Origin of the sequence: Rhodococcus sp. SGAir0479, from assembly GCF_005484805.1 — a bacterium.
Lineage (GTDB): Bacteria > Actinomycetota > Actinomycetes > Mycobacteriales > Mycobacteriaceae > Prescottella.
In genome coordinates this window covers 3,033,494-3,146,862 of the sequence record NZ_CP039432.1, presented here as the reverse complement: position 1 = coordinate 3,146,862, position 113,369 = coordinate 3,033,494, and the positions used below count along the sequence as shown (strand labels likewise).

Genomic DNA, 113,369 nt, shown 5'->3' with positions numbered 1-113,369 from the left:
CAGCGAAGCCGGCAAGATCGGACAAGTCCGGTAAGCAGGAAGGACCCGGCGGCGCAGGCCTGGCCGGGACGCAGTTCCTCACCGTCGCGGAGGTCGCGACGCTGATGAGGGTTTCGAAGATGACCGTGTACCGCCTGGTGCACAGCGGGGAGCTCCCGGCCGTACGGGTCGGACGCTCGTTCCGTGTGCACGCCAAGGCGGTCCACGATTATCTGGAGACCTCGTATTTCGACGCCGGCTGAGAGGCCGGCAGCGAAACGGTGAACCTCGGTTTTCGCCGAGCGGACCCGCCCCGGTACGATCGTTAGTCGTCGTACCAGCCAGCCGGTGTCGTCAGGCGCTGGGGCCGTGAGAGCGGCCAGTGGCGAACGAGGCCTGAAAGCGCCAGAGGAAGACACAGGCGTACGTGACCGGCGTGCGCTGAACGCTAGAGAAGAGGGACACCCACCATGGGTTCAGTGATCAAGAAGCGCCGCAAGCGTATGTCGAAGAAGAAGCACCGCAAGCTGCTTCGCCGCACGCGAGTTCAGCGTCGGAAGCTCGGCAAGTAAGCCGGTAGGGCTCTTGCGCCGGATGCCCGTCACCCGTTCGTGGTGGCGGGCATCTGCGTGTTCACGGGGCGTGTTGCCAGGTTGTAAAGGCTCGCGTGCAAGCCTTGCCCCCGCTCGCGGATTCGTTAGGCTCGCCGGAGGGGCGCGAGTGGACGGGGGTACCGGTGAGTCCTGACGAGCGGGGTGTGCAGCCGCCGAGGGTGGTGCTGGTGACCGGCGCCAGCCGGTTCCCGGGTGGGTTCCTGGTGGCGCGACTGGCACAGAAACCGGGTGTCGAGCGGGTCATCGCCGTGGACTCGGTCTCGCCGAGCAAGGACATGATGCGGCGGATGGGGCGCGCCGAGTTCGTCCGCGCCGACATCCGCAACCCCGTGATCGGGAAGGTCATCCGCGGCGCCGAGGTCGACACCGTCGTCCACGCCGCCACGGTCGCCCAGGCGCCCAAGTCCGGCAGCCGCGCTGCGATGAAGGACATGAACGTCATCGGCGCGATGCAACTGTTCGCGGTGTGCCAGAAGGCGCCCACCGTCCGCAAGGTGGTGCTGCGGTCGGCGTCCGCGGTGTACGGCGGCAGCCCCGAGGATCCGGCGAAGTTCACCGAGGAGATGAGCGCCCGCCGTCCCCCGCAGGGAGCCTGGGCACGCGACTGCATCGAGATCGAGAGCTACGCCCGCGGACTCGGCCGGCGCCGTCCCGACATCGCCGTGTCGATCCTGCGGCTGGCGCCGCTGATGGGTCCGCGGTTGCACGGCTGGGTCGCGCGCTACCTGTCGTCACCGATCGTGCCGAGCATCGTCGGCCGCGACGCCCGCCTGCAGCTCCTGCACGAGGAGGACGCGCTCGGCGCGCTCGAACGAGCCACGACGACCGGCCCGGCCGGGACGTTCAACGTGGCCGGCGACGGCGTGGTGATGCTGTCGCAGGCCATCCGGCGGGCCGGCCGGGTCGAGGTGCCGATGCCGTTCGCGCTCTTCCGTAGCGTCGGCCGCGCACTGACGGGCTCCCAGATGCGCTCCTTCACGCGCGAACAGCTCGACTACTTCCACTACGGGTGCGGGCTGGACACCGCGCGTATGCACGCCGATCTGGGCCTCGAGCCGCGCTGGACCACGTGCGAGGCGCTCGACGACTTCGTCCGCGGTGTCGGCCTCACGCCGATGATCCGGACGAGCTGGGTGGACCGGGCCGAATCGGCCGCGCTCGCCCTCGTCGGGGCCGAGACCCGGGCCGGATGACGCACCCGGACGACAGTGACCGAGACAGCAAGTCGACACCAGGGCAGGGGACTGACGTGAACGACGTGGCGAAGGTGATTCCGTTGCACGGCGGCGCGAGCACCCGTTCGGCGCGCAGTCGCGCGACCGACCCGCCCTCATCCACCCCGCCGATCCGGCGTCCCGAGCCCGACTCCGCGCCCCCGGCCGCCGCACCACCAGGGGCCGTCGCCGACGCGGTGGACGAACGCGCCGGGACTCCGCTCGACGGGCTGCGCGACCGGGTCGCCGACCAGGTCACCGGCCTCGCCGGATTCGTGCGCCGCCGCCTCGCCGGCGACTACGAGGTCGACGAGTTCGGGTACGACCCGCACTTCGCGGACGCCGTGTTCCTGCCGGCGCTGCGCCCGCTGTTCGAGAAGTGGTTCCGGGTGGAGACCCGCGGTGTCGAGAACATTCCCGCGCACGGCGGGGCGCTGGTGGTCTCCAACCACGCCGGCGTGGTCCCGATCGACGGGCTGATGGCGTCGGTCGCCGTCCACGACCACCACCCGCAGCATCGGGCGCTGCGGATGCTCGCGGCCGATCTGGCGTTCGAGCTGCCCGTCGTCGGCAACATCGCACGCAAGGCCGGACACACCCTCGCGTGCCATCCCGACGCCGAGCGGCTACTGCGCGGTGGCGAGGTCGCCGCGGTCTTCCCCGAGGGCTACAAGGGCGTCGGCAAGCCGTTCTCCGAGCGCTACAAGCTGCAGCGCTTCGGCCGCGGCGGGTTCGTCTCCGCGGCGATGCGGGCCGGCGTGCCGATCATCCCGTGCTCGATCGTGGGCTCGGAGGAGATCTACCCCAAGATCGGCGACCTCGCGCCGCTCGCCCGGTTGCTCGGCATGCCGTACTTCCCGGTGACGCCGATGTTCCCGCACCTCGGGCCGCTGGGCCTGATACCGCTGCCGTCCAAGTGGTACATCGAGTTCGGCACCCCGATCGTCACCGACACGTACGACGCCGCCGAGGCGGACGACCCGATGGTGCTGTTCGAAGTCACCGACCACGTGCGCGAGACGATCCAGCAGACCCTCTACCGCCTGCTCGCGCAGCGGCGCAACGTCTTCATGGGCTGACGTCGGTCGGCCCGTTCGGCCCGGGCCAGTTCGGCCAGCAGTGCGCGCTCGCGGCGCCGGCTCAGGATCGCGCCCACGGCCCCGCCGACCGCGCCCAGCAGGAGCGCCGTCGGGATGCCGACCTTCGCGGCCTTGCGCCCGGTGCGGAAGTCCCGCACCTCCCACCCGCGGGTCTTCGCGAGTTCGCGCAGGTCCGCATCCGGGTTGACGGCCACCGCCGTCCCGACGAGCGAGAGCATCGGTGCGTCGTTGTAGCTGTCGGAGTACGCCGTGCAGCGCTTGAGGTTGAGCCCCTCACGGATTGCGAGCGTGCGCACCGCGTGCGCCTTGCCGAGGCCGTGCAGGATGTCGCCGACGAGCCGGCCGGTGAACACCCCGTCCTTGCTCTCCGCGACCGTCCCGAGCGCGCCCGTCAGACCGAGACGCTTGGCGATGACCTGCGCCAGCTCGACCGGAGTGGCGGTCACGAGCCACACCTGCTGGCCCGCGTCGAGGTGCATCTGCGCGAGCGCCCGCGTGCCGGCCCAGATCTTGTCGGCGATGACCTCGTCGTAGATCTCCTCGCCGAGCCGTGCCAGTTCCGCCGTCGACCGTCCCGCGACGAACGACAGGGCCTTCGCCCGGCCCTCCGCGACGTCGTCGCTGTTCTCCTTGCCCGTGACCCGGAACTTCACCTGCTTCCACGCGAAGTCGACGAGGTCGGCCGTGCGGAGGTACTTGCGGGCGGCCAGGCCGCGGGCGAAATGGATGATCGACGCGCCCTGCACCATGGTGTTGTCGACGTCGAAGAACGCGGCGGCGGTGAGGTCGAGGGGGACGGCCGGCTCCGGGGGCGGGGCGGGCGGCAGCGCGGTCTCCGGTGCCGGGGCCGACTCGAGCGCCTCCGCCTCGGCGGCCTCGAGGGCGGCGGCTTCGAGCGCCTCCGCCTCCTGCAGGGCGAGCGCGGCGTCGGCGCTGGCCTCGCCCGCGACGTTGGCGCGAATCTCGGCCTCGCTCGGGCCGAGCAGGTTGCGGATCCGGCGGCGTCCGGGGCGCAGCATCCCGGACAGGCCCACCCCGAATCTCGCGCCGATCGGCAGTGATCGCCCAGGCACTCGCACCTCCCGCGTCGCAGACACCTCTGGCTCACCCTAGCCCGCCTGTCCGGGCCGATCGCCCCGGATCGGGGCGGCGCCGAGACCGTGTGATGTTCGTCTCGAAACGGAGCGGTCGGGAACCTGCGCGCTGCACCGCCGCCGAATCGGCGGTACCGGGCTCGAGGAACACTGGATCGCATGGACCAGACGCGAAACCGGATAACCCTCCTCACCCGTGCGGGCTGCGGCGCGTGCGTTCCGGCCCGGGAGTTGCTGGGCGACATCTGCCGGGAGTTCGATCTGGAACTGACCTGCATCGACGTCGACGAGGCGGCGGCCGACGATCCGGATCTGCGGGCCGAGTACGGTGACCGGTTGCCCGTCGTCCTACTGGACGGTAAGGAGCACAGCTACTGGGAAGTCGACGAGGATCGGCTCCGCGCGGACCTCGCCTCCCGCTGAATCCGGGCCCGCACGGCGGGGGCCGGAGGGGGAGTGGGAAGGGTCACCCCACAGTGCCGAATTCGGTCGCTCTGCAGGTGAGAGCACGTCTGAGGGCGGTTGAGCAACTTTGTGCATGGCTTCACAAGCGGTTACCGTGGTGTGAACAAATCCCCCGGACCTTCCGCGCGAGGGCCGGGGTACACGGCCGACCGGACGAGGAGCCATCGACGTGATCGAGGAGCACCAGGCGCAGGGGTCAGTGACCCGCGGCGTCACCGGCGCTGCTTCGCCTTCGTCCCGCTCCCGGCGGGGAACGACTCCGGCGCCGGCGCAACGTGACATCCCACAGGCTACGGTGACGCGTCTCGCGACCTACCTGCGGGTCCTGTCGGTACTCGCCGACGAGGGCGCGATCATCGTCTCGAGCGAGGAACTGGCCACCGCGTCCGGGGTCGGCTCGGCCAAGCTGCGCAAGGATCTGTCCTTCCTCGGCCCCAACGGGGTCCGCGGCGTCGGCTACGACGTCACCCGGTTGCGCGCCCGCATCGAGTCCGCGCTCGGACTCGACCGCGGCCACCGGGTCGTGCTGATCGGCGTGGGCAACCTGGGTCGTGCGCTCGCCGGTTACGGCGGCTTCGACCGGCGGGGCTTCTCGATGGTCGGGTTGTTCGACACCGACCCCGCCTGCATCGGCACCACGATCGGTGGTCTGGTGGTCCGTGACGTCGCCGAACTCGCCGACGCCTGCCGGCAACTCGAGCCCACCATCGGCGTCATCGCCACCCCCGATTCCGCGGCCCAGGACGTGTGCGACCAGCTGGTCGGCGCCGGACTGCGCTGCATCCTCAGCTTCTCCCCGCTCGCGTTGGAGATCCCCGACCACGTGGAGATGCGTCGGGTCGATCTCGCGATGGAGATGCAGGTGCTCTCGTTCAACATGGCCCGGAACGAACAACAGGTTCCTCAGGTAGCCGCCGCAGCCGCGGCGGTAGGCGCGACCAGAAACGGATCGGTGATCAGGCCGTGAGTGTGCTTCTCGTCGGGATCTCGCACCGGAGCGCTCCCGTCTCCGTCCTCGAGCGGATCGCTGTCACCGACACCGACCGTCCCAAGCTGACCGACAAGATGCTGGCCTCGGCCCACATCTCGGAGGCGATGATCGTCTCGACCTGCAACCGCATCGAGATCTACGCGGTCGTGGACGCGTTCCACGGCGCGCTCACCGAGATCGGCAACCTGCTCGCCGAGCACTCCGGACTCGACCTCACCGAACTCCACAAGCACGCGTACGTCCGATACAGCGAGGCCGCGGCCGAGCACCTGTTCGCGGTCGCGAGCGGGCTGGACTCGATGGTCATCGGCGAACAGCAGATCCTCGGTCAGATCCGCGCCGCGTACGCCGCCTCGGACGCGCAGCAGGCCGCGGGCCGCGCGCTGCACGAGCTGGCGCAGCAGGCGCTGCGCGTCGGCAAGCGGGTGCATTCCGAGACCGGCATCGATGCCGCGGGCGCGTCGGTCGTGTCCGTCGCGCTCGACCGGGCCGCCGGGATCCTGGGCGACGGTGGACTGGTCGGGCGCACCGCCGTCGTGCTCGGTGCCGGTGCGATGGGCGGCCTGTCGGTGGCGCACCTGACCCGCGCCGGGATCGGTCGCATCCTCGTCGTCAACCGCACCCGCGAGCGTGCCGAACACCTCGCCGAGAACGCGGCCGGCAACGGTGTGGACGCCACGGCTGTCGACTTCGACGACCTGTCGGCGGCGATGGCGCAGGCCGACGTCCTGGTCACCTGTACCGGCGCGGTCGGTTCCGTCGTCACGCTCGCCGACACCCACCGGGCCCTGGCCCAGCCGGGCCGCGAGCCGAACCGTCCGCTCGTCATCTGCGACCTGGGCCTGCCGCGCGACGTCGAACCCGCCGTCGCGGGGCTGCCCGAGGTGGCCGTGCTCGACATGGCCGCGCTGCAGCGCGATCCCGCCGCCGGCGCCGCCGCGTCCGACGCCGACGCCGCCCGCGCGATCGTCGCCTCGGAGCTCACCCAGTACCTCGCGTCGCAGCGGCTGGCCGAGGTCACCCCCACCGTCACGGCACTGCGGCAGCGCGCCGCCGAGGTCGTGGAGGCCGAACTGCTGCGGCTGGACTCACGGCTGCCCGGGCTCGACGACCCGCAGCGCGACGAGGTGGCCCGCACGGTCCGCCGGGTCGTCGACAAACTGCTCCACGCGCCCACCGTGCGCGTCAAACAGCTCGCGTCCACTCCCGGCGGCGACACGTACGCGGCCGCCCTGCGCGAGCTCTTCGAGCTGCGCCCCGGGTCGGCGGAGGCCGTCGCAGCGCCCATCGATCTCGGCGAATTCGTCGCCGGCCCCGACGTAGCAGGAAAGGATGCGCAGGCATGACCACGGACGCGGCATCGTCGACGACCTCCCAGACCGGTCCCGACACCCGCACTCTGCGGATCGGTACTCGCGGCAGCCTGCTCGCCACCACCCAGGCCGGCACGGTGCGCGACGCGCTGATCGCGGCCGGTCACCCGGCCGAGCTGGTGATCATCAAGACCAAGGGCGACGTCACCGGCGGCCCGGTGCAGCGCATCGGTGTCGGTGTGTTCGTCGCCGAGCTGCGGGAGGCGCTGCTGGCCGGCGAGGTCGACGTCGCCGTGCACTCGTACAAGGACCTGCCGACCGCCCAGCCGGACGATCTGGTGATCGCCGCGGTCCCCGGCCGCGAGGATCCGCGGGACGCGCTCGTCGCCCGTGACGGACTGGTGCTGGGCGAGTTGCCGGCCGGCTCCAAGGTCGGCACGTCGGCCCCGCGCCGCCGCGCACAGCTGCGGGCACTCGGCCTCGGCCTCGAGATCCTGCCGCTGCGCGGCAACATCGACACCCGGCTCGGCAAAGTCGCGTCCGGTGAGCTCGACGCGATCGTGATCGCCCGCGCCGGGCTCTCGCGGATCGGCCGCGTCGCAGAGATCACCGAGACACTCGACCCGGTGCAGATGCTGCCCGCGCCGTCGCAGGGGGCGCTCGCCGTCGAGTGCCGCGCCGACGACCCGGAGCTGATCGCGGTGCTGTCGGAGCTCGACGACGCCGCCGCCCGCGCCGCCGTGGTGGCCGAGCGGGCCCTGCTGGCCGAGCTGGAGGCGGGCTGCACCGCCCCGGTCGGCGCCATCGCCGAGGTCGTCGAGTCGCTCGACGACGCCGGTCACGTGTTCGAGGAACTGTCGGTGCGCGGCTGTGCCGCGGCGGTCGACGGTTCCGATGTGATTCGGGCGTCCACTGTGGGCTCGCCCGAGCGTGCGGAGGAGCTGGGGCGCGCGGTGGCCCGCGAACTGCTCGAGCTCGGCGCACGAGATCTGATGATTGCCCTCGACGACTCGGACGGTGATGCCCATGCTTGACGGCCGCCACCGCTCGGGACTCGATCGCAGGCCCGATTTCGCTTCTAATTCCTATCGACATGAGACCGCACTGGAGAACTACCGATGAGTCGAGTCCGTAAGAACAGCCCCGGGCGGATCCTCTTCGTTGGATCGGGCCCCGGCGACCCGGCCCTGCTCACCGTCCGCGCACGGGACGTGCTGGCGTCGGCGGCCCTGGCGTTCACCGATCCCGACGTCGACAAGGGCGTGACCGCGCTCGTCGGCACCGCGCTCGGCCGTGACGCCGAGACCGACGAGCCGATCGCCGAGGTTCGCCCCGCGCTGGGCGAGCCGGCCGAGGTCGCCAAGACGCTGGTCGCCGAGGCGAAGAACGGCCACGACGTGGTCCGGCTCGTCGCGGGGGACCCGCTCACCACCGACTCCGTGATCGCCGAGGTTTCCGCGGTCGCCCGCACCCAGGTGGTGTTCGAGGTACTGCCGGGCCTGCCTTCCGGCTCCGCGGTCCCGAGCTACGCCGGCATGGCGCTGGGCTCGACGCACACCGAGGCCGACGTGCGCGGTGAGGTCGACTGGGCGGCGCTGGCCGCCGCGCCCGGCCCGCTGGTGCTGCACGCGAGCGCCGCACATCTCGCGGAGACCGCGAGCGCGCTGGTCGAGCACGGGCTGGCCCCGCAGACCCCGGCCGCGATCACCGTGCGCGGTACCACCCGCCAGCAGCGCACCGTCGAGGCCACGCTGGCCACGCTCAACGACGCCGGCTCCGAGCTGGTGGGCTCGCTGATCGTCACGGTCGGCAAGGTCGTCTCGCAGCGCAACAAGATGTCGTGGTGGGAGTCGCGGGCCCTGTACGGCTGGACCGTCCTGGTGCCGCGCACCAAGGAGCAGGCCGCCGACATGAGCAACCGGCTCGTCACGCACGGCGCCATCCCGATCGAGGTCCCGACCATCGCGGTCGAGCCGCCGCGCAGCCCGGCCCAGATGGAGCGGGCCGTCAAGGGGCTGGTCGACGGTCGCTACCAGTGGGTGGTGTTCACCTCCACCAACGCGGTGCGCGCGGTGTGGGAGAAGTTCGAGGCGTTCGGGCTCGACGCCCGCGCGTTCTCGGGCGTGAAGATCGCGTGTGTCGGCGAAGCCACTGCGGAGAAGGTGCGCTCGTTCGGCATCACGCCGGAACTGCTGCCGTCGGGAGAGCAGTCCAGCGAGGGCCTGCTGGCCGACTTCCCGCCGTACGACGAGGTGTTCGACCCGGTCAACCGGGTGCTGCTGCCGCGCGCCGACATCGCGACCGAGACCCTCGCCGAGGGCCTGCGCGAACGCGGCTGGGAGATCGACGACGTCACCGCGTACCGCACCGTCCGGGCGGCGCCGCCGCCGGCCGAGACCCGCGAGATGATCAAGACGGGTGGCTTCGACGCCGTGTGCTTCACGTCGTCGTCGACCGTGCGGAACCTGGTCGGCATCGCCGGCAAGCCGCACGCCCGCACGATCGTCGCGTGCATCGGTCCGAAGACCGCCGAGACCGCGATCGAATTCGGTCTGCGCGTCGACGTCCAGCCGGAGACGGCACAGATGGGCCCGCTGGTCGAGGCGCTCGCCGAGCACGCCGCCCGGCTGCGCGCCGAAGGTGCCCTGCCTCCTCCGCGCAAGAAGTCCCGCGCCCGCCGCTGACCCACCCCCGGGAGAGCCGTGTTTCCTTCTCACCGTCCCCGTCGTCTCCGTGGCACGCCCGCGTTGCGACGCCTCGTCGCCGAGACGTCGCTCGAGCCGCGCCACCTCGTGTTGCCGATGTTCGTCGCCGACGGCATCGACGAGCCGCGTCCGATCTCGTCGATGCCGGGCGTCGTCCAGCACACGCTGGACTCGCTCCGGCAGGCGGCGACCGAGGCCGTCGCGGCCGGCGTGGGCGGGCTGATGCTGTTCGGCGTCCCGCGCGACGAGGACAAGGATCCGGCCGGCTCGTGCGCGACCGACCCGAACGGGATCCTCAACCGCGGCCTGGCCGCGCTGAAGACGGAACTGGGCGACGCGACGGTTCTGATGGCCGACACGTGCCTGGACGAGTTCACCTCGCACGGGCACTGCGGCGTGCTGACCGCCGACGGCCGGGTCGACAACGACGCGACCCTGGCCCGGTACGTCGACATGGCGATCGCGCAGGCCGACGCCGGCGCCCACCTGCTCGGGCCCAGCGGCATGATGGACGGCCAGGTGGCCGCGATCCGCGAGGGGCTCGACGCCGCCGGTCACATCGACGTCGGGCAGCTCGCGTACTCGGCGAAGTACGCGTCCGCGTTCTACGGCCCGTTCCGCGAGGCGGTCGGCTCGTCGCTCGAGGGTGACCGTCGCACCTACCAGCAGGACCCGGCCAACCGCCGGGAATCGCTGCTCGAGGTGGACCTCGATCTCACCGAGGGCGCCGACCTGGTGATGGTCAAGCCCGCCATGTCCTACCTGGACGTGCTGCGGGAGGTCGCCGATCGGTCCACGGTTCCGGTGGCCGCCTACCAGATCTCCGGCGAGTACGCGATGATCACCGCGGCCGCGCAGAACGGCTGGATCGACCGCGACGCCGCCATCCTCGAGTCGCTGCTGAGCATCCGCCGCGCCGGTGCCGACATCGTGCTGACCTACTGGGCGGCCGAGGTTGCAGGGCGGCTGGGATGACCACGCCGAACCCGGGACAGCCCGACCCCTGGCCGGGCTCCCCGCAGTACTCGTCCGAGCCGCCGCAGCAGCCGGGACCGTACCCCCAGTACCCGACCCCGCCCGGCCAGTACCCGATGCCGCCCGCGGCGCCGGAGCGGCGGCCCGTTCCCGCCGACGTCACCACGGCTTTCCAGTTGTGGTTCGCCGTCATCGCGCTCGGCGTGGTGTATCTGGTTGCGGCGCTCATGTTCGTCCACAGCGACCGCGCCACGTTCGTCGACCAACTGATGGACGAGTTGGCCAAGCAGCAGCCCGGTTTGGAGGTCTCGCGGTCGGAGGTGGACCAGCTCCTCACGCTCGGTCTCGTCGGCACCGGGGTGGTCCTCGCACTCGTGCTGGGCGGGCTGACCGTGCTGTTCGCTTTCAAGATGCGCAAGGGCCGGAACTGGGCGCGGATGGTGCTCACGATGGCCGGCGTGTTCACGGTGTTCTCGGCGATTCCGACGGTGTTCGGGGCCGGTGCCGCCACCGGCACGGCGGCGCTCGTCATGGGCGGGGCAGGCATCCTGCAGGCCGTCGTCGCCGTCGGGGCGATCGTCCTGATGCACCGGAAAGAGTCGAATGCGTACTTCCTGAACCTGCCGGCGGGCCCTGCGCGCTGACCCGCGGCGCAACGATTTCGACCTGCCGGTCGCGGCCTGTAGTGTGAAACGAATCACATGAACAGGGGTGTTCGTAAACGTTCAGGGGGTTGGCGATGCGCGTCGAACATCGGACCGGGGGGCGACGGGAACTGCTGTGGATCGCACTGGTGGTGCTGTTCGGGCTCGCGACGCTCGTGCTGCTGGTGCTGCCGGGTGTCCTGGGTGCATGAGTCCGGGCGGTTCGTCCGGAACTGATCGATGACGCAGGATGGAGTGGTGACCGATTCGACGCCACGCCTGGTCTCCGCTGCCTACTGGATCTGGGTGCTGTGCGCCGCCGCCATGGTGCTCCTGGGACTGCTGGCGCTGACGACGTCGTCCGCCGCCCTGCGGGAGCAACTCGGCTCGGACGCCGACTCGTTCGTCGCGCTGCTCCGCGGTGTCGGGGGAGCGACGCTGGTGTTCGGACTCGCGATCGGCTTCCTGGCCGCCCCGGTGCGGGCGGGGAACGCGCGCGGACGGGCGGTCGAGGTGGTGCTGTCTTCGGTGTTCGCCCTGGCGGCGATCGCGTTGACGGTGACCGGGGTGCTCGCCCCGGTGTTTCTGGTGATCCCGCTGCTGCTCGTGGTGGCCGGTGTTCTGGTGTTCCGGGAGGGTGCGCGTGAGTGGTTCCGACGCGAACGGGCCGAGTGATCCGGCCGTGTTGTTCGAGGAGGTCGGGGCGCGGTGGCGGACGGTGGCGTACGGTCCGGTGTTCTGCGTCGTGGCGTTGGTGATCGAGTTGCTGACCGGGCCGGTGGTGCACTGGTTCGCGCTCACGCTCTTCGCGGCGATCCTGGCCGGGATCGTCGCGGTCCAGGTGACCGCCGCCCGCCGGCACGTGAGTGTGCAGCTGACCGGTACCACGCTGCGCGAGGGTGCCGAGGAGGTGCCGGTGTCCGAGATCGCGGCCGTGCTGCCGGAGGCGGACCCGTACGCTGACGAGCCGCAGGAGTGGGAGAGTGCCCGCAGCCTGGGCGAGCTGTCGGGGGTGCCGCGGCGACGGCACGCCATCGGCTTGCGCCTGCACGACGGCTCGCTCGTGCAGGCGTGGGCCCGGGACGATGCCGGTCTGCGAGCGGCGCTCACCGCTGCCGTCGATCCCGTGCCAGGGACGTCGGCATGAGGCGGCGTCTGATCCTGGTGGCCGAGTCCGCCGGAGCGATCGGGGCCCTGGCGGTCGCGGTCCTGTGCTGGATGCGCGGCGTGACCGGCACCGAGTTCGAGCCGGTGGCCCCCGGGGCGCCGCCCTTCACCTCGATGCACTACTCGGGGTCCTGGATCACGGCGGCGTTCGCGGCCGTCGTGGTCGCCGGGCTGCTCGCCCTCGCCGTCCGGCGCCGGCTTCGGCAACCTCGGTACCCATAGGGGGTATCATGGGGGCATGAACGGATACACCCCTCAGCAGGAGGACCTCCTCAAGCGCCTGCGGCGCATCGAGGGGCAGGTCCAGGGCATCTCTCGCATGATCGCCGACGATCGTTACTGCATCGACGTGCTCACCCAGGTCTCGGCGGCGACGTCCGCGTTGCAGTCGGTGTCGCTGAAGCTGCTCGAGGCGCACCTCGCCGGCTGCGTCGTGGAGGCGGCCAAGCAGGGCGGCCCCGAGGCGGACGCCAAGGTCAAGGAGGCGTCCGACGCCATCGCGCGTCTCGTGCGATCCTGAGAAGACGCCCCCGATGGGAGAACCGATGCAGCACACCTATGTCGTCAAGGGTATGACCTGCCAGCACTGTGCAGACGCGGTGACCGAGGAGATCAGCGAGCTCGCCGGAGTCACCGGCGTCGACGTGCACGTGGATGCCGGTCGCGTCGTCGTCACCAGTGACGCGCCCGTGGACACCATCGCCATCGCCGCGGCGGTCTCGGAAGCGGGCTACGAACTGGTGACCTGACCCGTCCGGGTCACGCCGTCGCAGCCGGTATCGTCGCCTGCCCCGGGTGCAGCGCCCGCTGCAGCGCACCCAACGCCGCGGCATCGAGGTCGACGCCGTGCAGGGTCACGGCCCATTCGAAGCCGGACGTCGCCCAGCGGGCGACGGTGCCGGGCCACTTCAGGTTCCACGGCTCGGCCGACCGGACCCGACGGGCCAGCATCCCCGACACGAGTCCGGCGGTGATCGACGCCCGGAAGGCGCCGGTGGTCTCGTCGAGGGTGTGGACGGCCTCGACGCGCGGGGTGAGCGGCACCCGGACGGCAGGCAGATCGGCGGCGACCGTGGCGCGGAACCACTCCAGCCGGCGATCGTCTTCGGCGCGATCCCGCTCCGCGCGTTGCCGGCGATCCTCGTCGAAGTCGCGCTCGGCCCCGGTCCAGGTGAACAACCCGGCGTCGACAGGTTCCCCGATCGTGAGGTCGGCGTACGCCACCCGCACGTCGGCGGCGACATTGCGTTGCTCGAGCTCGACGCCGCTCTCCCGGTCGACGACGATCCGCAGCACCCCGGACTTGCGCGGTCCCGGTGCCAGATCCACCGCCCAGCAGTCCCGTCCCAGGAACGTCGTTTCCTCGATCGGCCCGGCCGGCCGGGTGTAGTCGTCGCCCAGCCACTCGTGTGCCGGGCGATTGACCAGCAGTTCACGTCCGCTACCGAGATAGCGCACGCGCCGGGCGTCGCTGCGCAGTGGCGGGTCGCCGGTGCCGTCGAACTGCCACGCCGACTCGCCGTCGGTGATGAAGACGGGCCGCCCGTCGAGGGTCTCGATGCGCATCCCGGGGCCGTCGCGCCACACGTGCACGTCACCGCCGACGGCCACGTAGAGCGGCGCCTCGCCTGCATAGGCGAAGTTGATCCGCTCGGGCCTGTCCGGGCTCTTCCGGATGGTGCCCCGGACCGGCAGCCGTGGGCCGTCGGACATGGTCACCAGCACCTCCACCCACGCCGTCACGGCCACGACGCTACCGGGGAGGGCTCCGCTCTGTCGTGGGCTCTCGCGCCGGAAACGGTGCGGGTGGGTATGGATTCGGTCCGTGGTGGGTAGAGATCTGACGGCGTGCCGGAGAGTGCGGTGTGAGTCCTGCTCGAAAACGGCTGCATTGCAACGTGTTACGACGGTCCGCGGTCCCACGTTGCCGGGCGGACCGGGACGAGTGGTGCCAGAATCGACGTCATGAACAGGAACAAGCTCGCCTCCGGAATCATGATCGCTGCCGCCGCAATCGCTTTCACGTCTGCCTGCAGCAACGACGACGACAACGACTCGACGGGTGCCTCGGTGACCACGTCGGCGTCCTCGACTGCGGAAGATCTCGGCGACAAGGCGTCCGGGGCCGCGTCGTCGGCGTCGAGTTCGGTGTCCAGCGCGGCGGAGAAGGCCGGCGACGCCTTCGACAGCGCCAAGGAGGCCGCGTTCGTGGCGGCCTTCCGGACCGGCTACTCCGATCTGTCCACCGACCGTGACGACGACTCCATCAAGGCGATCGCCGAGGACACGTGTGCACTGCGCGAGAAGGGCGCCGGTGACGACGAACTGAAGGCCGCGATCAAGGGGACGGCCGCCAACGGTACGACGGTGCCGTCCGACGAGCAGGCGTCGCACATCCTCGACATGGTGGTTCCGGTCTGCTCCTGACCGGGCACCGACGTCGCTACTCGGACCGACCAGTCGCTACTCGGACCGACCAGTCGGTGTCGCAGCGTAGGGTGAGCGTCGAGTAGCGAACCGACAGGGGAGGATCGACGTGCGCGCACCGATTCGCGGAGCTGGAGCAGTCCTGGCAGTGGCGGCCGTCGGGGTCATGGCGGCCCCCACGGCCTGCGCCGAGCCGGCGGAATTTCCGTCGTTGACCGTTACCACGGTGATGGACGGTCTGGCGCGCCCGTGGGACGTCGTGGCCGCGCCGGACGGCGCCGTGCTGACCGGGGAGCGCTCCGGACGCTTCGTGGTCAAGCGTGCCGACGGCGACGTCGCCGAGGTGAGCGCGGAGCTGTCGGACCTGTACGCCGAGGGTGAGACCGGGCTGATGGGCATCGCGCTCGCCGCGGACTTCGAGACGAGTCGCACGGTCTACACGTGCCAGGGACATCGCGGGGCGGGCACCGGTCCGCTGGGTTCGCTCGACACCGGTTCGCTCGGCAGCGCGGAGCCGGGCACCGACATTCGCGTCGTGTCCTGGACGGTGGATCCCGAATGGACCGCCCTGACGCGCACCGGCGACGTGCTGACCGGGATCCCCACCGGCCCCGGTGGTCGGCACGGCGGCTGCCGCATCCTCGCGCACCCGGACGGCACGCTCTACGTCGGGACGGGGGATTCCGCCAACCCGACGGTGCCGCAGGACCGGAACTCGTTGGGCGGCAAGGTGCTTCACATCAACGCCGACGGCACTCCGGCCGCCGGTAACCCCGATGCGGGCAGCCCGCTGTTCACGCTGGGCCACCGCAACGCGCAGGGTCTGGCGCTGCAGCCCGGCTCCGGGCGGCTGTACGACATCGAGCAGGGCACGGACCGGGACGACGAGGTGAACCTGATCGAGGCGGGCAGCAACTACGGCTACCGCCCGGACCGTGCCCCGTTCGTCTACGACGAGAGCGTGCCGATGACGGATCCCGAGCGCGTGCCGGGCGCCGTTGCGGCGGTGTGGAGTTCGGGGACGCCCACGATCGCGACCCCGGGCGGCACGTTCGTCTCCGGAGCGGACTGGGGCGAGTGGGACGGCGCGCTGGCGGTCACGAGCCAGCAGGCGAAGAAGCTGCTGTTCCTGAAGCTGTCCGAGGACGGCCGCAGCGTCGTCGAGACACAGTCCGCCCTCACCGGCGAGTACGGACGGCTACGCTCGGCCACCCGGCTGCCCGACGGCAGCCTGCTGATCACCACCGACAACGGTTCGGGCGACCGGGTTCTGCGCGTCGAACCCGCGAACGGCTGAGCGCCGCATGTGTTCACCCGATGTGCTGGCGCGTGTTCACCGCACGATCGGTGAGTCCGCGCCGGCGGTGAGCAGGCGCGGACTCCTCGGAGCCGCCGGCCTGGCCCTTGCCGGTGCGGCCCTCGCCCCGCGCGCCGCGCACGCGGCCGCGCCGCGTCCGTCGCTGCCGATCGAGGCGCGGTCGATCGTCGACCTCACCCACACCCTCACTCCCGAGTTCCCCGTGTGGCCGGGCAACGCGCCTTTCGCGATGGACCCCGTCGCCGTGGTCGACGACGGTTGCGGCCCGCTCGGGTCGCTCGCCGGCTCGTCCGGCCCGCCCCGCGGCGAGTTCCTCGTCAACCGACTCGCGTACTGGGAGCACACCGGCACCCACATCGACGCGCCCGCCCACAAGATCGCCGGCGGCAGCACCGTCGAGGAACTGCCCGTCGAGGACTTCGTCGCCCCCATCGCGGTGGTGGACATCCGCGACAAGGCCCGCGCCGACGTCGACGCGGTGCTCACCGTCGCCGACCTCGAGGCCTGGGAGGAGCGGCACGGCCGGTTGCCCGCCCGCGCACTGGTGGCGATGAACTCGGGATGGGACGCCCACGTCGGGTCCCCGACCTACGTGGGCAGGGACCCTCGCGGCACCCCGCACTCGCCGGGCTTCGATCCGGCGGCCGTCACGTTCCTGGTCGAGGAGCGCGACATCGTCGCGATCGGGGTGGACACGCTCAGCCTCGACACCGCGAGCAGCCGCACGTACGGCGCGCACGTCGCGGCGCTCGGGGCCGGCAAGTACGGCGTGGAGTCGCTGGCCAACCTCGGGGCGCTGCCGGCCGTCGGCGCGACCGTCGTGGTGGGTGCGCCCAAGCATCGCGGCGGGTCGGGCGGGCCGTGCCGGGTGCTGGCCTTCGTCTGACCGCGAGAGCCGTCCGGGAGCGGCCGACCGGCTGCCAGGCTCCCCGGCACGATGACCGGTCAGGCCGCGCGCCGTGCACGGACAGGCGAGCCGGTCGCCCCCTGGCCACTACCTCGAGCTGATCACCCGGCCGTATCGCTGACCGGCGTCAGCGCGGCGCGTCCAGCATCGCCGCGCCGGCGAGGGCGTCCGGCACGCCCAGGCCGTCGACGAGCGTGGCCGCGTGCGGGCGTAGCGTGCGGCAACGCTCGTTGATGCCGCGACGCACCGCCTTGGCACGCTCGACGGAAAGCAGCCGGTGCTCCATGAACCAGGCCTTGTCCTCCTCGATCACGGTGAGGGCGAACAGGTCGCACACCTCGTTCAGCAGATCGCGGGCGGCCTCGTCCTGGCCTTCGTCGATGCCGGCGATGAACGCCTCGAGCACCACCCGGTCGATGTGCGCGCGGGCCGCGTGCAGCACGTGGTCCTGCACGAAGCTGAACGCCTCGAACGGGTCGCCTTCCCGCTTGCGGGCGGCCTGCAGGCGGCGGGCCGCCGTCGCGAGCAGGTACTCCTCGCGGTCCTCGAACATCGTCACCTGGGTGCCGCGGTTGAAGAGGCTGCCGTCCTCCTCGTTGTCCTGGCGGCTGTCGACGATCGTCTGGATGATCTGCTGCGCCGCGGTGCGCTTGCGGACCGCGTCCCCGAATGCGCTGGCGGCGAACGCCATCCATTCGACCGGGCTCATCCCCTGCACCTCGTCGGCGTACTTGGTGAGCAGTTCCTTCGCGACCAGCTGGGTGAGGACCGTGTTGTCGCCCTCGAACGTGGTGAACACGTCGGTGTCGGCCTTGAGGGCGGTCAGCCGGTTCTCGGCGAGGTAGCCGGCGCCGCCGCACGCCTCCCGGCACTCCTGGATCGCGCGGGTCGCGTGCCACGTGTTGGCGGCCTTCAGACCCGCGGCGCGGGACTCGAGCTCACGCTGCTCGCCGGGGTCCCCCTCGACGCCCACCTGGATGTCGTGCATCTTCGCGACCAACTCGTTCTGCGCGAAGCCCAGCGCGTAGGCGCGGGCGATGTGCGGCAGCAGGCGCTGCTGGTGCACCAGGTAGTCCATGATCGGCACCTCGGGATCCGGGGTCGCGTCGTCCCCGCTCGGGGCGCTGAACTGCTTGCGCTGCAACGCATACCGGGTGGCGATGGTGAGCGCCACGCGGGCCGCCGCGGCTGCGGAACCGCCGACGGTGACGCGTCCGCGGACCAGCGTGCCCAGCATCGTGAAGAAGCGGCGGTTCTTGTTCTCGATCGGCGACGAGTACACGCCGTCCGCGTCCACCGACCCGTACCGGTCCAGCAGATTGGTGCGCGGTACCCGCACGTGGTCGAAGACGATGCGGCCGTTGTCGACGCCGGGCAGCCCGCCCTTGTGCCCGCAGTCCGACGTGGTCACGCCCGGCAGGTCGTTGCCGTCGGCGTCCCGGATCGGGACCAGCAGGCAGTGGACGCCGTGCGAGTCGTCGCCGACGATCAACTGCGCGAACACCGCGGCCATCCGCGCGTGCTCGGCCGCGCCGCCGATGTAGTCCTTGCGCGCCGACGGGGTGGGGGAGTGGATGACGAACTCGTCGGTCGCCGGGTCGTAGGTGGCGGTGGTCTCGAGGCTCTGCACGTCGCTGCCGTGCCCGGTCTCGGTCATCGCGAAGCAGCCCAGCAGATCCAGGTCGATCATCGGGCGCAGGTACTTGGCCAGGTGGTCCTCGTTGCCGAGGTTCTCGATGGCGCCGCCGAACAGGCCCCACTGGACGCCGGCCTTCACCATGAGCGACAGGTCCGACATCGCCAGCATCTCGATGGCGGTCACGGCGGCGCCGGGGTCCGCGCTGCTGCCGATGTCGACGCCGAAGCCGCGGTCCACGAAACCGGCGGTCGTGAGCGCCCGCAGCTGCTCGAGCGTCTTCGCCCGGGCCGGTTCGAGCTCCGGGGTGAAGTGCGGCCGGTACTCGTCCTTGGACAGTTCGATCCGGGCCTTCTCGCGCACCTCCGCCCACCGGCCGTCGAGGGTCGAGCGCAGATGGTCCGCCGTGGTCTGGTCCGCCGTGGTCGCCATGATCCGTAAGGTAATGCGGTCCGGCCGGTCCTGCTGGGGAACGGCAGCGACTCGACCAGCGCGAACAGGTCCGACGCCGGGTTGTGATTCCGGCCACCTCCTACACCCTGTCGTTGGCAAATTCGACAGAACTGGGACACTGGAAGCCGTGACTGCTGCCTCCACCGGGCCCGGCCAGGGACCCGATCTTCGTGACGCCCGATCCGCCCAGCTCTTCGACAGGGCGTCCGAGGTCATCCCCGGCGGCGTGAACTCCCCCGTTCGCGCGTTCGGATCGGTCGGCGGCGCGCCGCGGTTCATCGAGAAGGCGTCCGGCTACACGCTCACCGACGTCGACGGCAACGACTACGTGGACCTGGTGTGCTCGTGGGGTCCGATGATCCTCGGCCACGCGCATCCGGCGGTCGTCGAGGCCGTGCAGAAGGCCGCCACCACGGGGTTGTCGTTCGGCGCCCCCACCGAAGGGGAGATCGCGCTCGCCGAGGAGATCGTGTCCCGGGTGGCCCCGGTCGAGCAGGTGCGCCTGGTCAACTCCGGCACCGAGGCGACCATGAGTGCGGTGCGGCTGGCCCGCGGGTTCACCGGCCGCTCCAAGATCGTCAAGTTCTCCGGTTGTTACCACGGGCACGTGGATGCGTTGCTCGCCGACGCCGGCTCGGGCCTGGCCACCTTCGGGTTGCCGACCTCGCCCGGCGTCACCGGCGCCCAGGCCGAGGACACCATCGTCGTGCCCTACAACGACCTCGAGGCGGTGCGCGCGGCGTTCGCGGCCAACCCCGGCGAGATCGCGTGCGTCATCACCGAGGCCGCGGCCGGCAACATGGGCGCGGTCGCGCCGCTGCCCGGCTTCAACGAGGGCCTGCGCGCGGTCACCTCGGAGCACGGGGCGTTGCTGATCATGGACGAGGTCATGACGGGTTTCCGCGTCAGCCGCTCCGGCTGGTACGGCCGCGACGGCGTCGCCGGCGACCTCTACACGTTCGGCAAGGTCATGAGCGGCGGGCTGCCCGCCGCCGCGTTCGGCGGCCGCGCCGACGTCATGAGCAGGCTCGCGCCGACCGGCCCGGTGTACCAGGCCGGCACGCTGTCGGGTAACCCCGTCGCCGTCGCCGCCGGCCTGGCGAACCTGCGGGCCGCGGACGACGCGGTGTACGCCGCCCTCGAACGCAACGCGCAGACCCTGGGCACGCTGCTGGGCGACGCGCTCACCGCCGAGGGTGTCCCGCACCGCGTGCAGTACGCCGGCACCCTCGTCAGCGTGTTCTTCACCGAGCACCCCGTGACCAACTACGCCGAGGCCAAGGCGGCCGACACCTGGCGGTTCCCGGACTTCTTCCATGCCCTGCTCGCCCGCGGCATCTACGCCCCGCCGAGCGCGTTCGAGGCATGGTTCGTCTCGTCGGCCCTCGACGACGACGCCTTCTCGAAGATCGCCGACGCCGCGCCGCACGCGGCCCGGGCGGCCGCTGCCGCCCGGCACTGACCGGATCCACCGACGACCACCGAAACGCAGGGACGACCACCGTGACCGACGCCGACAACGCGAGCGCTGCCGACACCTCCGACAACTCCACTACCCGGACCATCGTGCACGTGCTCCGGCACGGCGAGGTGCACAACCCCAGCGGCATCCTCTACGGCCGCCTGCCGAACTTCCGGCTGTCGGAGAACGGTGAGTCGCAGGCCCGGGCCGTCGCGTCCGCGCTGGCCGACCACGACATCACGCACGTCGTCGCGTCGCCGCTGCAGCGGGCCCAGGAGACGGCCGCGCCCATCGCCGAGAAGCACGGCCTGGAGATCGTCACCGACGCCAACCTCATCGAGGCCGGCAACGACTTCGAGGGCCTGAAGGTGTCGGTGGGGGACGGCGCCCTGCGGCGCCCCCGGCACTGGTGGAAGCTGCGCGACCCCTTCACCCCGTCGTGGGGTGAGCCGTACCTGCAGATCGCGCACCGGATGCTGGCCGCGATCAACACCGCGCGCGTCGCCGCCGTCGGACACGAGGCGGTGTGCGTGAGCCACCAGCTGCCGGTGTGGACGCTGCGCCGGTTCCTCCAGGGCGAGCGGCTGTGGCACGACCCCCGACACCGTCAGTGCGGCCTGGCGTCCCTGACCTCGCTGGTCTACGAGGGCGACACCCTCGTCGACATCATCTACTCCGAGCCGGCCGGATCGTCGGATCCGAGGGTGACCGGCGCATGAAGTTCCCCTCCCTGCGGTTGGCGGCGGCGGCGTGTGCGCTCGCCGTCACCGCCACCGTGGCCGGCTGCGCGTCCGGCGACGACGCCGTCGCGCAGGGCGGCACCTTCGTGTTCGTGTCGCCGGGCGGCAAGACCGAGCTGTTCTACGACCCGCCGGCCGAGCGCGGCACCGTCGGCAACGTGTCCGGCGAGGACCTCATGACCGACGGCAAGACCACCGCGCTCGCCGACTACGACGATCAGGTCGTCGTGCTCAACGTGTGGGGGCAGTGGTGCGGGCCGTGCCGCGGTGAGGCCGACGACCTCGAGAAGGTCTACGAGAACACCAAGGACCTCGGTGTCCAGTTCCTCGGCATCAACGTCCGCGACCACACGAAGGACAAGGCGCAGGACTTCGTGGTCAACAACAAGGTCGGGTACCCCTCGATCTACGACCCCGAGATGCGCACGCTGCTGACGCTGGGCAAGAACTATCCGACCAGCGTGATCCCGACGACCATCGTGCTCGACCGTCAGCACCGGGTGGCGGCCGTCTTCCTCAAGGAACTGCTGGTCGAGGATCTGCAGCCGGTGGTCGAGCGGGTGGCGCAGGAACCGCAGGACCAGGGATGACGGCCGACACCGTCGTCCTGGCGAGTGTCGGCGACAGCTTCCAGTCGGTCGCGGCCGGGGGGCCGTTGCTGCTCGCGCTGGGCGCGTGCGTGCTCGCCGGGCTGGTGTCGTTCGCCTCGCCGTGCGTCGTCCCGCTGGTGCCGGGCTACCTGTCCTACCTCGCCGGTGTCGTGGGCGCCGACGCTCCGGCGGTGACCGCGGCCGAGGCGGCCACCCGCACCAAGACGCTCCGGGACGGCCGGTTGCGGGTCGCCGGTGCCGCCGGCCTGTTCGTGGCCGGGTTCACGGTCGTGTTCGTGCTGGCCACGGTGTCGGTGTTCGGGGCGATCGAGGCGCTCGCGCTCAACCGGGACGTCCTGCAACGAGTCGGCGGCGTCGTCACGATCGCGATGGGCCTGGTGTTCATCGGTCTCGTCCCCGCGCTCCAGAAGGACACGCGGATGGAGCCGCGCCGCATCTCGGGGCTGGCGGGTGCGCCGCTGCTCGGCGGGGTGTTCGCGCTCGGGTGGACGCCGTGCCTGGGCCCGACACTGGCCGGGGTCATCTCGGTGGCCTCGGGTACCGAGGGCGCGACGGCGGCCCGCGGCGTGGCGCTGATCGTCGCCTACTGCCTCGGGCTGGGATTGCCGTTCGTGATCGTCGCGCTCGGCTCGGCGCGGGCGCTGCGCGGCGTCGGGTGGCTGCGCCGCAACACGCGAACCATTCAGATCATCGGTGGAATCATGTTGGTGGCTGTCGGCATCGCGCTGGTCACCGGCGCGTGGGACCAGTTCGTCGGCTGGGTCCGTGACGCATTTATCTCGGAGGTGACCCTGCCGATATGACGGTTCGAGACACAGTGGACCCGGGCAGTCCCGGCAATTCCGCGCAGGAGCCGGAGAACCGCCCGCCCCGGCAGTCACCGGTGGGGCGCGCGGTCGCCCTCGTGCGCAACACGTGGCGCGGCCTGACGTCGATGCGGACCGCGCTGGTGCTGCTGTTCCTGCTCGCGCTGGCCGCCATCCCCGGAGCCCTGCTGCCGCAGCGCAGCCTCAACGAGGGCAAGGTCGACGACTACATCGCCAATCGCCCCACCCTCGGCCCCATCATGGACCGGCTGGAGCTGTTCGACGTGTTCGGCAGCTTCTGGTTCACCGCGATCTACGTGCTGCTGTTCGTGTCGCTGGTCGGCTGCATCATCCCGCGCTGCGTCGAGTACGCGAAGGCGTTGCGGGCCAAGCCCGTCGCGGCGCCGCGCAACCTCGGCCGGCTCCCGCACCACCACGTCGAGACCGTCGACGACGATCCCGCGGCCGTCGCCGAGCGCGTGCGCAAGCAGTTGCGCGGCTGGCGCGTCGAACAGCGGGTGGGCGGCGACCGGGCCACCCGGCCGGGCGAGATCACGCTCTCGGCCGAGAAGGGGTTCCTGCGCGAGGCCGGCAACCTGGTCTTCCACCTGGCGCTGGTGGCGCTGCTGGTCGCGATCGCGGTCGGCAAGCTGTTCAGCTACGAGGGCAACGCCATCGTGGTCGCGAACGACGGGGCGGGACTGTGCACCACCTCGCCGGCCGTCTTCGACTCCTTCCGCGCCGGCAACGAGCGCGACGGCACCGGCATGACGCCGCTGTGCGTCCGGGTCAAGGACTTCTCGGCGGACTACCTCGACAACGGGCAGGCCGAGATGTTCCGGTCCAACGTCGCGTACCAGTCCGGAGCCGACCTCGAGACGGGCACGTGGCGTGAGGCCGAACTGCGGGTCAACCACCCGCTGCGGGTCGCCGGCGACCGCGTCTACCTCCAGGGCCACGGCTACGCGCCGACGTTCACGGTGACGTTCCCCAACGGTGAGACCCGCACCGAGACGCTGCAGTGGCGTCCGGACGACGCGACCACGTTCCTCTCCAGCGGCGCCATGCGGTTCGATCCGCCCGGCGGCATGTACCCCGACGAGGCGGAGCGCCGGCAGAACCAGATCGCGATCGAGGGCCTGTTCGCCCCGACCGCGGTGTTCCACGGGAATCTGCTGTCGTCCGGCTACCCGGCGATGAACGATCCGGCCGTCGCGATCGACATCTACAAGGGCGACACCGGCCTGGACACCGGCCTGCCGCAGAGCCTGTTCTCGCTGAACAAGGAACTGGTCAATCAGGGCCGCCTGGTCAAGCAGGAGCGCGTCAACCTGTTCCCCGGCGAGAGCAAAACGCTCGCCGACGGCACCCAGGTCCGCTTCGACGGTGCCGTCGACTTCGTCAACCTGCAGGTCTCGCACGACCCCGCGCAGCAGTGGGTGCTGGTGTCGGCGATCGTGATGATGGCCGGGCTGCTGGTGTCGCTGGTGATCAAACGGCGACGCGTGTGGGTGCGGATCTACCCCGCGAAGGATCCCGACACCGTGTCGGCTACATTGGCCGAGGGTGAACGACGTACCGTAGTAGAGCTGGGCGGCCTGGCCCGCACCGATCAGGCCGGCTGGGGCGACGAGTTCGACCGACTGCGCACCCGCCTGCTGGGTGACCGCACCGCATAACGGACAACACGAGCGCGCGATGCGCAGGAGATGAATTCATGACGATCAACGAGACACTCGCTCGCTACAGCGACTGGTCGTTCGAGTCGGCGTTTGCGATCTACGTCCTGGCCACGGTCCTGCTGATCGCGCGGTACGCGTCGATGCGGGCGCGGGTGGTGCAGGAGCGCGAGCTCGTCGCCGCCGGCGGGGGCTCGGTCCCCGCGACCGACCAGGCCCCGGGCCGCGTCGTCGAACAGCCGCGCAAGACGTGGTCCGAGAAGTTCGGCGGCATGGGCTACGCCCTGCTGATCGTCGGCGTCGTGCTGCACGTCGCGTCGATGGTGCTGCGCGGGTTGGCCACCGAACGGTTCCCGCTCGGCAACATGTACGAGTTCGTGACCATGGCGTGTGCCGCCGCGGTCGTCGCGGGCATCGTGGCGCTGCGCAAGAACACGGACCTGTTCGTCTTCCTGCTGGTTCCGGTCCTGATCCTGATGTTCCTGGCCGCCACGGTGCTCTACGCCGACGCGGCGCCCGTCGTTCCGGCGCTCAAGTCGTTCTGGCTGCCGATCCACGTCACGATCATCAGCATCGGCAGCGGCATCTTCATGGTCGCCGGTGTCGCGAGCCTGCTGTTCCTGTACCGGATCCGCTTCCCGAAGGGCGAGGAGAGCACGGGCCCGTTCGGCAAGCTGGCGCAGCGGCTGCCCGACGCCCAGACCCTCGACCGGCTGGCCTACAAGACCACGATCGTGGCCTTCCCGCTGTTCGGCGCCGGCATCATCCTGGGCGCGATCTGGGCCGAGGCGGCCTGGGGCCGCTTCTGGGGCTGGGACCCCAAGGAGACGGTCTCCTTCATCGCCTGGGTCGTCTACGCCGCCTACCTGCACGCCCGCGCGACGTCGGGCTGGCGCGACACCAAGGCCGCGTGGATCAACGTCGCCGGGTTCGTGGCGATGCTGTTCAACCTCTTCATCATCAACATGGTGGTCTCCGGCCTGCACTCCTACGCCGGCCTGACCTGACCGCGCGCGGCTCGCGGTGGAACGGGGCCGGACAGACGAGAAGCGGTCCCCGTGCGTAGGCACGGGGACCGCTTCGTCTCGTCGTGTTCGCCGACTGCTCAGCTTTCCGGGTCGGTCGGGGTGTCGCTCCCGGGCCGCCGTCGGTTCTCGCGATCGACCCGCCACAGGAACTCGGGGTCGTCATCGGGCCCGACGACGCGGGACGACCGGCCGCCGTTACCGCCCTTGGCGGCGGTGGTCGCGGCGGGGCCGAACGCCTTCCAGAACAGGACTGCGAGCGTTACCAGGCCGATGAGGGCCAACAGGTAGATCACGGTGCACCTCCACCAACGAGGGTAACCGCGTCCGGGCGGTGCCGACACCTACCCGTCGACGAAGCCGTCTCAGGAGTGGTGTGCCTCCGTGGTGAGCGACGAGAGCAACGCCATCACCTCGGCCTCGCGGAACCTCCGGTGGCCGCCGGGGGTGCGCAGAGATCCGAGCCGGCCGGCGTGCGCCCAACGCGTGACGGTCTTGGGGTCGACATGGAACAGTGCGGCGACCTGGCCCGGAGTCAGCAAGGCTTCCTTGGCGCCGTTGTAGGTGGGTGCGCTCATCGATCCTCCAAGGTTCGGGGCCCGCCAGGGTGGAGGGCCGGGGAGATTCGGGACCGGTTCGTTTGTCGACCGGCTTCGACATAGTGGCACTCAACCCCCTGGGTACTCGAACGATCTAAAGATGGTAAAGCGGAGGTAATAGACAAATCGGACGAGTTGGACCTTCGTACTGTGAGGTCTCCACAGAGATCGACAAACCCGGTACGGGTCGTGTGGTGTGCCCCTAGGGTAGGCCGTGTCTGCCCGAATGCCGAGGGCCCCGAACGGACATCGAACCCGTTACCGGACCTTCCGTTTCGGCAACCGGCGAGGGACTCCGACCGGGGGTGGGTACCCTGGTCGTGTGAGTGATGCAGCGCAGAACCGTCCTGATCAGGCCCGAGGCGACGGTGCCCCGTCCGCCGGAACCGTCACGACGGGGGTCCTCGTCCGTGACGTCGTGCTCTACTCGGTGGCGCGGCTGGGACTGGTGGTCGTGCTGGCGCTCGTGATCCTCTTCGGTGGCAAGGCGTTCGGCGTCGACGTGCCGTTGATCGTGGCCGCGCTGTTCGCGGTCCTCATTGCGCTGCCGCTGTCGCTGGTCCTGTTCGCGAAGCTGCGCAAGAGGGTGAACATCGACATCGCGGCGGTGGACGCGCAGCGTCGGGCCGACAAGGCCGACCTGCATGCGAAGCTCCGGGGTGAGGACCGGCGGTGACGGCAGTTCTCGACCGCCGCGCCTCGCGGGCCTGGGTCGACAATGCGGTCCGCCTCATCGAGGCCGATGCCCAGCGCAGCGCGGACACCCACCTGCTGCGGTATCCGCTGCCGCCGGAGTGGAACGTCCAGCTGTATCTCAAGGACGAGTCCACCCACATCACCGGCAGCCTCAAGCATCGACTCGCGCGCTCGCTGTTCCTCTACTCGATCTGCAACGGCTGGGTCACCGAGAACACCCCGGTGATCGAGGCCTCGTCCGGATCCACGGCCGTGAGCGAGGCCTACTTCGCGAAGCTGCTGGGGCTCGAGTTCGTCGCGGTCATGCCCGCGAGCACGAGCCCGGCCAAGATCGCGCTGATCGAGGCGCACGGCGGCCGCTGCCACTTCGTCACGGACCCCGCGAGCATCTACGCCGAATCGCAGCGGCTGGCGGCCGAGACCGGTGGCCACTACATGGACCAGTTCACCCACGCCGAGCGGGCCACGGACTGGCGCGGCAACAACAACATCGCGGAGTCGATCTTCACGCAGCTCCAGCAGGAGGACCACCCGGTCCCGGAGTGGATCGTCGTCGGCGCGGGCACCGGCGGCACCGGCGCGACCATCGGCCGGTTCCTGCGCTACCGCAAGTTCGACACCGGACTGTGTGTGGTCGACCCCGAGCACTCCGTGTTCTTCGACGCCTGGAGCTGTGACGACGGCGCGGTCACCTCGATGTCGGAGCGGGGCTCGCGGATCGAGGGCATCGGGCGGCCGCGGGTGGAGCCGTCGTTCATCGGCCAGGTCGTCGACCGCATGGTGAAGGTGCCCGACGCCGGGTCGATCGCGGCCATGCGCCACGCGAGCGCCGCGCTCGGCCGCAAGGTGGGCGGATCGACCGGTACCAACCTGTGGGGCGCGTTCGGCCTGGTGGCCGAGATGCGTGCGCAGGGCCGCAGCGGCAGCATCGTGACGCTGCTGTGCGACGGCGGGGAGCGCTACTCCGGCACGTACTACGACGACGCGTGGGTCGCGTCGGAGGGTATCGACCTGGCCGGACCGACCGCGGTGCTCGACGAGTTCGTCCGAACCGGGCGCTGGACGGTCTAACTCCGCGGCCCGCCCTGTCCGGGGGGATCGATCGGCACGTGCCGGGTCATGACGATCCGGGGCCACCGGTCCAGTCCGCGTCCGGCCTCGTGTGCCCGGACGGCGAGCAGTCCGGGTCCCAGATCCGCGTCGGCGACGGTCACGAAACCCAGCCGCGAGTAGTACGGGCCGTTCCACGGCACGTCGGCGAACGTGGTGAGCGTGATTTCCGGGAGACCCCGGTCGCGCGCCCACTCGGCCACGTGGTCGACGAGCTGTGCTCCGAGTCCGCGGCGTCCGTGGTCGGGGTGCACCGACACCTGTTCCACGTGGGCGTTGCCGTCGACGATCTCGACGGCACAGAACGCGGCCGCCGGCTCGCCGGGCGCGGCCCACACCCACATCCGCCCGTCGGCCCGGTACTGCTCGAACCACGCGATCTCGGGTGCGGGATCGTCCGCGATCTCGTCCATGCCGACGCTGCGGAAGATCGAGCCCGCCGCCACCTCGATCTCCTGGAGACGGGGCAGGTCGGCGGGCTCGGCCAGACGGATCACCGGTCAGCTCTTGGAGAGGACCTGCGACGCGACCGCGGTGCCGGCGGCGACGACGCCGACCGACTGCCACGCGCCGATCTTCTTCGCCAGCGGGTGCGAGCCGCCGAACGCCGCGACATAGGTGCCCAGCAGTGCGGCCGCGCGGCCCGCGCCCGAGCTCTGGGCCCAGCTGTAGGTGCAGACACCGCCGACCGCGGCCAGCACTGCGCCGCCGAGCTGGCGGTTCCCGGTCTGCCGCGCGACGGCGTAGCCACCCACGAGCCCGGCGGCGGCGAGGGCGGAGGTGGCGGTCCTGTTGAGCATGGTGGCTTCTTCCGTTCGATCGTGGGTGTGTCGAGTCGAGGCTATCCAGAACGGCGCCCGGCGCTGCGGGCGACCCGCACGGTGCGACTCGGTGGGGCCGACTTCTCGGTGGCCGGGAAATGCGGTGTGCGCGTACGGCAGTGGGTCCGATCATGGCGCTGTCCCGAATCACGAGGAGGAATCGTGTCGTCAGATACAGCGCAGCCGGTCGGTCCGGTGTTTCGTCCCGGTGCCCTGCTCCCGGGCCGGCGGGCGATCGTCACCGGTGGCGCCCACGGGATCGGCGCGGCCATCGCGCGCGCGTTCGCGGCGCACGGCGCGCAGGTGCTCGTGGCCGACGTGGATGCGGACGCGGCCCGCGCACTCGAGTTCGACCCGGCGGCGGGCGGCTCGATCGAGGTCCTCGCGTACGACGTCCGCGCGTCGGAGGTGCCGGCGCGGATCGGGGAGTTCGCGCCCGACGTGCTGGTCAACAACGTGGGCCACTTCCTGCGGCCGCCGCGTCCGTTCGCCGAGACCGATCCCGAGTTCTGGTCCGAGATCGGCGCGATCAACCTCGATCACGTGCTGCGACTTACCCGCGCGGTGCTGCCCGGCATGGCGGAGCGGGGCCGGGGTGGCTCGATCCTCAACCTCACGACGGTCGAGGCGCACCGCGCGATCCCCGGTCACTCGGTCTACGCCGCCTACAAGGGGGCGGTGACGCAGTTCAGCCGCAGCCTGGCCGTGGAGGTCGGCCGGATCGGTGTCCGCGTCAACGCCATCGCCCCGGACCTCGTCGAGTCGGTCCAGGTGCCCTACACCGAGTGGCTGACGGAGGAGGAGTGGGCCAAGTGGCCGACGTGGGCGCCGCTCGGCGGTCCCGGTCGGCCGGAGGACGTCGCCGGTGCCGCGCTGTTCCTCGCGTCCGACCTCGGCCGCTACACGACCGGCACCACCGTGCACGTCGACGGGGGCACCTTCGCGGCGGGCGGGTGGTTCCCCAAGCCCGAGGGCGGCTGGACGAACCGGCCGCGCAACCCGTGACGGGTACCGAACCTACGGTCGCGTAGGTTGTGTACCGTCGAGGGTCGGTGGGGGCATCCGAACGAGAGGCGCGCCAATGACCCGACCCGACGTGACGCTGGAGAACTACGACGACGTCTACCGCTTCTATCTCGACCACCAGCAGAACCGGCTGCTGGCCCGCGCCGCCTACGCGGCGCTGAGTGCGCGGTTCCGCCCACGGGTCCGGTACGCCGACGGCGCGCGGGACCGCTTGCGGGAGTTGCTCTCCTCCGACACCCGGCTGATCGTGGTCGCCAACCACCTCTCCGATCGGGACCAGTACACGCTCGCGGCCACGGCCTGGCGCACGCCGCTGCGCCGGGCCGTCGGACGCACCCGCGTCCTGGCGAAGGACGAGCTGTTCGTCGATCCCGGCCTGCGCCGCAAGATCGACATGATGGGGTCGATCCCGGTGTTCCGCAGCAAGAACCACGGCCTGCGCGCGGTCGCCGACGCGGGTCGACGGATGATGGACGTCTCCGCGCAGCGACTGCACCGCGGCGACGTGCTCGCCATCTTTCCCGAGGGCACGTGCAACGAGGGCGATCCCACCCGCGTCCAGCGCATCAACACCGGCGTCGGCCACATCGCGGTGAAGGCCCGCAAGCTCGGCACCGCCCCCGCCCTGCTGGCGATCGGCATCAGCTACGGGCCGGACCGTTCGGCGGACGTCCACGTGGCCGCCCCGGTGCTGGAGCTGCCCGGGACGCCGATGGACGTCACGCGGCTGGTCACCGCCGAGCTGCAGGGCGCGGTCGACCACGCCGTCGCGGCGCGGTGAGTGTGATCCGCTTTCCGGCGCCCGCACCCGGTCGCTGTGGCAGTGTCGAGGCATGACGAACCTCGCGGCGTTCTTCACGGCCCTCGACGAGTTGGTCCGCAAGGCGCCGTTGCGGATCGATCGCCCGCAGGGGAGTGCGCATCCGCGCTTCCCCGACATCGTCTATCCGCTGGACTACGGCTATCTCGAGGAGACCGCCGGCGGCGACGGCGAGGGGGTGGACGTGTTCCGCGGGTCGGTGGACGGCGCCGGTGTCGTCGGGGTCGCGCTCACCGCGGACCTCACCAAGCGTGACGTCGAGGTCAAGGTGCTGCTCGACTGTTCGGACGGGGAGATCGAGCTGGTCGAGCACTTCCTGCGCGAGCGCGTCCGGCTGAACTCGGCGGTCGTCCGCCGGGCCTGACCGCGGGGCGGCGTCCCCACGCGCGGTGGTGACCGTGTCAGCATGAAGCCATGACATTCGTGATTCGCCTGGTGATCAACGCGGTCGCCATCTGGCTCGCCGGACAGTGGCTGAGCGGGATCGAGATAGCCGACTCGGGTCAGGGCACCGGCACGGACCTGCTGATCCTGCTCGGTATCGCCCTGGTCTTCACCGTCGTCAACGCGTTCGTGAAGCCGATCGTGAAGCTGCTGTCGCTGCCGCTGCTGATCCTGACACTCGGGCTGTTCACGCTCGTGATCAACGCGCTGATGCTGCTGCTCACGGCATGGCTCAGTTCGCAGACCGAGTGGGGGCTCAGCATCGACGGCTTCTGGACCGCGGTGTGGGGCGCGCTCATCATCTCGGTGGTGAACTTCGTACTCAGTGCCCTCGTCCCGGACAAGCGCTGACATGGGTGTCCGCCGAGTCGTCTCGAACATCCGGGCGGAGTCGACCGCCGCGAGCCGTGACTTCTACGGGACGCTCGGGTTCGAGGAGGTGATGAACCTCGGGTGGGTGATGACCATGGCGTCGCCCTCCAACCCCACCGCGCAGGTGACGTTCATGGGGCCGGACGCCACCGCGCCGGCCCACCCCGACCTCAGCGTCGAGGTGGACGACGTCGACGCGGTCTACGCGGCGATGCTCGCGCGCGGCGCCACCATCGTCCACCCGCTGCAGGACGAGGAGTGGGGCGTGCGGCGGTTCTTCGTCCGCGACCCGGACGGCAAGGTCGTCAACGTGTTGGAGCACCGCGCCTGAGCGACAGCATTTTTCGTCCGCCCGGCCGTCCGTCAGCCCAGGCCCAGTGCCAGCCCGGTGGCCGCGGCCCACACCAGCATCGACTGCCCCGTGACCGCGAGGGCGGGGATCAGCGCGGGGCCCCGGCCGCCGGCGCGCACCGGGGCATTGGCCTTGACCGCCAGCGGTAGTGCGAGCAGTCCGAACAGCGCCCACGGCGTGCGCACCACCAGGGCCAGCGTCGCGACGAACGGCACGATCAGCAGCGCCAGGTGCAGCGCGCGGGTGCGGGCGTCGCCGAGTTTGACTGCGAGCGTGATCTTTCCGGACTCGGTGTCGGTGGGGATGTCGCGCAGGTTGTTGGCGACCAGGACGGCGCTCGAATACGAGCCCACCGCGATCGCGGCGAGCAGACCCGCCCAGTCCACCCGGCCGGCCTGCACGAACTCGGTGCCGAGCACCGCCACCAGACCGAAGAACACGAACACCGCGATCTCACCGAAACCGCTGTAGCCGTACGGCTTCCTGCCGCCGGTGTAGTACCAGGCCCCCAGAATGCAGACGGCCCCGACGAGGATCAGCCACCACGCCGAGACGAGGGCCAGCACGACACCGGCCACCGCGGCCACCGCGAAACAGCTCATCGCGGCCGCCTTGACCGACGCCGGCGTCGCCAGACCGGAACCCACCAGGCGCAGCGGCCCCACCCGGTCGTCGTCGGTGCCGCGGATGCCGTCCGAGTAGTCGTTGGCGAAGTTCACGCCGACGATCAGCGCGAGCGAGACGACCAGGGCCAGCAGCGCCTTCCACCACACCGCCCCGTCGAGCGACGCGGCCGCTCCGGTACCGGCGAACACGGGAGCGATCGCGTTCGGGAGCGTGCGCGGGCGGGCGCCCTCGATCCACTGGGAGACAGAAGCCATGCGCCGATCCTTTCACCCCTGTCGAATCGGGTGGCCGCACGGTCGGGTGCTCCCATAGGCTTGGCGCCGGTGCACACCGTGACGAGGCCATCCCAGACGCCGGCGCCCGCGGAGCCGCCTGTCGTGGTGGCGCTGCTGGGTGCGGTCTCCACGCGCCGCGACGGCGCCTTGGTGCCGCTGCCCGGTCCGCGGGCGCGCAGCCTCCTGGTGGCACTCGCGCGCCGGCCGGGCCACAGCCGCAGCGCGGCGGCGCTGGTCGAGGACGTCTGGGGGGACGCCCCGCCGAAATCGCCCGCGAACGCGCTGCACACCCAGATCTCGCGATTGCGCTCGGCGCTGCCCGACGGCGCCATCGAGGCCGGCCCCGCCGGGTACCGGCTGACGCTCGATCCGCAGCAGGTGGATCTGGCGCGGGCGCGCCGGTTGGCCCGCCACGCCGGCCAGTGCCACGCGGACGGCGATCAGCAGGGCGCGCTGGCCGCGGTCCGGCAGGCCCGGGCGCTGTGGCGCGGCGATCCCGGCGCGGACCTGCCCGACGGCCCGCTCGCCGACGACCTGAGGACCGAGGCGGCCGGCCACCGCAGCGCACTGGACGCCGTCGAACTCGCGGCGCTGGTGGCCGCCGAGCAGTACGCGGACGCGCTGCCGATCGCGCGCGCCGCCGCCGGCGCCCGACCGCTCGACGAGGACGTCCACGCGCTGCTCATGGAATCCCTGCGCGGCGCGGGGCGGTCCGCCGAGGCGCTCGCGGTGTTCGCCGATCTGCGGGGCCGGCTGGCCGACCGGCTGGGCGTCGATCCGTCCGCGCGGCTGATCGACCTCAACGCCACGATCCTGCGCGGCGAGCCGGCTCCCGCGCCGGCGAAGGACGGTGCCGGGACACCGGAGTCGGCGAACCGGGTGCCGCCCATCGTGATCGGGCTGCGGGCGGCGCCCAACCCGCTGCTGGGACGGAAGACGGACCTGGCGGCGCTCGAACTGCTGCTGGAGTCCTCCCGGGTCGTGACGGTCCTCGGGCCCGGCGGCACCGGGAAGACCCGTGTGGCGCACGCCCTCGGCGGGGAGGTGTCGGCGCGGATGCCCGTCGCGCTCGTCGAGTTGGCGCCGCTGCGCAGCGGGGAGGACGTCATCGCCGCGATCAGCGGCACGCTGGGGTTGAGTGAGGCCGACCTGGCCCCGGGCGGGCTCACCCGCACCCGGATCCACGACGCCCGGCAGCGGTTGCGCGACGCGCTGGCGGCGCGGCCGTCCCTGCTCATCCTCGACAACTGCGAGCACCTGATCGACGACGTCGCCGACGTGGTGGCCGACCTCATCGCGGCCAGTCCGCACCTGTCGGTGCTGGCCACCAGCCGCGCGCCGATGGCGATCACGGCCGAGGCGGTCTATCCGTTGCCGCCGTTGGCCATCGAGGAGGACGGCTCGCCCGCGGTGGAGCTGTTCCGCACCCGGGCGCTGGCGGTGCGCCCGTCGGTGCGGCTCGACCGCGGTGAGGTGGAGCGGTTGTGCCGGACGCTCGACGGTCTGCCGCTCGCGATCGAACTCGCGGCGGCCCGCGTCCGCACGCTGAGTGTCGAGGAGATCAACGCCCGGCTCGTGGATCGCTTCGCGCTGCTGCGATCGGGGGATCGCACGTCGCCCGAGCGGCATCGCACGCTGCGCGCGGTGATCGACTGGAGCTGGAACCTGCTCGCCGACGTCGAGCGGGCGACGCTGCGCCGACTGTGCCGGTTCCCCGGCGGCTTCACCGCCGACGCCGCTGTCGCGGTGGCGCAGTGGGGCGACGTCGTCGATGTCGCCGACGCGCTCGAGGGGCTGGTGAACCAGTCGATGCTGTCGGTGGTGGAGCCCGCCGACGGCGCCGACACCGGACTGCGCTACCACATGCTCGAGACCGTCCGTGAGTTCGGCGAGGAGCAGTCCCAGGTCGACGAGGCCACCGAGGTGCGCACCCGCACCGTGGCGTGGGCCGAGGGCCTCGCGCGGGAGGTGTTCCGCGACTTCACATCCGGTCGGCAGATCGCGGCGGCGCACCGCGCCGAGGCCGAGCACGACAATCTGCTGGCCGTGCTCCGGTACGCGGTTTCCGACGAGCGCGTCCGCACCGTCTACACGGTCTTCCCGGTGCTCGGCGGCATGTGGGCGCTGCGGGGCGCGCACTCGGAGGTGTTCAACTGGGCGCCGCGGGTGATCGCGCTCGACGCAACCGGACCGGGCCCGAGCGAGGTGCCCGGAGACCTGCTCGCGTCGGCGTACGTGCTGGCCGCCTCGCACGCGGCGATGGGCGGCGACCGGCGCTCGGTCGCGATCGCGCGGACGCGGCTGCGGCGGCTACTCGCCGCGCGCACGGATCTCAGCGAGTCGTCGCGGGTCAACGGGGCCCTGATGCTGGTGCCCGGATCCGGACGCGGGTTGGCCCGGCTCCTCGCCTCGGCGGTGCGCTCGGCCGATCCGGGGGCTCGCGGCTCCGCATTGATGGCCCGTGCCAACCTGCGGGAGAACAACGGTGACCTGTTCGGGTCGGAGGCCGATTCGCTGCAGGCGCTGGCCCTGGCCGAGCAGACGAACGACAGCTGGGGGCTGGCGATGGTGTGCCAGCATCTGGGCAGCCTGTGTGCGCAGTCCACTCGCTACGAGGAGGCTGCCGAGTTCTACCGGAGGTCGGCGGCGGGGCTGTGGGAACTGCACCTGTACGACGAGAGCCTGCAGGTGCGGGGGTTCATGGTGGTGGCGCTGATCGGGGCGGGCCGGATCGCCGACGCCCGAGCGGAACTGGCGGCACTGGTGCCGATGCACGCGAGCACGGCCGGCGCCGGCGCGAACGGCGAGAACACGCACAACCAGGTGACGCTGGCCGCGAGCACCGCCGAGGTGGACCTGGCGGTGGGTGCGGTCGATCGTGGGCTGGCCGAGTACCGGAGAGCCGCGCTGCACACCGGCGACCTCGCGTCGGAGCTTCCGGCCGATCCGCTCGAGGTCATGGTGGCGGCCGCGGTCGTGGATGCGCACGTACTCGCGCAGCGCCCGGAGGCGGTCGCCGACCTGGCCCACCGGCTGGCGAAGGTGTCGAGGGAGCGGTTGGGTCCCGGCGGGTACCCCGACCTGCCGCAGACCGGGGCGGTGGCGTGCGCGGTGGGTAGTTTCTGTATCGCCACCGGGCGGGGCGGCGCCGCACGCGCGTTGCGCCTCCTCGCGCTGGCCACGAGAGTGCATGCGCGGCAGGACTATCCGTCGATGCGGCTCGACCGACACCTCGAGGCGGCGCGTACGGTCCTCGGTGCCGACGCCGTCGCGGCGGCGCTGACGTCCGTGCGAGGGACACCGCGCGCCGCCGCGCGTCACGAGATCCTCGAGCTGCTGCCGATGCCGCAGGAGTGAGGCGTCAGGCCTTGCGCATGTAGGTGCGCACCGTCAGCGGCGCCATGATCGCGACGATCACCGCGGCACCGAGCAGGGCCCACACCCCGTGGATGCCGAAGTGGCCGTCGTTGGCCAGCTCACGCACCGCCGTCACCAGGTGGGAGACCGGATTGACGTTCACGAACGCCTGCATCCAGCCCGGCATCGTGTCCGCCGGTACGAACGCATTCGACATGAAAGTCAGCGGGAACAGGATCATCATCGAGACACCCTGCACCGCAGACGCTTTGCTCATCAGCACACCCATGAGGGCGAAGATCCAGCTGATCGCGAACGCACACACCATGACGAGCAGCGCAGCGCCCACCACGCCGACGAACCCGCCGCCGGGGCGGTACCCCATCGCGACGCCGACGACCACCGTGATGGTGGTGGCGATGAGGTAGCGCACGACGTCGGCGAGCAGTGCACCCGACAGCGGTGCGATCCGGGCGATCGGCAGGGACTTGAAGCGGTCGAATACGCCCTTGTCCATGTCCTCGCGCAGCTGCGTGCCCGTCACGATCGACGTCGTGATGACGGTCTGGACCAGGATCCCCGGGATGATGATCGGCAGGTACGACTTCACGTCACCCGAGATCGCGCCGCCGAAGATGTAGGTGAACATGAACGTGAAGATGACCGGCTGGATCACCACGTCGAACAGCTGCTCGGGGTTGTGCTTGATCTTGAGGATGCCCCGGTAGGCCATGGTGAAGCTGTGTGCGATCGCGTCCCGTAGACCGATGCGCTCGGTGGCCTCGACGGTGGCGGTGGTCTGCCGCGCGGGGGAGGTGAGGGTGGTGGTCATGCGGCGCTCCCTTCGGATTCGGTGGTGTCGCGGCCGGTGATCGTGAGGAAGACCTCGTCGAGACTCGGCTTGGAGACGGTGATCTCGTCGACCTCGATGCCGTGCTCGCGCAGGCGCAGCAGCAGGTCGGCGGTGATCGACGGATCGGCGAGCGGGGCGGTGATCCGGCCCGACTCGGGGGTGACCGCGGCGTCGAGTCCCAACGCGGTCGACAGGACGGTCCGCGCCTCGTCGGTCCGGCCGCGGTCGGCGAGCGTGAGCTGCAGCGCCGAGACCCCGACCGACGCCTTGAGTTCGTCGGCGGTGCCGTCGGCGATGACCTTGCCGCGGTCGATCACCGCGATCCGGTCGGCCAACTGGTCGGCCTCGTCGAGATACTGCGTGGTGAGCAGCACCGTCGAGCCCTCGGCGACGAGCCGCCGGATGGTGTCCCACATCTGGGCGCGGGTCCGCGGATCGAGCCCGGTGGTGGGCTCGTCGAGGAACAGCAGCGGGGGATGGGCGATGAGGCTGGCCGCCAGGTCGAGGCGTCGGCGCATGCCACCGGAGAAGTTCTTGAGGGGCTTCGACGCCGCCTCGGTGAGCCCGAACTCCTCGAGGAGTTCGGTGGCCTTGCGCCTGGCGTCGCTGCGACTCAGGCCCAGCAGCCGCGAGAAGATCACGAGGTTCTCGGTCGCGGTGAGGTCCTCGTCGACCGACGCGTACTGCCCGGTGACGCCGACGAGGGACCGGACGGCCGTCGATTCACGGACGACGTCGCGGCCGAAGATGCGGGCCTGGCCGCCGTCGGGACGTAGGAGGGTCGCGAGCATGCGCACGGTCGTGGTCTTGCCGGCGCCGTTGGGGCCGAGGACGGCGTAGACCGAGCCGGTGGGCACGGTGAGGCTCACGCCGTCGACGGCCCGCTGCTGACCGAAGGTCTTGACGAGCCCGACGGCTTCGATCGCCGGGGGTGAGGTGTCGAGGTTCATGAGCCCACCGTGGCCGCACCCGCTTGCAGCACGCTTGCGCGGCACTTGCGCGGCGCCGGGACCCGCGACACGGCTCACGACACGACCCGGCTCACGAAACAACCCGGGGCCGTGGCGTTCGCGCCACGGCCCCGGGTCGGGTCGAAACGGGGGCTACTTCAGCAGACCGCCCAGGAGGCCGCCGAGGTCGAGATCGCCGAGGCTGCCGGTGAGACCGCCCAGATCGCCGAGGCTCCCGAACGGGTTGCCGACGGTGACGAGCTCGGGGTCGCCCAGCGCCGGACGCGTGGGATCGCCGGCGGAGGCACAGCCGCCGATGAAGGCGTAGACGCCGTCCCGCAACTCCGGAGTCGTGTAGTTCTTGGTGGCGCCCGCGGCGGCGACGTCGGCGCCGCTGGTCCAGGACACGAAGCCCGGCTCGAGGAACTTGGTGGGGTCGTCGAGCAGCTGGGGCACCTTCGCGGAGTCGACGGCGGCAGCGGTGCAGAACGTGAGCGAGTCGGTGTTCGGGTTGGTGAGCGTGACGCTCACGACGTTGCCGGTGACCTCGGTGGACAGCTGCGGCGCAGTGACGGCCGGAGTGGCGGTGGCCAGGGCGGGAGCGGCCAGGACGGCGGCCGAGGCGACGGCGGCCCCCGCGGCGACGCGAGTGAGAACGGACGTGGCACGTGAACGCATGGTGGCGTGACCCTTTCGAGCGGTAGGGGGAGGAGTGATCCGTCGAGCCGGGTGGAGCACCGCCCGCGCGGCCGACGGAAGGGGAGCGCGCGGCGGCCCGGACATCCCCGACCTACGTCCGGGTCGCCGCGCGGGATCGTGGGCGGCGAGTGGCCACCCCGTCATCGGCGGCACGTGTGCTGCGCGGTGATCGGGTGCCGTGTACTCGACATTCAAGATCACGTGGGAAGCATCATTCGTCCGTGGGCTTCCCGCAAGGCCCCGGAACGGGACGGCTCCGGGGTCGTCGGAAACCGGCGTCGCGGGACCGACATCCCTACCGGTCGGTAACGGAATTGATCTGCGCAAACCCCGACATACTGGGAGAACTCGGCTCTTTATAACGATTCGGTCTCGAATGTTCGTGGTCGGCGATTCAATTGGTAGTTCAACTAATTTCGCGGATCGGCGGTGGGCGGGGCCTCCGTCCACCACGCGCGGAGCGCGGAGCGGTCGACCTTTCCCGGCCCGCGTACCGGCAGCCCGTCGAGCAGCCGCACCTCACGGGGCGACGCCGTCGCGTCGAGTGCGGCGGACACGTGCTCCCGCAGCTCCGCGGCCGTGGGTGCGGGGCCGGGCCGCGGAACTACCACCGCCACCACGCGTTGGCCCAGCCGGTCGTCGGGCACCCCCAGGACGGCGCACTCGCGCACCGCCGGGTGGGAGCCCAGGACCGCCTCGACCACCTGGGGGACGACGGTGAGCCCGCCGGTGGAGATGGCCTCGTCCAGGCGGCCGAGGATGGTGAGGACACCGTCGGTGAGGGTGCCGGCATCGTCGGTCCGGAACCAGCCGGGCTCGGCGAACGCGGGATGCTCCGGTAGGCCCCGGTACCCGGAGGCAACCGTCGCGCCGCCGATCACCACCCGGGAGTCGTCGTCGAGCCGGACGGTGGTGCCGTCCAGCGGGACGCCGTCGTAGACGCACCCGCCGCACGTCTCGCTCATTCCGTAGGTGCGGACGATCGAGATGCCTGCGTCCAGTGCGCGCCGCAGCAGGGGCGGCGGCGTCGCGGCGCCCCCGAGCAGTACCGCATCGAGGGACGCCAGCGCCGCGGTGCCGGCGGGATGGTCGAGGGCCTTGACCAGTTGCGTGGGCACGAGCGAGGTGTACCGGCGCGGCCCGGGCATCGCGGCGACCGCGGCGGGCAGCTCGCCCGGGTCGAAGCCGTCCGCGACGTCCACGACGACCGGGGCCCGGCCGGCGAGCACGCTGCGCAGCAACACCTGCATCCCGGCGATGTGGTGGGCGGGCAGCGCCAGCAACCACGATCCCGGCCCGCCGAGCCGGTGGTGGGTCGCGGTCCCGCTGGCCCGCAGTGCGCGCGCGGTGAGCAGTGCGCCCTTGGGGACGCCGGTGGTGCCGGAGGTCGCCATCACGAGCGCGACGTCCTCACCGACGTCGTCGACGGGCCGGCCGGGCCGCAGCGCCGACGTGAGCCGATCCGTCTCCTTCGCATCGCCGGCCGGCACGGGCAGCAGCGGCGGCTCGCCGCCGTCGAGTACGCGTTCGAGTACCGGCAGGATCGAGGTCACCGACGAGCCGTGGGGGACGGGCAGGGCTTGCAGGAGCGGACGCACCGCTCGATGCTTTCACGCGGCCGGAGCCGGCGGCCCGGGGGTCAGGGCGGCGGCGGGCCGGCCGGCGGCCAGCCGCCCGCGGACAGATGTGACCGCACCCGCTCCACGTCGGACTCGAGCGGCATCTCGTTGGTGATCTTGGTGATCAGCACCTGGATGTCGGTCTTGGAGATCGGGAGGTCGCCGTGCTCGACGAGAGCCGCGGTGACGAGGTCGACCTCGTCCTCGGACAGGCGCCGGGTCAGGAGGGCGAACAGCGGAACGTAGTCCTGCTCGGGCACGCCGTTCGGGTATCCCGCACGCAGCCAGTCGATGATCGAGGAGAGAAAAGGAGGCAGGCTCAAGGTGGCTCCTGAACTCGGCCCGTCAGCCCCGGGCGTCCGGATTTTCCTGGTCGTGGAGGACGGGGGCGGCGTCGTCCGTGACGACCGGCCAACCACCCGCGACGAGGCGCTCGGTGACGCGTGCGACGTCCTCCTCCGTGGGCTCCTCGCGGATGACGCCCGCGATGATCTCCTTGAGCGAGTCGTAGTCGACGTGGCGGTCCGGGTGCTCGTGGGCGGTCGCGATGGACAGCTCGATGATCTCGCCGATCTCCTCGTCCGTCAGTCGACGTCCGAGCACGGCGAGCAGTGCGAAGTGGTCCTTCGCCGGAATCCCCTCGGGGTAGCCCGCCCGGAGCCAGTCCAGAACCGAGCGGAGCGAAAACTTTGTGTTCACCGGTGCGATCACTTTCACGAAGGAGCCGTGGCGACGGGGCGGGCCGCCGCCGGGCTCAGGAGGCGATGCCGAAGGTCGTGGTCAGGAACTTCCACATCAACATCAGTATCCCCGCGGCGATCGCGATCAGCACAACGGCGAAGCACGCCACGGCGCCGATCTTTCCCGCGGTCGACGGTGAACCGTCGGCGCCGGACCCCGTGCCCGCTGCCAGGGACTTCAGCCCCAGCGCGAAGACGGCGGGCAGGCCCGCTCCGAACAGCAGTCCCACGAGAACGACCTGCCACAACGCGTCGGCGGTCTTCGTCACGGTGTCCATGGGCCGTCTCCTCTCAGGTGTTGTTGCTGGCGGTTCGGTCGGCGCCGGCGTCGTGGTCGGCCCCGGTCGGCGACGGGGTGGGCGCGGCCTCGGCGCCCGGGGCCAGGCCGCCCTCCCACTCGGCGTTGACGTTCCCGGGATCGACCGGTTCGCGGCGCGAGCGCATGTACATGAAGGCGGCGAGCGCCAGCAGAAGCGCGAAGACGACGAGGATTCCGGGTAGGCCGCCGATCAGGTGGGCGACGGCCCAGCAGATCGCGCCCACGATGCCGGCGGAGGGCAGGGTGATCAGCCACGCGACCGCCATCCGTCCCGCGACGCCCCAGCGAACCTCGGCGCCCTTGCGGCCCAGGCCGGTGCCGAGGATCGACCCGGTCGCGACGTGCGTGGTCGACAGCGGCAGACCGAAGTGGCTCGAGGTCAGGATGATCGCCGCGGACGACGACTCGGCCGCCATGCCCTGCGGGGCAGCGATCTCGACCAGACCCTTGCCCAGGGTGCGGATGATCCGCCAGCCGCCCAGGTACGTCCCGAGCGCGATCGCGACCGCGCAGCTGAGCTTGACCCAGAACGGCATCTCGGCGTCGGCGGAGATGGTCCCGTGCGCCACCAGCGCCAGGAAGATCACGCCCATCGTCTTCTGCGCGTCGTTGGTGCCGTGGGCCAGCGACACCAGCGATGCCGTGCCGACCTGGCCGATCCGGAACCCGCGCCCCTTGGTGCCCTCCGGGACGTCCCGGCTGATCCGGTAGATGAGCTTGGTGCCGACCATCGCGACGAGCGCGGCGACGACCGGGGACAGCAGCGCCGGGATGATCACCTTCCCGAGCACCCCGCTCCATTCGACGCCGCTCATTCCGATCGACGCGATCGCGGCGCCGATCAGGCCGCCGAACAGGGCGTGGGACGAGCTCGACGGCAGCCCGAACAGCCAGGTGGCCAGGTTCCACAGGATGCCGCCGACGAGGCCGGCGAACACGATGAGCAGCAGCGCTTCACCGCTCACCGACTGGAGATTGACGACGCCCTTGGCGACGGTCGCGGCGACCTCCACGGACAGGAAGGCGCCGATCAGGTTGAGGGTTGCCGACAGTGCCACCGCGACCTTCGGTCGTAGTGCGCCGGTGGCGATGGAGGTGGCCATCGCGTTTCCGGTGTCGTGGAAGCCGTTCGTGAAGTCGAAAGCGAGGGCGGTGAGGACCACCACCAAGAGAACGACGAGCTCTGCGGTCACATGCGAATTGTGCGTATCGAACGCGTAAAAGTACAGCGAGCGTCCGGTGAACCGACCGGGTACCGCGCCGCATCGTCCCATCACCTCGAACGACGGTTTCCGAGGTGTGTGAACACTCACCATTTCGACGTCCTGTGGCCGACATCACCGGGTTGTCCCACTCACCGAGACCCACCCCCGGAGCCGACTGTGATGCTCGTTACGGTCCTCGCCACCGGGAGTGCTGGTGGACCGGTGATCGGAGCTCGGCAGGGTCGGTGACGGGGAAGCGGCGGCGGTCGGGACAGTCGTTTCCGATGTTCTTTACCTAAAGAAATCACTTGCTTTACCAAGTTTTTGCGAAACGCCGGGTTCGGTGCGCGGAGGAGCGGTAGATCCGCAGGTCCGACCAGGTTTTCGATCTGTTGTTCGACCCCGGCCCGGCCTCTCGGGCACTGAGAAGGAGAAACACCGACCGTGAAGAGCAAGAAGACAGCCAAGCTCGTCGTGGCGCTCGCCGCGACGGCTGCCCTGGTTTCGGCGTGTTCGGGCGATCGAAGCGGCGACGCCGTCGTCCCCGGTAGCGGCGATTCCGGCGCCACGACCTCGTCGGCGTCCGCCACCGGCCAGAAGTTCGGCACCCTGGATTCCCCGTGCGGCGAGGGTGACGCCAAGGGCGCCACGGATCAGGGCGTCACCGACACCGACATCAAGATCGGCTACGGCGACGACCGCGGCTACGCCAAGAGCCCGGGCCTGAACAAGGAGATGTCCGACGCCGTCTCCGCCATGATCGACTGGTGCAACGAGCAGGGCGGCATCAACGGCCGCAAGATCGTGGGCACCGACTACGACGCCGCCATGACGCAGGCCAACTCGGTCATGCAGGAGGCGTGCCGTAGCCAGTTCATGATGGTCGGCCACGGATTCGCGATGGACCAGACGTCGGAGCAGACGCGCGTGGCCTGCAACATGGCCGCCGTCCCCGGCTTCACCGTCTCCCCGGACGCCGCCAACGGTCCGATGACGTACCAGGGCGTGCCGTTCCCGGTCGACATCGCCAACGCCTCCGCCTGGTTCCAGATGGGCGAGATGCACCCCGACCTGAAGAACGACTTCACGCTCGTCGGCTCCACGATGCCGACGATCATCACGTCGCTCACCAAGACCCGGTCGTTGGCCGAGGCCGCGGGCTTCAACCTCAAGGACTGCGGCGTGACCCTCAACTACGAGGGTGAGGCCAGCTACGTGCCGTTCGCGGAGAAGATCAAGGCCTGCGGCGCCAAGGGTCTGTGGACCTCGCGTTCGCCGGTCCCGGCCGAGTTCAACTTCTTCAAGGCCGTCGACCAGGTCGGTGTCGATCCGATCATCTTCGGCGAGGCCACCTGGTACGCCAACGCCGTCCAGTCGTTCAACAAGGACACCGGCCTGCTCGACAACCTCAACGCCGGCATGACGTTCCAGATGCTCGAGAACGACAACGTGCCCGCCGTCAAGCAGTACAAGGATCTCGTCACCGCCCAGGGCGGCAAGACCGCGCTCCTGGGCATGCAGTCCACGTCGTCCTTCCTGCTGTGGGCCACCGCGGCCAAGGAGTGCGGCTCGGACCTGACCCGTCAGTGCATGATCGACGAGCTCTCCCAGATCCACGAGTGGGACGGCGGCGGTCTCCACGCCCCGAGCGACCCGGGCAAGAACGTGCCGGCCGAGTGCGGCCTGGTGGTCAAGATCAAGGGCGCGGACTACTCGCAGGCGTTCCCGGCCGACAGCGGCGAGTTCAAGTGCGATGCGCAGTACCTGGTCAAGACCGACAAGTCGACGTGGGGCACGGAGCTCAACGCCGACCGCATCTCCACCAAGTACCTGAACCCGAACGTGATCACGCCGAAGGCTTGATCCAGGGCCGGGCGGGCGTCACCCACAGGTTCCCGTCCGCCCGGCAGTTTCGATCCGACCGATGAATGCGGCGCCCCGAGCCACCGCTGGGGGCGCCGCGTCCATCCCGACTGAATTTTTCAGAGGGTTCGCAGATGGACACATTCGTGACGTTCACGATCCTGGGTCTGGTCCTGGGCTCGGTGTACGCAATCGCCGCCTCCGGGCTGGTGCTCACCTACAACACGTCCGGCATCTTCAACTTCGCGCACGGCGCGCAGGCGATGCTCGGCGCCTTCCTCTTCTGGCAGCTCAAGTACGGCTGGGAGCTGCCCACGCCGGTGGCACTGATCATCACCGTCGGCGTGGCCGGGCCGCTCATGGGCCTGCTGCTGTACGCCCTGATCATGCGCGGTCTCCGTGACACCGCCGAGGTCACCAAGATCGTCGTCACGGTGTCGATCATGCTCGGCATGCTCTCGCTCTCCCAGTGGTTCTGGCATCCCGAAGATCCCCGCACGATGAAGATGTTCTTCGGCGACGAGAGCCGGTTCTCGTTCTTCGGCGCCACCATCCACACGCACGAGATCATCTGCCTGGTCGTCGCGGTGCTCATCGCCGTCGGCCTGCGCTTCCTGTTCACCCGCACCCGCGTCGGCGTCTCGATGCGCGGTGTCGTCGACGACCCGGACCTGCTGCGGCTCAACGGGCACAACCCCGAACGCATCGCGGCGTTCTCGTGGGCGCTCGGTTCCACGCTGGCCGTGCTCGCCGGCATCCTCGTCACCCCGATCAGCGGCGGCACGCTCGAGGCCAACATGCTCACGCTGCTGGTCATCGACGCGTTCGCGGCGGCCATGTTCGGTCGCCTGCGCAGCATTCCGCGCACGTTCGTCGGTGCGATCGTGCTGGGCCTCGCCGGGACGTACGTGCTCGGCTACTTCCCGGCCGAGTGGACGTGGACGTCCAACCTGCGCGTCTCGCTGCCGATGATCGCGCTGTTCGTCGTCCTCATCGTGCTGCCGCACGACCGCCTGCGCGGCGCCGCGGTCCGCACCCGGGAGCGGTACTCGGTGCCGTCGGTGCGCAAGGCCGTGGCCTGGGGCGTCGCTCTGATCGTGATCGTCTACCTGGTCCGCCTGCTGATGGTCGAGTCCGCGATCACCACGCTGACCCTGGGGGTCTCGTTCGCGATCATCGCGCTGTCGCTGACCCTGCTCACCGGCTACGCCGGCGAGATGAACCTGGCGGCGGTGTCGTTCGGCGCGATCTCCACGATCGTGGCGTTCCACTTCGGAATCTCCGGGACCGGACTCGCGGCCCGGATGAACCTCTGGGGCCTTATCCTCGGCACGCTGGCGGCCGCGGTCATCGGTGGCCTCGTCGCGCTGCCGGCGCTGCGGCTGCGCGGTCTGTACCTCGCGCTCGCGACGATGGCGTTCGGTGTCTTCCTCAGCAACATGGTGCTGCGCGACACCACCGAACACGAACTGTTCGGGGTCAAGTTCTCGATCTTCACCGGCGGTTCGCTCGTCATTCCGCCGATCAAGATCGGCCCGCTGGACCTGAGCAACCAGACGGCGTTCCTCATGACAGCCACCGCGCTGTTCGTGGTTCTCGCCATCGGCGTCATCGCGCTGCGCAACAGCGGCTACGGCCGCCGGCTCGCGGCCATGAAGGACAGCCCGGCCGCCTCGGCGATGCTCGGACAGAACCTCGTCAAGCTGAAGCTGAGCGTGTTCATGCTCTCGGCCGGCATCGCAGGGCTCGGCGGCATCCTGATGTCCAGTGCCATCGGCGCGGTCTCGAACGAGAACTTCTCGATCATGATCAGCCTCACCGTCCTGATGCTCACGGTCGTCGCGGGCATCGGCTACGTCACCGGCGCCTTCTTCGGCGGGATCATGGCCGGCGTCGGCTTCGCGGTGATCATGGTGTCGTTCAACAACCTCGCCGCCGGTCAGCCGGAACTCGAAGGACTGTGGACCTTCATGGGGCACCTGGCCGCGGTCAGCCCGGCCCTCATCGGTATGAGCGTCGGCAAGAACCCGTCCGGCGCGGTCCACGACGTCATCGAGGGCTACCGCCACCTGCGCAAGGCCGTACCGGTGCTCATCGGCGGCGCGGCCGTCGTGGCGGTGTCCTACGTCCTCGCACTCACCGGCGTGCTGGACAACTGGTGGTTCGCGACGATCGCGATCGTCACGGTGTTCATGCTCCCGGTCGTCGGGCAGATGGTGATGCCGGCGGCAGTGCTCGGCGAGGAGGAGGCGGCGGCCCGTCGCGGCACGTCGCCCGAGGACATCGGCGTCGACGAGCCCTACACCGCCGACCGCCTGGCCGAACTCGACCGCGAGCTGGAACTGCCCGCGAGCGTGACCGAGCACACCGCGGTGACCCAGTTCGGTGAGCCGTCGATCGCCGCGACGCCGAAGGAGGCGATCGTCCATGCCTGACACCCCCATCCTGGAGACGCGCGGCATCACCGTGCGGTTCGGTGGCAACGTCGCCGTCAACGACGTCAGCATCACCGTCGAGAGCGGCGCCATCACCGGCCTGATCGGGCCGAACGGTGCCGGTAAGACGACGCTGTTCAACACCATCACCGGCCTGCAGAAGCCGTCGTCGGGCAAGATCCTGCTCGACGGGCACGACGTCACCCGGTTCTCGCCCGCCAAGCGGGCGAACCGCGGCCTGGCCCGCACCTTCCAGCGGCTGGAGCTGTTCCTGTCGCTGTCGGTGCGCGACAACATCCGCGTCGCCGGGGACATCCACCGGGCCAACACCCGCAACCGGGTCGACGTGGACGCCGAGACCGACCGGATCCTCGAGCTCACCAAGCTCACCGACGTCGCGGACAAGGATGTCTCCGACATCCCGACCGGCCGGGCCCGGGTCGTCGAGGCGGCACGTGCGCTGATGACGTCACCGCGGCTGCTGCTGCTCGACGAGCCCGCGTCGGGCCAGACCGAGCAGGAGACCGAGGACTTCGCGGACCTGCTGCAGCACCTGGCCGCGGACGGTCTGGCGATCTGCCTGGTCGAGCACGACATCCCGCTGGTGATGAAGCTGTGCAAGCACATTCACGTGCTCGACTACGGCGCCGTGCTGGCGTCGGGCAGCCCGGAGCAGATTCGCGACGATCCGGCCGTGATCGCCGCGTACATCGGTACGGCAGAGGAGGCGGTGTGATGTCGACGGTGACGACGAACGCGACGGAGACGTCGGGCGGCCGGCACGAGGCGCCGGTCCCGCTGCTCGAACTGGCCGGTGTCCGCGCGGGTTACGGGCCGATCGAGGTCCTGCACGGAGTGGACCTCGCGGTCGCACCGGGCACCGTGATGGCGCTGCTCGGCCCCAACGGTGGCGGCAAGACCTCGACGCTCAAGATCTGTTCGGGCATCCTGCCTGTCACGCACGGCGAGCTGCGGCTCGCGGGACGGTGCGTCAACGGTGCCGAGGCGTCGGACCTGGCCACGCTCGGGGTGTGCTCGATCCCCGAGGGACGGGGCATCTTCGCGAACCTCACGGTTCGTGAGAACCTGTGGATCGCAACGGGAACCGGGGCGGAGCTGGCGAAGCTCGAGGAGATCGCCTACACCCGGTTCCCGATCCTCGGCAAGCGCAAGCACCAGCTGGCCGGGTCGATGTCCGGCGGCGAGCAGCAGATGCTGGCGCTGTCGCGGGCCCTGGGCACCGACCCCACGGTGCTGCTGCTCGACGAGCTGTCGATGGGCCTGGCCCCGCGGATCGTCTCGCAGATGTACGACGTCGTGGGACAGCTCGTCGACGAGGGGCTCACGATCCTCGTGGCCGAGCAGTTCGCCCGCGCCGTGCTGCCGATCGCCGATCGCGCAGCGCTCATGCTCCACGGACGAGTGGTCCGCGTCGGGGCACCCGACGAAATCGAGAACGAACTTTCCAACAGCTACCTAGGAGGATGACGATGACCACTCTCGCAGATGAGCGTCGCGCCCAGTTCAAGTCCGACGTCGCCGACCTCAAGCTCAAGTCCGGTCCGTCCCGCGGCGACGGCGCCGCCCGGATCGCCGGCCTCGCGCTCATGGCGGTCGGGGTCGTCGCCGCGTTCATCGTGTACATCTCGTCGCTCACCCAGAGCGACCTGCGCGACATCGCGTCGGACCAGATTCTGGCCACCGCGTTCCTCGCGCTGACCGTGATCGGCGGCGCGCTGTACCTCGCGGGCGCGATCGCCCGGGTCCTGCGCCTGTGGCTGCTGCGTCAGCTGCACGAGGGCCAGGCGCAGGCCGACCAGATCGCTGCGGCCCTGTCGAAGTAGGCGCTCCGCGCCCGTGCGGTCGAAGTAGGCGCTTCGCGCCCGTGTCATGTGGCGCTCCGCGCCCGTGCGCCTTTTCGGTGGTTGCCGCCACCGGAAAGGCGCACGGGCGTTTCAGCGCAGGTCGCGGCGGATAGGGTGGTCCTCGGGAATCTGGACCAGCACGATCGGGACGTCGTCCGGGTCGGCGATCCACATCTCGTGCAGTCCCCACGGTTCCCTGCGGGCCTCACGCACGATCGGCACCTCCGCGCGGATCAGCTCGTCCTGCGCGGCCGCCAGGTCACGCACCTGCATCCACAGCGCACCCGGAAAGCGCGTCTCCAGTTCGGTGCCGCCGTGCGACGTCACCTCGATCAACCCCTGTCCGGCGAAGAACACCGTCCCGCCCGGGTATTCGCGGGCGATCGCCAGTCCCAGCACGTCCCGGTAGAACGCCAGCGTCACCTCGTAGTCACGGGGACGCAGAATCGTTCTGCTGCTGAGTATCTCCACGGTCGGTTCCTCCTGAATCGATGTGCCGGTCTCGCGTCACCGGCCGGGTCCGGGGCGGGCCTCGTGGCCGTCGCGGCCGTGGGTGCGGCGCGCTTCCTTCATCTCGGCCTCGAGCAGGTGCCGGCGGCCCTGCACCAGCGTCTCGCGGACCGCCTTCTCGTGTTCGCGGAACTCCGACCAGTAGCCGTCGTCGAACTCCTCGACCAGCTGGAAGGTCCACCGGCCCTCGATGACGTTGCGGCCCACCATGGCCGACTGCAGACGTTCGGCACACTCCGGATGCCCGGCCTCGATCAACTTCTCGACGGCCTCACCCAACTGCAGGTCGGCGCGGCCCAGCAGTTGGTGGAACGCGTACAGGTGGCCCCGCGCCTGTTCGACGGTCTCGAGCGCCTCCGACAACTTGCCCACGGCGTCGACGGTGGCATCCGTGACATCCTCGGGCCGCCGGTGCTCCGGTTCGGGTCGTTCACGATCGACGGTCATGGGCTCCAGTGTGCCCGGAAAACGCCGGCCCGGCGTCACTCGATCGGTTCCACCAGGTCCGCATCCTCGATCGCGTCGAGGGACAGCGTGCGGTAGCCGTGCTCGTCGAACAGGACCGTGATGCGGTCCGGCTCGGTGCGCATCACGACGCCCGGGCCCCACGACCGGTGCTCGACGTGCGTGTCCACCGGGAACGGATCCGGTTCGGAGTTGGTTGCCGCGCCGGGCTTGTCGGCGGAGCTGCCGCTGTCGCCCCGGTTCTCGGAACGCAGGTTCTCGTCGCAGCAGTCGCAGTTCCCGCACGGTTCGTCGGGGTGCTCGCCGAAGTACTCGAGCAGGAACCGGCGGCGACAGTCCCGCGTCTCGGCGTAGCCGCGCATCATCTCGACCCGCGATTCGTCCATCCGGCCGTCGACGTCCGCGACGTGCTGTGCCGCGGTGACGGCGGCGTCGACCCCGATCCCCGTGGTGGCGATCCCGGCCGTGCTGTCGTGGATGGCATCCGCGCGGGCGAGCAGGTTCACCGCGTTCGTCACGGTTCGGGCCGCCAGGTCCGTTCGGGAACGCAACTCGCGCAACGAGATCGGGTCTTCCGACAGGGCGCCGTACACCCGGCGGAGTGTGTCCTCCGACGGCGCACCGGACGCGAAGAACGTGCGCAACGCCAGATCTTCCGGCCGGTAGAACAGCACCGCGCGGGCGTCGGCGCCGTCGCGCCCGGCGCGGCCGATCTGCTGGTAGTAGTCGTCGAGCGAGTCCGGAACCGACTCGTGCAGCACGAAGCGGACGTCGGGCTTGTCGATGCCGAGCCCGAACGCCGACGTCGCGACCACCACGTCGAACCGGTCCTCGAGGAACCCCTCGTGGACCCGGGCGCGTTCCTTCGCGCGCATCCCCCCGTGATAGGCGGCGGTGCGGAGCCCGGTCTCGCCGATCCACTCCGCGTACTCCTGCGTCGCGGCACGGGTGGCGACGTACACCAGACCCAGACCCGACATCTCCTGCACGGTGTCGAGCAGCGCCCGCTTCTTGTCGTTCGCGGTGGTCGCGCGCCGCACCTCGAGCCGGATGTTCGGGCGGTCGAAGCCGCCCACGACCATGTGCGGGTCCCGCATCCGCAGCTGCGTGACGATCTCCTCCCGCACGGGCGGCGACGCGGTGGCGGTGAGCGCGAGCACCGGCGGGTGGCCCAGGTGTTCGATCGCGGCACCGAGCCGCAGGTAGTCGGGCCGGAAGTCGTGGCCCCACGCGCTGATGCAGTGCGCCTCGTCCACGACGACGAGCGAGACGTCGGCGTCGGCCAGCCGCTTCATCGTCTTCTCGTTCGCGAGTTGTTCGGGGGAGAGGAAGAGGTATTCCACCCCGTCCTCCTCGACGGTCTGCCACGCCTCTTCGGTGCGCCGGGCGCTGAGGGTGGAGTCGACCGCGAGCGCGGCGGGCGCGTCGTCGGCCGCCTCGATCGCCGCGACCTGGTCGTGCTCGAGCGCGATGAGCGGCGAGATCACCAGCGTCATGCCGTCACGCAACACCCCGGTCACCTGATAGATGGCGGACTTGCCGTAACCGGTGGGCATCGCGGCCATCACGTCCCGGCCGTCCAGTACCGCCGTCATCGCCTCGAGCTGTCCGGGTTTGAGTTGCTCCCACCCGAAATTCTCGCGGGCGACGCGGCGCAGATCATCGACGACGGCGCGCTCACTCACCCGGTCGACCGTACGCGAGAAACCAGTTCCGGGCGTGTTCGGCGACGACGTCGAGGGTGCCCGGCTCCTCGAACAGATGCGTCGCGCCCGGCACGATCACGAGGTCGTGCTCGCATTCCAGCAGCGTCTCGGCCTGCCGGTTCAGGTCGATCACGGTGGTGTCGAGCGAGCCGACCAGTAGCAATGTGGGTGCTTTCACCGCGGACAACCGGGAACCGGCCAGGTCCGGGCGACCGCCACGGGAGACGATCGCGGTGACGCCCGCGTCGGGCTCGGCGGCGGCGTGCAACGCGGCCGCGGAACCGGTGCTCGCGCCGAAGTACGCGACGGCGGGCGCGCGCTCGCGGACGTGTGCCGTGACCACGCACAGCCGCTCGGACAGCAGCGGGATGTCGAACACCAACCGCCGGTCGCCCTCCTCGTCGGGGGCGAGCAGGTCGAACAGCAGCGTGCCCAGGCCGGCGGTCCGCAGGAACTCGGCCACGTGGCGGTTGCGGGGGCTGAACCGGCCGCTGCCGCTGCCGTGTGCGAACACGACGACCGGCAGATCCCCGGCGGGTTCGGTGAGCGACCCCGACAGCCGTACGCCGTCGACCACGAACGTCGTCTCGGTGGGCATGCCTCCATTGCACACCCCATCGCGGGGTCACCCGAGCGGAATCGGTTGGCCGATCGCTCGGCCGCCCCCCGCTCACCCGCCGGCGAGGACCCGGTCGGCGAGCGCCGCGATCACCGGGGACAGCGCCTGCGCGTGCTCGATCGTGAGGTGGTTGTCGTCGCGGAACACCAGGTCGTTGCCCACGATCACGGGGCACCGCACGGCGGTGCAGAACAGGTCGGTGAGGTCGGCGTACCGGCCGCCGCCGGTCTCCGTCGCCGCGGCCTCCGCCGCGATGCCGGCCGCGTTCATCGCGACGTCCCGGTCCGGGGAGCAGGCCGCTGCGTCGTCGAGGTGCCCCGACAGACAGGTCGGGACCGTCGAGTGCGGGTCCGGCACCGGGCCGAGCACGAGGACGTCCGCGCCGGTGGCGCGCAGCTGCGCGACCGTGCGGGTGAGGCTGTCCAGCCACTGCGGGCCGAACATCTCGAAGCCGAAGTCGCCGCCGTACCGCCGGGACATGCCCAGCACGATCAACCGCGGCGGCTGCGCCTGCAGCCGCGCCACCACGTCGCGGCGCCACTGCGCGCACTCGGTGTACTCGCGGCCCAGATAGGGACTGGTCAGCGGGATGTCGAGCAGCGGGCACGTCACCTTGCCCAGCGTCTCGAGCCGCCAGTGCCGCTGCGCCGCGACCGCCTCGAATGCCGGTGTCCACATCGCGGCGTGCGAGTCGCCGACCACCGCCACCGTGGTGGACGCGCCGACGTCGCCCGACGCGCACTCGTCCTGCCCCACCTCGAGCCACGACCGGACGCATCCGTTGAGGAACACCTCCGGTTTGCTCGCCGCGGCGTCGGCCAGGGGAGGGGACAGGTTCGAGGGCACCGCGCCCACGTCGACCGAGGCGGCGACGGCGGCCTGCACCTGCGCGGTGAGCTCGTCGACCGCGACGTCGTGCGGGTCGGCGGCGGGGGCTGCGGCCCCGGTGGGCGCGCCGACCGTGAGTGCCGCGGCCGCGGCCCCGTGACCGACAGGCACGGGGCGCAACATCAGCAGCACGAGGCAGGCGGCCACCGCCACCGCGGTGACGGCGCCGCCGAGGGCGAGGCTGCGCGGCGCCGACGCCCGCAGCGCGGACGCGAACCGGACCGGATTCTCGACCAGCCGCAGGGTGAGCACCGCGAGCACGGTCGCCGCGGCGACCACCGACAGCCGTCCCGCCAGACCGATGTCGTGGCCGACGAGCGACGGCGCGAGGATCAGCAGGGGCCAGTGCCACAGGTACAGCGCGTACGAGAGCCGCCCGACCGCACCCATCGGCGGCAGCGACAGCAACCGCCCCACCCCGGCGTCGGGCCGGCCGCAGCCCGCACCGATGACGAGGACGGTGCCCAGCACCGGCAGCAGGGCCGCGGTCCCCGGATAGGGCGTGCTCTCGCCCAATCGCACGCACGCGACGACGATCAGCACCAGCCCCGTGCCGCCGGCGACGGCGGCGGCACTGGCCGGCAGGCGCCGCCACAGCGGCACGGACAGCGCCACCAACCCACCCAGCGCCAGCTCCCACGCCCGCGACGGCAGTGAGAAGAACGCCCACGGCGGCCGCGTGTCGGTCCAGATCGACGACACCGCGAACGAGGCGGCCGCGACCCCGCCCAGCACCACCGCGAACGGCAGCGCGGACGGGGCTCGGTCCGCGGCGGCCCGACGGCGGCGCAGCGCCCAGGCCGTGCCGACGATCAGCGCCGGCCACAGCAGATAGAACTGTTCCTCGACGCCGAGCGACCAGAAGTGCTGGAACGGCGACGGCGGTGCATCCGCCGCGAGGTAGTCGGTTCCGCGCGCCGCGAACCGGTAGTTGCCCACGTACAGCGCACTGGCGATGCCGTCGCCGAGCGCGTCCCGCGCCTGCAACGGTGGCAGCAACCAGACCGATCCGATCGCGGTGACGACGAGCACCAGCGTCCCGGCGGGCAACAACCGGCGGGCCCGGGCGCCGTAGAACCGGGCCATCCGCACGGACCCGGTGTGCGCGACGTCCCGCCACAGCAGCCCCGTGATGAGGAACCCGGAGACGACGAAGAACACGTCGACGCCGACGAAGCCGCCACCGATCCCGGGCACCCCGGCATGGAACAGCACGACGGCCAGCACCGCGACCGCGCGCAGCCCCTCGATGTCGGGCCGGAACCCCGTGCTCGCGGACTCGGCGCGACCGGTCGCGGCCACCCCGGGAGGCGGAGTCTGCGCGCCGGCGAGCGGGATCGACGTCGACATGCGCGCCATGATGCCTGCGGTGATTTGGGCCACACCGGCGCCACGCCGCACCGGAAACGGACGCGCCGCGTCCCCGATCGGGAACGCGGCGGCGGCGGAAAGTCCTGCGGCGGCTGAAAGTACCGGTCAGTAGTACCAGGGGTACGGCGACCAATCCGGGTCGCGCTTCTGCAGGAACGAGTCCCGTCCCTCGACGGCCTCGTCGGTCATGTACGCCAATCGGGTGGCCTCACCGGCGAACAGTTGCTGGCCCACCAGGCCGTCGTCGGCGAGGTTGAACGCGTACTTGAGCATGCGCTGCGCCTGCGGCGACTTGCCGTTGATCTTGCGACCCCACTCGATCGCGACGTTCTCGAGCTCGTCGTGGTCGACGACCCGGTTCACCGCGCCCATGTGGTGCATGTCCTCGGCGGTGTAGGTGTCGCCCAGGAAGAAGATCTCGCGAGCGAACTTCTGGCCCACCATCTTCGCGAGGTACGCGCTGCCGTAGCCGCCGTCGAAACTGCCCACGTCGGCGTCGGTCTGCTTGAACCGGGCGTGCTCGCGCGAGGCCAGCGTCAGGTCGCACGTGACGTGCAGGCTGTGTCCGCCGCCGGCGGCCCAGCCGTTGACGAGGGCGATGACGACCTTGGGCATGAACCGGATGAGCCGCTGCACCTCGAGGATGTGCAGGCGGCCGGCGCGGGCCGGATCCACCGTCTCGGCCGTCTCCCCGGACGCGTACTGGTAGCCGCTGCGACCGCGGATGCGCTGATCGCCACCCGAGCAGAACGCCCAGCCGCCGTCCTTGGGGCTCGGTCCGTTGCCGGTGAGCAGCACGCAACCCACGTCGGACGTCATGCGCGCGTGGTCGAGCGTGCGGTACAGCTCGTCGACGGTGTGCGGGCGGAAGGCGTTTCGGACCTCGGGACGATCGAACGCGATGCGCACGATGCCCTCGTCGACATGACGGTGGTACGTGATGTCGGTGAGATCCTCGAAACCGGGAACGGGACGCCAGAACTGCGGATTGAAGGTCACGGCCCCGAGGATATGCCCCGTCCGCCGGAGTGTCGGGCAGCGCCTCGCACCCGCGCCGCCCCGTTACGGGGCTACCGTGCAGCCATGAGCGAGTCACTGCAGTCCGGTGTTCGATCCGGGGACGGAGCCCGACCCGGCGACGACGTCCACGAACACCACGGCGGATTCCCGGTGTTCACGCCCGTGCAGGCCGGACCGAACTTCGCCGAATTCGTCGAGTCGCTGCGCCGGCTGCAGGACCTCGCCGTCTCGACCCACATCCCGGACGACGTCCTCGACGACGCGACTGCCCGCGCGACCGCCCTCGGCGACCTGCTCGAGTCCTACCGGGTGCCGGAGGGCAGATCGCCGGCCGGATTCAACTCCCAGTTGCCCGGCCGCGGCAGCCTGTTGCTGCTGCCGTGGCAGTTCGAGAAGGTCGACACCGACGGCGTCCGGTCGCGCGGCGTGTTCCGGATGTACCACCGCGGCGGGAACAGTGCCGCGCACGGCGGCACGATCGCGCTGCTCTTCGACGATCTGCTGGGGATGATCGTGCACGCGTCCGGGCATCCGATCGCGCGCACCGCGTACCTGCACGTCAACTACCGCAAGGTCACCCCCATCGAGACCGAACTCGTCGTCGAGGGACGAGTGGACCGCGCCGAGGGCCGGAAGTTGTTCTGCATGGCCGAACTGCGCGACCTCGACGGCACCGTGCTGGCCGACTGCGAGGCCCTCATGCTCCAACTGCTTCCCGGGCAGCCGTGAGCTTCCCGACGGTCGACGACGTCCTCGGCAGTGCCCGCGTGGTGAGCCTGCCCATGCGAGTTCGGTTCCGTGGCATCACCACCCGCGAGGCCGTGCTGCTCGAGGGCCCCGCCGGCTGGGGCGAATTCGCGCCGTTCCCGGAGTACGACGACGCCGAGGCCGCGCACTGGCTGCGCGCCGGGCTCGAGGCCGCGTGGGTGGGACCGCCGGCGCCGCTGCGGGATCGGGTGCCGATCAACGCGACCGTGCCGGCGATCGACGCCGACCGGGTGCCGGAGATCCTCGCCCGCTTCCCCGGCGCGCGTACCGCGAAGGTCAAGGTTGCCGAGAAGGGCCAGAGCCTGGAGCAGGACGTCGCGCGGGTGACCGCGGTGCGGGCGGCCGTTCCGAACGTGCGGGTCGACGCCAACGGCGGCTGGACCGTCGACGACGCCGTCACCGCCCTGTCGGCGTTGACGGCCGGCGGGCCGCTCGAGTACGCCGAACAGCCGTGCGCGACGGTGCCCGAACTCGTCGAGGTGCGCCGCCGGCTGCCGGGTGTCCCGATCGCCGCGGACGAGAGCATCCGCCGCGCCGAGGACCCGATGCGCGTCGTCCGGGCGGGCGGCGCCGACGTCGCCGTCGTCAAGGTGCCGCCGCTCGGTGGGATGCGCCGCCTGCTCGCGCTCGCCGAGGAACTGGCCGCGCACGGGGTGCCGGTGGTGGTGTCCAGCGCGCTCGACACCGCGGTGGGGATGGGCGCAGGGCTGGCCGCCGCCGCCGCGCTGCCGGATCTGCGGCACGCGTGCGGGCTGGGCACCGGGGGCCTGGTCACCGCCGACGTCGCCGCCCCACGGGCGCTGTCGGACGGCACGCTCGACGCGAGCCCCGTCACACCCGATCCGGAGCGGCTGGCCGCGCTGGCCGCATCGCCCGAGCGTGCCGACTGGTGGCTGGCCCGGCTGCGCCGTTGCCACGAACTGCTCGTCACCAGCGGCGATACCTCCTTCGTATAGTGTCGTGCCCGGCCAGCAATGGACCAGTGGATACGGAGGCATGTGAAAGTGGTTGCAGCACTGAACGAAACCCTGCTGGACGAGTCCCGGAAGCCCGCGGTGCTCGCGGACGTCCAGGCACTTGTCGACGCCGAGGTCTCGGACAAGAAAGGTGCGTCCGGTCTGGCGCTGAAGGGTGGCTACGCGGCGGTGAAGAAGGTGGGCCCGTCGATCGTGCCCGACGCCGTCGAGGGGCTGCTGCCGGCGTTCGTCGCCCGGCTCGAGCCGTTCTGGCAGGAGTACGCCGCGAGTGGTGAGGGCAGCTTCTCGGCGTTCCTCACCGCGCGGAGCGACGCCGCGGCCGACGCCCTTCTGGGTGTCACCGACGAGCGGATCGCGGGCACCGACAAGGGCGCGATCAAGAAGGTCTACTCGTCGCTGCGCCCGTCGGCGAAGAAGCACGTCGTCGAGGCTCTTCCGCGCCTGGGCGACCTGGTGCAGAAGCACGCAGGCTAGGCAGCACGCTGCCGGTGCGCCTTTGCGGTGGTCACCGCCACCGAAAAGGCGCACCGGCGCCTAGTACGCGGCGTGACCGTGACGCCAGTAGCCGGTGAAGGCGACGTCGGCCTTGGGCACGTGCCGGGCGTTCACGAGATGCCGGCGCACGCCCGTGGCCAGATCGCTCTCACCCGCCACGAACGCGTAGACCGGGTCGCCGGGTAGTTCGGCGGCCGCCACGGTCGCCAGCGCCAGTTCGCCGGGCTTGGCCGCGGCGTCCTCACGCACCAGCCAGTGCAACTCGACGTTCTCGCTCACCGCGACGTCCTGGCGGTCGTCGGCGTGCCCGATCTCGACGAACGCCCGCACCGGCAGCTCCGGATCGATCGAGCCGAGGATGCCGACGATCGCGGGCAGCGCGCTCTCGTCGCCCACCAGCAGGTGCCAGCGCGCGTCGGGGGTGGGGTTGTAGATCAGTCCCTCGTCGAGCAGGCCCAGCGGATCGCCGGGCGCACACGAGTTGGCCCACGCCGAAGCCGGACCCAGGTCGCCGTGCGACGCGAAGTCGATGTCGAGTTCCGGGCCGTCGCCGTAAACCCCTCCGGCGGGGCGGAATTCGCGCACCGTGTAGTTGCGCAGGATGGGCCGGACGTCCTTGGGGATCAGCTTGAACTGGGCGTACCAGAGGTTTCCGCCCGACGTGGGGAGCCGGAACCCGCTCGCGTCCGGGTCGGGGATGAACATCCGGAACCAGTGGTCGAAGCCCATCGGGACGAACCCGCGCAGATCCTCGCCGCCGATCGTGACGCGCACGAAGTTCGGGCTGATCTGCTTGCTGCCGAGCACGTGCGCCGAGACGATCTCGCGCTGCTCGGGCTTGACGAACTTGGAGCGTTTGGCCATGGCGTTCCGTCCCGCGAATCCGGTGAGAGTTTAGCCAACCCTAATACGAAGCGTGGGGGTGTGGTTCAGCCAGGCCGCCCCGGGCGGGTGATCCTCCGGACGGCGGGCGGCATGCCCCACTCGTCGCGACCGAGACGGCTCAGCGGTGCCAGCGCCGCGAACGCGGGCAGCCCGTCGTCGGCGAGCGCCTCCGGCCGCACCGCGACCGCGAGCACGTCGCCCATCACCACGAACGACTTCCCGACTTCGATCACCTCCCGCAGTCGGCACTCGATCGCGACGGGGGACGCCGCCACCCGCGGTGGCCGGACCCGCTCGCTCGGTTCGGACTCGATGTCCAAGGCGGCGAACTCGTCGGTGCCCGGCTCGTACGGCGCCGAACTGGCGTTGACCTCGGTGAGCAGCGCCTCCGTCGCGAGGTTGACGACGAACTCGCCGGTCGCTTCCACGTTGCGCAGGCTGTCCTTGCGGGTGACCGACGTGAACTGCACGACCGGTGGCTGCGCGCTCGACACCGTGAAGAAGCTGTACGGCGCCAGATTCGGTACCCCGTCCGCCGAGACCGTGGACACCCACGCGATCGGCCGCGGCACCACCGAGGCGGTCAACACCGGGTAGAAGCTGCCCGGATCCATCGCTGTGGGATCGAACACCGTACGCACCATCCGACCATCCTGGCACCGGCCCCTCGCGGCGCGCCGGGCGCCGCGTCTGCCAGTCTGGAAGGCGTGAATCCGTCCACTGCACAAGCCACCGCCGTCGTCGACGAAATGATCCGCGGCGGGGTACGTGAGGCCGTGCTCTGCCCGGGTTCCCGCAATGCTCCGCTCGCGTTCGCGTTGCAGGCCGCGGACGCCGCGGGCCGGCTGCGCCTGCACATGCGCATCGACGAGCGCACCGCCGGATTCCTGGCGATCGGTCTGGCGGTCGCGGGAGGGCGGCCCGTCCCGGTCGTCATGACGTCGGGGACCGCGGTCGCCAACCTGGGTCCCGCGGTGCTCGAGGCCAACTACGCCCGCATCCCACTGATCGTGCTCAGCGCCAACCGGCCCTACGAGATGCTGGGCACCGGCGCCAACCAGACCGTCGAGCAGTTCGGACTGTTCGGCAGCCAGGTGCGCGCCGCCATCAGTCTGGGGCTGGCCGAGGAGGCGGGCGACGAGTCGCTGCGCGGCATCCGCTTCGACGAACAGAACAGCCAGTGGCGCTCGGCGGTGTGCCGGGTGCTCGCGGCCGCGCGCGGCACCCGCTCCGGCAACGCCGGTCCCGTGCACTTCGACATTCCGCTGCGCGAACCGCTCGTCCCCGACGTCCACTCCCAGGGCCTGACGCCCGGGGGCCGCCCCGACGGCGCGCCGTGGACGACGACCACGCACGCCACCCTCGACGTGCCCGTGGACCTCGACATCACCCCCGACACGGTCGTGATCTCCGGCCACGGCGCCGCGTACCGGCCGGAGCTGGCGGGCCTGCCCACGGTCGCCGAGCCCACCGCGCCGCTGCACGGCGTCCCGCTGCACCCGCTGGCGCTGCCGCAGCTCAAGCCGCGGCAGGCGATCATCACCGGCCGGCCCACCCTGCACCGGCCGGTGTCGAAGCTGCTCGCGGATCCGGCCGTCTCGGTGTACGCGCTCACCACCGGCCCGCGCTGGCCCGACGTCTCCGGCAACGTCCGCGCCACCGGCACCCGCGCGGTGGTGACGGGAACCCCGGACGCGGCGTGGCTGGACCGGTGCCGGCACCTGTCCGAGCACGCCGACAAGGCCGTCCGCTCGCAGCTGGCCGCACACGCCGAGACCACCGGGCTGCACGTCGCGGCCGCCGTCATGGACAGCCTGGGGACGGGGGACCAGCTGCTGCTGGGCGCGTCCAACCCGGTGCGCGACGCGGCCCTGGTGAGCTATCCGCGGGCCGGGGTTCGGGTGCTCTCCAACCGCGGCGTCGCCGGGATCGACGGCACCGTGTCCACCGCGGTGGGCGCCGCGCTCGCGTACGAGGCGGAGGGACGCACGATCGCGCTGCTGGGCGATCTGACGTTCCTGCACGACGCGTCCGGGCTGCTCATCGGCACCGGGGAACCGCGGCCGGCGGACCTGACCATAGTCGTCGCCAACGACGACGGCGGCGGCATCTTCGAGCTGCTCGAGCAGGGCGATCCGCAGTACGCGGGGGTGTTCGAACGGGTCTTCGGCACCCCGCACGGCATGGACCTGGCCGCGCTGTGCGCCGCGTACCGGGTGCCGCACACCCGGGTGACGCTGGCCGAGCTCACCGCCGCCCTCGCGGCGCCCGGCGAGGGCATCCGGGTGCTCGAGGTGGCCACCGAGCGTTCCGGACTGCGGGAGCTGCACGCCGCCGTGCGGGCGCAGTTGTGAGGCGACGGTGCGGTCGGTGAAGCCCAGCCCCAGCCCCCGGACGGCGCGCCGCGCGATCGTCGGCGTCGTGGTGGCCGCGGCCGGTATCTCGATCCTGGCGGTGCTGCTGGTGCTCGCGGCCTGGCGCAACGACCGGACCATCGAGTCGGACATGGGCACCGCCACCGCGGAGGTGCTGTCCGCGGGCTCGCTACGGTCCGCGGTCAGCTTCGTCACGCCCGACGGCATCACCCACAACCCGAAACTGGGCGTGCTCTACCCGACCAACCTGACTGCGGGCCAGCGCATCGACGTCGAGTACGCGCGCAGCGATCCGGACCTGGTCCGGGTCGCCGGGCGCGACGCCCGCGTGGCGATCGTGCCCGCCGGTTCGGTGATCGTCGTGACGTGGCTGGTCGCGGTGCCCGTCCTGCTGGTGCTGCGTCGCCGCCGCGACACCGGACCTTCCTGAGAAGTTCACTCAGGAAGGGTTTCTATCCTCGGTCGAATGCGAGCGAGTGCGAAGTCCTACGAGCGGGCGGGGATGATGCTCATCGCCGCCGCGGTCGTCGTGGTGGTGCTGTTCCTGCTGCGCGACGTGAGCGCGGCCGTCTACCGTGCCGTCGTCCCGCACACGGCGGATCTGCCGGGCATCGGCCTGATCGCCGACATCGCGCTGCTGGTACTGGTCGCGTTGTTCGCGGTCCTCGCCGCCCGGATGTGGCGCACCCGCTCGCGGCACCTGGGGGATCTGCTGATGGGCGGGTTCGGCGTCGTCGTGGCGTACGCGCTGAGCGAGGTCGTCAAGTCCTTCGTCTCGGAGGACCGGCCGTGCCGCGTCCAGCTGACGCTGCCGGACTGTCCGGCCGCGGGGGACTGGTCGTTCCCCAGTAACCACACCGTCATCGCGGTCGGCCTGGCGACCGCGATCGTGCTCGCCACCGAACGCATGCTGTCGACGCTGCAGCGCGGGCTCGTGGCTGCGCTGGCCGTGCTGATCGCGCTGGCCCGCGTCCAGCAGGGCGTCCACTACCCGCACGACGTGCTCGCCGGCGCCGTGCTGGGCGCCGCGGTGACCGTCGCCGTGGTCGTGATGCTCGTGCCGTGGGCGCGCGGCCGGGCCCGGGCCCTCGGCCGGCGGCCCCGGGCGCAGGAGCCGGCGGCGGAGAACCCGGCGGCGGACGTCGACGCGTGAGCCGGTTGGTAGCGTCTTCCGGCGTGGCAGAAACACACGGATCGCGGGCCTCGCTCGAAAAGGATCCGCACGAGGTCGCATCCATGTTCGACGGCGTCGCGAAGCGCTACGACCTGACGAACACCGTCCTGTCCTTCGGTCAGGACCGCAGCTGGCGGAAGGCGACGCGCGCCGCGCTCGAGCTGCAGGCGGGGGAGCGGGTGCTCGACCTCGCGGCCGGCACCGGTGTCTCCACCGTCGAACTGGGCCGTTCGGGCGCCTGGGTGGTCGCCACCGACTTCTCCAAGGGCATGCTGCAGGCGGGCGCGTCCCGGGGTGTGCCCATGGTCGCGGGCGACGCGATGCACCTGCCGTACGCCGACGGTGTGTTCGACGCCGCCACCATCTCGTTCGGGCTGCGCAACGTCTCCGACTTCGACGCGGGCCTGCGCGAGATCGCACGCGTCACCAAGCCCGGGGGACGGCTCGTCGTGTGCGAGTTCTCCACGCCGGTGTTCGGTCCGTTCCGCACGGTCTACATGGAATACCTCATGAAGGCCCTGCCGCAGGTCGCGCGCGCGGTGAGCAGCAACCCCGACGCGTACGTCTACCTCGCCGAGTCGATTCGGGCGTGGCCCACGCAGGAGCAGTTGGCGCAGCGCATCGAGGCCGCCGGCTGGCGCAACGTGCAGTGGCGCAACCTCACCGGCGGCATCGTCGCCCTGCACCGCGCGACGCGGTAGCGCCGCTCAGTCGAACGGACGCCGCGCGTCGAGGCGCAGCGACGCCGCGCCCGACGCCCGCCACGCGCGGGCCACGGCGTCGGCGTCGGCGTCGGTCACCAGGTTGCCCATCACCCGCACCGCGACGGTCATCATCGCGCGCGAGCGCATCGCGACCGGCCCCGACGCCGGCAGGAACCGGGCCATGGTCAACAGGTTCGCGAGCCGGCGCGCGATCGAGAACGCGCGGCCGTAGCGCTCACGCAGGATCGCCGGCCACACGTCGGTGAGATCGTCGTCGTCCAGGATCCGGGCCACCAGTCGGCCGCCTTCGAGGCCGTAGTCGATGCCCTCCCCGTTGAGCGGGTTCACGCACGCCGCGGCGTCGCCGATCAGCGCCCAGTTGCGGCCGGCCACGTGGGAGACCGCGCCGCCCATCGGCAACAGCGCCGACGCCACCGAGTGCACGTCGCCGTCGAAGCCCCACTCGTCGCGCCGCTGGTCGGCGTAGAGACCGAGCAGCGGCCGTAACGCGCCCGGCGCCGGACGCTTCGCGGTCGCGAGCGTCCCCACCCCGATGTTGACCTCGCCGGTGCCGAGTGGGAAGACCCAGCCGTAGCCGGGCTGCAGGACGCCGGCGTCGTCGCGCAGTTCGAGATGCGAGGTGATCCACGGATCGCTGCTGCGGTCCGAGGACACGTAGGCGCGCGCCGCCACCCCGTAGACGGTCTCGCGGTGCCACTGCCGGCCGAGGAGTTTGCCCAGGGGGGAGCGGACACCGTCGGCGACGATCAGCGTGTCGCACGCGACGGTGTGGGTGCCGGTGGCGGTCCGCAACGTCACCGCACGGACCCGGTCCCCGTCCCGCACCACGTCGACGGCCTTGGCGCCCTCGACCATCCGTGCACCCGACTCGACGGCGGTGAGCCGGAGCCGGTCGTCGAGTTCGGCGCGGGGGACCGCGCTGCCGACGGCCGGCAGGCTGCCGCCCGGCCACGGCAGCTGCAGTTCCTGCCCCCATCCGCTGAGCCGTAGCCCCCGGTTGACGGTGCGCTCGCGCACCCAGTCGCCCAGGCCGAGACGGTCGAGCTCGGCGACGGCGCGCGGCGTCAGCCCGTCCCCGCACGTCTTGTCGCGGGGGAACGTCGCGGCGTCGACCAGCAGGACGTCGCGGCCGTCGCGGGCCGCCCACGCGGCGGCCGCGGAGCCGGCCGGACCGGCGCCGACGACCAGGACCTGGGCGCGGGACGGGAGGCTCGGGACGGGACCCGCGGACGAGCTCGACGCATCACTGGACCCCGAGGTCGGGAAAGGTTCGGCCACCACCCCAGTATGTTCTCAGGCCGAGGTCGTCGACCGCGGTGAGGGCAGGTGTGGTGACGAGCATGACTGACGCTAGGTTCACTACCGTGGTTTCTGCGTTTTCCGGGCCTGCCGAGGCGTCACCGACTACAGGAATGAGTACTGACATCGTGAGCACTGACGGGTCGAGCACTGTCGTCGCCGGAGTCGATCTCGGCGACCAGCAGCTCGCGAACATCGTGCGCGACGGGCTCGCCCGCGTCGAGGAGCTTCTGGTCAGCGAGCTGTCGGACGGGGAGGACTTCCTCACCGAGGCGGCGCTGCACCTGGCCAAGGCCGGCGGCAAGCGCTTCCGGCCCCTGTTCACCGTGCTGACGGCTCAGCTAGGCCCGGAGGGCACCGACCCCGCGGTCGTGACCGCCGCCACGGTCGTCGAACTGGTGCACCTGGCCACGCTGTATCACGACGATGTCATGGACGAGGCCGCGATGCGCCGCGGCGCCCCCAGCGCCAACGCGCGGTGGGGCAACAGCATCGCCATCCTGGCCGGGGACTACCTGTTCGCGCACGCCTCGCGCCTGGTGTCGACGCTGGGCCCGGAGGCCGTGCGGATCATCGCCGAGACGTTCGCCGAACTCGTCACCGGCCAGATGCGCGAGACGATCGGTGCCCGCGAGTCACAGGATCCGGTGGAGCACTACCTCAAGGTGGTGTGGGAGAAGACGGGCTCGCTCATCGCCGCCAGCGGCCGCTTCGGTGGCACGTTCTCCGGCGCCGACGCCGATCAGATCGCGCGGCTCGAACGCCTCGGTGACGCGGTCGGCACCGCCTTCCAGATCGCCGACGACATCATCGATATCTCGTCGGCGTCCGAGCAGTCCGGCAAGACCCCCGGGACCGACCTGCGCGAGGGTGTCCACACGCTGCCGGTGCTGTACGCGCTGCGGGAGGAGGGCGCCGACGCCGACCGGCTGCGGGTGCTCCTCGACGGCCCGGTGACCGAGGACGCCGACGTCGACGAGGCCCTCGCGCTGCTCGATCGGTCGCCCGGCATGGCGGCGGCCAAGGCGAAGCTCGGCGAGTACGCCGACCGCGCGCGAGCGGAGCTGGCCCAGCTGCCGCAGGGGCCGGCGAACGACGCCCTGGTGCGGCTCGTCGACTACACCGTCGAACGGGTCGGATGACCACCCGCTGAAGTAGCCTTCGAACCAGCCCGGGAACCACGTTCCCGGGCTGGTTCGTTGTCATGTCAGGAGCCGTCCCGGGCCCGGGTGGCGGCGGATACGGAAGAGGCGAGTGGTGCACGGTTACGCAAACGGTGCCAAGACGTTCGGCCTGCTGGTCGGAATGTCGGCGCTGATCATCTTCATCGGCTCGTTGTTCGGGAATCGCAACATCCTGATCTTCTCGATCCTGCTCGCCGTCGGCACCAACGCGTGGGCCTACTTCAACAGTGACAAGCTGGCGCTGCGGGCCATGCACGCGCAGCCGATCACCGAGGTGCAGGCGCCGGTCATCTACCGGATCGTCCGTGAGCTCGCGACGGCCGCGCACCAGCCGATGCCGCGGCTGTACATCAGCCCCACGGCCGCGCCCAACGCGTTCGCGACCGGCCGCAACCCGCGGCATGCGGCGGTGTGCTGCACCAGCGGGATCCTCGACATCCTCGACGAGCGCGAGTTGCGGGCCGTGCTCGGTCACGAGCTGTCCCACGTGTACAACCGCGACATCCTCATCTCGTCGGTCGCGGGGGCCATGGCTGCGGTCATCTCGGGCCTGGCGAACATGGCGATCTTCGCGAACATGTTCGGCGGGGGACGGGACGGCCAGAGCGCGAACCCCCTGGCGTTGCTGCTGGTGTCGCTGCTGGGTCCGATCGCGGCCACCGTCGTCAAGCTCGCGGTGTCCCGCTCGCGCGAGTATCAGGCCGACCAGTCCGGGGCCGAGCTGACCGGCGATCCGCTCGCACTCGCGTCGGCGCTGCGCAAGCTCGATCGCGGCACCCAGGCCGCGCCGCTGCCGCCGGAGCCCAAGATCGCGGCGCAGTCGCACATGATGATCGCCAACCCGTTCCGTGCCGGCGACCGCGTCGGGAAGCTGTTCTCCACCCACCCGCCCATGGCGGACCGGATCGCGCGCCTGGAGAAGATGGCCGGCGGCGGCCCGTCCGACGGCGGTCTGCCGCCCACGTACCGCGAGTTCTGAGCCCGGCTTCCGGTCGGGAAGGGCCTCCGGTCCGAAACGACGGGGCCGCACGCGATCGAGTCGCGTGCGGCCCCGTCGTGCCGGCTCGGCAGCGTCAGCGGTAGTTGACGAACTGCAGGGCGATACCGAAGTCCTCGTTCTTGAGCAGGGCGATGACGGCCTGCAGGTCGTCGCGCTTCTTGCTGCTCACCCGCAGTTCCTCGCCCTGGATCTGCGCCTTGACGCCCTTGGGGCCCTCGTCACGGATCTTCTTCGAGATCTTCTTGGCGTTCTCGCTGCTGATGCCCTGCACCAACGAGCCGCTGAGCTTGTAGATCTTGCCGGACTGCGCCGGCTCGCCGGCGTCGAAGGCCTTGAGCGAGATGTCCCGGCGGATCAGCTTCTCCTTGAACACGTCCAGGGCCGCCTTCAGGCGCTCCTCGGTGTCGGCGGTGAGCGTGATGGTCTCCTCGCCGGACCACTCGATGCCGGCCCCGGTATTGCGGAAGTCGAAGCGGGTGCTCAACTCCTTCGCGGCCTGATGCAGAGCGTTGTCCACCTCTTGACGATCAACCTTGCTCACAACGTCGAAGGACGAATCAGCCACTGCGCACTCCAAATCCATAGCGGTCGACCCCACCCCGGACAGCGGTGGGTTGCCCTGACGCTATCGGTTCGCAACCGCCCGTATCCACCCGGTTTGCGTATCCGGGGGGACTTCGTTGTATTCTTCGATACGCGTCAGAGCGAGCAGGAAACTCTGGGCGCAGCCAGGCAGGTTGCCCGAGCGGCCAATGGGAGCGGACTGTAAATCCGTCGGCTTACGCCTACGTAGGTTCGAATCCTACACCTGCCACCAGTTCAGCCCCGGCCCCGAAAAGGGTCGGGGCTGAACTGTTTTCGGGGGTCCTCCCGCCGCATCGCCACCGTCCCGTCGGTGTGATCCATCCCACTGGCCGAGACCGGTGGGTCTCTTCTCGCGCACATCTCTCTAGCGTCCGTGCCCAGTGGCGCTCGTCACAGGGCGGGCGCAGGACGTGCGAAGGAGCCGATTCCTCGATGACAGGTCTGATCGACGCGAACGAGGCGTCCCCCAAGTTGCAGCACCCCGGCAAGCTGTTCATCGGCGGCGACTGGGTCGCGCCGTCGACGTCGAACCGGTTCGACGTGGTCAACCCCGCCACGGAGGAAGTGTTCCTGTCCGTCGCCGAGGCCGACGCGCAGGACATGGCCCGGGCGGTCGACGCGGCCCGCACCGCGTTCGACCACGGACCGTGGCCGCGGATGACCCACGCCGAGCGCGCCACCTACCTGCACGCGATCGGCGCCGCGATCCGCGAGCGCAGCACCGAGCTCGGGGCGATCTGGACCAGCGAGATGGGGATCCTGGCGACGGCGTCGACGTACGCCTCGGCCGGCTCGGGCGACGTCTTCGACTTCTATGCCGGCCTCGCGGACAACTACCAGTGGGTCGAGGAGCACCAGCCCAGCTCCGGCCGCGGTGTCGGCCTGCTGGTCCGCGAGCCCGTGGGCGTCGTAGCGGCGATCATCCCGTGGAACAGTCCGCTCGGGCTGCTCGCCAACAAGGTCGCGCCTGCCCTGATCGCGGGCTGCACCGTCGTGGTCAAGGCGTCGCCGGAGGCGCCGGGTGCGGTCTACGCGTTCGCCGAGATCGCCGAGGCGTGCGGACTGCCCGCCGGAGTCGTCAACGTCGTCACCGCGGACCGCGAGGTCTCGGAGTTGCTGGTGCGCAACCCCGGCATCGACAAGGTCGCCTTCACGGGCTCCACGGCGGCCGGACGCCGCATCGCGTCGCTGTGCGGTGAGCGCATCGCGCGCTGCACGCTCGAACTCGGCGGCAAGTCCGCCGGCGTGATCCTCGACGACTACGACCTCGCGACCGCGGCGCAGTCCATCGCGACGTCCGCCCGGATCATGACCGGCCAGGTGTGCGCCTCGCTCACCCGCATCGTCGTCAGTCGCCACCGCCACGACGAGTTCGTCGACGCCCTGGGGGCCGCGATGTCGGCCATCCGGGTGGGCGACCCGTTCGACGCGGCCACCGAGATGGGTCCGCTCGCGATGGCCCGGCAGCTCGAGAAGGTCGAGGGGCTGATCGCCAAGGGTTGCGAGGAGGGTGCCCGCCTGGTGACCGGCGGACGACGCCCTGCGCACCTCGACCGCGGCTTCTTCATCGAGCCGACCGTCTTCGGCAACGTCGACAACGACTCGACCATCGCGCGGGAGGAGATCTTCGGCCCCGTCGTGAGCGTCATCGCGGCCGACGACGAGAGCCGGGCCGTCGACATCGCCAACGACACCGTCTACGGGCTCAACGCCTCGGTGTTCACGAACGACGTCGAGCGCGCGTGGGCCGTGTCGCGGCAACTGCGCTCCGGCACCGTCGGGCACAACGGGTTCCAGACGGACTTCGGGATCGCCTTCGGTGGGTTCAAGCAGTCCGGCCTCGGCCGCGAGGGCGGGCTCGAAGGCCTGCAGCCGTACCTCGAGGCGAAGACCGTCCTGCTCGCGTCGATGCCGGCGCGCGTCGACCGGGTGAACTGAGCCGCACGGATCGAGACGCCGGGTCGTCGATTCCGGACTCCCTCGGGTCGGGGGAGTCCGGAAATCGCGCCCGAACGCGTCGGGCGTTCGCCGATTTACCGGCGCTGACCAGCGAATTTGGTACTCACGCGAAGGTCTGTGTAATCTTCTGGAGGCTTCAGCGAGCAGAAATGCGCAGCAGAGCCACGCCCCCTTAGCTCAGTCGGCAGAGCGTTTCCATGGTAAGGAAAAGGTCGACGGTTCGATTCCGTCAGGGGGCTCGCTGGATTGTGGTGTCGTCAGCTTCGCGCGACACTCGACACCGAGGCGGTGTAGCTCAGTTGGTAGAGCAAACGACTCATAATCGTTGTGTCGCCGGTTCAAGTCCGGCCATCGCTACACAAGACGAATGATCCACCCTGATCTCTCTCTGATCAGATTCTCACGCGAAAGAAGGCGTCCCCGTGGCCTCCTCGACTGACGTTCGGCCGAAGATCACCTTGGCCTGTGAGGTGTGCAAGCACCGCAACTACATCACCAAGAAGAACCGCCGCAACGACCCCGACCGTCTCGAGCTGAAGAAGTTCTGCCCGAACTGCGGGACCCACCGGGCGCATCGCGAGTCCAAGTAGTTTCTCGGAGTCGACGCTCGCGCGTTAGGTTCACTGTCAGACTGCCCTAACGGATTGCGTCTACAGGGCAGGGGTGTTTCGCTGTGACAGAGACAGTCGTGGGTGAGGCCGAATCAGCGGTCGACCCCGCTGCGCATGCGGCCGCAATGGTCGGGCACCACTACCGTGTGAGCGACTTCTACGAGATCGGTCGGGAGAAGATCCGCGAGTACGCGCGAGCGGTGCTCGACAACCATCCCGCCCATCATGACGAGGATGCGGCCGCGGGTCTCGGTTACGACGGCCTGGTGGCGCCCCTGACCTTCGTGTCGATCGTGGGCATGCTCGCACAGCGCAAGCTGTTCGAGGAGGTCGTCACCGGTTACGACCTCAGCCAGATCATGCAGACCGACCAGCGCCTCGTCTTCCACCGGCCGCTGGTGGCGGGTGACCGACTGATCTGCGACGTGCACCTGGAGTCCTTCCGTCAGGCCGCGGGCAGCGACATCATCGTCACCAAGAACATCATCTCCGACGTCAACGGCGAACTGGTCCAGACCACCTGGACCACGCTCGTCGCGCGGTCCGGGGGTGAGGTGGACGAGAACATCGCCCACGCCGTCAAGGATGTGATGATGCATGTCGCTCCGTAGGTTCGAGGACGTCGCGGTCGGCGACGAGCTTCCCGAGCGCGTCGTCACCCTGACCCGAGGCAATCTCGTCAACTACGCCGGCGTGTCGGGCGATCCCAACCCGATCCACTGGAGCGATCACGTGGCGCGACTGGCCGGCCTGCCGGACGTCGTCGCACACGGGATGCTCACGATGGGTCTGGGCGGCGGATTCGTCTCGTCCTGGCTCGGCGATCCGGGTGCCGTGACCGAATACAACGTTCGGTTCACCAGCCCGGTGTACGTGGCGGCCGACAAGGCCGCCGAAGTGGAGTTCACCGGCAAGATCAAGTCGGTGGACACCGAGAGCAAGACCGCAGTAGTCGCGATCGTGGCGCGGTTCGAGGGTCGGAAGATCTTCGGACGAGCCACCGCAACGGTCCGTCTGGCCTGAGTGGCCGAGCGGATTGGGTTTGATCCGGGCATTGAAGTACACTAGAGTTTCTGGGGTTACTCAGGCGCTGCGCGCTGCCCTACGGTGCTCGTAAGGACTGTTCCACAGGCCGTACGGACACCGCCACAGGGTGGCGCGCATGTCATGTGAACCCAGATAGGTCGACCAGTTCGATCGGTCGACCAAAGGGGCGTAGCTCAACTGGCAGAGCAGCGGTCTCCAAAACCGCAGGTTGCAGGTTCAAGTCCTGTCGCCCCTGCACCCGGATTGGCCAGCGACTGAGAGGAACGACGGTGAGCGAGGAGCGCGGCAAGCGCGACGACAGCGTCTCCGGGTCTTCGGACTCCGGATCTGCCGACGAGTCAGTCGTTTCCGATCAGGTCGACAACGGTCCAGTCCCTGCTGAAGAGAGCCCCGTCGGTGCGGCCCCAGCAGGAAAGCCGAGCGGCAAGCGCAGTGCGCGCCGCGGTGGTGCGAGTGCCGTCGAATCCGGCGAGAAGGCGAAGCCGGCCGTAGCGGCCACCTCCGTCAAGTCGCCCAAGGCGCGTTCCGGTGCGAAGCCGGCCGCCCAGCCCCGCGCGGAGAACATCTTCAAGCGAATTCGCCGCTTCCTGCGGGAAGTGGTCGCCGAGCTCCGTAAGGTCATCTGGCCGAATCGTAAGCAGATGGTCACCTACACCAGCGTGGTGGTCGTGTTCGTCGCCTTCATGGTGACGTTCATCAGCCTCCTCGATGTCGGATTCATCAAGGGCGTCAGCTGGTTGTTCGGCTAATCCGGGCACGCCCGTCGGCGTTCCCGAACGATGTGATTGACGAGAGGAAGAGTGCCTCCAGTGAGCACCCCCGAGAACGACTCTGACAAGGCTCTGGCCGAGGAGGGCGTTTCGGCCGAGGCGGTCATCGAAGACGGTGTGTCTGCCGACGCGGCGGTCGAAGACGACGCAACCGGCGAGCAGGTCGAAGACGATGCCGTGACGGAGGATGCTCCCGAGGGCGCCGACGAGGCTCCCGCGGCCGAGGAAGAGGTCGACCCGGTCGCCGAGTTCAAGGCCGCGCTGCGTCGTTCGCCCGGCGACTGGTACGTCATCCACTCGTACGCCGGTTACGAGAACAAGGTGAAGGCCAACCTCGAGACCCGCGTCCAGAACCTCGACGTCGGCGACTACATCTTCCAGGTGGAGGTCCCCACCGAGGAAGTCACCGAGATCAAGAACGGCCAGCGCAAGCAGGTCAACCGGAAGATCCTGCCCGGCTACATCCTGGTGCGCATGGAACTCAACGACGAGTCCTGGGGCGCGGTCCGCAACACTCCCGGTGTCACCGGTTTCGTCGGTGCCACCTCGCGTCCGTCGCCGCTGACGCTCAACGAGGTCGTGAAGTTCCTCATGCCGCAGCAGGGCCAGAAGAAGCCCGCTGCCGCGGCTGCCGCCGGCGGTGGCGAAGGTGCCGCTCCCGCGGCCGCCAAGCCGGTCATCGAGGTCGACTTCGAGGTCGGCGAGTCGGTCACCGTCATGGACGGCCCGTTCGCGACGCTCCCGGCGAGCATCAGCGAGGTCAACGCCGAGCAGCAGAAGCTCAAGGTCCTCGTCTCGATCTTCGGTCGCGAGACCCCGGTCGAACTCTCGTTCAACCAGGTTCAGAAGATCTAGCGGGTTCCCGCTCGCGGGTACCGCCACACACTTGCACGCAGTTCGCAAGAAACACACCCAGTAAGAACAAGGAACGAAGATGCCCCCCAAGAAGAAGAAGCTCGCAGGGCTCATCAAGCTTCAGATCCAGGCCGGTCAGGCTAACCCTGCACCGCCCGTGGGTCCGGCGCTCGGTCAGCACGGCGTCAACATCATGGAGTTCTGCAAGGCTTACAACGCGGCGACTGAGTCCCAGCGCGGCAACGTGATCCCTGTCGAGATCTCCGTCTACGAAGACCGGACCTTCGACTTCAAGCTGAAGACCCCTCCGGCCGCCAAGCTGCTGCTCAAGGCTGCTGGTGTGCAGAAGGGCTCCGGCGAGCCGCACAAGAACAAGGTCGCGACCGTGACCATGGACCAGGTGCGCGAGATCGCGAAGACCAAGCAGGAAGACCTCAACGCGAACGACATCGACGCAGCCGCGAAGATCATCGCCGGCACCGCGCGTTCGATGGGCATCACGGTCGAGGGCTGATTTCTCAGCGGACTCTGCCGTGACGCAGGGTCTTCTCCTCCCTGTGGGAGGGCCGGCCAGGCCCGCACCACAACTGAACCATTCACCTACGGGTGAGAAGTAAGGACAGAAGAAATGGCAAAGCGCAGCAAGGCGTACCTCGCCGCCGCTGAGAAGATCGACGCGGACAAGCTCTACAGCCCCCTGCAGGCTGCGAAGCTGGCCAAGGAGACGTCGTCGACCAAGATGGACGCGACCGTCGAGGTTGCCGTCCGCCTGGGCGTCGACCCCCGCAAGGCGGACCAGATGGTGCGCGGCACCGTCAACCTGCCGCACGGCACCGGTAAGACCGCACGCGTCGTCGTGTTCGCCGTGGGCGAGAAGGCCGCCGAGGCCGAGGCCGCCGGTGCGGACGCCGTGGGCTCCGAGGACCTCATCGAGCGCATCCAGGGCGGTTGGACCGACTTCGACGCCGCGATCGCCACCCCGGACCAGATGGCCAAGGTCGGCCGCATCGCCCGCGTCCTCGGACCGCGTGGCCTGATGCCGAACCCGAAGACCGGCACCGTTACGCCGGACGTCGCGAAGGCTGTCGCCGACATCAAGGGCGGCAAGATCAACTTCCGCGTCGACAAGCAGGCCAACCTGCACTTCGTGATCGGCAAGGCGTCGTTCGACGATGCCAAGCTGGTCGAGAACTACGGCGCCGCGCTGGACGAGATCCTGCGTGCGAAGCCGTCGTCGGCGAAGGGCCGTTACGTCAAGAAGGTCACGGTTTCGACCACCACCGGACCGGGCATCCCGGTGGACCCGAACCGTACCCGCAACCTCCTCGAGGACGGCGAGTAAGTCGCGGCTTCCCGCGATCTGATCGACACCGAAGGCCGGCGCAGAGTGACTCTGCGCCGGCCTTCGGCGTATCCGGAGCGAGGCGAGGCGGGCCCGGCTTCCCCGTGGGTGTGACGCTCGGCACGACGGCCGCCCGAAGGCGGGATCCGTTTTGCGCTGGGGCCCGGACTTCGTTAGTCTTCTCGTTGGAGTTCGGTGCTCGATGCGGACTCCGCCCCGAAAATGTTCTACCCAAGACCGTTGGTCACCGTGCCCAGCAATGGAATCGGTTGAAGGTCCGGGATTGCCCGGCGGCCCACGCAGGAGGACGAGGTGGGGGATGTTTGTCTGCGTCAGGCTTCGGCCAGGAGATGGATTTCCTCGTGTACGCCCCGTGTGCCCTGCACCGGGGCGTTTTGCATGTCACGGGCCGTGTCGGACGACTCACGTCGGAAGACCGTGTCCCAGTGGAACAACGACTGTCACGAGAGGAGGCGAAGTATGGCAAAGCCTGAGAAGGTCTCTGCGGTTGCAGAGATCACCGAGCAGTTCAAGGACTCGTCCGCCGCCGTGATCACGGAATACCGTGGTCTGTCGGTCACGAGTCTGACGCAGCTGCGACGCGCTCTCGGAGAGGGTGCCACCTACTCCGTCGCCAAGAACACCCTGGTCAAGCGTGCCGCCGCTGAGGCGGGCGTCGAGGGCCTTGACGACCTGTTCGTCGGACCGACCGCCATTGCATTCATCAAGGGCGAGCCGGTCGACGCTGCCAAGGCCATCAAGGCCTTCGCAAAGGACAACAAGGCACTCGTCATCAAGGGCGGGTACATGGACGGCGCTGCGCTGTCCGTGGATCAGGTCAACCAGATCGCGGACCTCGAGTCCCGCGAGATCCTGTTGGCCAAGCTCGCCGGCGCGATGAAGGGCAACTTGGCAAAGGCCGCCGGCCTGTTCAACGCTCCCGCTTCGCAGGTGGCCCGTCTGGCCGCCGCGCTGCAGGAGAAGAAGGCTGCGGAGGGTGGGGCCGCCGAGGCTCCCGCCGAAGCCGCTGCCGAATAGCTGATCCGCACCTGCGCATCACAACCATCACCACCTGTCCGGTCGCGGATCGGCGACACAGGACTTTAGAGGAAGGACGCCAATCATGGCGAAGCTCACCACCGAAGAGTTGCTGGACCAGTTCAAGGAGCTCACCCTGCTCGAGCTCTCGGAGTTCGTGAAGGCGTTCGAGGAGACCTTCGAGGTCACCGCCGCTGCTCCGGTCGCCGTTGCCGCTGCCGGCGCCCCGGCTGCCGCTGCTGACGCTGCCGAGGAGCAGGACGAGTTCGACGTCATCCTCGAGTCGGCCGGCGACAAGAAGATCCAGGTCATCAAGGTCGTCCGTGAGGTCGTCTCCGGCCTGGGCCTGAAGGAAGCCAAGGACCTCGTCGAGGGTGCTCCGAAGCCGATCCTGGAGAAGGTTGCCAAGGACGCGGCCGACGCCGCCAAGGAGAAGCTCGAGGCTGCCGGCGCGAAGATCACCGTCAAGTAAGACGAATCTGCGCTGCTTCCACGAAGCAACGAAGGAAAGAGCCGTTCCCGTTGGGGGGCGGCTCTTTCCGTATCCCGGTAGCGTTCGATGCTGCGGCATCGCGCGGCGCCGAAGTGTCCGAAATTACCGGCTTGTATTCCTTACTTACTGGTTAGTAGGATTTGGTGTCACGGATAACACTTCGATGCGATAGAGTGACGCAACCCACAGTGGACCACGCGGTGGGGGGATGTTCCTGACGCGGGAGGTAATGGTGGGAGTCGAGGTAGCGGTCGAGGGGCTCACGAAGTCTTTCGGCTCTCAGAGGATCTGGCAGGACGTGTCGTTGACGCTCCCGGCCGGAGAGGTCAGCGCGCTGCTGGGACCGTCGGGCACCGGTAAGTCGGTGTTCCTCAAGTCCCTGATCGGTCTGCTGCGCCCCGAAGAGGGCTCGATCGTCATCGACGGCACCGACATCCTCCAGTGCTCGTCGCGGGAGCTGTACGAGATCCGCAAGCTGTTCGGTGTCCTCTTCCAGGACGGCGCGCTCTTCGGCTCCATGAACCTGTACGACAACGTCGCGTTCCCGTTGCGCGAGCACACCAAGAAGTCCGAGTCCGAGATCCGCAAGATCGTGATGGAGAAGCTCGAGCTCAACGGCCTGGTGGGCGCGGAAGGCAAGCTGCCCGGCGAGATCTCCGGTGGCATGCGCAAGCGCGCCGGGCTGGCGCGAGCGCTGGTGCTCGATCCGCAGATCATCCTCGTCGACGAGCCGGACTCCGGTCTCGACCCGGTGCGCACCACCTACCTGAGCCAGCTGCTGATCGACATCAACGCGCAGATCGACGCGACGATCCTGATCGTCACGCACAACATCAACCTGGCGCGCACGGTGCCCGACAACCTCGGCATGCTCTTCCGCAAGCAGCTCGTCATGTTCGGGCCGCGCGAGGTGCTGCTCACCAGTGACGAGCCGGTCGTCCACCAGTTCCTCAACGGCAGCAAGATCGGCCCCATCGGCATGTCGGAGGAGAAGGACGAGGCCCAGATGGCGCAGGAGCAGGCGCTCGTGGACGCCGGTCACCACCACGGTGGTACCGACGATGTCTACGGTGTCGTTCCGCAGATGGAGGCCACCCCCGGACTTCCCGTCCGTCAGGCGGTCGGGCGCCGACAGGCTCGGGTGCGCGAGATCCTCCACACCCTCCCGGCCGATGCGCAGCAGAGCATTCTCGAGAGCATGAACGACGACCAGGCCACCCAGGTCATTCCCGCTTACGACGACGGCGGCCGCGACTCGGCCTCGTTCGAGCACGGTTAGGGGCACTGCGTATGGGGGGTACTCGCGCCTCGCTGATGAAGCCCGTCACCGGAGCCCTCACTCAAGCCGGCAACATCGTCCAGCTGTTCGTCGACGTTGTTCGCAACACGTTCCGGCGGCCGTTCCAGTTCAAGGAATTCATCGAACAGGCATGGTTCATCGCGAGCGTCACGATCCTGCCGACCGCGCTCGTCGCGATCCCGTTCGGTGCCGTCGTGTCGTTGCAGACCGGCTCGCTGATCAAGCAGTTGGGTGCCGAAGCGTTCACCGGCGCCGCCAGCGTGCTGGCGGTGATCCAGCAGGGCAGTCCCATCGTCACCGCACTGCTCATCGCGGGCGCCGCCGGCTCGGCCGTCACCGCCGATCTCGGCTCACGGACCATCCGTGAGGAGATCGACGCGATGGAAGTACTCGGCATCAATCCGATCCAACGACTCGTCGTGCCGAGGGTGCTCGCGATGGTGCTCGTCGCGGTGTTGCTCAACGGACTGGTGTCCGTGGTCGGCATCGCGGGCGGCTACTTCTTCAACGTGGTGCTCCAAGGCGGTACCCCCGGTGCGTACCTGGCGTCGTTCTCCGCGCTGGCACAGCTGCCGGACCTGTACATCGCCGAGGTGAAGGCGGCGATCTTCGGCGTCATCGCGGGCGTCATCGCGGCCTACAAGGGCCTGACGCCCAAGGGCGGCCCGAAGGGTGTCGGCGAGGCGGTGAACCAGGCGGTCGTCATCACCTTCCTGGTGCTGTTCTTCGCCAACCTCATCCTCACCATGGTGTACCTGCAGATCGTTCCGGCGAAGGGGGCGTGACCCGATGACGATCGCACGGGGGCGCGGTGACTACGCGCTCATCCGCGCCCGCCGCTGGGCGCGCAAGCCGTTGGACGTGCTCGACAACGCCGGCGAGCAGATGTCGTTCTACTCGCGGGCCATCGCGTGGACGCCACGCACCCTGCGGCGCTACCGCAAGGAGATGCTCCGGCTGCTCGCCGAGGTGACCTTCGGCAGCGGTGCGCTCGCGGTCATCGGCGGCACCATCGGCGTCATCGTCATGATGTCCGGGTTCACTGGCGTCGTCGTCGGACTGCAGGGCTTCGCGGCCCTGGACCAGATCGGCAGCTCGGTGCTCACGGGCTTCCTGTCGGCGTACGTGAACACCCGTGAGATCGCGCCGATCGTCGCGGCGCTGGCCTTGTCGGCCACCGTCGGCTGTGGTTTCACCGCCCAACTCGGTGCAATGCGCATCTCCGAGGAGATCGACGCCCTCGAGGTCATGGCGGTACCGAGCGTGCCCTTCCTGGTCACGACCCGCATGATCGCCGGGTTCATCGCGGTGATCCCGCTGTACATCGTCGGCCTGCTCGCCGCGTACCTCGCCTCCCGCGTGGTCAGTACCGTCTTCAACGGCCAGTCCACGGGCTCGTACGACCACTACTTCAATCTGTTCCTGCCGCCCGAGGACGTGCTGTGGTCCTTCGGTAAGGTCCTCGTCTTCGCCTTCGTGCTGATCCTCATCCACTGCTACTACGGGTTCCACGCCCGCGGTGGCCCCGCGGGTGTCGGTGTCGCGGTCGGCCATGCCGTGCGCACCGCGATCGTCACGATCGCGGTCCTGGACTTCTTCCTGAGCCTCGCGATCTGGGGGACCACGACCACGGTGCGGGTGGCCGGATGATCGAGTCACCGTCGAAGCTCCGCCGTCGCGTCCTGGGAATCGTCTTCTTCCTGGTGCTCGCGTTGTTCCTGGGCGGCACGATCGCCAGCTACAACAAGACCTTCACCCCCGTCGTCAAGGTCGACCTCGTGACCGACACCGTGGGCAACGCGCTGCCGCGCAACGCCGACGTCAAGGTCCGCGGGCTCATCGTGGGCGAGGTGCGCGAGGCGTCCACCGAGAACGGCAAGGTCACTTCCGTGATGGCGATCAACCCGGACAAGGCCGAGCTGATCCCGTCCAACGCCACGGCCCGGCTGCTGCCGAAGACGCTGTTCGGCGAGCGCTACGTCGATTTGGTGATCCCGGAGAACCCGAGTCCCAACCACATCCGAGCCGGCGACACCATCCAGCAGGACGCCAGCGGCAACGCGGTCGAGCTCGGCCGGATGCTCGACGGTCTGCTGCCGCTGCTCCAGGCGATTCCGCCGGAGAGTCTGGCGTCCACGCTGGGGGCGTTGTCGCAGGCGCTCGACGGCCGAGGCGAGCAGCTGGGCGTCACGCTCGACCAGCTCGACACGATCTTCGGGGGAGTCAACAGCCGCATGCCCGACCTGAAGGCGGGACTGCAGAGCTTCGCGACGTTCACCCAGACGTACTCGGACGCCGCGCCGCAGCTGGTCGACGCGCTCGACAACCTGCGCACCACCAACGCCACGGTGGTGCAGGAGCGCAGTTCGATCGACGCTCTCATCGCGTCGGTGACCTCCACCGGCTCGGACACCGCGGACCTGCTCACCACCAACCGCGAGTCCGTCATCTCGATCGCGGCGGACTCGCGCGAGGCGCTCGAGACCCTCGCCCGGTTCTCCGGCACGTTCGGTTGCACATTCGCGAACTTCGCGGACGTCATGGGCCGATCGGGCGCGATCACCGGTGAGGGATCCGACCTGCCGGGTGCGCGGGCCACCATCGAACTCGTCAACCCTCGGGGCCGTTACCTGCCCAACCAGGACGAGCCCCGTCTGATCGACAGCCGCGGCCCGCGCTGCTACGAGCCGCCGCCGCTGGGCGTCGACATCGGGCAGTACCCGGGCGGCTCCATCCACGACGGTTCCTACCAGGTGCCGACGCGGAACCCGGGTGATCAGGACATCCCCGACGTCGCGTCCCCGCAGTACTCGATGGTGCCGGCGGCGACCGCCCCGGCGTCGTACGTGGGTTCGCCGCTCGAACGCGACACCCTGGCGGTGGTGTACGGCGAGGCCACCGGCACCGCGCCGGAGGACGTGCCGGCGTGGGCCGCGCAGATCGGTGCACCGGCACTTCGTGGAAAGGAGGTGAGCGTCAAGTGAGGCAACAACTGCGTGGGGTGGCTGCCCCGTTCACGAAGCTGGTGATCTTCGCGTTGGTGACGATCCTGGCGACGGGCTTCCTGGCGCTCACGATCGCGAACACCAGCACCACGGGTGGCACCAAGTTCAGCGCGCGGTTCACCGACGTCACCTCGCTCAACAAGGGTGACGAGATCCGGATCGCCGGCGTCCGCGTCGGCCAGGTCACCAAGATCGAGATCGTCGACGACCGTGAGGCGCAGGTGGAGTTCGCGCTCTCCGATCGGGACTGGCTGCCCGCCAGCACCACCGCGACCATCCGGTTCCGCAACCTCGTCGGGCAGCGGTACATCGCGCTCGAGCAGGGCACCGGACAGCAGGGCTTCAAGATGACCGCGGGGGAGACGATCCCGCTGGACCGGACCAAGCCGGCCGTGAACCTCACGACGCTGTTCAACGGGTTCCGTCCGCTGTTCCAGACGCTCAGCGCGGACGACGTCAACAAGCTGTCGTACCAGATCATCCAGGTCTTCCAGGGGGAGGGCGGAACCATCGAGGAACTCGTCGCGAACACCGCGTCCCTCACCAACACGATCGCGGACAAGGACAAGGTGATCGGGGATCTCGTCACCAACCTGCAGAAGGTTCTCGACACCGTGAACCAGCACGACGAGCAGGTGGATCAGCTGATCGTCAACACCGAGAAGTTGGTCAGCGGGCTCAACGCCGACCGCGGGGTGATCGGCCGGTCGGTGCAGTCGCTGTCGGAGCTGACCAGCGCCACCGCCGACCTCCTGGTCCCGACCCGGCCGTCGATCCAGGGCTCGATCGCCGGGATCAACACGCTGGCCGGGCAGATCAACGAACGGTCCGACGACGTGAACCAGGTGCTCGCCAACCTGCCCGTGAAGATGGAGAAACTGGGACGCGCCGGCAGCTACGGGTCGTGGTTCCAGTTCTATCTCTGCGGAATCGACGTCGTCGCCGGTCCCGGCACGGCGCCGCAGCTGAACCTGCCGACGAACCTGCCGACGGTGAACCAGCCGATCTACACCAACGCGGCCCCGCGCTGCTACGCGGACGGTGCCCGATGACCAAGAAGCGCAATCCCGCCGTCACCGGTGCCCTCGGCATCGTGGTGATCCTCCTCGCGACGATGTCGGCGTTCTTCCTGGACAGCCTGCCGATCGTCGGTGCCGCCAACCGGTACACCGCCGAGTTCACCGAGGCCGCCGGGCTCAAGGCCGGCAACGAGGTCCGGGTCGCCGGCGTGAAGGTCGGCAAGGTCACCGGGATCGACCTGGACGGTGACCGGGTCCTCGTGACCTTCCAGACGAAGGACGCGTGGGTGGGCGACCAGAGCACCGCGTCGATCCAGATCAAGACGATCCTGGGGCAGAAGTACCTCTCGCTCGATCCGCGCGGCACCGAGGTGCTGCGCCCGGGGGTGCACATTCCGCTCGAGCGGACCACGTCCCCGTACGACGTCATCGACGCCTTCAGTGACGCCGCGACCACGCTCGAGGAGATCGACACGACGCAGCTGGCCTCGAGTTTCGACGTGCTGTCGCAGTCGTTCGCCGGCACCCCCGACGAGATCCGGGGTTCGCTGGACGGCGTCGCCCGCCTGTCGGAGACCGTGTCCAAGCGCGACCAGGAACTCAAGAAGCTGTTCGAGGCGACGAAGCACACGTCGCAGATCCTGGCGGACCGCAACGAGCAATTCGAGCAGATCCTCGCCAACGGCGGCACGCTGCTGGCCGAGCTGAACACCCGGCAGCAGGCGATCGGCCAGCTGCTCACCACCACCCAGACCCTGTCGCGGGAGCTGACCGGGCTGGTCGCCGACAACGAGGCCCAGATCACGCCGGCCCTCACCCAACTGCAGGGCGCGATCGACCTCCTCAACCGGAACCAACAGAACGTGAGCAAGGCACTCGAGTACGCGGCACCGTTCTACCGGATCTACGCCAACGTCCTCGGCAACGGTCGGTGGTTCGACACCGTGGTGACCAACCTGACCCCGCCCGGGCTGCCGGACATCCCCGGTTACCGCGAGCCGATGCGCACCCTGGGGGGTAACTGATGAGCCAGTCGTGGGCCGGCAACCGCCGATGGATCCCGGTGGCGTTGATCGCCGCCGTCCTCGTGGTGGTCGCCGGAGTGCTGTGGTGGGTGTTCGAGAACGCCGGCACCACCAAGATCACGGCCTACTTCGACAAGTCGATCGGCATCTACGAGGGGTCCGACGTGCGGGTCCTCGGTGTGAAGGTGGGCACGGTCGATTCGGTGGAGCCGCAGGGTGATCAGGTGCAGGTGACGATGACCGTCGACCGCGGTGTCGACATTCCGGCCGACGCCAAGGCTGCGCAGGTCACGCCGTCGGTGGTGTCCGACCGCTTCATCCAGCTCACGCCCGCGTACACCGGCGGGGAGAAGATGAGCCGCGACGCGACGATCCCGCGTGAGCGGACGGCCACCCCGGTCGAGGTCGACCAGCTGTACGCCAGCGTCACCGACCTGTCGGAGGCGCTGGGGCCCAACGGCGCCAACAAGGACGGCGCGCTGTCGGGGCTGGTGGACACCGCGGCGGCGAACCTCGACGGCAACGGCGACGCCTTGGGCAACACCTTCACCCAGCTGTCGGCGGCGGCGCGCACGCTGTCGGACTCGCGCGCCGACATCTTCGACACCGTCAAGAACCTTCAGGTGTTCGTCAGCGCGCTCGCGGCGAACGACGCGCAGGTGCGCCAGTTCAACACCCAGCTCGCGGACCTGAGCGGCTTCCTCGCGGGTGAGAAGGAGAACCTGGGTCTCGCGCTCAACCAGCTGTCGCTCGCGTTGGGCGACGTCGCCCGATTCGTCGAGAACAACCGGGAACTGCTCGGCCAGAACCTCGACGGGCTCACGACCGTCACGCAGACCGTCGCCGACAAGCGGGACTCGTTGGCAGAGGCGCTCGTGACGCTGCCGCTCGCGATCAGCAACCTGGTGAACTCGCACGACGCGGAATCCGGGACGCTGCAGATGCGCGTGGACCTGCCCGATCTGCAGGACCCGTACGGGCTGGGCTGCAAGCTGATCGACGTCGCGAAGCTGCTGCCGGGAGACCCCCGATTCGAGGCCTTGGGCCGCCAGATGAAGCCGGTCATCGACAACTGCAAGGCGATCACCGACCAGATCACCGCGGGTCAGAAGACGCCGACGCTGAATCTGCCGCTCGGCATCCTGAGTGGCGACAATCTGCAGCGTGGGGCAGTCCCGGGCACGGTTCCGGGTACGCCGTCGCCGCGTTTGGGGGGCACGCCGTGAACACTCGGAGGATGAGGGCGGCCGCGGTGGCCGCCGGAGTGAGCGTCGTCGCGCTGACCGCCAGCGCGTGCGGCTCGGCAGGCATCTACTCGATCCCGCTGCCCGGCGGAGCCGACATCGGCAAGGACCCGATGCACCTGAAGATCCAGTTCGACGACGTCCTCGACCTGGTCCCGCAGTCGGCGGTCAAGGTCGACGGCGTGGCGGTCGGCCGGGTCGAGTCGATCTCGGTGGCCCCGGACGGGTGGACCGCGGAGGTCGACACGCTGGTCGCCGACTCGGTCGACCTGCCGGCCAACGCGATCGCCGAGGTGCAGCAGTCGAACCTGCTCGGTGAGAAATTCATCGCGATCTCGGCGCCGGCGCAGAACGCCTCGAGCGAGCGCCTGGCGAGCGGCGCCACCATTCCGGTGGACCGCACCCGGCACGCCACCGACATCGAGCAGGTGCTGGGCGCGCTGTCGCTGCTCCTCAACGGCGGCGGCGTCGCGCAGTTGCAGCCCATCGTGTCGGAACTCGAGAAGGCGCTGGACGGCCGCGAACCCAAGGTTCGCGGGCTGCTGGAACAGGCGAACACACTGATCGCCGGGCTCGAGGAGCAGCGCGACTCGATCACTCGCGCGCTCGACGGTCTCGACACCCTCAACAGCCGGGTGGTGGAGCAGACGGACGAGCTCGGCAAGATCCTCGACGAGCTGCCCGAGGGCGTCGAGATCCTGTCGGAACAGCGTCCGCAGCTGGTGGAGATGCTCGCGCAGGTCGACCGGCTCGGCCAGGTCGGCACCGACGTCATCAACCGGTCCAAGGACGACCTGATCGCGGATCTGCGGGCCCTGCGCCCCACCCTGCAGCAGCTGGGTGCCGCCGCCCCGGACATCATCACGTCCGCCCCGATCCTGCCCACGTTCCCGTTCCCGGACTCCATCATCCCGTCGATCCACGGCGGCCAGGCCAACGTGTTCCTGTCGATCGATCTCCAGATCGGTGACGTGCTCTCGAACCTCGGTGTCGGCAAGCCCGACCCCGTCTACTACCCGCCCAAGTACGGTCCGGCGGTCCCGGTGAACCCGAGCAATCCGTACTACAACGGCAACGGACCCCGACCGGGCTGGCCGACGGTGTCGCTGCTGCCGGTGCCGCCGATCGTGCCCAACCCGGTGCCCGAGGCGGGTGCCGCACCGGTCGCCGCGCCGGCGGCCGCGAACCCGTTCGACGCGTTCCTGAATCAGCTGGGGGTGGGTGAGTAATGGTCTCGCGGGTGGTCAAGTGGCAGTTGGTGGCCTTCGTGGTCGTCGCCGTGCTCGGTATCGGGTACGTCGGCGCCCGGTACGTCCGTCTGGACACGCTGCTCGGTTTCGGTGAGTACCGGGTCAATGCGCAGCTCGCTACGTCGGGTGGCATCTTCACCAACGCCGAGGTCACGTACCGGGGCGTCCCGGTCGGCCGTGTCGGTGACCTCGAGCTCACGAAGGACGGGGTGTCGGTCGCGCTGATGATCGACAACAGTGCGCCGCAGATTCCGGCGTCGGCCCGCGCCGTCGTCGCGAACCGGTCCGCGATCGGTGAGCAGTACGTGGATCTGCAGCCCGACACGGACGAGGGTCCGTACCTCACCGACGGTTCGGTGATCACCGAACCGAACACTGCCACCCCGATCCCGGTGGAGGAGCTGGTCGGAAGCGTCGACCGGCTGGCCCGGTCGGTGCCTACCGATGCGCTGCACACGACGGTCGTGGAGCTCGGCAACGCGCTCACCGGCAAGGGTGAGGATCTGCAGGTGCTGGTCGATTCGCTCGGCCGCTTCACCGATACCGCGAACGAGGCCCTGCCGCAGACACTCACGTTCATCAGCGACGGCCGTACGGTCCTCGACACGCAGGCCGACCAGTCCGGTGCGATCCGCACCTTCAGCGACGGTCTGCTCCAGGTGGCGGCCCAGTTGAAGTCGAGCGATCCGGACGTGCGCCGACTGATCGGGACCGGGACGGACGCCACCCGGACGGTCGGCAAGCTCGTGACCGACAGCGGTGACGCGCTCACGACGGACCTGACGAATCTGGCGACCACCACGACCACGCTGGGGCCGCGGGCTATCGCCCTGCAACCGATCTTCCAGTTCCTGCCGGCGCTGTCGGCCGGTGCGTCGGCCGTCGCGCCGGGTGACGGGACCATCCATTTCGGGCTCGTCCTCGAGACCAACAACCCGGTGGCGTGCACGCGGGGGTACGAGGGGACGCAGGAGATTCTCGACCGGATGAAGGCCGAGAACCCGAATTTCGACGACACCGTCGACGACTTCCCGTTCAACACCGATGTCCGATGCGCCGTCGAGGAGGGAAATCCCACGGGCGTGCGCAGTGCGGACCGGGTGGTCTACGCCGACCCGCAGACCCCGCAGCCGTGGGACAGCACCCCCAAGGTCGACCCCGACAAGCTCAATCTCAACCCGATCGCCACCCAGCTCGCGACCCTCATGGGCGTCGCGCCGGTCCGGTAGCGTTCGGCGCACAATCGTTACCCGAGAGTAAGGTTGCCGTGTGACGGACACCACGACCAAGAACACCAAGCCCCTCGTCGCCGCCACGGTCGCGGTGACCGTCGTCCTCGTCGGCGCCCTCGTCGCCGCCGTGTGGTTCGGCGTCGGATGGGCACGCGCCGCGTTCGTGGAGAAGCCCAAGGCCGACGCCCGCGAGTCCGCGTTGGCCGACGCGCGCCAGGCGGCGATCAATCTCAACTCGTTCGACGCCGCGAATCTCGACCGGTCCTTCGCCGACATCCAGTCGTCGATCACCGGGGATCTCACCAAGGATCTCGACGCCACCCGGGATCAGCTGACCAAGCAGACGCAGGAGACCGGGGCCCGCAGCACCGCCGAGGTGCTGGGCGCGACGCTGACGACGCTCAATTCCGACGACGGCACCGCCGACGCGATGATCGTCCTGGCCACCACGACCACGTGGCCCGATCAGTCCTCGCGCAAGGTGCGGGTGACGATGCGGCTGACCATGACCGAGGACGACGACGGCGTGTGGCGCGCATCGAAGTCCGTGAACCTCGGCAACGCCGCGGTCCTGGACCAGACCCCGGCCCCGAATGCCACGCCCCCGGCCCCGGATGCGCCGGCGGATTCGAACGCGCCGGCCGAGTCCGGCACCGGCGACCGGTAGCGCCCGACAGTCTTCCCCGATTCCCGGATCTCGCCGTGCGTGCACCGAGGTCATCCGGAAGGAGTTCCCCCATGCCTCCCATTCGTCGCAGGACCGGTGCCGGTCCGTCCCCGCGCCGCCCCAAGGTCGCCGGTAGCTCCGCCGGGGCCGTGCCGCCGGCGCGCCCGGCCGCCGGTACGGCGGAGCCCGAGGGCGTCGAGCCCGCCGCGACCCGCGTCGAGCCCGCCGCGACCCGCGTCGAGCCCGCCGCGACCCGCGTCGAGCCCGCCGCGACCCGTGCCGAGGAGCCCGGCCCCGCGGCATCGGGGACCGGGCAGCAGAGCTTCGGTACGGCCGTCGCGGAGCGCGCCGCGGAAGAGAGGGCCATTGCCCATGTCGACGCCGACGCCCCGGACGGGGAGGCGCCCGACCCGGACTACGTTCCGCCCAGCGAGCAGACGGCCGACGGAGAGACCGAGGACGCGCCGACGCGCTCGCGGCTGAGCTGGCGGCTCGTGGCCGCCCTCGGGGTGGCGGCCGTGGTCCTCGCGGTGTTCGCGGTCGTCGCGGCGCTGCGTCCGGGCGCCGAGGTGAACAACACCGCGTTCGTCGACATCGCGGGGACGTCGGAGGTCACCGAGGCCGCCCGGTCGGCGCTGGAGACGCTCTACGCGTACGCGCCCGACTCCATCGACCAGTACCCGGACCGTGCCCACGCCGTCCTCACCGACTCGATGCGGGCCGAGTTCGACAAGACCGTCGAACCCACCGTGTCCGCGGTCAAGCAGTCCGGCACCAGCACCACCGTGCAGTTGAGCGACGTCGGCGTGAAGGTCCTCGACGGCGATCGCGCCGAGCTGATCGTGAACATGACCGTCAGTGCGGAGATGAACGGTGTCGCGCAGGACAGCGCGTCCGGCCCGTTGATCGTTCAGATGGAAAAAGTGGGCGGTGTGTGGCTATTGTCTGACATTGCGGATCAGTAGCCGGGCAGTCGACAGATCGGTCAGCGCCTCCCTGTCCCCGGTGATCCGCGCCTTTCGAGCCGCGTCCACAGCGCCGCAAAGTTCGTGCGTCGACCCCCGCACCCGCCGTCCGCGGCACGGTGGGGTCGAAACACCGGGACTAGGCTTGACGCGGCGCGCACCACGCGTCACTCTATGCGTGAACATTCGCGCGGTTCTCCGCGCGCGGCACCCGCAAGGTGTGCCCTTCTGCGCCCGGCTCGACATCTACTGAGTTTGGGTGTACTTTTGGACGTTGCGCTGGCTGCCTCCTGTCCACCTCTCGACCTCACTGCGGCGAAGTGATCCACTTCCTGCTCCTGTGGCGAGGATTCGTTCGGGTTGTGACCAGCGAATTCGCCCCACATGAAGAAGCAGATACAGCGGCGGTCGCACCAGCAAGAGCGGCCCGCGTGAGGTGCTGGAAGGACGCATCTTGGCAGTCTCTAGCCAGACCAAGGCAGTTGCCGGAATCCCCGGAGCCCCGAAGAGGGTTTCGTTCGCGAAGATTCGCGAACCCCTCGAAGTCCCAGGGCTCCTCGATCTACAGACTGATTCGTTCGAATGGTTGATCGGCTCGCAGGGCTGGCGTGAGCGCGCAGCCGCGCGTGGCGACGGAGCGGTCACGGGTGGTCTCGAAGAGATCCTGGCCGAGCTCTCGCCCATCGAGGACTTCTCGGGCTCGATGTCCCTGTCCTTCTCGGACCCGCGCTTCGACGAGGTCAAGGCCTCGGTCGACGAGTGCAAAGACAAGGACATGACCTACGCGGCGCCGCTGTTCGTCACCGCCGAGTTCATCAACAACAACACCGGTGAGATCAAGAGCCAGACGGTCTTCATGGGTGATTTCCCGATGATGACCGACAAGGGCACGTTCATCATCAACGGCACCGAGCGTGTCGTCGTCTCGCAGCTCGTCCGTTCGCCGGGCGTGTACTTCGACGAGAACATCGACAAGAGCACCGAGAAGACCCTGCACAGCGTCAAGGTCATCCCGGGCCGTGGTGCATGGCTCGAGTTCGACGTCGACAAGCGCGACACCGTCGGTGTCCGCATCGACCGCAAGCGCCGTCAGCCGGTCACCGTGCTGCTGAAGGCACTCGGCTGGACCACCGAGCAGATCACCGAGCGCTTCGGCTTCTCCGAGATCATGATGTCGACGCTCGAGAAGGACAACACCGCCGGCACCGACGAGGCGCTGCTCGACATCTACCGCAAGCTGCGCCCGGGCGAGCCGCCGACGAAGGAGAGCGCGCAGACCCTGCTGGAGAACCTGTTCTTCAAGGACAAGCGCTACGACCTCGCTCGCGTGGGCCGCTACAAGATCAACAAGAAGCTGGGCCTGAACACCGGCCTGCCGATCGAGGCGTCGACCCTCACCGAGGAAGACATCGTCGCGACGATCGAGTACCTGGTGCACCTGCACGCCGGTGACACCGTGATGACCGCTCCCGGCGGCGTCGAGGTGCCCGTCGAGGTCGACGACATCGACCACTTCGGCAACCGTCGTCTGCGCACGGTCGGCGAGCTGATCCAGAACCAGATCCGCGTCGGCCTGTCCCGCATGGAGCGCGTGGTCCGCGAGCGTATGACGACCCAGGACGTCGAGGCCATCACGCCGCAGACCCTGATCAACATCCGCCCGGTCGTCGCCGCGATCAAGGAGTTCTTCGGAACCTCCCAGCTGTCGCAGTTCATGGACCAGAACAACCCGCTGTCGGGTCTGACCCACAAGCGTCGTCTGTCGGCGCTGGGCCCCGGCGGTCTGTCCCGTGAGCGCGCCGGCCTCGAGGTCCGCGACGTCCACCCGTCGCACTACGGCCGCATGTGCCCGATCGAGACCCCGGAAGGCCCGAACATCGGCCTGATCGGTTCGCTGTCGGTGTACGCACGGGTCAATCCGTTCGGCTTCATCGAGACGCCGTACCGCAAGGTCGTCGACGGCACGGTCACCGACCAGGTCGACTACCTCACCGCGGACGAGGAGGACCGCCACGTCGTAGCGCAGGCCAACTCGCCGGTCGACTCGTCGGGCCACTTCACCGAGGACCGCGTCCTGGTCCGTCGTAAGGGCGGCGAGGTCGAGTTCGTCTCGTCCTCCGACGTCGACTACATGGACGTCTCGCCGCGCCAGATGGTCTCGGTCGCGACCGCGATGATTCCGTTCCTCGAGCACGACGACGCCAACCGTGCCCTCATGGGCGCGAACATGCAGCGTCAGGCGGTCCCGCTGGTGCGCAGCGAGGCCCCGCTGGTCGGTACCGGCATGGAGCTGCGTGCCGCCGTCGACGCCGGCGACGTCATCGTCACCGAGAAGAGCGGTGTGGTCGAGGAGGTCTCCTCGGACTACGTCACCGTGATGGCCGACGACGGCAGCCGCAAGACCTACCGTCTGCGCAAGTTCGCCCGCTCCAACCAGGGCACGTGCGCCAACCAGCGTCCGATCGTGGACGAGGGTCAGCGCGTCGAGTCCGGCCAGGTCCTCGCCGACGGCCCCTGCACCGAGAACGGTGAGATGGCGCTCGGCAAGAACCTGCTCGTGGCGATCATGCCGTGGGAGGGTCACAACTACGAGGACGCGATCATCCTGTCGCAGCGCCTCGTGGAGGAGGACGTCCTCACCTCGATCCACATCGAGGAGCACGAGATCGATGCCCGCGACACCAAGCTCGGTGCCGAGGAGATCACGCGGGACATCCCGAACGTCTCGGACGAGGTCCTCGCGGACCTCGACGAGCGTGGCATCGTCCGGATCGGTGCCGAGGTTCGCGACGGCGACATCCTCGTCGGCAAGGTCACCCCGAAGGGCGAGACCGAGCTGACCCCGGAGGAGCGCCTGCTGCGCGCGATCTTCGGTGAGAAGGCCCGCGAGGTCCGCGACACGTCCCTCAAGGTGCCGCACGGTGAGTCCGGCAAGGTCATCGGCATCCGCGTGTTCTCCCGCGAGGACGACGACGATCTGCCTCCGGGCGTCAACGAGCTGGTCCGCGTCTACGTTGCCCAGAAGCGCAAGATCCAGGACGGCGACAAGCTCGCCGGCCGCCACGGCAACAAGGGCGTCATCGGCAAGATCCTCCCGCAGGAGGACATGCCGTTCCTGCCCGACGGCACCCCGGTCGACATCATCCTCAACACGCACGGTGTTCCGCGTCGTATGAACATCGGTCAGGTGCTCGAGACCCATCTCGGCTGGATCGGCAAGACCGGCTGGAACGTCCAGATCGCGGGCGACGGCTCGCGGCCGGACTGGGCCGAGACCCTGCCCGAGGAGATGCTGTCCGCCCCGTCCGACTCGAACATCGCCACCCCGGTGTTCGACGGTGCCAAGGAGGACGAGCTCACCGGTCTGCTCGGTTCGACGCTGCCGAACCGTGACGGCGAGCGCATGGTCGGCCCCGACGGCAAGGCGACGCTGTTCGACGGTCGCTCCGGCGAGCCGTTCCCGTACCCGGTGTCGGTCGGCTACATGTACATCATCAAGCTGCACCACCTGGTCGACGACAAGATCCACGCGCGTTCGACCGGCCCGTACTCGATGATCACCCAGCAGCCGCTCGGCGGTAAGGCCCAGTTCGGTGGCCAGCGCTTCGGTGAGATGGAGTGCTGGGCGATGCAGGCGTACGGCGCCGCCTACACCCTGCAGGAGCTGCTCACCATCAAGTCGGACGACGTCGTCGGCCGCGTGAAGGTGTACGAGGCGATCGTCAAGGGCGAGAACATCCCCGAGCCGGGCATCCCCGAGTCCTTCAAGGTGCTCCTCAAGGAGCTCCAGTCGCTGTGCCTCAACGTGGAGGTGCTGTCCTCGGACGGCGCTGCCATTGCGATGGCCGACGGCGACGACGAGGACCTCGAGCGTGCCGCCGCGAACCTGGGCATCAACCTGTCCCGGAACGAGGCCGCGACCGTGGACGATCTCGCGAACTAGTTTTACGGTCCCCGGGCCGTGGGGATGCCCACGGCACCCACGGCCCGGGGGCGCTAGAGCACATTTGAATTGGCAGTCAGGACAAGCGGATCTCACCCGCTGATCCACAATCCCTCTGGGGAAAGGAAGTTACGTGCTCGACGTCAACTTCTTCGATGAACTCCGCATCGGTCTCGCGACCGCGGAGGACATCCGCAACTGGTCCTACGGCGAGGTCAAGAAGCCGGAGACCATCAACTACCGCACGCTCAAGCCCGAGAAGGACGGCCTCTTCTGCGAGAAGATCTTCGGCCCCACCCGGGACTGGGAGTGCTACTGCGGTAAGTACAAGCGCGTTCGCTTCAAGGGCATCATCTGCGAGCGCTGCGGTGTCGAGGTGACTCGCGCCAAGGTGCGTCGTGAGCGCATGGGCCACATCGAGCTCGCCGCTCCCGTCACCCACATCTGGTACTTCAAGGGTGTGCCGAGCCGTCTCGGCTACCTGCTGGACCTGGCTCCGAAGGATCTCGAGAAGATCATCTACTTCGCCGCCTACGTCATCGTCGGTGTCGACGAGGAGCTGCGTCACAACGAGCTCTCCACGCTCGAGGCCGAGATGGAGGTCGAGAAGAAGACCGTCGCCGATCAGCGTGACGCCGATCTCGAGGCTCGTGCGCAGAAGCTCGAGGCCGACATCGCCGAGCTCGAGGCCGAGGGCGCCAAGTCCGACGTCCGCCGCAAGGTCAAGGACGGTGGCGAGCGCGAGATGCGTCAGCTGCGTGACCGTGCGCAGCGCGAGCTCGACCGTCTCGACGAGATCTGGAACACGTTCACGAAGCTGAGCGTCAAGCAGCTCATCGTGGACGAGAGCCTGTACCGCGAGCTGGTCGACCGCTACGGCGAGTACTTCACCGGTGCGATGGGCGCGGAGTCCATCCAGATCCTCATGCGCAACTTCGACATCGAGGCCGAGGCCGAGTCGCTGCGCGAGACCATCCGCTCCGGCAAGGGCCAGAAGAAGCTGCGTGCTCTCAAGCGCCTCAAGGTCGTCGCGGCGTTCCAGCAGTCCGGCAACTCGCCCATGGGTATGGTGCTCGACGCCGTTCCGGTGATCCCGCCGGAGCTGCGTCCGATGGTTCAGCTCGACGGTGGCCGTTTCGCGACGTCCGACCTCAACGACCTGTACCGCCGTGTCATCAACCGCAACAACCGCCTCAAGCGACTGATCGACCTCGGTGCCCCCGAGATCATCGTCAACAACGAGAAGCGGATGCTGCAGGAGTCCGTGGATGCGCTGTTCGACAACGGCCGTCGTGGCCGGCCCGTCACGGGTCCGGGCAACCGTCCGCTGAAGTCGCTGTCCGATCTGCTCAAGGGCAAGCAGGGCCGCTTCCGTCAGAACCTGCTCGGTAAGCGCGTCGACTACTCGGGCCGTTCGGTCATTGTCGTCGGTCCGCAGCTCAAGCTGCACCAGTGCGGTCTGCCGAAGCTGATGGCGCTCGAGCTGTTCAAGCCGTTCGTCATGAAGCGACTGGTCGACCTCAACCACGCGCAGAACATCAAGTCCGCGAAGCGCATGGTCGAGCGTCAGCGCCCGCAGGTGTGGGACGTCCTCGAAGAGGTCATCAACGAGCACCCGGTGCTGCTGAACCGTGCACCCACGCTGCACCGCCTCGGCATCCAGGCGTTCGAGCCCCAGCTCGTCGAGGGCAAGGCGATCCAGCTGCACCCGCTGGTGTGTGAGGCCTTCAACGCCGACTTCGACGGTGACCAGATGGCCGTGCACCTGCCGCTGTCCGCGGAGGCGCAGGCCGAGGCTCGCATCCTGATGCTGTCGTCGAACAACATCCTGTCGCCGGCATCGGGCCGCCCGCTCGCCATGCCGCGTCTGGACATGGTGACGGGTCTGTTCCACCTGACCCGTCAGGTCGACGGCGCGCTGGGCGAGTACCTGCCCGCCACCAACGACGAGGCCGAGCAGGGCGTCTACTCGACCCCGGCCGAGGCCCAGATGGCGGTCGACCGCGGCGTGCTGTCGGTGCAGGCGAAGATCAAGGTGCGCCTGACCCACCAGCGTCCGCCGCGCGAGGTCGAGGCGGAGCTCTTCCCGGAGGGCTGGAACTACGGCGACGGCTGGACCACCGAGACGACTCTCGGCCGCGTCATGTTCAACGATCTGCTGCCGGCGGACTACCCGTTCGTCAACGAGCAGATGCCGAAGAAGCGTCAGGCGACGATCATCAACGATCTCGCCGAGCGTTACCCGATGATCGTGGTCGCGCAGACCGTCGACAAGCTCAAGGACACCGGCTTCTACTGGGCCACCCGTTCCGGCGTGACGGTCTCGATCTCCGACGTGCTCGTGCCGCCGGAGAAGGCTCAGATCATGGAGCAGTTCGAGGCGCAGGCCGACCAGATCGAGAAGAAGTACCAGCGCGGCGCGCTCAACCACGCCGAGCGCAACAGTGCTCTCGTCAAGATCTGGTCCGAGGCCACCGACGAGGTCGGTAAGGCCATGGAGGCGCACTTCCCCGACGACAACCCGATCCCGATGATCGTGAAGTCCGGCGCGGCCGGCAACATGACTCAGGTTCGCTCGCTCGCCGGTATGAAGGGCCTGGTGACGAACCCGAAGGGTGAGTTCATCCCGCGTCCCATCAAGTCCTCCTTCAAGGAGGGCCTGACGGTTCTCGAGTACTTCATCAACACGCACGGTGCTCGTAAGGGTCTGGCCGACACCGCGCTGCGTACCGCCGACTCGGGTTACCTGACCCGTCGTCTGGTGGACGTGTCGCAGGACGTCATCGTCCGCGAGGTGGACTGTGGCACCGAGCGCGGCATCGTCACGCACATCGCGGAGAAGCAGGCCGACGGCTCGCTCATCCGCGACGCGCACGTCGAGACCTCGACGTACGCCCGCACCCTGGCCTCGGACGCGGTCGACGAGAACGGCAACGTCGTCGTCGAGCGTGGCCACGACCTGGGCGATCCGGCCATCGACGCGCTGCTCGCGGCGGGCATCACGCAGGTCAAGGTCCGGTCGGTCCTCACCTGCACCACCGCGACCGGTGTGTGTGCCACGTGCTACGGCCGTTCGATGGCGACCGGCAAGCTCGTCGACATCGGCGAGGCCGTCGGTATCGTCGCCGCGCAGTCGATCGGTGAGCCCGGTACCCAGCTGACGATGCGTACCTTCCACCAGGGTGGTGCGGCCGGCGCGGCCGACATCACCGGTGGTCTGCCGCGTGTCCAGGAGCTGTTCGAGGCCCGCGTCCCCAAGGGCAAGGCGCCCATTGCGGACGTCTCCGGCCGGGTGCAGCTCGAGGACGGCGAGCGCTTCTACAAGATCACCATCGTCCCGGACGACGGTGGCGAAGAGGTTGTCTACGACAAGCTCTCGAAGCGTCAGCGTCTGCGCGTGTTCAAGCACGAGGACGGCACCGAGCGCCTGCTGGCGGACGGTGACCACGTCGAGGTCGGTCAGCAGCTCATGGAAGGTGCCGCCGATCCGCACGAGGTGCTGCGCGTGATGGGCCCCCGACAGGTGCAGATCCACCTCGTCAACGAGGTCCAGGAGGTGTACCGGAGCCAGGGTGTGTCGATCCACGACAAGCACATCGAGGTCATCGTGCGCCAGATGCTGCGCCGCGTCACGATCATCGATTCGGGCTCGACGGAGTTCCTGCCCGGTTCGCTGGTCGAGCGCAGCGAGTTCGAGGCTGCGAACCGTCGCGTCGTCGCCGAGGGTGGCGAGCCCGCGGCCGGCCGTCCGGTGCTCATGGGTATCACCAAGGCATCGCTGGCGACCGACTCGTGGCTGTCGGCCGCGTCCTTCCAGGAGACCACTCGCGTGCTGACCGATGCGGCGATCAACTGCCGCTCGGACAAGCTGATCGGTCTCAAGGAGAACGTGATCATCGGCAAGCTGATCCCGGCCGGCACCGGCATCAACCGGTACCGGAACATCCAGGTCCAGCCCACCGAGGAGGCTCGCGCGGCTGCGTACGCGGTTCCGTCCTACGACGACCAGTACTACAGCCCGGAGGGCTTCGGCACCGGCACCGGTGCTGCGGTTCCGCTGGACGACTACGGATTCGGCAGCGACTACCGCTGATCGCGTCCGCCGGTAACCGGTAGGAACGCCTGACTCGAAGGTCCCGCTCCCCGCACAGGGGGCGGGACCTTCGTGCATCCTGGGGACAGGGCGTGTGCGGGCCGGCATGTCGAGCCGCCGAACCGAGGGGAACCCCGTGGAGGCCTGCGTACTCTGAGAACGGATCAACCGGACAAGTCGGACGGAAGAGGAGAACGAGATGGCAGGCAAGAAGGTCGACCGAGTGCACGCGGAGAGCGCGCTCGAGGTGGTCAAGGAGAGTCCCGCGATCGTGGCGATCGTCGCCGCCCCCGCGATCGTGGTGTTCGGGCTGCTGTGGTGGCTCACAGGATTCGGCACGGCTCTGCTCGTGGCGCTGGTGCTCGCCGGGGTCGCGGTGATCGCGAAGAAGGTCTTCTGACCCACCCGTGCCCTGCGGGTTTCCGATTCGGCGGGCGCCGGGTCGGATCGTGTTCGATGCTTGTCTCACCGATAGAGGCCTAGTACAGTCTTGTAGCTGTAACTCAACGTCACATGAAGACTGTCACATTGGTGATCGCGCCGGGCGGAGCTCACGTCCCGGGCGCGTGGAGGGCGGGAATCGAACATGGCCTACGTCATCACCCAGGCGTGCTGCAACGACGCCAGTTGTGTCTCGGCGTGCCCGGTGAACTGCATTCACCCCACGCCGGAGGAAGCGCAGTTCGCGACCACCGAGATGCTCTACATCGAGCCGCAGGCCTGCATCGACTGCGGGGCGTGTGTCGACGCGTGCCCGGTCAACGCGATCTTCCCCGAGGATCAGCTCACCGAATCGCTGCAGCGGTACCGCGAGATCAACGCCGACTACTACACCCGGCATCCGCTGCCGCAGGACTGGATCCCGCTGACGCCGACCGCCGCGCCGGTCCGTGACCTCGGCACGCTGCGCGTCGCGATCGTCGGCGCCGGTCCCGCGGCCTGCTACGCCGCCGAGGAACTGCTCAAGCGGTCCGACGTCGAGGTCGAGATGTTCGAGAAGCTCCCCACGCCCTGGGGTCTGGTCCGGGCGGGCGTGGCGCCCGATCACCCGGGCACCAAGGTGGTGACGGAGATGTTCGAGTGGTCCCTCGGGCGCGATGCGTTCCAGTTCCACCTCAACGTCGAGGTCGGCAACCACGTGACGCACGCGGACCTGCTCGAGCATCATCACGCCGTCGTCTACGCGGTCGGCGCGTCCAGCGATCGCGCGCTCGGCGTTCCCGGTGAGGAACTGCCGGGCAGCCACGCCGCAACCGAGTTCGTGGCCTGGTACAACGGTCACCCCGACTATGCGGACCGCACGTTCGACCTGTCGGGGGAGCGGGCGGTGATCGTCGGCAACGGCAACGTGGCGCTCGACGTCGCGCGCATCCTCACGCTGGACCCGGACGAGCTCGCCCGCACCGACATCGCCGATCACGCGTTGAAGGTGCTCCGGGAGAGCAACATCCGCGAGGTCGTGCTGCTGGGCCGGCGCGGCCCGGCGCAGGCTGCGTACACCACCCCGGAGTTCCTGGCGCTCGGCGACCTGCGCGATGTGGACGTCGAGATCGACCCGTCCGAGGTGGAGCTCGATCCGCTGTCGCAGGCCGCGCTCGACGCCGGCCGGCTGGAGCCGGCCGTGGCCATGAAGGTGCGTCTGGCGCAGGAGTTCTCGCAGCGAACTCCGACGGCGGGACGCAAGCGCATCGTGTTCCGTTACCTGACCTCGCCGACGGAGATCGTCGGCACGGATCGGGTCGAGGGCCTTACCGTCGTGACGAACGAACTGGTCGAGGACGCGTCCGGAGGACTGGCCGCGCATCCCACCAGCCACGTCGAACGGATCGACGCCTCGCTGGTGCTGCGGTCGATCGGTTACCGCGGCCGACCGCTGGCCGGTGTGCCGTTCGACGACCGGCGCGGGGTGATCCCGAACGATCGGGGCCGCGTCGTCGTCGGCGCCGGGGAGCCGCTCGAGGGCGTCTACGTCACCGGCTGGATCAAGCGGGGACCGAGCGGTGTCATCGGCACCAACAAGACGTGCGCCCAGGAGACGGTGGCCCGCCTGGTCGAGGACTTCGAGGCCGGCCGCCTGCCGTCGCCCACCGGCGGTCGGAAGGAACTCGGCAAGCTGCTGGCGCGGCGCCGACCGGAACGGATCTCGCGACGCGGCTGGGAAGCGATCGACCAGGCCGAGCGCGGCCGCGGGCTCACCGAGGGCCGTCCGCGCGTGAAGATGACCGACACCGCCGAGATGGTGGCGGTCGGCCGCCGACGCCGGGGCCTGTTCGGCGGCAACTGACGCCGCCCGAGGGTGGTGGCAGGTAGCTTCGTCGAAAAGGGCACTCGGCCCTGCGAATTCGGAGGTGGCAAGTGCGCGCAGTGGTGGTCACGGAGCTGACGGGGCCGTCGGCGATGGTGGTGCAGGACGTGCCGGAGCCGGACGCGGCCGGGCTGGTCCTCATCGACGTGAAGGCCAGCGGTGTCTGCTTTCCCGATCTGCTGATCAGCCACGGCAAGTACCAGCTGCGCCCCGACCCGCCGTTCGTGCCCGGCACCGAGGTGGCGGGCGTGGTGGTGAGCGCGCCGGAGGACAGCGGCTTCGCTGCCGGGCAGCGGGTACTCGCGGTGTCCAGCCTGGGCGGCTACGCGGAGCGCGTCGCGGTCCATCCCGCCCTCGTGCTGCCCGTCCCGGACGAGCTCTCCTTCGAGGAGGCCGCCTCGCTCATCATCAACTACCAGACGATGGAGTTCGCGCTCGCCCGGCGGGCGCGGCTGCAGCCCGGGGAGACAGTGGCGGTGCTGGGCGCCGCCGGCGGTGTCGGGACGTCGACGATCCAGCTGGCCAAGGCGCACGGCGCCCGGGTGATCGCGGTCGTGCGACGGGACGGGGCCGACGACTTCCTGCGCGAGATCGGCGCGGACGAGGTGGTGCGTCTGACCGACGGGTGGGATCAGCAGATCCGGGATCTGACGGGCGGCAGAGGCGCCGATGTCATTGTCGACCCGGTCGGCGGCGACGCCTTCGACGACGCCGTGCGTGCGCTCGCCCCCGAGGGCCGGCTCGTGGTCATCGGATTCGCGGGCGGGGGCATCCCCTCGGTGAAACTCAACCGGGTGCTGTTCCGGAACATCAGCATCGTCGGCGCGGCGTGGGGTGAGTTCCTCCGGCACGAGCCGGCCGCGCTCGTGCAGACGCACGCGGCGCTCGTCGAGCATGTGCGCGCGGGACTGCGTCCGATCGTCAAGGCGCGCTATCCGCTGGCCGCGGCCGCGCAGGCGCTCGTCGACCTCGAAGAGGGCCGCGTGCTGGGAAAGGCCGTTCTCGTCCAGGACTGACTGTGTTCCTCGTCACCCGCCCCTTCCTGCGTGGAAAATCTGTTGCCGCAGGTAGGGGCGTCGTGGTGTCGTGGAGAGGTCGCGAACGAACGCGGGGGTCCGACATCCTCGCATTTTTGCAATAGTTGCGCAGTCGCTACTATTTTCGTTCGTGGCAGATGTGACTCCAGACGACCTCTACACCGTGCTCGAGGAGTTCATCATGCGCCTTCTGGGCATGGGGGAGTCCGAGTCGATGGACACCCTCATCGCGATGGATCTGTCGTTCTCGCAGGTTCGCGCACTCTTCGTGCTGGCGCAGCACGGGGAGCCGATCGCGATCAACGAAGTCGCCGAGCGTCTGCGGATCTCGGTGGCAGCGGCCGGTCGCAACATCGACCAGTTGGTGTGCCAGGAGCTGGTGTTGCGCCGTGAAGACCCCGACGATCGCCGGATCAAACGGGTCTCGCTGACGGAGGCCGGACGCACTCTCGCCTCCCGTCATCTCGAGGACAAGCGGGACGAGCTCCGCGCGTTCGCCGGACGGCTGGATCAGCCGGACCGTCAGCGCCTGCTCGCGGCCCTACAACCCATACTCGCAGGCGACGCCCTGCGAGCCCGAAGTCAGGAATTCTGCACATGACGACGCCCAACTCGCCGGCGGCACCCCCATCGGGGGCTCCCGAGTCGGACAAGATCGACGGCGCGGTCCTCAAGATCGCCTCGGTGGTGGTGCTCGGTGCCATCATGTCCATCCTCGACGTCACCGTCGTCAGCGTCGCGCTGCCGACCTTCGCGGAGACGTTCGAGACCAGCTACGCGGTCGTCGCGTGGACCATGACGGCGTACACGCTGGCGCTGGCGACCGTCATCCCGGTGACGGGTTGGGCCGCGGACAGGTTCGGCACCAAGCGCCTGTACATCGGCGCGCTGGTGTTGTTCGTGATCGGCTCGGTCCTGTGCGCGTTCGCGTGGGACATCACCTCGCTCATCGTCTTCCGCGTGGTGCAGGGTCTCGGTGGCGGCATGCTGATGCCGCTCGGTATGACGATCATGACCCGCGCGGCGGGCCCCGAACGAGTCGGACGCGTGATGGCGGTCCTCGGTATCCCTATGCTCCTCGGCCCCATCGGCGGCCCGATCATCGGCGGATGGCTCATCGACGCCGCGAGCTGGCACTGGATCTTCCTCATCAACCTGCCGATCGGCATCGTGGCGCTGGCCGCCGCGGTCAAGCTGCTGCCCAAGGACGAGCCCAGCCCGTCGCAGGCCTTCGACTTCGTCGGCATGCTGCTGCTCTCGCCCGGTCTGGCGCTGTTCCTGTACGGCGTCTCGTCGATCCCGGAGCACGGCAAGGGTCTCGCCCCCGAGGTGGTGATCCCGATCGTGATCGGTCTCGCCCTGATCGTCGGCTTCGTGTTCCATGCGCTGCGCAAGGATCACCCGCTGATCGATCTGCGCCTGTTCCAGAACCGTCAGCTCACCGTCGCGGTCATCACCACGACGATGTTCATCATCGCGTTCATGGGTGCGGGACTGCTGTTCCCGAGCTACTTCATCCAGGTGCGGGGTGAGTCCGCGATGGCCGCCGGCCTGCTGCTGGCCCCGCAGGGCATCGGCGCGATGGTGACGATGCCGATCGCGGGCCGGCTGGTCGACAAGATCGGTCCGGGCAAGATCGTACTTTCCGGTCTGCCGCTGATCGCTCTGGGGATGTTCACGTTCACGCAGTTGACCGCCACGTCGTCGTACGCGCTCCTGATGGGGTCGCTGTTCGTCATGGGTCTCGGCATGGGCTGCACGATGATGCCGCTGATGACGGCCGCGATGGTCACGCTCAAGCACGAGATGATCGCCCGCGGCTCCACGCTGATGAACATCGTCCAGCAGACGGCCGGCTCGGTCGGTACGGCGACGATGTCGGTGGTGCTCACCAACCAGATGACGTCGCACGGTCTGAGCAAGGACGCCGCCCCGCCGACGGATCCGAGCAGCATCGGGCAGATGCTCAACGACTCGGCCGCCTCGTTCGGCAACACGTTCTTCGTGGCGTTCGCGCTGGTGCTCGTGACGCTGGTTCCGGCGTTCTTCCTGCCTCGTCGTCGCGCCGCCGTGTCGACCGAGGAAGTGCCCGTGATGATGCACTGACATCTCGCTTTCCGAGAAGCCCCCGAGCGTCCGTCGCTCGGGGGCTTTCTCGTTGTCCGAGTTCGCGTCGGCGCGTCGCCCGAACCTGCCGGGGGCCGGTCCTATCGTCACCACAGGAGCCTCGAGCAGGGAAGGGGCGCATCATGGCCACAGAGCCTGGCGTCACGAACAACCCGGACGATCCGTCGCGCTGGCACTACTACGCGGTGGTGGGGACCACGGTCGGTGGCGGTCACACGCTCGCCGAGTTCGGTCCGCACGACTGCGCGCTCGCGGCGCTGCAGGTCGCCGTCCACTCGGTCAACCACACGGCCTACTCGATCTTCGAGCAGGGGATCGCGGGGCACATGCTCGCGGACCCGGCGATCGTGGAACGTCTGCCCGTCACGAACTTCACCGTCGAACGGCAGCACCCCGTCACCCGTGCGCCCGATGCCGACTGGACTCTCACCGGGGGCCGGCGGACTCGACGCGTGTCGGCCGACCTGACCGCCTGAGCTGCGACGACAGCCCCGGCAGAACCGCCACCGTCGCAATAAACAAGCAGTCATGCTTGATTTTTACCCTCTCCGGTGTGATCCTGGTCGCAGGATTCGAGGAGGGCGTGTGGCAGACCTGGACAAGATCGTCGACGACCTGCGGGCGGAGGGCGCGGCCGTCGACGCGTTGGTCGCCGACCTGCCCGACGAGCGGTGGGCGGCGCCGACCCCGGCCGCGGGGTGGACCGTGGCACACCAGATCGGCCACCTGGCGTGGACCGATCGGGCGGCGTTGCTGGCCGCCACCGACGCGGACGGGTTCGCGGCGCAGCTGACCGAGGCGTGGAAGAACCCGCACGGTTTCGTCGACGAGGGAGCCGAAGCGGAGGCACGTCGGTCGCCGCGTGAGCTGCTCGACGACTGGCGGGCCACCCGCGCGGAGCTCGCGGCCGTCCTGCGGGAGGTCCCGGCCGGCCGCAAGCTCCCGTGGTACGGGCCGCCGATGAGCGCGGCGTCGATGGCCACCGCGCGCTTGATGGAGACCTGGGCGCACGGGCGCGACGTCGCCGACGCGCTCGGCGTGCGGCTCCCGTTCGCGCCGCGGCTCGAGCACATCGCCCGGCTGGGAGTGCGGACCCGGGACTTCGCCTACAGCGTGAACCAGCTGACGCCGCCGACCGAAGAGTTCCGAGTCGAGCTCACCGCGCCGGACGGTGCGGTGTGGGCATGGGGTCCGCCGGACGCGCCGCAGCGGGTGACGGGCCCGGCCGAGGACTTCTGCCTGCTGGTCACGCAGCGCGTACACCGCGGGGACACCGCGTTGTGCGCGCAGGGACCGGACGCCGACCGGTGGCTGGACATCGCACAGGCCTTCGCGGGCCCGCCCGGAACCGGCCGCACCGAGAACCGGACGGAGACGGCGCGATGACCCCCGGCAGCTCCGACCCTGCCCCGGTCCGAATCGGCAACTGCTCCGGGTTCTACGGCGACCGCATCTCGGCGATGCGCGAGATGCTCGAGGGTGGCGAGCTCGACTACCTGACGGGCGACTACCTCGCGGAACTGACGATGCTCATCCTCGGCCGCGACCGGATGAAGGACCCCGCACGCGGGTACGCGAAGACCTTCCTGCGACAGGCCGAGGACTGCCTGGGCCTGGCGCTCGAGCGCGGCGTCAAGATCGTCACGAACGCGGGCGGCCTCAACCCCGCCGGACTGGCCGCCGCACTGCGTGAAGTGAACGAGCGACTGGGGTTGAACGCGACCGTCGCGCACGTCGAGGGTGACGACCTCGTCTCCCGGGTCGCCGAACTGGGTCTCGACAAGGAAACGACGCCTCTGACGGCCAACGCCTACCTGGGCGCCTGGGGCATCGTCGAGTGCCTGAACGCCGGCGCCGATGTCGTCGTCACCGGGCGGGTCACCGACGCGTCGGTGATCGTGGGCCCCGCGGCCGCGCACTTCGGGTGGGCGCGAGACGATTTCGACCGGCTCGCGGGCGCCGTCGTCGCCGGGCACGTCATCGAGTGCGGCACGCAGGCCACGGGCGGGAACTTCTCGTGGTTCACCGAGATTCCCGACCTCACCCGGCCCGGTTTCCCGATCGCGGAGATCGCCGCCGACGGCTCGTCGGTCATCACCAAGCACCCGGGAACCGGAGGTGCGGTCACCGTGGACACGGTCACCGCACAGTTGCTGTACGAGATCACCGGGAGCCGGTACGCCGGACCCGACGTCACCGCGCGCATGGACTCGATCCGGCTGTCCGACGACGGACCGGACCGCGTCCGGATCTCCGGTGTCGCCGGCGAGGCTCCGCCCCCGCAGTACAAGGTGTCGCTCAATGCGCTCGCCGGCTTCCGGAACGAGGCGACGTTCGTCCTCACCGGTCTCGACATCGAGGCCAAGGCGGCCCTGGTGCGGCGGCAGATGGACGCGTGGCTGCGCACCACGCCGCAGGAACTCGACTGGACGCTCGCGCGGACCGATCACCCGGACGCGGACACCCAGGAGGCGGCGAGTGCCCTGCTGCGGTGCACGGTCCGGGATCCCGATCCGGACGTCGTCGGACGGGCGTTCTCGTCGGTGGCAGTGGAACTCGCGCTCGCGAGCTACCCGGGCTTCACGCTCACCGCACCGCCGTCGCACGGCCAGCCGTACGCGGTGTTCACCCCCGGCTACGTCGACGCCGGCGAGGTGCCGCACGTCGCGGTCCTGCCCGACGGCAGCCGCGTCGACATCGAGCCGAGCGGGCCGACCCGCGCACTGGAAGAGGTGCCGGAACCGGTGCTGCCACAACCACTCCCGGTCGACGACACGGTCACGGTGCCGCTCGGTGCGGTCGCGGCCGCCCGCAGCGGGGACAAGGGTGGCAATGCCAACGTCGGGGTGTGGGTGCGGAGCGACGAGCAGTGGCGGTGGCTCGCCGGCGCCCTCACCGTCGACGAGTTCAAGCGAATGGTGCCGGAGGCGAAGGGACTGGAGGTGACGCGGCACGTCCTGCCGAACCTGCGGGCCGTCAACTTCGTGATCGAAGGCATTCTCGGCCGCGGCGTCGCGTCGCAGGCCCGCTTCGACCCGCAGGCCAAGGGCCTGGGTGAGTGGCTGCGCTCGCGGCACACGGAGATCCCGACAGCGCTCGTACCGAGCTACGGAGACCAGCTCGAGGAAGGACACGCATGACCGTGTGGGACATCCCGGAGCGGCAGCAGTTGCGCAAGACCGTCCGCGGATTCGTCGAGCAGGAGATCCTGCCCCACCTCGACGACTGGGAACGCGACGGCGAGATACCGCGGGAGCTGCATCGGAAGGCGGCCGCACTGGGCCTGCTCGGAGCCGGCTTCCCGGAGGAGGTGGGCGGCGAGGGCGGCGATCTGGTCGACGCCGCCGTCATCTGCGAGGAGATGCACCAGGCCGGCGCGTCCGGCGGCGTGTTCGCGTCGCTGTTCACGTGCGGCATCGCGCTGCCGCACCTGGTGGCGGCGGGCGATCCCCGGCAGATCGAGCGGTGGGTGCGGCCCACGCTCGCGGGCGCGAAGATCGGCTCACTCGCGATCACCGAACCGGGCGGTGGGTCGGACGTCGGGCACCTGCGCACGACCGCGGTCCGGGACGGCGACCACTACGTGGTCAACGGCGCCAAGACGTTCATCACCTCGGCGGTCCGCGCCGACTTCGTGGTCACCGCGGTGCGGACCGGCGGGCCGGGGGCGCAGGGGGTATCGCTGCTCGTGATCGAGAAGGGCACACCGGGATTCGAGGTGGCGCGCAAGCTCGACAAGATGGGCTGGCGGGCGTCGGACACCGCCGAACTGTCCTTCGCCGACGCCCGGGTGCCGGTGGAGAACCTGGTGGGGGTCGAGGACTCGGGGTTCGCCCAGATCGCGCAGGCGTTCCTCACCGAACGCATCGCGCTGGCGGCCCAGGCGTACGCGAGCGCACAGCGCTGCCTGGACCTGACGCTGCAGTGGTGCCGCGACCGCGAGACCTTCGGACGGCCGTTGATCTCCCGGCAGGCCGTGCAGAACACCCTCACCGAGATGACGCGACGCATCGACGTCGCACGGGTCTACACCCGCACCCTCGTCGAACGTTCGCTCACCTCGAGCGAGGACTTCGTCGCCGAGGTGTGCTTTGCGAAGAACACCGCCGTCGAAGCCGGCGAGTGGGTGGCGAACCAGGCCGTGCAGTTGTTCGGCGGCATGGGGTACATGGCGGAGAGCGAAGTGGAAAGGCAGTACCGGGACATGCGCATTCTGGGAATCGGCGGCGGGACCACGGAGATCCTGACCTCGCTGGCAGCCAAGCGATTGGGGTACCAGTCGTGACGATCCTGAAGTCGGCACTGGACACCACGTCGCCGGAGTACGCGGCGGCGGCCGAGTCGATGACGGCCAAGCTCGCCGAGCTCGAGGCCGAGCATGCGAAGGCGCTCGCCGGCGGCGGGGAGAAGTACGTCGAGCGGCACCACAAGCGCGGCAAACTGCTGGCGCGGGAGCGGATCGAGTTGCTGCTCGACCCGGACTCGCCGTTCCTCGAACTGTCGCCGCTCGCGGCGTGGGGCACCGAGTTCCCCGTGGGTGCGTCCACCATCGTGGGGATCGGCGTCGTCAGCGGTGTCGAATGCCTCATCGTCGCGAACGATCCCACGGTGCGCGGCGGGACCTCCAACCCGTGGACCCTCAAGAAGGGGTTCCGCGCCAACGACATCGCCGTGGCGAACCGCCTGCCGGTCATCTCGCTCGTCGAGTCCGGGGGCGCCGACCTACCGACCCAGAAGGAGGTGTTCATCCCGGGCGGCCGGATGTTCCGCGACCTGACGAAGTTGTCGGCCGCGGGAATCCCGACCATCGCACTGGTCTTCGGCAATTCGACCGCGGGCGGCGCCTACATCCCCGGCATGTCCGACCACGTCGTGATGATCAAGGAGCGGTCCAAGGTGTTCCTGGCCGGCCCACCGCTGGTGAAGATGGCTACCGGCGAGGAGTCCGACGACGAATCCCTCGGTGGCGCCGAGATGCACGCCCGGACGTCGGGTCTGGCGGACTACTTCGCGCAGGACGAGCAGGACGCGATCCGCATCGGCCGCAGCATCGTCCGGCGGCTCAACTGGCGCAAGCAGGGGCCGGCGCCGCGGGCCGAGGTGATCGAACCGCTCGAGGATCCCGAGGATCTGCTCGCCGTCGTGCCCGCGGACCTGAAGATTCCGTTCGATCCGCGGGAGGTGATCGCCCGCATCGTCGACGGCTCGGACTTCGACGAGTTCAAGCCGATGTACGGCTCGTCGCTGGTGACGGGCTGGGCCGAACTGCACGGTTACCCCATCGGCATCCTGGCCAACGCGCGCGGCGTCCTGTTCAGCGAGGAGTCCCAGAAGGCCACCCAGTTCATCCAGCTGGCCAACCGGTCCGACACACCACTTCTGTTCCTGCACAACACCACCGGCTACATGGTGGGCAAGGAGTACGAGGAGGGCGGGATGATCAAGCACGGATCGATGATGATCAACGCGGTCGCCAACTCGACGGTCCCGCACATCTCGATCCTGCTCGGCGCGTCGTACGGCGCCGGCCACTACGGCATGTGCGGGCGTGCGTTCGACCCGCGGTTCCTGTTCGCGTGGCCCAGTTCCAAGTCCGCCGTCATGGGCGGTGCCCAGCTCGCGGGTGTCATCTCGATCGTCGGCCGCGCGGCCGCCGAGGCCCGCGGGCAGGCGTTCGACGAGGAAGCCGACGCCGGGATGCGGGCGATGATCGAGAACCAGATCGAGGCCGAGTCGCTCCCGATGTTCCTGTCCGGCCGCCTCTACGACGACGGCGTCATCGACCCGCGTGACACGCGCACGGTGGTGGGGATGTGCCTGTCGGCCATCGCCACCGCCCCGATCGAGGGCACCGACAACTTCGGCGTCTTCCGGATGTGAGTGAGGAACTGTGACCACTACAGCGAGTACATCCCCCGTCACGTCCGTCCTGGTCGCCAACCGCGGCGAGATCGCCCGCCGCGTGTTCGCGACGTGCCGGCGCACGGGCGTCGGCACCGTCGCGGTCTTCTCCGACCCCGACGCGGGCAGTCCCCACGTCGCCGAGGCCGATGCCGCGGTCCGCTTGCCGGGCGCGACACCCGCCGAGACATACCTGAGAGCCGACGCCCTGGTCGCGGCCGCCCGCGTCGCCGGGGCCGACGCCGTCCATCCGGGCTACGGGTTCCTCTCGGAGAACGCCGATTTCGCGCAGGCCGTCGAGGCCGCCGGACTCACCTGGATCGGCCCGCCAGCCAAGGCGATCGAGCTGATGGGCTCGAAGGTCGAGTCCAAGCGCATCATGTCCGAGGCCGGGGTCCCGGTGCTGGCCGAACTCGATCCCGCCGCGGTCACCGAGGCGGACCTGCCGGTGCTGGTGAAGGCGTCGGCCGGCGGCGGCGGTCGCGGCATGCGCGTCGTGCGTGAACTGTCGAAGCTGTCCCGGGAGATCGAGGCGGCCCGCCGCGAAGCGCAGTCCGCGTTCGGTGATCCCACGGTCTTCTGCGAGCGGTACCTCGAGACCGGACGGCACATCGAGGTCCAGGTGATGGCCGACCGGCACGGCACGGTCTGGGCGATCGGCGAGCGGGAGTGCTCGATCCAGCGCCGCCACCAGAAGGTGGTCGAGGAGGCGCCGTCCCCGCTGGTCGAACGCATTCCGCCCATGCGGGCCCGGCTGTTCGAGGCGGCGCGCCTGGCCGCGAATGCGATCGGCTACGAGGGCGCCGGCACGGTCGAGTTCCTCGCCGACGAGCGCGGCGACTTCTTCTTCCTGGAGATGAACACGCGCCTGCAGGTCGAGCACCCCGTCACCGAGTGCACCACGGGACTCGACCTCGTCGAACTGCAGCTTCAGGTGGCCTCCGGCGCGGAGCTGCCCGCCGAACCGCCCGCGATTCACGGCCACTCGATCGAGGTGCGGTTGTACGCCGAGGACCCGGCGCACGGCTGGCGTCCGCAGAGCGGAACCATCGAGCACTTCGAGATCCCCGGCACCGCAACGGAGTTCGATCTGCTCGAGCGGACCGGCGTGCGACTGGACTCGGGTGTCGAGGACGGGTCCGTCGTGAGCGTGTTCTACGACCCGATGCTCGCGAAGGTCATCTCGTACGCGCCCACCCGAGCGCAGGCCGCGCAGGTTCTGGCGTCGGCACTGGCCCGCACCCGCCTGCACGGATTGCGCACCAACCGCGACCTGCTCGTCAACGTGTTGCGGCACCCGGCCTTCCTGGCGGGCGACACCGACACCGCGTTCTTCGACACCCACGGGTTGGACGTGCTCGCGCGCCCACTCGCCGACGAGCGGGCGGAGTCGCTGTCCGCCCTCGCGGCCGCACTGGCCGACGCCGCGGCCAACCGCGCCGCCGCCCCGGTGGTGGGCGGGCTACCCGGTGGATGGCGGAACCTGCCGTCGCAGCCGCAGGTCAAGCGGTACACCGGCACGCACGGGGAGCACGAGGTGCGCTACCTGTCGACCCGATCGGGACTGCGGGCGGAGGGTTTCGACGACGTGACGCCGGTGTCGTCGTCGCCCGAGTGCGTCGTCCTCGACGTCGCGGGTCTGCAACGCCGGTTCGACGTCGCCCGGTACCGCGACACGGTGTGCGTCGACTCGCCGCTCGGCCCGGTAGCGCTCACGGTCGTCCCGCGCTTCGTCGACCCGTCGTCGGTGGTCGCGGAGGGGTCACTGCTCGCGCCGATGCCGGGCGCGGTGATCCGGCTCGGGGCCGCCGAGGGCGATCAGGTCACCGCGGGCCAGCCGATCCTGTGGCTCGAGGCCATGAAGATGGAGCACACCGTCAAGGCGCCGACGTCCGGCGTGCTCACCGCACTTCCCGTCGCCGTCGGCCAGCAGGTCGACGTCGGGTCCGTCCTGGCAATCGTGGAAGCACCGGCGTCGAACGAGGCCGGGGCAGAAGGAGAGAGCGCATGAGCAGCTTCATCGAGACCGACGAGCAGAAGGAGCTGCGGGCGGCGGTGTCGAAGCTCGCCCAGCGCTTCAACTACGTCGACTACGTCCTGCCGAAGGCACGCCGGGGAGAACCGCTCACCGAGCTGTGGAACGAGGCCGGCAAGCTCGGGTTCCTGGGCGTCAACCTGCCCGAGGAGTACGGCGGCGGCGGTGCGGGCATCTACGAACTGGCGCTGGTGCAGGAGGAGCTCGCTGCGCAGGGGGCCGGGTTGCTGCTCGTCGTCGTCTCACCCGCCATCTGCGGCACCATCATCGGCAAGTACGGCACCGACGCGCAGAAGCAGCAGTGGCTCACCGCGCTCGCCGACGGATCGAAGATCATGGCGTTCGGGATCACCGAGCCCGACGCCGGCTCCAACTCGCACCAGATCACCACCACCGCGCGACGGGATGGGGAGGAGTGGGTGCTGCGGGGCAGCAAGATCTACATCTCCGGTGTGGACCAGGCGGATGCGGTGCTCGTGGTGGCGCGCACGGAGGATCACCGGACCGGCAAGCTGAAGCCGGCACTGTTCATCGTGCCCACCGACGCCGCGAACTTCGTCGCGACGCCGATGGAGATGGACATCGTCGAGCCCGACCACCAGTTCACGCTGTTCCTCGACGACGTGCGGCTGCCCGCCGACGCGCTGGTCGGCTCGGAGGACGCGGCACTGATGCAGTTGTTCGCGGGGCTGAACCCCGAGCGCATCCTGGGCGCCGCGATGGCGGTGGGCATGGGGCGGTGGGCACTGCAGGCGGGCGTGAAGTTCGCGAAGGAGCGCACCGTCTGGAAGACCCCCATCGGCGCGCACCAGGGTCTGGCGCATCCGCTCGCCCAGTGCAAGATCGAACTCGAGCTCGCGAAACTGATGATGCAGAAGGCTGCCGTCCTGTACGACAGCGGCGACGACTTCGGCGCCGCCGAGGCGGCCAACATGGCCAAGTACGCGGCGGCCGAGGCCAGCATCAAGACCCTCGACCAGGCGATCCAGACGCACGGCGGCGGCGGGCTGACCAAGGAATACGGCCTGTCGGCGATGCTGGGCGCGGCCCGTATCGCGCGGGTGGCGCCGGTGAGCCGCGAGATGATCCTCAACTTCGTCGCCCAGCATTCGCTGGGCCTGCCGAAGTCGTACTGAGGAGGCTGCGATGACGACTTCCACGGATCGGGTGGTGCACTACGACGTCGCGGGCGGGTGCGCCACCCTGACCCTCGACTCGCCGCACAACCGCAACGCGATCTCGAGCCGGCTGGTGGCCGAGCTGCGGCAGGGACTGTCCGACGCCGCCGGCGACGACGCGGTGCGTGCCGTCGTGCTCACCCACACCGGAGGCACGTTCTGCGCCGGCGCGGACCTGTCGGAGGCGAGCTCCGCCGGTCCCGACGTCGGGCCGGCCGAACTGGCCGCGCAGAGGACGCAGCAGATGACCGATCTGCTGCGGGCGATCGTCGAGTTGCCCAAACCGGTGATCGCCCGGGTGGACGGGCACGTCCGGGCGGGCGGCATGGGACTGGTGGGCGCCTGCGACATCGTCGTCGCGGGCCCGGACTGCACCTTCGCTCTCACCGAGGCGCGGCTCGGACTGGCCGCGTCGATCATCTCGCTGACGGTGCTTCCGCGGCTCACGTCGCGCGCTGCGAGTCGCTATTTCCTGACGGGCGAGAAGTTCGGCGCGCACGAGGCCGAGGCGATCGGGCTGGTCAGCGAGGCGGTGCAGGACACCGGCGCGGTGGTCACCGAACTACTCGAGACGCTGGGACGGTGTTCCCCGCAGGGATTGGCGGAGTCGAAGAGGCTCACGACGATGCGGTTGCTCGAGGACTTCGACCGATACGGGCACAGGCTGGCCGAACAGTCCGCGGCACTGTTCGGGTCCGCGCAGGCGATCGAGGGTATGACCGCGTTCCTGCAGAAGCGGTCGCCGTCGTGGGCCGTCGAGTTCCAAAACGCGAACGGGGCCTGATCCAGTGCTCGGATCGGGCCCCGTTCGGAGAATTTCGGGATCGGCGTCAGGCGGGAACGAGGCCCGAGACGAGGTCCAGCGAGCCCGCGAAGAAGCTCAAGGCGCTGAAGAAGTCGCCCGCAGCACCGGCGAAGTCGGTGATGAAGTCGAACACGGTGACGAACTCGGCAGATCCCATGAGTGCACTCCTGTGAGTAGAGAGATGAGGTGTGGCTAAGGAAGGTTACCCTTGCCTCAGTTGAATTAGTAACGTGCCCGAGTTGGTTCTGCAATGCAAATGTGATGAAGGTAACCCTTACTCGTGCAGTGTTTACTGGATCGGCCGGAACCCGCTCACGAGGCGGGTGACGGTGCCGACAGGAACTCCCGGGAGACGACCGCGAGTCGACCGGAACGCTGGAGAGGACACCCCGCGAATGCGCGCACCGCAACAGGATCGAAGCCGTCTGACCAGGCATCGGCTGCTCGAAGCGACCGTCGACTGCCTGGCCGAGTTCGGCTGGTCGGCCACCACGGTCGCGGTCGTGGCCGAGCGGGCGGGCGTGTCGCGAGGCGCAGCCCAGCATCATTTCCCGACGCGCGAGGACCTCATCACGGCCGCGCTCGAGTTCATGTTCGACAGCCGGATGGAACAGGCGCGGCGCGAGGTGACCGAACTGCCCCAGGGGGAGCGGCGTACCGAGGCGGTCGTCTCCCGGCTGGTCGACTACTACACCGGCACGCTGTTCAAGGCGGCGCTGCAGGTCTGGACCGCGGCCGCCGCCGACCCCGCGCTGCGGGCGCGGGTCGTTCCGCTCGAGGAGCACTTCGGCCGGGTGGCGCACCGCACCGCGGTGGCCAGCCTCGGCGTCGACGACGCCGACCCCGCCGTGCGGCGGCTCGTCCAGGCCACCCTGGATCTGGCGCGCGGACTCGGACTCGCCGACGTCCTCACCGACGACTCGCGGCGCCGTACCGAGATCGTGCGCTGCTGGGCCGCTCAGCTGGATGCGGCGCTCGCAGGCGTCGGCGCCCCGAGCCGCCCCGCCTCCCCGGTGTCCTAGCGGTACAGTTCCGCTCCATGTCGCGCACGGTGGTGGGCCTGCTCGTGGGCTGCGCCGTGCTACTCGCCGGCTGCGGGGGAGGCGGCGGTGAGCAGGCCGGTGACCATCCCGGCTCGCCGACCGGGACGTCGCAGTCGCCGAGCGCGCCCGGGCCGTTCTTCGGCGAGTGCGGATCGGTCACCGACGCCGAGGTGGCCGCGGCGTTCGGGGTGCCCGGCTTCGGCACGGTCGTCCGCAACTCGGTGGGCTGCGAGTGGCAGCTGTCGGCGCAGGACGCTCACGCCTCTCCGCACGTGTCGTTCACCTGGTATCGCGGCAGCCCGATCGGCCGCGAACGTGCCGGCAGTGCGCTCGTCGGGCGTCCGGCGATCGACATCGAGATCGGCGGCCGGCCCGGCTTCGAGGCCGCGTCATCCGAGTGGTTGTGCGAACTCGGCGTGCAGTTCGGGGACGACTTCGTGCACTGGTCGATCGCGTACGCGGACGGTGTGCCCGCGGCGGAGCCGTGCGACGTGGGCCGCCGACTCGCGGAACTCACCGTGGCGAGGGCGCGATGACTCGGCGCGCCGTGCGGTGGTTCGCCGTCCCGGCTGCCGCGCTGGTGCTCGCGGGGTGTGGCGCGACGGTGCCCGGGACGCCGATGCCCGCGGGCGCGTCCGGTGCGGGCGGGGACTACGTGGGGTTGCTGACGGAGTGCGAGGCCGTCGCCGCCGAACGGATCGCCGACGCGGTCGGCGGCGGTGCGATCGAGCGCGGGTTCTTCGGTGCGGTCTGTCGCTGGTCGGTCGACGGACCGGCGGGCCCCGTCCGGGTGACCTTCGACTGGTTCGAGTCCGGATCACTCGACGTCGAACGCGAGACGGCCCGGCGCCTCGGGTACGCGCCCGAGGACGTGGTCGTCGACGGCCGACGCGCTGTGCTGGTCCGACAGCCGCACGATCCCGGCTCCTGCGGGGTGGCGGTGGGCGCGCCGGCCGGTGGCGTGGTGGGCTGGTGGGCGCAGTACCGCGCCCCCGGCCACCCGGATCCCTGTGAGGCGGCGGTCACGCTGGCGAAACTGACACTCGACCTGAGTGCTTGACAACTCGTCCCGCTTTGACCTCGAACGGAGCCGCCGGGTATCGTTGGGGGTCGTGTCCGACCGCTGGGGTCGCTCCGCAGGCTCCGCTCCGGCGTGCTCGGGCTCGATCTGTGTGCCTATGCGAGGCATTGGCGTGCGCGTGTTTCTGGAGTCTCCGTGAGGTTTCTGCAGGTACGAGCATCCGGTTGCCTGTGTGGGGGTACGCGACACGCCCGACCTCGTGTGCACGCGCGGGGTGGGTGCGGGGCAGCAGCTTTCTTGCCCCAACCGATGGATCCCTAATTTCAGAACAGCCAGGGTTGCTCGTGCGAGCGGTCTGGAAACCAACGAAGAAAGCCGATACATGCCAACCATCAACCAGCTGGTCCGCAAGGGCCGCCGCGACAAGGCCGCCAAGGTCAAGACCGCGGCCCTGAAGGGCAGCCCGCAGCGTCGTGGCGTGTGCACTCGCGTGTACACCACCACCCCGAAGAAGCCGAACTCCGCGCTGCGGAAGGTCGCCCGTGTGCGCCTGACCAGCTCCGTCGAGGTCACCGCTTACATCCCGGGTGAGGGCCACAACCTGCAGGAGCACTCGATGGTGCTCGTCCGCGGCGGTCGCGTGAAGGACCTCCCGGGTGTGCGCTACAAGATCATCCGTGGCTCGCTCGACACCCAGGGTGTCAAGAACCGCAAGCAGGCCCGCAGCCGCTACGGCGCCAAGAAGGAGAAGAGCTAATGCCACGTAAGGGCCCCGCTCCCAAGCGCCCCCTGGTTGCCGACCCGGTCTACGGTTCGCCGCTGGTCACCCAGCTCGTCAACAAGATCCTGCTGGACGGTAAGAAGTCCACCGCCGAGCGCATCGTCTACGGTGCCCTCGAGCAGGCTCGCGAGAAGACCGGCACCGATCCGGTCGTCACCCTCAAGCGCGCGCTCGACAACGTCAAGCCCGCCCTCGAGGTCCGCAGCCGTCGCGTCGGTGGCGCCACCTACCAGGTCCCGGTCGAGGTTCGTCCGGGCCGTTCCACCACGCTGGCCCTGCGCTGGCTGGTGACCTTCTCGCGCGCTCGGCGTGAGAAGACCATGGTCGAGCGTCTCGCCAACGAACTTCTCGATGCGAGCAACGGCCTGGGCGCTTCCGTGAAGCGTCGCGAGGACACCCACAAGATGGCTGAAGCCAACAAGGCGTTCGCGCACTACCGCTGGTGATACCACGCCAGGCCGGGGGAGCCTCACGGGCACGAAATCCCTCGGCCTGGCGTTGTCACTACTGTGTCGGTTCCGTCACCGGGCCGGCTGACATGAAAAAGAGACGTGGCCCCAGAAGGGCCGACACGATCAACGAGCGGGGAAGAATCCTGTGGCACAGGAAGTGCTGACCGACCTGAACAAGGTCCGCAATATCGGCATCATGGCGCACATCGATGCCGGCAAGACCACCACCACCGAGCGCATCCTCTTCTACACCGGCGTCAACTACAAGATCGGTGAGACCCACGACGGTGCGTCGACCACGGACTGGATGGAGCAGGAGAAGGAGCGTGGTATCACCATCACCTCCGCTGCTGTGACCTGTTTCTGGAACAAGAACCAGATCAACATCATCGACACCCCGGGTCACGT

At 69.6% G+C, this 113,369-nt stretch carries 116 protein-coding genes and 4 tRNA genes (2 of these 120 running past the window's edge); 93 read left to right on the top strand and 27 right to left on the bottom strand.

Annotated elements, in window-relative coordinates; translation table 11 throughout:
* From E7742_RS14670 to E7742_RS14655, 4 genes are all read left to right on the top strand, one after another.
* Nucleotides 1-242, top strand: partial view of a helix-turn-helix domain-containing protein gene (locus E7742_RS14670; protein WP_254699015.1) — the 3' portion only. Its footprint begins 28 nt before the window's first position; 242 of the gene's 270 nt are visible here — the last part of the coding sequence; its start codon lies off the left edge, out of view; the stop codon is at nt 240-242.
* A 207-nt stretch (nt 243-449) separates the two neighbouring features.
* Nucleotides 450-551 carry a 30S ribosomal protein bS22 gene (locus E7742_RS14665; RefSeq protein WP_003402602.1) on the top strand — a complete coding sequence of 34 codons (102 nt, stop codon included), beginning with the start codon at nt 450-452 and terminating at the stop codon, nt 549-551.
* Between the two features lie 185 nt (nt 552-736).
* Nucleotides 737-1,786, top strand: a complete 1,050-nt coding sequence (locus E7742_RS14660) for an NAD-dependent epimerase/dehydratase family protein (RefSeq protein ID WP_441346856.1) — start codon at nt 737-739, stop codon at nt 1,784-1,786.
* 56 nt (nt 1,787-1,842) lie between these two features.
* Nucleotides 1,843-2,886, top strand: a complete 1,044-nt coding sequence (locus E7742_RS14655; protein ID WP_137799599.1) for a lysophospholipid acyltransferase family protein — start codon at nt 1,843-1,845, stop codon at nt 2,884-2,886.
* On the opposite strand, the gene E7742_RS14650 is transcribed toward E7742_RS14655, so the two are convergent.
* Nucleotides 2,844-3,980, bottom strand: coding sequence for an HAD family hydrolase (locus tag E7742_RS14650; RefSeq protein ID WP_137799598.1), 1,137 nt, complete (start codon nt 3,978-3,980; stop codon nt 2,844-2,846). The two genes, E7742_RS14655 and E7742_RS14650, sit on opposite strands and share 43 nt — an antisense overlap.
* A gap of 180 nt (nt 3,981-4,160) precedes the next feature.
* Between E7742_RS14650 and E7742_RS14645 the strand changes: the two genes are divergently transcribed.
* The 12 genes from E7742_RS14645 (at nt 4,161) to E7742_RS14590 (ending at nt 13,010) form a co-directional block, all read left to right on the top strand.
* Nucleotides 4,161-4,424 carry a glutaredoxin family protein gene (locus E7742_RS14645; RefSeq protein WP_137799597.1) on the top strand — a complete coding sequence of 88 codons (264 nt, stop codon included), beginning with the start codon at nt 4,161-4,163 and terminating at the stop codon, nt 4,422-4,424.
* 205 nt (nt 4,425-4,629) lie between these two features.
* The gene (locus E7742_RS14640; RefSeq protein WP_441346923.1) at nt 4,630-5,433 is read left to right on the top strand and encodes a redox-sensing transcriptional repressor Rex; all 804 of its coding nucleotides are present in this window, start codon (nt 4,630-4,632) and stop codon (nt 5,431-5,433) included.
* Nucleotides 5,430-6,803 (top strand): glutamyl-tRNA reductase, encoded by a 1,374-nt coding sequence (locus E7742_RS14635; RefSeq protein ID WP_137799595.1) that lies wholly within the window; start codon nt 5,430-5,432, stop codon nt 6,801-6,803. Before E7742_RS14640 ends, E7742_RS14635 begins: the two co-directional genes overlap by 4 nt.
* Nucleotides 6,800-7,804 carry a hydroxymethylbilane synthase gene (hemC, locus tag E7742_RS14630; protein WP_137799594.1) on the top strand — a complete coding sequence of 335 codons (1,005 nt, stop codon included), beginning with the start codon at nt 6,800-6,802 and terminating at the stop codon, nt 7,802-7,804. Before E7742_RS14635 ends, hemC begins: the two co-directional genes overlap by 4 nt.
* A gap of 84 nt (nt 7,805-7,888) precedes the next feature.
* Nucleotides 7,889-9,454, top strand: a complete 1,566-nt coding sequence (locus E7742_RS14625) for a uroporphyrinogen-III synthase (RefSeq protein ID WP_137799593.1) — start codon at nt 7,889-7,891, stop codon at nt 9,452-9,454.
* A gap of 18 nt (nt 9,455-9,472) precedes the next feature.
* The gene (hemB, locus tag E7742_RS14620; protein WP_137799592.1) at nt 9,473-10,450 is read left to right on the top strand and encodes a porphobilinogen synthase; all 978 of its coding nucleotides are present in this window, start codon (nt 9,473-9,475) and stop codon (nt 10,448-10,450) included.
* A complete protein-coding gene (locus E7742_RS14615) occupies nt 10,447-11,094 on the top strand; it encodes a hypothetical protein (RefSeq protein WP_137799591.1) in 648 nt (215 codons plus the stop codon). The genes hemB and E7742_RS14615 overlap by 4 nt, the downstream gene beginning before the upstream one ends.
* A 240-nt stretch (nt 11,095-11,334) precedes the next feature.
* Nucleotides 11,335-11,769, top strand: a complete 435-nt coding sequence (locus E7742_RS14610) for a hypothetical protein (protein WP_254699014.1) — start codon at nt 11,335-11,337, stop codon at nt 11,767-11,769.
* Nucleotides 11,738-12,241 carry a hypothetical protein gene (locus E7742_RS14605; protein ID WP_137799590.1) on the top strand — a complete coding sequence of 168 codons (504 nt, stop codon included), beginning with the start codon at nt 11,738-11,740 and terminating at the stop codon, nt 12,239-12,241. The genes E7742_RS14610 and E7742_RS14605 overlap by 32 nt, the downstream gene beginning before the upstream one ends.
* Nucleotides 12,238-12,483: a hypothetical protein gene (locus tag E7742_RS14600; protein WP_175420492.1), complete on the top strand. Its 246-nt coding sequence runs from the start codon at nt 12,238-12,240 to the stop codon at nt 12,481-12,483. Before E7742_RS14605 ends, E7742_RS14600 begins: the two co-directional genes overlap by 4 nt.
* 16 nt (nt 12,484-12,499) lie before the next feature.
* Nucleotides 12,500-12,781 (top strand): metal-sensitive transcriptional regulator, encoded by a 282-nt coding sequence (locus E7742_RS14595; protein ID WP_137801226.1) that lies wholly within the window; start codon nt 12,500-12,502, stop codon nt 12,779-12,781.
* A 25-nt stretch (nt 12,782-12,806) separates the two neighbouring features.
* Nucleotides 12,807-13,010: a heavy-metal-associated domain-containing protein gene (locus tag E7742_RS14590; protein WP_137799589.1), complete on the top strand. Its 204-nt coding sequence runs from the start codon at nt 12,807-12,809 to the stop codon at nt 13,008-13,010.
* 10 nt (nt 13,011-13,020) lie between these two features.
* On the opposite strand, the gene E7742_RS14585 is transcribed toward E7742_RS14590, so the two are convergent.
* Entirely contained in the window at nt 13,021-14,004 is a 984-nt protein-coding gene (locus E7742_RS14585; RefSeq protein ID WP_137799588.1) for a LolA family protein, read from the bottom strand.
* Nucleotides 14,005-14,226: 222 nt separating this feature from the next.
* Between E7742_RS14585 and E7742_RS14580 the strand changes: the two genes are divergently transcribed.
* The 3 genes from E7742_RS14580 (at nt 14,227) to E7742_RS14570 (ending at nt 16,892) form a co-directional block, all read left to right on the top strand.
* Nucleotides 14,227-14,688, top strand: a complete 462-nt coding sequence (locus E7742_RS14580; RefSeq protein WP_137799587.1) for a hypothetical protein — start codon at nt 14,227-14,229, stop codon at nt 14,686-14,688.
* A 166-nt stretch (nt 14,689-14,854) separates the two neighbouring features.
* On the top strand, nt 14,855-15,985 hold the full coding sequence (locus tag E7742_RS14575; RefSeq protein ID WP_137801225.1) for a PQQ-dependent sugar dehydrogenase: 1,131 nt from the start codon (nt 14,855-14,857) through the stop codon (nt 15,983-15,985).
* A gap of 7 nt (nt 15,986-15,992) precedes the next feature.
* Nucleotides 15,993-16,892: a cyclase family protein gene (locus E7742_RS14570; RefSeq protein WP_137799586.1), complete on the top strand. Its 900-nt coding sequence runs from the start codon at nt 15,993-15,995 to the stop codon at nt 16,890-16,892.
* Between the two features lie 148 nt (nt 16,893-17,040).
* Here E7742_RS14570 and E7742_RS14565 read toward each other — a convergent pair whose 3' ends face one another.
* Nucleotides 17,041-18,981 (bottom strand): acyl-CoA dehydrogenase family protein, encoded by a 1,941-nt coding sequence (locus E7742_RS14565; protein WP_137799585.1) that lies wholly within the window; start codon nt 18,979-18,981, stop codon nt 17,041-17,043.
* 148 nt (nt 18,982-19,129) lie between these two features.
* On the opposite strand from E7742_RS14565, the gene hemL reads away from it, so the two are divergent.
* Genes hemL through ccsB form a run of 6 tightly spaced genes read left to right on the top strand, consistent with a single transcriptional unit; the run spans nt 19,130 to nt 25,307 of the window.
* Nucleotides 19,130-20,464, top strand: coding sequence for a glutamate-1-semialdehyde 2,1-aminomutase (gene hemL / locus E7742_RS14560; RefSeq protein WP_137799584.1), 1,335 nt, complete (start codon nt 19,130-19,132; stop codon nt 20,462-20,464).
* Between the two features lie 41 nt (nt 20,465-20,505).
* Nucleotides 20,506-21,183 carry a histidine phosphatase family protein gene (locus tag E7742_RS14555; protein ID WP_137799583.1) on the top strand — a complete coding sequence of 226 codons (678 nt, stop codon included), beginning with the start codon at nt 20,506-20,508 and terminating at the stop codon, nt 21,181-21,183.
* Nucleotides 21,180-21,794, top strand: coding sequence for a TlpA disulfide reductase family protein (locus E7742_RS14550; protein ID WP_137799582.1), 615 nt, complete (start codon nt 21,180-21,182; stop codon nt 21,792-21,794). Before E7742_RS14555 ends, E7742_RS14550 begins: the two co-directional genes overlap by 4 nt.
* A complete protein-coding gene (locus E7742_RS14545) occupies nt 21,791-22,618 on the top strand; it encodes a cytochrome c biogenesis CcdA family protein (protein ID WP_137799581.1) in 828 nt (275 codons plus the stop codon). The genes E7742_RS14550 and E7742_RS14545 overlap by 4 nt, the downstream gene beginning before the upstream one ends.
* Entirely contained in the window at nt 22,615-24,300 is a 1,686-nt protein-coding gene (gene resB, locus E7742_RS14540; RefSeq protein WP_254699013.1) for a cytochrome c biogenesis protein ResB, read from the top strand. Before E7742_RS14545 ends, resB begins: the two co-directional genes overlap by 4 nt.
* 38 nt (nt 24,301-24,338) lie before the next feature.
* Entirely contained in the window at nt 24,339-25,307 is a 969-nt protein-coding gene (gene ccsB / locus E7742_RS14535) for a c-type cytochrome biogenesis protein CcsB (protein ID WP_137799580.1), read from the top strand.
* A gap of 98 nt (nt 25,308-25,405) precedes the next feature.
* Here the strand turns inward: ccsB and E7742_RS14530 are convergent, their stop codons facing one another.
* Together E7742_RS14530 and E7742_RS14525 are read right to left on the bottom strand one after the other, a co-directional pair.
* A complete protein-coding gene (locus tag E7742_RS14530; protein WP_137799579.1) occupies nt 25,406-25,621 on the bottom strand; it encodes a hypothetical protein in 216 nt (71 codons plus the stop codon).
* A gap of 69 nt (nt 25,622-25,690) precedes the next feature.
* On the bottom strand, nt 25,691-25,903 hold the full coding sequence (locus tag E7742_RS14525; RefSeq protein WP_005518137.1) for a BldC family transcriptional regulator: 213 nt from the start codon (nt 25,901-25,903) through the stop codon (nt 25,691-25,693).
* 343 nt (nt 25,904-26,246) lie between these two features.
* Here E7742_RS14525 and E7742_RS14520 point away from each other — a divergent pair, with 343 nt between their 5' ends.
* Together E7742_RS14520 and E7742_RS14515 are read left to right on the top strand one after the other, a co-directional pair.
* Nucleotides 26,247-26,600 carry a DUF4229 domain-containing protein gene (locus E7742_RS14520; RefSeq protein ID WP_137799578.1) on the top strand — a complete coding sequence of 118 codons (354 nt, stop codon included), beginning with the start codon at nt 26,247-26,249 and terminating at the stop codon, nt 26,598-26,600.
* Complete coding sequence (locus E7742_RS14515; protein WP_137799577.1) at nt 26,597-27,691, top strand: PLP-dependent cysteine synthase family protein; 1,095 nt, start codon at nt 26,597-26,599, stop codon at nt 27,689-27,691. The genes E7742_RS14520 and E7742_RS14515 overlap by 4 nt, the downstream gene beginning before the upstream one ends.
* Here E7742_RS14515 and E7742_RS14510 read toward each other — a convergent pair.
* Nucleotides 27,688-28,227, bottom strand: a complete 540-nt coding sequence (locus tag E7742_RS14510) for a GNAT family N-acetyltransferase (protein WP_137799576.1) — start codon at nt 28,225-28,227, stop codon at nt 27,688-27,690. The two genes, E7742_RS14515 and E7742_RS14510, sit on opposite strands and share 4 nt — an antisense overlap.
* 3 nt (nt 28,228-28,230) lie before the next feature.
* A complete protein-coding gene (locus E7742_RS14505) occupies nt 28,231-28,530 on the bottom strand; it encodes a hypothetical protein (RefSeq protein WP_137799575.1) in 300 nt (99 codons plus the stop codon).
* Nucleotides 28,531-28,710: 180 nt separating this feature from the next.
* Here E7742_RS14505 and E7742_RS14500 point away from each other — a divergent pair, with 180 nt between their 5' ends.
* The 5 genes from E7742_RS14500 (at nt 28,711) to E7742_RS14480 (ending at nt 31,544) form a co-directional block, all read left to right on the top strand.
* Nucleotides 28,711-29,556 carry an SDR family NAD(P)-dependent oxidoreductase gene (locus E7742_RS14500; protein ID WP_137801223.1) on the top strand — a complete coding sequence of 282 codons (846 nt, stop codon included), beginning with the start codon at nt 28,711-28,713 and terminating at the stop codon, nt 29,554-29,556.
* Nucleotides 29,557-29,632: 76 nt separating this feature from the next.
* Nucleotides 29,633-30,358, top strand: a complete 726-nt coding sequence (locus E7742_RS14495) for a lysophospholipid acyltransferase family protein (RefSeq protein ID WP_137799574.1) — start codon at nt 29,633-29,635, stop codon at nt 30,356-30,358.
* 52 nt (nt 30,359-30,410) lie between these two features.
* The gene (locus tag E7742_RS14490; RefSeq protein WP_137799573.1) at nt 30,411-30,761 is read left to right on the top strand and encodes an inorganic pyrophosphatase; all 351 of its coding nucleotides are present in this window, start codon (nt 30,411-30,413) and stop codon (nt 30,759-30,761) included.
* A 50-nt stretch (nt 30,762-30,811) separates the two neighbouring features.
* The gene (locus E7742_RS14485) at nt 30,812-31,192 is read left to right on the top strand and encodes a phage holin family protein (RefSeq protein WP_137799572.1); all 381 of its coding nucleotides are present in this window, start codon (nt 30,812-30,814) and stop codon (nt 31,190-31,192) included.
* A 1-nt stretch (nt 31,193) separates the two neighbouring features.
* Nucleotides 31,194-31,544 carry a VOC family protein gene (locus E7742_RS14480; RefSeq protein WP_137799571.1) on the top strand — a complete coding sequence of 117 codons (351 nt, stop codon included), beginning with the start codon at nt 31,194-31,196 and terminating at the stop codon, nt 31,542-31,544.
* Between the two features lie 32 nt (nt 31,545-31,576).
* On the opposite strand, the gene E7742_RS14475 is transcribed toward E7742_RS14480, so the two are convergent.
* Complete coding sequence (locus E7742_RS14475; protein WP_137799570.1) at nt 31,577-32,446, bottom strand: 1,4-dihydroxy-2-naphthoate polyprenyltransferase; 870 nt, start codon at nt 32,444-32,446, stop codon at nt 31,577-31,579.
* 78 nt (nt 32,447-32,524) lie between these two features.
* Between E7742_RS14475 and E7742_RS14470 the strand changes: the two genes are divergently transcribed.
* Nucleotides 32,525-35,824, top strand: coding sequence for a BTAD domain-containing putative transcriptional regulator (locus tag E7742_RS14470; protein WP_137799569.1), 3,300 nt, complete (start codon nt 32,525-32,527; stop codon nt 35,822-35,824).
* A gap of 4 nt (nt 35,825-35,828) precedes the next feature.
* Here the strand turns inward: E7742_RS14470 and E7742_RS14465 are convergent, their stop codons facing one another.
* From E7742_RS14465 to E7742_RS14430, 8 genes are all read right to left on the bottom strand, one after another.
* Entirely contained in the window at nt 35,829-36,656 is an 828-nt protein-coding gene (locus E7742_RS14465; protein WP_137799568.1) for an ABC transporter permease, read from the bottom strand.
* The gene (locus tag E7742_RS14460) at nt 36,653-37,627 is read right to left on the bottom strand and encodes an ATP-binding cassette domain-containing protein (RefSeq protein WP_137799567.1); all 975 of its coding nucleotides are present in this window, start codon (nt 37,625-37,627) and stop codon (nt 36,653-36,655) included. The genes E7742_RS14465 and E7742_RS14460 overlap by 4 nt, the downstream gene beginning before the upstream one ends.
* Before the next feature lie 153 nt (nt 37,628-37,780).
* On the bottom strand, nt 37,781-38,305 hold the full coding sequence (locus E7742_RS14455) for a hypothetical protein (RefSeq protein WP_137799566.1): 525 nt from the start codon (nt 38,303-38,305) through the stop codon (nt 37,781-37,783).
* A gap of 431 nt (nt 38,306-38,736) precedes the next feature.
* Nucleotides 38,737-39,924, bottom strand: coding sequence for an o-succinylbenzoate--CoA ligase (gene menE / locus E7742_RS14450; protein WP_137799565.1), 1,188 nt, complete (start codon nt 39,922-39,924; stop codon nt 38,737-38,739).
* A 41-nt stretch (nt 39,925-39,965) separates the two neighbouring features.
* Complete coding sequence (locus E7742_RS14445; RefSeq protein ID WP_137799564.1) at nt 39,966-40,268, bottom strand: DUF3349 domain-containing protein; 303 nt, start codon at nt 40,266-40,268, stop codon at nt 39,966-39,968.
* A 22-nt stretch (nt 40,269-40,290) separates the two neighbouring features.
* Nucleotides 40,291-40,656 carry a DUF3349 domain-containing protein gene (locus tag E7742_RS14440; protein ID WP_137801222.1) on the bottom strand — a complete coding sequence of 122 codons (366 nt, stop codon included), beginning with the start codon at nt 40,654-40,656 and terminating at the stop codon, nt 40,291-40,293.
* Nucleotides 40,657-40,699: 43 nt separating this feature from the next.
* Nucleotides 40,700-40,963 carry a hypothetical protein gene (locus E7742_RS14435; RefSeq protein ID WP_137799563.1) on the bottom strand — a complete coding sequence of 88 codons (264 nt, stop codon included), beginning with the start codon at nt 40,961-40,963 and terminating at the stop codon, nt 40,700-40,702.
* Nucleotides 40,964-40,976: 13 nt separating this feature from the next.
* Nucleotides 40,977-42,197 (bottom strand): inorganic phosphate transporter, encoded by a 1,221-nt coding sequence (locus tag E7742_RS14430; protein WP_137799562.1) that lies wholly within the window; start codon nt 42,195-42,197, stop codon nt 40,977-40,979.
* A 456-nt stretch (nt 42,198-42,653) separates the two neighbouring features.
* Here E7742_RS14430 and E7742_RS14425 point away from each other — a divergent pair, with 456 nt between their 5' ends.
* The 5 genes from E7742_RS14425 to E7742_RS14405 all read left to right on the top strand — a co-directional run bounded on the left by E7742_RS14425 (nt 42,654) and on the right by E7742_RS14405 (nt 48,351).
* Entirely contained in the window at nt 42,654-44,072 is a 1,419-nt protein-coding gene (locus tag E7742_RS14425; RefSeq protein ID WP_137799561.1) for an ABC transporter substrate-binding protein, read from the top strand.
* A gap of 134 nt (nt 44,073-44,206) precedes the next feature.
* Entirely contained in the window at nt 44,207-46,507 is a 2,301-nt protein-coding gene (locus tag E7742_RS14420; protein ID WP_137799560.1) for an ABC transporter permease, read from the top strand.
* On the top strand, nt 46,500-47,243 hold the full coding sequence (locus E7742_RS14415) for an ABC transporter ATP-binding protein (protein ID WP_137799559.1): 744 nt from the start codon (nt 46,500-46,502) through the stop codon (nt 47,241-47,243). Before E7742_RS14420 ends, E7742_RS14415 begins: the two co-directional genes overlap by 8 nt.
* On the top strand, nt 47,243-47,995 hold the full coding sequence (locus E7742_RS14410; RefSeq protein WP_137799558.1) for an ABC transporter ATP-binding protein: 753 nt from the start codon (nt 47,243-47,245) through the stop codon (nt 47,993-47,995). The genes E7742_RS14415 and E7742_RS14410 overlap by 1 nt, the downstream gene beginning before the upstream one ends.
* Before the next feature lie 2 nt (nt 47,996-47,997).
* Complete coding sequence (locus tag E7742_RS14405; RefSeq protein ID WP_137799557.1) at nt 47,998-48,351, top strand: hypothetical protein; 354 nt, start codon at nt 47,998-48,000, stop codon at nt 48,349-48,351.
* Nucleotides 48,352-48,462: 111 nt separating this feature from the next.
* On the opposite strand, the gene E7742_RS14400 is transcribed toward E7742_RS14405, so the two are convergent.
* The 6 genes from E7742_RS14400 to E7742_RS14375 form a co-directional block, all read right to left on the bottom strand.
* The gene (locus tag E7742_RS14400; RefSeq protein ID WP_137799556.1) at nt 48,463-48,843 is read right to left on the bottom strand and encodes a VOC family protein; all 381 of its coding nucleotides are present in this window, start codon (nt 48,841-48,843) and stop codon (nt 48,463-48,465) included.
* A 36-nt stretch (nt 48,844-48,879) separates the two neighbouring features.
* Nucleotides 48,880-49,329 carry a hypothetical protein gene (locus E7742_RS14395; protein WP_137799555.1) on the bottom strand — a complete coding sequence of 150 codons (450 nt, stop codon included), beginning with the start codon at nt 49,327-49,329 and terminating at the stop codon, nt 48,880-48,882.
* Nucleotides 49,330-49,364: 35 nt separating this feature from the next.
* Nucleotides 49,365-51,032, bottom strand: coding sequence for a RecQ family ATP-dependent DNA helicase (locus E7742_RS14390; RefSeq protein WP_254699011.1), 1,668 nt, complete (start codon nt 51,030-51,032; stop codon nt 49,365-49,367).
* Nucleotides 51,025-51,651, bottom strand: a complete 627-nt coding sequence (locus E7742_RS14385; RefSeq protein ID WP_137799553.1) for a dienelactone hydrolase family protein — start codon at nt 51,649-51,651, stop codon at nt 51,025-51,027. The genes E7742_RS14390 and E7742_RS14385 overlap by 8 nt, the downstream gene beginning before the upstream one ends.
* Nucleotides 51,652-51,723: 72 nt before the next feature.
* The gene (locus E7742_RS14380) at nt 51,724-53,919 is read right to left on the bottom strand and encodes an acyltransferase family protein (protein ID WP_137801221.1); all 2,196 of its coding nucleotides are present in this window, start codon (nt 53,917-53,919) and stop codon (nt 51,724-51,726) included.
* Between the two features lie 117 nt (nt 53,920-54,036).
* The gene (locus E7742_RS14375) at nt 54,037-54,930 is read right to left on the bottom strand and encodes a 1,4-dihydroxy-2-naphthoyl-CoA synthase (RefSeq protein ID WP_137799552.1); all 894 of its coding nucleotides are present in this window, start codon (nt 54,928-54,930) and stop codon (nt 54,037-54,039) included.
* An 84-nt stretch (nt 54,931-55,014) separates the two neighbouring features.
* On the opposite strand from E7742_RS14375, the gene E7742_RS14370 reads away from it, so the two are divergent.
* The 3 genes from E7742_RS14370 to E7742_RS14360 are packed head-to-tail and all read left to right on the top strand — an operon-like array spanning nt 55,015 to nt 57,170.
* On the top strand, nt 55,015-55,680 hold the full coding sequence (locus E7742_RS14370; protein ID WP_137799551.1) for a PaaI family thioesterase: 666 nt from the start codon (nt 55,015-55,017) through the stop codon (nt 55,678-55,680).
* Nucleotides 55,677-56,675 (top strand): o-succinylbenzoate synthase, encoded by a 999-nt coding sequence (locus tag E7742_RS14365; RefSeq protein ID WP_137799550.1) that lies wholly within the window; start codon nt 55,677-55,679, stop codon nt 56,673-56,675. The genes E7742_RS14370 and E7742_RS14365 overlap by 4 nt, the downstream gene beginning before the upstream one ends.
* 48 nt (nt 56,676-56,723) lie before the next feature.
* Entirely contained in the window at nt 56,724-57,170 is a 447-nt protein-coding gene (locus E7742_RS14360) for a DUF6918 family protein (protein ID WP_137799549.1), read from the top strand.
* 60 nt (nt 57,171-57,230) lie between these two features.
* On the opposite strand, the gene E7742_RS14355 is transcribed toward E7742_RS14360, so the two are convergent.
* Nucleotides 57,231-58,055: a siderophore-interacting protein gene (locus E7742_RS14355; RefSeq protein WP_137799548.1), complete on the bottom strand. Its 825-nt coding sequence runs from the start codon at nt 58,053-58,055 to the stop codon at nt 57,231-57,233.
* Nucleotides 58,056-58,120: 65 nt separating this feature from the next.
* Complete coding sequence (locus tag E7742_RS14350; RefSeq protein WP_137801220.1) at nt 58,121-58,717, bottom strand: flavin reductase family protein; 597 nt, start codon at nt 58,715-58,717, stop codon at nt 58,121-58,123.
* 66 nt (nt 58,718-58,783) lie between these two features.
* On the opposite strand from E7742_RS14350, the gene menD reads away from it, so the two are divergent.
* Genes menD through E7742_RS14330 form a run of 4 tightly spaced genes read left to right on the top strand, consistent with a single transcriptional unit; the run spans nt 58,784 to nt 62,326 of the window.
* A complete protein-coding gene (gene menD, locus E7742_RS14345; protein ID WP_137799547.1) occupies nt 58,784-60,430 on the top strand; it encodes a 2-succinyl-5-enolpyruvyl-6-hydroxy-3-cyclohexene-1-carboxylic-acid synthase in 1,647 nt (548 codons plus the stop codon).
* 16 nt (nt 60,431-60,446) lie between these two features.
* Nucleotides 60,447-60,881 carry a DUF3592 domain-containing protein gene (locus tag E7742_RS14340; RefSeq protein ID WP_137799546.1) on the top strand — a complete coding sequence of 145 codons (435 nt, stop codon included), beginning with the start codon at nt 60,447-60,449 and terminating at the stop codon, nt 60,879-60,881.
* A 36-nt stretch (nt 60,882-60,917) separates the two neighbouring features.
* Complete coding sequence (locus E7742_RS14335) at nt 60,918-61,604, top strand: phosphatase PAP2 family protein (protein WP_254699010.1); 687 nt, start codon at nt 60,918-60,920, stop codon at nt 61,602-61,604.
* A gap of 23 nt (nt 61,605-61,627) precedes the next feature.
* Complete coding sequence (locus E7742_RS14330) at nt 61,628-62,326, top strand: demethylmenaquinone methyltransferase (protein WP_137799545.1); 699 nt, start codon at nt 61,628-61,630, stop codon at nt 62,324-62,326.
* A gap of 6 nt (nt 62,327-62,332) precedes the next feature.
* Here the strand turns inward: E7742_RS14330 and E7742_RS14325 are convergent, their stop codons facing one another.
* The gene (locus tag E7742_RS14325; protein WP_137799544.1) at nt 62,333-63,628 is read right to left on the bottom strand and encodes a geranylgeranyl reductase family protein; all 1,296 of its coding nucleotides are present in this window, start codon (nt 63,626-63,628) and stop codon (nt 62,333-62,335) included.
* Between the two features lie 134 nt (nt 63,629-63,762).
* Between E7742_RS14325 and E7742_RS14320 the strand changes: the two genes are divergently transcribed.
* Together E7742_RS14320 and htpX are read left to right on the top strand one after the other, a co-directional pair.
* The gene (locus E7742_RS14320; RefSeq protein ID WP_137799543.1) at nt 63,763-64,791 is read left to right on the top strand and encodes a polyprenyl synthetase family protein; all 1,029 of its coding nucleotides are present in this window, start codon (nt 63,763-63,765) and stop codon (nt 64,789-64,791) included.
* A gap of 115 nt (nt 64,792-64,906) precedes the next feature.
* Nucleotides 64,907-65,812, top strand: a complete 906-nt coding sequence (htpX, locus tag E7742_RS14315; protein ID WP_137799542.1) for a zinc metalloprotease HtpX — start codon at nt 64,907-64,909, stop codon at nt 65,810-65,812.
* 94 nt (nt 65,813-65,906) lie between these two features.
* Here the strand turns inward: htpX and E7742_RS14310 are convergent, their stop codons facing one another.
* Nucleotides 65,907-66,398, bottom strand: a complete 492-nt coding sequence (locus E7742_RS14310) for a YajQ family cyclic di-GMP-binding protein (protein ID WP_137799541.1) — start codon at nt 66,396-66,398, stop codon at nt 65,907-65,909.
* Nucleotides 66,399-66,564: 166 nt separating this feature from the next.
* On the opposite strand from E7742_RS14310, the gene E7742_RS14305 reads away from it, so the two are divergent.
* The 40 genes from E7742_RS14305 (at nt 66,565) to E7742_RS14110 (ending at nt 109,643) form a co-directional block, all read left to right on the top strand.
* Nucleotides 66,565-66,650, top strand: a tRNA-Tyr gene (locus E7742_RS14305).
* A gap of 200 nt (nt 66,651-66,850) precedes the next feature.
* Entirely contained in the window at nt 66,851-68,356 is a 1,506-nt protein-coding gene (locus E7742_RS14300) for an aldehyde dehydrogenase (RefSeq protein ID WP_137799540.1), read from the top strand.
* A gap of 187 nt (nt 68,357-68,543) precedes the next feature.
* Nucleotides 68,544-68,616, top strand: a tRNA-Thr gene (locus E7742_RS14295).
* Between the two features lie 45 nt (nt 68,617-68,661).
* Nucleotides 68,662-68,734 (top strand) — tRNA-Met (locus E7742_RS14290).
* A 65-nt stretch (nt 68,735-68,799) separates the two neighbouring features.
* Nucleotides 68,800-68,967 (top strand): 50S ribosomal protein L33, encoded by a 168-nt coding sequence (gene rpmG, locus E7742_RS14285; RefSeq protein ID WP_003937613.1) that lies wholly within the window; start codon nt 68,800-68,802, stop codon nt 68,965-68,967.
* Between the two features lie 146 nt (nt 68,968-69,113).
* Nucleotides 69,114-69,599 carry a (3R)-hydroxyacyl-ACP dehydratase subunit HadA gene (hadA, locus tag E7742_RS14280; RefSeq protein WP_175420624.1) on the top strand — a complete coding sequence of 162 codons (486 nt, stop codon included), beginning with the start codon at nt 69,114-69,116 and terminating at the stop codon, nt 69,597-69,599.
* On the top strand, nt 69,586-70,011 hold the full coding sequence (gene hadB / locus E7742_RS14275) for a (3R)-hydroxyacyl-ACP dehydratase subunit HadB (protein WP_137799538.1): 426 nt from the start codon (nt 69,586-69,588) through the stop codon (nt 70,009-70,011). The genes hadA and hadB overlap by 14 nt, the downstream gene beginning before the upstream one ends.
* A 186-nt stretch (nt 70,012-70,197) precedes the next feature.
* A tRNA-Trp gene (locus E7742_RS14270) sits at nt 70,198-70,270 on the top strand.
* 34 nt (nt 70,271-70,304) lie between these two features.
* Nucleotides 70,305-70,784 carry a preprotein translocase subunit SecE gene (gene secE, locus E7742_RS14265; protein ID WP_175420490.1) on the top strand — a complete coding sequence of 160 codons (480 nt, stop codon included), beginning with the start codon at nt 70,305-70,307 and terminating at the stop codon, nt 70,782-70,784.
* A gap of 60 nt (nt 70,785-70,844) precedes the next feature.
* Nucleotides 70,845-71,660: a transcription termination/antitermination protein NusG gene (nusG, locus tag E7742_RS14260; protein ID WP_137799537.1), complete on the top strand. Its 816-nt coding sequence runs from the start codon at nt 70,845-70,847 to the stop codon at nt 71,658-71,660.
* 79 nt (nt 71,661-71,739) lie between these two features.
* Nucleotides 71,740-72,174, top strand: coding sequence for a 50S ribosomal protein L11 (rplK, locus tag E7742_RS14255; protein ID WP_137799536.1), 435 nt, complete (start codon nt 71,740-71,742; stop codon nt 72,172-72,174).
* 114 nt (nt 72,175-72,288) lie between these two features.
* Complete coding sequence (gene rplA, locus E7742_RS14250; RefSeq protein ID WP_137799535.1) at nt 72,289-73,002, top strand: 50S ribosomal protein L1; 714 nt, start codon at nt 72,289-72,291, stop codon at nt 73,000-73,002.
* A 480-nt stretch (nt 73,003-73,482) separates the two neighbouring features.
* On the top strand, nt 73,483-74,040 hold the full coding sequence (rplJ, locus tag E7742_RS14245; protein WP_137799534.1) for a 50S ribosomal protein L10: 558 nt from the start codon (nt 73,483-73,485) through the stop codon (nt 74,038-74,040).
* An 85-nt stretch (nt 74,041-74,125) separates the two neighbouring features.
* A complete protein-coding gene (gene rplL, locus E7742_RS14240; RefSeq protein WP_005518232.1) occupies nt 74,126-74,512 on the top strand; it encodes a 50S ribosomal protein L7/L12 in 387 nt (128 codons plus the stop codon).
* 250 nt (nt 74,513-74,762) lie between these two features.
* Nucleotides 74,763-75,812: an ABC transporter ATP-binding protein gene (locus E7742_RS14235; protein ID WP_137801217.1), complete on the top strand. Its 1,050-nt coding sequence runs from the start codon at nt 74,763-74,765 to the stop codon at nt 75,810-75,812.
* 11 nt (nt 75,813-75,823) lie between these two features.
* Nucleotides 75,824-76,618 carry an MlaE family ABC transporter permease gene (locus E7742_RS14230; RefSeq protein WP_137799533.1) on the top strand — a complete coding sequence of 265 codons (795 nt, stop codon included), beginning with the start codon at nt 75,824-75,826 and terminating at the stop codon, nt 76,616-76,618.
* Nucleotides 76,619-76,622: 4 nt separating this feature from the next.
* A complete protein-coding gene (locus E7742_RS14225) occupies nt 76,623-77,483 on the top strand; it encodes an MlaE family ABC transporter permease (protein ID WP_137799532.1) in 861 nt (286 codons plus the stop codon).
* Nucleotides 77,480-78,817: an MCE family protein gene (locus tag E7742_RS14220; RefSeq protein WP_137799531.1), complete on the top strand. Its 1,338-nt coding sequence runs from the start codon at nt 77,480-77,482 to the stop codon at nt 78,815-78,817. Before E7742_RS14225 ends, E7742_RS14220 begins: the two co-directional genes overlap by 4 nt.
* Nucleotides 78,818-78,825: 8 nt before the next feature.
* Nucleotides 78,826-79,890 (top strand): MCE family protein, encoded by a 1,065-nt coding sequence (locus E7742_RS14215; protein WP_137801216.1) that lies wholly within the window; start codon nt 78,826-78,828, stop codon nt 79,888-79,890.
* Nucleotides 79,887-80,882 carry an MCE family protein gene (locus E7742_RS14210; RefSeq protein ID WP_137799530.1) on the top strand — a complete coding sequence of 332 codons (996 nt, stop codon included), beginning with the start codon at nt 79,887-79,889 and terminating at the stop codon, nt 80,880-80,882. Before E7742_RS14215 ends, E7742_RS14210 begins: the two co-directional genes overlap by 4 nt.
* On the top strand, nt 80,882-82,108 hold the full coding sequence (locus tag E7742_RS14205) for an MCE family protein (RefSeq protein WP_137799529.1): 1,227 nt from the start codon (nt 80,882-80,884) through the stop codon (nt 82,106-82,108). The genes E7742_RS14210 and E7742_RS14205 overlap by 1 nt, the downstream gene beginning before the upstream one ends.
* An 11-nt stretch (nt 82,109-82,119) precedes the next feature.
* The gene (locus E7742_RS14200; protein WP_137799528.1) at nt 82,120-83,355 is read left to right on the top strand and encodes an MCE family protein; all 1,236 of its coding nucleotides are present in this window, start codon (nt 82,120-82,122) and stop codon (nt 83,353-83,355) included.
* Nucleotides 83,355-84,605 (top strand): MCE family protein, encoded by a 1,251-nt coding sequence (locus tag E7742_RS14195; RefSeq protein WP_137799527.1) that lies wholly within the window; start codon nt 83,355-83,357, stop codon nt 84,603-84,605. The genes E7742_RS14200 and E7742_RS14195 overlap by 1 nt, the downstream gene beginning before the upstream one ends.
* 40 nt (nt 84,606-84,645) lie before the next feature.
* Nucleotides 84,646-85,275, top strand: a complete 630-nt coding sequence (locus tag E7742_RS14190) for a mammalian cell entry protein (protein ID WP_137799526.1) — start codon at nt 84,646-84,648, stop codon at nt 85,273-85,275.
* Nucleotides 85,276-85,346: 71 nt separating this feature from the next.
* Nucleotides 85,347-86,240, top strand: a complete 894-nt coding sequence (locus E7742_RS23510) for a mammalian cell entry protein (protein WP_254699009.1) — start codon at nt 85,347-85,349, stop codon at nt 86,238-86,240.
* Between the two features lie 436 nt (nt 86,241-86,676).
* Complete coding sequence (gene rpoB, locus E7742_RS14180; protein ID WP_137799525.1) at nt 86,677-90,183, top strand: DNA-directed RNA polymerase subunit beta; 3,507 nt, start codon at nt 86,677-86,679, stop codon at nt 90,181-90,183.
* A gap of 133 nt (nt 90,184-90,316) precedes the next feature.
* Entirely contained in the window at nt 90,317-94,276 is a 3,960-nt protein-coding gene (locus E7742_RS14175; RefSeq protein WP_137799524.1) for a DNA-directed RNA polymerase subunit beta', read from the top strand.
* Nucleotides 94,277-94,475: 199 nt separating this feature from the next.
* Nucleotides 94,476-94,676: a hypothetical protein gene (locus tag E7742_RS14170; RefSeq protein ID WP_137799523.1), complete on the top strand. Its 201-nt coding sequence runs from the start codon at nt 94,476-94,478 to the stop codon at nt 94,674-94,676.
* A gap of 186 nt (nt 94,677-94,862) precedes the next feature.
* On the top strand, nt 94,863-96,560 hold the full coding sequence (locus E7742_RS14165) for an FAD-dependent oxidoreductase (protein ID WP_137799522.1): 1,698 nt from the start codon (nt 94,863-94,865) through the stop codon (nt 96,558-96,560).
* 71 nt (nt 96,561-96,631) lie between these two features.
* Nucleotides 96,632-97,597 carry an NADPH:quinone oxidoreductase family protein gene (locus E7742_RS14160; RefSeq protein WP_137799521.1) on the top strand — a complete coding sequence of 322 codons (966 nt, stop codon included), beginning with the start codon at nt 96,632-96,634 and terminating at the stop codon, nt 97,595-97,597.
* Nucleotides 97,598-97,748: 151 nt separating this feature from the next.
* Nucleotides 97,749-98,219, top strand: a complete 471-nt coding sequence (locus E7742_RS14155; RefSeq protein ID WP_137799520.1) for a MarR family winged helix-turn-helix transcriptional regulator — start codon at nt 97,749-97,751, stop codon at nt 98,217-98,219.
* Complete coding sequence (locus tag E7742_RS14150; RefSeq protein ID WP_137799519.1) at nt 98,216-99,724, top strand: DHA2 family efflux MFS transporter permease subunit; 1,509 nt, start codon at nt 98,216-98,218, stop codon at nt 99,722-99,724. Before E7742_RS14155 ends, E7742_RS14150 begins: the two co-directional genes overlap by 4 nt.
* Before the next feature lie 143 nt (nt 99,725-99,867).
* A complete protein-coding gene (locus E7742_RS14145) occupies nt 99,868-100,221 on the top strand; it encodes a hypothetical protein (RefSeq protein ID WP_137799518.1) in 354 nt (117 codons plus the stop codon).
* A 109-nt stretch (nt 100,222-100,330) separates the two neighbouring features.
* Nucleotides 100,331-101,131: a TIGR03084 family metal-binding protein gene (locus E7742_RS14140; RefSeq protein ID WP_137799517.1), complete on the top strand. Its 801-nt coding sequence runs from the start codon at nt 100,331-100,333 to the stop codon at nt 101,129-101,131.
* Nucleotides 101,128-102,885 (top strand): acyclic terpene utilization AtuA family protein, encoded by a 1,758-nt coding sequence (locus E7742_RS14135; protein WP_137799516.1) that lies wholly within the window; start codon nt 101,128-101,130, stop codon nt 102,883-102,885. The genes E7742_RS14140 and E7742_RS14135 overlap by 4 nt, the downstream gene beginning before the upstream one ends.
* Nucleotides 102,882-104,030, top strand: coding sequence for an acyl-CoA dehydrogenase family protein (locus E7742_RS14130; protein WP_137799515.1), 1,149 nt, complete (start codon nt 102,882-102,884; stop codon nt 104,028-104,030). The genes E7742_RS14135 and E7742_RS14130 overlap by 4 nt, the downstream gene beginning before the upstream one ends.
* Nucleotides 104,027-105,625 carry an acyl-CoA carboxylase subunit beta gene (locus tag E7742_RS14125; protein ID WP_137799514.1) on the top strand — a complete coding sequence of 533 codons (1,599 nt, stop codon included), beginning with the start codon at nt 104,027-104,029 and terminating at the stop codon, nt 105,623-105,625. Before E7742_RS14130 ends, E7742_RS14125 begins: the two co-directional genes overlap by 4 nt.
* Nucleotides 105,626-105,635: 10 nt before the next feature.
* Complete coding sequence (locus E7742_RS14120; protein ID WP_137799513.1) at nt 105,636-107,657, top strand: acetyl/propionyl/methylcrotonyl-CoA carboxylase subunit alpha; 2,022 nt, start codon at nt 105,636-105,638, stop codon at nt 107,655-107,657.
* The gene (locus E7742_RS14115; RefSeq protein WP_137799512.1) at nt 107,654-108,817 is read left to right on the top strand and encodes an acyl-CoA dehydrogenase family protein; all 1,164 of its coding nucleotides are present in this window, start codon (nt 107,654-107,656) and stop codon (nt 108,815-108,817) included. The genes E7742_RS14120 and E7742_RS14115 overlap by 4 nt, the downstream gene beginning before the upstream one ends.
* 10 nt (nt 108,818-108,827) lie before the next feature.
* On the top strand, nt 108,828-109,643 hold the full coding sequence (locus E7742_RS14110) for an enoyl-CoA hydratase family protein (RefSeq protein ID WP_137799511.1): 816 nt from the start codon (nt 108,828-108,830) through the stop codon (nt 109,641-109,643).
* A 46-nt stretch (nt 109,644-109,689) separates the two neighbouring features.
* Here the strand turns inward: E7742_RS14110 and E7742_RS23620 are convergent, their stop codons facing one another.
* Complete coding sequence (locus E7742_RS23620) at nt 109,690-109,821, bottom strand: hypothetical protein (protein ID WP_302660005.1); 132 nt, start codon at nt 109,819-109,821, stop codon at nt 109,690-109,692.
* A gap of 238 nt (nt 109,822-110,059) precedes the next feature.
* Between E7742_RS23620 and E7742_RS14105 the strand changes: the two genes are divergently transcribed.
* The 6 genes from E7742_RS14105 to fusA all read left to right on the top strand — a co-directional run.
* Nucleotides 110,060-110,686 carry a TetR/AcrR family transcriptional regulator gene (locus E7742_RS14105; RefSeq protein WP_137799510.1) on the top strand — a complete coding sequence of 209 codons (627 nt, stop codon included), beginning with the start codon at nt 110,060-110,062 and terminating at the stop codon, nt 110,684-110,686.
* Between the two features lie 17 nt (nt 110,687-110,703).
* Complete coding sequence (locus E7742_RS14100) at nt 110,704-111,243, top strand: DUF3558 domain-containing protein (RefSeq protein WP_137799509.1); 540 nt, start codon at nt 110,704-110,706, stop codon at nt 111,241-111,243.
* Entirely contained in the window at nt 111,240-111,767 is a 528-nt protein-coding gene (locus E7742_RS14095; RefSeq protein ID WP_137799508.1) for a DUF3558 domain-containing protein, read from the top strand. The genes E7742_RS14100 and E7742_RS14095 overlap by 4 nt, the downstream gene beginning before the upstream one ends.
* 343 nt (nt 111,768-112,110) lie before the next feature.
* A complete protein-coding gene (gene rpsL, locus E7742_RS14090) occupies nt 112,111-112,485 on the top strand; it encodes a 30S ribosomal protein S12 (RefSeq protein WP_127915634.1) in 375 nt (124 codons plus the stop codon).
* Nucleotides 112,485-112,955, top strand: coding sequence for a 30S ribosomal protein S7 (gene rpsG / locus E7742_RS14085; protein ID WP_005518273.1), 471 nt, complete (start codon nt 112,485-112,487; stop codon nt 112,953-112,955). The genes rpsL and rpsG overlap by 1 nt, the downstream gene beginning before the upstream one ends.
* A 151-nt stretch (nt 112,956-113,106) precedes the next feature.
* Nucleotides 113,107-113,369, top strand: partial view of an elongation factor G gene (fusA, locus tag E7742_RS14080; protein ID WP_137799507.1) — the beginning only. It continues 1,840 nt past the right edge of the window; only the first 263 of its 2,103 coding nucleotides appear in the window; it begins with the start codon at nt 113,107-113,109; the stop codon falls past the right edge of the window.

Excerpts from the sequence above, each read along its gene's own strand:
- E7742_RS14665 (WP_003402602.1), top strand. The coding sequence starts at position 450 with ATGGGTTCAGTGATCAAGAAGCGCCGCAAGCGTATGTCGAAGAAGAAG.
- E7742_RS14645 (WP_137799597.1), top strand. The coding sequence starts at position 4,161 with ATGGACCAGACGCGAAACCGGATAACCCTCCTCACCCGTGCGGGCTGC.
- hemC (WP_137799594.1), top strand. The coding sequence starts at position 6,800 with ATGACCACGGACGCGGCATCGTCGACGACCTCCCAGACCGGTCCCGAC.
- E7742_RS14625 (WP_137799593.1), top strand. The coding sequence starts at position 7,889 with ATGAGTCGAGTCCGTAAGAACAGCCCCGGGCGGATCCTCTTCGTTGGA.
- E7742_RS14615 (WP_137799591.1), top strand. The coding sequence starts at position 10,447 with ATGACCACGCCGAACCCGGGACAGCCCGACCCCTGGCCGGGCTCCCCG.
- E7742_RS14610 (WP_254699014.1), top strand. The coding sequence starts at position 11,335 with ATGACGCAGGATGGAGTGGTGACCGATTCGACGCCACGCCTGGTCTCC.
- E7742_RS14600 (WP_175420492.1), top strand. The coding sequence starts at position 12,238 with ATGAGGCGGCGTCTGATCCTGGTGGCCGAGTCCGCCGGAGCGATCGGG.
- E7742_RS14595 (WP_137801226.1), top strand. The coding sequence starts at position 12,500 with ATGAACGGATACACCCCTCAGCAGGAGGACCTCCTCAAGCGCCTGCGG.
- E7742_RS14590 (WP_137799589.1), top strand. The coding sequence starts at position 12,807 with ATGCAGCACACCTATGTCGTCAAGGGTATGACCTGCCAGCACTGTGCA.
- E7742_RS14580 (WP_137799587.1), top strand. The coding sequence starts at position 14,227 with ATGAACAGGAACAAGCTCGCCTCCGGAATCATGATCGCTGCCGCCGCA.
- E7742_RS14575 (WP_137801225.1), top strand. The coding sequence starts at position 14,855 with ATGGCGGCCCCCACGGCCTGCGCCGAGCCGGCGGAATTTCCGTCGTTG.
- E7742_RS14570 (WP_137799586.1), top strand. The coding sequence starts at position 15,993 with ATGTGTTCACCCGATGTGCTGGCGCGTGTTCACCGCACGATCGGTGAG.
- E7742_RS14565 (WP_137799585.1), bottom strand. The coding sequence starts at position 18,981 with ATGGCGACCACGGCGGACCAGACCACGGCGGACCATCTGCGCTCGACC.
- E7742_RS14550 (WP_137799582.1), top strand. The coding sequence starts at position 21,180 with ATGAAGTTCCCCTCCCTGCGGTTGGCGGCGGCGGCGTGTGCGCTCGCC.
- E7742_RS14545 (WP_137799581.1), top strand. The coding sequence starts at position 21,791 with ATGACGGCCGACACCGTCGTCCTGGCGAGTGTCGGCGACAGCTTCCAG.
- resB (WP_254699013.1), top strand. The coding sequence starts at position 22,615 with ATGACGGTTCGAGACACAGTGGACCCGGGCAGTCCCGGCAATTCCGCG.
- ccsB (WP_137799580.1), top strand. The coding sequence starts at position 24,339 with ATGACGATCAACGAGACACTCGCTCGCTACAGCGACTGGTCGTTCGAG.
- E7742_RS14525 (WP_005518137.1), bottom strand. The coding sequence starts at position 25,903 with ATGAGCGCACCCACCTACAACGGCGCCAAGGAAGCCTTGCTGACTCCG.
- E7742_RS14505 (WP_137799575.1), bottom strand. The coding sequence starts at position 28,530 with ATGCTCAACAGGACCGCCACCTCCGCCCTCGCCGCCGCCGGGCTCGTG.
- E7742_RS14495 (WP_137799574.1), top strand. The coding sequence starts at position 29,633 with ATGACCCGACCCGACGTGACGCTGGAGAACTACGACGACGTCTACCGC.
- E7742_RS14490 (WP_137799573.1), top strand. The coding sequence starts at position 30,411 with ATGACGAACCTCGCGGCGTTCTTCACGGCCCTCGACGAGTTGGTCCGC.
- E7742_RS14485 (WP_137799572.1), top strand. The coding sequence starts at position 30,812 with ATGACATTCGTGATTCGCCTGGTGATCAACGCGGTCGCCATCTGGCTC.
- E7742_RS14480 (WP_137799571.1), top strand. The coding sequence starts at position 31,194 with ATGGGTGTCCGCCGAGTCGTCTCGAACATCCGGGCGGAGTCGACCGCC.
- E7742_RS14475 (WP_137799570.1), bottom strand. The coding sequence starts at position 32,446 with ATGGCTTCTGTCTCCCAGTGGATCGAGGGCGCCCGCCCGCGCACGCTC.
- E7742_RS14465 (WP_137799568.1), bottom strand. The coding sequence starts at position 36,656 with ATGACCACCACCCTCACCTCCCCCGCGCGGCAGACCACCGCCACCGTC.
- E7742_RS14460 (WP_137799567.1), bottom strand. The coding sequence starts at position 37,627 with ATGAACCTCGACACCTCACCCCCGGCGATCGAAGCCGTCGGGCTCGTC.
- E7742_RS14455 (WP_137799566.1), bottom strand. The coding sequence starts at position 38,305 with ATGCGTTCACGTGCCACGTCCGTTCTCACTCGCGTCGCCGCGGGGGCC.
- E7742_RS14435 (WP_137799563.1), bottom strand. The coding sequence starts at position 40,963 with ATGGACACCGTGACGAAGACCGCCGACGCGTTGTGGCAGGTCGTTCTC.
- E7742_RS14420 (WP_137799560.1), top strand. The coding sequence starts at position 44,207 with ATGGACACATTCGTGACGTTCACGATCCTGGGTCTGGTCCTGGGCTCG.
- E7742_RS14415 (WP_137799559.1), top strand. The coding sequence starts at position 46,500 with ATGCCTGACACCCCCATCCTGGAGACGCGCGGCATCACCGTGCGGTTC.
- E7742_RS14410 (WP_137799558.1), top strand. The coding sequence starts at position 47,243 with ATGTCGACGGTGACGACGAACGCGACGGAGACGTCGGGCGGCCGGCAC.
- E7742_RS14405 (WP_137799557.1), top strand. The coding sequence starts at position 47,998 with ATGACCACTCTCGCAGATGAGCGTCGCGCCCAGTTCAAGTCCGACGTC.
- E7742_RS14395 (WP_137799555.1), bottom strand. The coding sequence starts at position 49,329 with ATGACCGTCGATCGTGAACGACCCGAACCGGAGCACCGGCGGCCCGAG.
- E7742_RS14385 (WP_137799553.1), bottom strand. The coding sequence starts at position 51,651 with ATGCCCACCGAGACGACGTTCGTGGTCGACGGCGTACGGCTGTCGGGG.
- E7742_RS14380 (WP_137801221.1), bottom strand. The coding sequence starts at position 53,919 with ATGGCGCGCATGTCGACGTCGATCCCGCTCGCCGGCGCGCAGACTCCG.
- E7742_RS14370 (WP_137799551.1), top strand. The coding sequence starts at position 55,015 with ATGAGCGAGTCACTGCAGTCCGGTGTTCGATCCGGGGACGGAGCCCGA.
- E7742_RS14355 (WP_137799548.1), bottom strand. The coding sequence starts at position 58,055 with ATGGCCAAACGCTCCAAGTTCGTCAAGCCCGAGCAGCGCGAGATCGTC.
- E7742_RS14335 (WP_254699010.1), top strand. The coding sequence starts at position 60,918 with ATGCGAGCGAGTGCGAAGTCCTACGAGCGGGCGGGGATGATGCTCATC.
- E7742_RS14320 (WP_137799543.1), top strand. The coding sequence starts at position 63,763 with ATGAGTACTGACATCGTGAGCACTGACGGGTCGAGCACTGTCGTCGCC.
- E7742_RS14300 (WP_137799540.1), top strand. The coding sequence starts at position 66,851 with ATGACAGGTCTGATCGACGCGAACGAGGCGTCCCCCAAGTTGCAGCAC.
- hadA (WP_175420624.1), top strand. The coding sequence starts at position 69,114 with ATGGTCGGGCACCACTACCGTGTGAGCGACTTCTACGAGATCGGTCGG.
- hadB (WP_137799538.1), top strand. The coding sequence starts at position 69,586 with ATGTCGCTCCGTAGGTTCGAGGACGTCGCGGTCGGCGACGAGCTTCCC.
- rplK (WP_137799536.1), top strand. The coding sequence starts at position 71,740 with ATGCCCCCCAAGAAGAAGAAGCTCGCAGGGCTCATCAAGCTTCAGATC.
- rplA (WP_137799535.1), top strand. The coding sequence starts at position 72,289 with ATGGCAAAGCGCAGCAAGGCGTACCTCGCCGCCGCTGAGAAGATCGAC.
- rplJ (WP_137799534.1), top strand. The coding sequence starts at position 73,483 with ATGGCAAAGCCTGAGAAGGTCTCTGCGGTTGCAGAGATCACCGAGCAG.
- rplL (WP_005518232.1), top strand. The coding sequence starts at position 74,126 with ATGGCGAAGCTCACCACCGAAGAGTTGCTGGACCAGTTCAAGGAGCTC.
- E7742_RS14235 (WP_137801217.1), top strand. The coding sequence starts at position 74,763 with ATGGTGGGAGTCGAGGTAGCGGTCGAGGGGCTCACGAAGTCTTTCGGC.
- E7742_RS14230 (WP_137799533.1), top strand. The coding sequence starts at position 75,824 with ATGGGGGGTACTCGCGCCTCGCTGATGAAGCCCGTCACCGGAGCCCTC.
- E7742_RS14225 (WP_137799532.1), top strand. The coding sequence starts at position 76,623 with ATGACGATCGCACGGGGGCGCGGTGACTACGCGCTCATCCGCGCCCGC.
- E7742_RS14220 (WP_137799531.1), top strand. The coding sequence starts at position 77,480 with ATGATCGAGTCACCGTCGAAGCTCCGCCGTCGCGTCCTGGGAATCGTC.
- E7742_RS14210 (WP_137799530.1), top strand. The coding sequence starts at position 79,887 with ATGACCAAGAAGCGCAATCCCGCCGTCACCGGTGCCCTCGGCATCGTG.
- E7742_RS14205 (WP_137799529.1), top strand. The coding sequence starts at position 80,882 with ATGAGCCAGTCGTGGGCCGGCAACCGCCGATGGATCCCGGTGGCGTTG.
- E7742_RS14200 (WP_137799528.1), top strand. The coding sequence starts at position 82,120 with ATGAGGGCGGCCGCGGTGGCCGCCGGAGTGAGCGTCGTCGCGCTGACC.
- E7742_RS14195 (WP_137799527.1), top strand. The coding sequence starts at position 83,355 with ATGGTCTCGCGGGTGGTCAAGTGGCAGTTGGTGGCCTTCGTGGTCGTC.
- E7742_RS23510 (WP_254699009.1), top strand. The coding sequence starts at position 85,347 with ATGCCTCCCATTCGTCGCAGGACCGGTGCCGGTCCGTCCCCGCGCCGC.
- E7742_RS14170 (WP_137799523.1), top strand. The coding sequence starts at position 94,476 with ATGGCAGGCAAGAAGGTCGACCGAGTGCACGCGGAGAGCGCGCTCGAG.
- E7742_RS14165 (WP_137799522.1), top strand. The coding sequence starts at position 94,863 with ATGGCCTACGTCATCACCCAGGCGTGCTGCAACGACGCCAGTTGTGTC.
- E7742_RS14150 (WP_137799519.1), top strand. The coding sequence starts at position 98,216 with ATGACGACGCCCAACTCGCCGGCGGCACCCCCATCGGGGGCTCCCGAG.
- E7742_RS14145 (WP_137799518.1), top strand. The coding sequence starts at position 99,868 with ATGGCCACAGAGCCTGGCGTCACGAACAACCCGGACGATCCGTCGCGC.
- E7742_RS14135 (WP_137799516.1), top strand. The coding sequence starts at position 101,128 with ATGACCCCCGGCAGCTCCGACCCTGCCCCGGTCCGAATCGGCAACTGC.
- E7742_RS14130 (WP_137799515.1), top strand. The coding sequence starts at position 102,882 with ATGACCGTGTGGGACATCCCGGAGCGGCAGCAGTTGCGCAAGACCGTC.
- E7742_RS14115 (WP_137799512.1), top strand. The coding sequence starts at position 107,654 with ATGAGCAGCTTCATCGAGACCGACGAGCAGAAGGAGCTGCGGGCGGCG.
- E7742_RS14110 (WP_137799511.1), top strand. The coding sequence starts at position 108,828 with ATGACGACTTCCACGGATCGGGTGGTGCACTACGACGTCGCGGGCGGG.
- E7742_RS23620 (WP_302660005.1), bottom strand. The coding sequence starts at position 109,821 with ATGGGATCTGCCGAGTTCGTCACCGTGTTCGACTTCATCACCGACTTC.
- E7742_RS14105 (WP_137799510.1), top strand. The coding sequence starts at position 110,060 with ATGCGCGCACCGCAACAGGATCGAAGCCGTCTGACCAGGCATCGGCTG.
- E7742_RS14100 (WP_137799509.1), top strand. The coding sequence starts at position 110,704 with ATGTCGCGCACGGTGGTGGGCCTGCTCGTGGGCTGCGCCGTGCTACTC.
- E7742_RS14095 (WP_137799508.1), top strand. The coding sequence starts at position 111,240 with ATGACTCGGCGCGCCGTGCGGTGGTTCGCCGTCCCGGCTGCCGCGCTG.
- rpsL (WP_127915634.1), top strand. The coding sequence starts at position 112,111 with ATGCCAACCATCAACCAGCTGGTCCGCAAGGGCCGCCGCGACAAGGCC.
- rpsG (WP_005518273.1), top strand. The coding sequence starts at position 112,485 with ATGCCACGTAAGGGCCCCGCTCCCAAGCGCCCCCTGGTTGCCGACCCG.